Genomic DNA, 84,324 nt, shown 5'->3' with positions numbered 1-84,324 from the left:
GAAGCGAACGCGGCGAACTGAAACATCTAAGTAGCTGCAGGAAAAGAAATCAACCGAGATTCCCAAAGTAGTGGCGAGCGAAATGGGATCAGCCTTCAAGATTTAGCACCGGTGTTATCAGAACGGAATGGAAAGTCCGGCCATAGTGGGTGATAGCCCCGTATGAGAAAACCCTGGTGTGGAACTAAGCTTGAGAAAAGTAGGGCGGGACACGTGAAATCCTGTCTGAAGATGGGGGGACCATCCTCCAAGGCTAAATACTCGTAATCGACCGATAGTGAACCAGTACCGTGAGGGAAAGGCGAAAAGAACCCCGGGAGGGGAGTGAAATAGATCCTGAAACCGCATGCATACAAACAGTCGGAGCCTCGTAAGGGGTGACGGCGTACCTTTTGTATAATGGGTCAGCGACTTACATTCAGTGGCGAGCTTAACCGAATAGGGAAGGCGTAGCGAAAGCGAGTCCGAATAGGGCGTTCAGTCGCTGGGTGTAGACCCGAAACCAAGTGATCTATCCATGGCCAGGTTGAAGGTGCGGTAACACGTACTGGAGGACCGAACCCACTAACGTTGAAAAGTTAGGGGATGAGCTGTGGATAGGGGTGAAAGGCTAAACAAACTTGGAAATAGCTGGTTCTCTCCGAAAACTATTTAGGTAGTGCCTCGTGTATCACCTTCGGGGGTAGAGCACTGTCATGGTTGAGGGGTCCATTGCGGATTACCTCGCCATAGCAAACTCCGAATACCGAAGAGTGCAATCACGGGAGACAGACATCGGGTGCTAACGTCCGGTGTCAAGAGGGAAACAACCCAGACCGCCAGCTAAGGTCCCTAAATATTGCTAAGTGGGAAACGAAGTGGGAAGGCTAAAACAGTCAGGAGGTTGGCTTAGAAGCAGCCACCCTTTAAAGAAAGCGTAATAGCTCACTGATCGAGTCGTCCTGCGCGGAAGATGTAACGGGGCTAAGCAATATACCGAAGCTGCGGATGCGAGCTTGCTCGCATGGTAGGAGAGCGTTCTGTAAGCCTGTGAAGGTGACTTGTAAAGGTTGCTGGAGGTATCAGAAGTGCGAATGCTGACATGAGTAGCGATAAAGGGGGTGAAAGGCCCCCTCGCCGTAAGCCCAAGGTTTCCTACGCAACGTTCATCGGCGTAGGGTGAGTCGGCCCCTAAGGCGAGGCAGAGATGCGTAGCTGATGGGAAGCAGGTTAATATTCCTGCACCGTCGTATGATGCGATGGGGGGACGGATCGCGGAAGGTTGTCCGGGTGTTGGAAGTCCCGGTCCCTGCAGTGGAGAAGGCACTTAGGCAAATCCGGGTGCGTAATTCAAGGCTGTGGGGCGAGCGAACTTGTTTCGCGAAGCAATTGGAAGTGGTTCCAAGAAAAGCCTCTAAGCTTCAGTCATACGAGACCGTACCGCAAACCGACACAGGTGGGCGAGATGAGTATTCTAAGGCGCTTGAGAGAACTCGGGAGAAGGAACTCGGCAAATTGGTACCGTAACTTCGGGATAAGGTACGCCCTTGTAGCTTGACTGGCCTGCGCCAGAAGGGTGAAGGGGTTGCAATAAACTGGTGGCTGCGACTGTTTAATAAAAACACAGCACTCTGCAAACACGAAAGTGGACGTATAGGGTGTGACGCCTGCCCGGTGCCGGAAGATTAAATGATGGGGTGCAAGCTCTTGATTGAAGTCCCGGTAAACGGCGGCCGTAACTATAACGGTCCTAAGGTAGCGAAATTCCTTGTCGGGTAAGTTCCGACCTGCACGAATGGCGTAACGATGGCCACACTGTCTCCTCCCGAGACTCAGCGAAGTTGAAGTGTTTGTGATGATGCAATCTACCCGCGGCTAGACGGAAAGACCCCATGAACCTTTACTGTAGCTTTGCATTGGACTTTGAACCGGTCTGTGTAGGATAGGTGGGAGGCTTTGAAGCAGGAACGCTAGTTTCTGTGGAGCCGTCCTTGAAATACCACCCTGGCTTGTTTGAGGTTCTAACCTAGGTCCGTAATCCGGATCGGGGACAGTGCATGGTAGGCAGTTTGACTGGGGCGGTCTCCTCCCAAAGTGTAACGGAGGAGTACGAAGGTACGCTAGGTACGGTCGGAAATCGTGCTGATAGTGCAATGGCAAAAGCGTGCTTAACTGCGAGACTGACAAGTCGAGCAGGTGCGAAAGCAGGTCATAGTGATCCGGTGGTTCTGTATGGAAGGGCCATCGCTCAACGGATAAAAGGTACTCTGGGGATAACAGGCTGATACCGCCCAAGAGTTCATATCGACGGCGGTGTTTGGCACCTCGATGTCGGCTCATCTCATCCTGGGGCTGTAGCCGGTCCCAAGGGTATGGCTGTTCGCCATTTAAAGAGGTACGTGAGCTGGGTTTAAAACGTCGTGAGACAGTTTGGTCCCTATCTGCCGTGGGCGTTGGAAGTTTGAAGGGGGCTGCTCCTAGTACGAGAGGACCGGAGTGGACGAACCTCTGGTGTACCGGTTGTCACGCCAGTGGCATCGCCGGGTAGCTATGTTCGGAAGAGATAACCGCTGAAAGCATCTAAGCGGGAAACTCGCCTTAAGATGAGACTTCCCTGGGAACTCGATTCCCCTTAAGGGTCGTTCAAGACCAGGACGTTGATAGGTCAGGTGTGGAAGCGCAGTAATGCGTTAAGCTAACTGATACTAATTGCCCGTGAGGCTTGATCCTATAACCAGTGTGTTTTCCTGGTGTGAGTATCGCAATCTGTGCCGATACCAATCACAACCCAAAGGTTGTACTACGCTTCTTCCGAATTGGTTTCGCTGACCCCGTCAGCGGAACATACAAGTTATGCCTGATGACCATAGCGAGTTGGAACCACCCCTTCCCATCCCGAACAGGACCGTGAAACGACTCCACGCCGATGATAGTGCGGATTCCCGTGTGAAAGTAGGTAATCGTCAGGCTCCCCTTAAAAACCCCTTGCCAGTCGCCTGGCAAGGGGTTTTTGCTTTGCAGGGGCGCTTGAGTGTTGCTTTTGCCTGCCTCCGAAAATGAAGCCTTGGGATGCATGGATGGCCCCATGCCGGCACGGGTGCAATGCGCTGGGGGGGCGTTGACCTGCGCACAGCACAACATGCAGCTTTGTCCCTGTTGTTCCACTGCAATGAGGTGAAATTCCCTGTAGATGGACGGTCACTTCTCGCTTAGCATTTCCTCCACGGGGTTAGTGCAGTTTGGGGAGCAAGACGGGTGGTGAATCCAATTCGAAGCAGACGCCATGCAATATGGCGTTCGGGACGTGCGTGCGTGATCGCCGCCGCCGTGGTCGCAGGAGTCAGCGGATGCGCGCAGCTGGATCCGAAGCATGAGGTGCCGATTTCGGTGCCGATTTCCCACGCCGCGCCATCGCACCACGACGACATCGCCCCCCTTTCTGCTGTCACGACTTCGGACGGACTGCCTCCGCACTGGGAGACCTATCTCGTCACGCGTAACAAGCGGCTGACAGCTTACGAACAGATGGCCGACAGTGACGGCATTGCCGTCATTCGTGCGCGGGTCGACGGATCGGCCTCTGGTATCGCGCAGAAACTCGATATCCCGGTTTATGCCGGTACGAAACTGGCGTGGCGTTGGCGTGCCGATGCGCTTCCCGCCGACGCCGACATCCGCACGAAGCGTTTCGATGACGCTCCCGTCCGTATTGCTCTCGCATTCGACGGTGACTCGGGAAAGCTGACCGTGCAGGATCATCTGCATCGCGAGCTGGCTCGTCTGGTGAGCGGCCGCGATCTTCCCTACGCGACGTTGATATACACCTGGGGCGACGGGAAGTTCGCCAAGGACGAGATCATTGCCAACCCCTATACCGGACGTATTCGCTCCGTGGTCGTCGAGCGTGGCGAAGCGAATCTCGGTAAATGGTTGGTCTATTCGCGTGACATTGCCAGCGACTACGAGCGAGCGTTCGGTGAACCACCGGGGCGTCTGATCGGTATTGCGATCATGAGCGATGGTGACAACACGCAATCCAAATACACCGCCTGGTACGGGGACATTCGTCTGGACACGGACGCGATTCCGACGACAACAGCCGCCAAATAATCAGACGTTCGCGACAAACGTAAGAAACGTGAGAAACGAAAAAAGGCCGGCAAGTCATTTTGCCGGCTTTGTTCATTCTTCCGTGCGGACCAGGCCGTGGAGCGTCATTGATTGCGGGCGAAGTACGTCTCGACCAGCTTTACCCAATAGGTGCCGCCCAGCGGCAACAGGTCATCGTTGAAGTCGTAGCTGGCGTTGTGCAGGTTGCATGGGCCAAGGCCGTGACCATGGTCGCGGTGCGAACCGTCGCCATTTCCGATGAAAACGTACGCGCCGGGCTTCTCGAGGAGCATGAAAGAGAAGTCTTCCGCGCCCATCGTCGGCTCGACCTTGTCGTTGACGTTTTCGTCGCCCACGACCTGGCGCATGACGTCCGCGCACAGGCTTGCCATGGCGGGATCGTTGATCGTGGGCGGGTAATTGCGATGGAACTCGACGTTGGCCGCGCAGCCGAGGCCTTTGGCCACAAACTCCGAAATTTCACGCATACGCGACTCGATTAGATCGAGCACCTCGATCGAGAACGTGCGAACCGTTCCGCCGAGCCATGCTTCGTCGGGCACTACGTTGGTCGTGTCACCGGCATGGATCTGCGTGATGGACAGCACAGCCGAGTCGATGGGGCGCTTGTTGCGGGAGATGATGCTTTGCAGCGCCTGGGCCACGTGCACCGCAGCGAGCACGGGGTCGATGCCGGCATGGGGAATGCCAGCGTGCGTTCCCTTGCCGCGCAAGGTGATCTTGAACTCATTGCTCGACGCCATCATCGGGCCGGGGGTCACGGCAAATGTGCCGCTCGGCGTGCCGGGCCAGTTGTGCATTCCGAAAACCGCTTCCATCGGGAAGCGCTCGAACAGGCCGTCCTTGATCATTTCGCGGGCGCCGCCGCCGCCTTCTTCGGCAGGCTGGAAAATCAGATAAACGGTGCCGTCGAAATGGCGATGCTTCTGCAGATATTGCGCCGCAGCAAGCAGCATGGCCGTATGTCCGTCGTGCCCGCACGCATGCATCTTGCCTTCATGCTTCGACGCATGTTCGAACGTATTCGCTTCGTGAATCGGCAGTGCGTCCATGTCGGCACGAAGGCCGATCGCACGGTCGCTGGTGCCGTTCTTGATGATGCCGACCACGCCTGTCGTGCCGAGGCCCCGGTGAATCGGGATGCCCCACTTGGTCAGCGTATCGGCAACGATGTCCGACGTCCGTTTCTCTTCGAAGCAAAGCTCCGGGTGGGCATGGATGTCACGTCGGATGGACTGAATTTCGCCGCGGGCGGCGTCGATTTCTGGGATCAGCTTCATGTCGGGTTTTCCTGCGGAGCGCAATGGCCCATCTTACCCCTAATGGACGGGTATGACACCCTGGCTGGGAATCGGCCGAGCGGCGCCCCGGAAACGGCCGAAAAACGCCCTGATGCGCCGCGCGGCGGGGCAGGGCGCGAACGAACGTAATACAATAGCGCCAACGTCCCCACTGTCCCCTGGCGACGTATTTGCGTAGAGAAAAGGAGTAGTGATGACGACCGAAGCCCACGTCGTTCGGGCCGCATGCCCGCATGACTGTCCCGATACGTGCGCGCTGCACGTAACGGTGGAGAACGGCGTTGCGATCAAGGTTCAGGGCGATCCCGACCATCCGACGACCAAGGGCGTGTTGTGTACGAAAGTCGCTCGCTACACCGAACGGACCTATCATCCCGAGCGCCTGCTGCACCCGCTAAAGCGTGTCGGCCCGAAAGGCAGCGGCCAGTTCGTGCGGGTAAGTTGGGACGAGGCGCTCGACGAGATTGCCGCTCGGCTCGGGGCCATCGCGGCACGCGAGCCGGAAGCGATCCTGCCGTACAGCTACGCGGGCACGATGGGTTTCGTGCAGGGTGAATCGATGGCGGCACGATTTTTCAACAAGATTGGCGCGTCGGAGCTCGATCGCACCATCTGCGCGAGTGCAGGCGCGGCCGGCATGCGTTACACGTATGGCGCGGGCGTGGGCATGCATGTCGAACATTTCGTCGACAGCAAGCTGATCCTGATCTGGGGCAGCAACCCGATCACCTCGAGCGTGCACTTCTGGGCGATCGCGCAGGAGGCTAAGCGCCGTGGGGCAAAGCTCATTGCCATTGATCCGTATCGTTCTCTGACGGCCGAAAAATGCCACCAGCACATTGCGTTGCTTCCCGGCACCGATGCTGCGCTCGCGCTCGGCATGATGCACGTTCTGATCAATGAGGATCTTGTCGATCACGAATACATCGCGCGTCACACAGTCGGATATCCTCAGCTCAAGGAGCGTGTGCGGCGCTATACGCCATCGCGCGTGGCGGAAATCTGCGGAATCAGTGAAGACGTCATCATCGCGCTGGCGCGGGAATACGCTAGCGTCAGGCCTGCGGCGATTCGCCTCAACTACGGCATGCAGCGCGTCCGGGGCGGCGGGCAGGCCACGCGCGCGATCGCATGCCTGCCGGCGTTGATCGGCGCCTGGCGCGATCCGGCAGGCGGGCTGCTGATGTCGACGTCCGGCTTTGCGCCGGTGGACGGCGTGGCTCAAGCCCGTCCGGATCTGCGGCCCAGGCAGGACCGGCCCCCGCGTGTGGTCAACATGAGCGCCATTGGCGATGCGTTGTGCCATCCGGGCGGTGGAACGTTCGGGCCGAAGATCGAGGCCGTCATCGTCTACAACAGTAACCCGGTCGCCGTGGCCCCCGAGTCGGCCAAGGTTGCCGAGGGTTTCGGACGCGACGATTTGTTCACGGTCGTACTCGAACACTTCCAGACCGATACCGCGGACTATGCCGATTTCGTGCTGCCGGCCACGACACAGCTCGAGCACCTCGACATCCACAAGGCATATGGCCACACCTATCTGCTGGCCAACAACCCCGCGATCGCCCCGCTGGGCGAAGCGAAACCGAATTCGGAGATCTTCCGTCTGCTGGCGAAGCGGATGGGCTGGCAGGAGCCATGCTTTTCCGACACGGACGATGACCTCGCGGCACAGTCCATTCGCTGGAACGACGCCCGCATGGCGGGCAGCAGTTGGGAACAGCTCAAGCGCGACGGCTGGATCCGCTATGACCTTCCCGAAGCACCGTTCGCCAACGGTCAGTTCTATACCCCGTCGGGCAAGTGCGAGTTCTATTCCGAGCGGATGCTGGAGGAGGGTTTCGACCCATTGCCGGATTGGGTGCCGCCCTACGAATCGGCTGCCAGCAATCCGGCGTTGGCCGAGCGCTACCCGTTGGCGATGATTTCGCCGCCGGCGCGCAACTTCCTTAATTCAAGCTTCGTAAACGTCGACAGCCTGCGCGCCTCGGTAGGGGAGCCGACGCTCGACATCCACCCGTCAGACGCTGCCCCGCGAGGGATTGCCGACGGTGACATCGTGAAGATCTTCAACGATCGGGGCACGTTGAACGCGAAGGCCCGCGTCACCGATCGTGCGCGGGAGGGCGTGGTCGTCGGCCTGTCGATCTGGTGGAAGAAACTCGCGCCGGATGGCAAGAACGCCAATGAGGTCACGAGTCAACAACTGACCGATCTCGGACGCGCGCCGACGTTTTACGATTGCCTCGTCGACGTGGCGCCGTTATAACGCGGCATCGGCGGCAGCAATGGCGGGCGTCGACGAGGGGCAGCGCATGGGCCGTCAGCATTTCAAAAAGGTACCGCAGGCGTTCCGTCTGCCGCTGTGCCGGGCGATGCCCATGATTGCCGCGCTGCCGGCGACGCGGGCGTGTCGCGCGTTAGCGGCCGTGGCAGTGAACGGACTGCTGTTCGCGCTGGCGGGATGCAGTCAGGTCGGATACTACGCGCAGTCCATCAACGGACACTTCGCCGTGCTGCACAAGGCACAGCCAGTGGCAGACCTGCTGGCCGACCCGTCGCTCGACCCGCGCCTGCGTGCGCGGCTTGTCGAGGCCGAACAGATTCGAAGCTATGCCGTGACGTCGCTGGGTGAGCCGGACAATGGCAGCTATCGCAGCTACGCCGATCTGAAGCGGCCCTTCGTTGTCTACAACGTGTTCGCCGCACCCCCGCTCTCCCTGAAGCTCCATGAATCATGCTTGCTGGTCGTTGGCTGTGTGGAATATCGTGGGTATTACTCGCGCGAGTCCGCCGAAGCATACGCGGCTGAGTTGCACCGCGACGGTTGGGAGACGTTCGTCGCGGGTATTCCGGCGTACTCGACGTTGGGGTATTTCGACGATCCGCTGCTCAATACCTTCATTTACCTGCCGCGCGCGGAAGTCGCCCGCATGATCTTCCATGAGCTCGCGCATCAGATACTGTTCGTTCGGGGGGACACGGCGTTCAACGAGTCGTTCGCCGTGGCGGTGGAGACCGTAGGCGTGCGCCGATGGCTGAGCGAGCACCCCGATGCCGCCATGGAGTACGAGCGCTACGACGCGCACCGGCGCCAGTTCCGCAAGCTGGTCGACGGCTATCGGAAGCGTCTGGAGACGCTGTATGCCAGTGCTGCGTCAGATGCCGATAAAGCGGTGCAGAAAGACGCCTTGTTCGCCGCCATGCGCGCGGACTATGACGCTCTGAAGCGCTCATGGGGCGGATACCAAGGCTTCGATCTATGGTTTGCCAGTGACCTGAACAATGCGAAGATCGGCTCCTTCGCCACCTACAACCAATGGGTTCCGGCATTCATGGCGCTGCTTGCGCAGGAACACGACGATTTGCCAAGGTTCTATGCGGCCGTCAAGGCGATGTCGAAACGCCCGGAGGCCGAGCGCAACGCGGCGCTCACAACGCTGGACCATACGCCGGCCGCGATGGCCGCGAGAGCCATGATGGACACGCCGGTACAGGCCGGGCGATGACAGGCCGCCCTTGAGAGGACGGCCGTGCGTTCCCTGCGCAAGCGCTGGATGTCAGTCCAGGAAAGTCGAGAACGGAAAGGGGCTTCTGCGGCCCCGTGCAAAAGAATGGTCGTGGCCGAGCGGCAGGGGCAGACTACGACTGGCGCCGCGCTCGACGCACGGCGGTTTCGCTCGGCGGCGATGACGATACGATCGCCTAATGGCACGGGCGCGCGAGCCAGCGCACGAGCCAGCGCAGGCGGGGTATCGGCGGGGTATCGCTCAGCCGATCACCGTCTTGAGATCGCCCAGCAGGCCGTACAGCTGTTGTCGGCGGTCTTCAGGAAGACGTCCCAGGCGCGCTTCGATCCACTGCTCGTGAGCCCGTGCCATATTGGAAAAGGCTTTTTTGCCTCGCGGTGTGAGCTTGATGAGGAAGGCCCGCCGATCGTTGACGACCGTTTCGCGCGTCACCCAACCTTCCTTCTCCAACTGATCGGTGATACCGGTCACGTTCCCGCCGGTGACCATCATCCGCTTGCTCAGCTCGCCCATCTTCAATCCCTCGGGATGACGGTCGAGCTGCGCGAGTAAATCGAAGCGCGGCAGCGTGCAGTCGAACTCTTGGCGCAGGCGCGAACGAATGTCCGTCTCGATCATGTTGGCGCAGGTGAGGAGCCGCAACCACAGGCGCAGTGCGTCGTGCTCGCGATCGTGGGCGCGCGTTTCGAGATCGAGAGAGTCCGAGTCGGCGAGGCTCATGGTCAAGGGAGCAGAAATTTACAATATGGAAATTTTAGGTTTGAAATAAACGTGAGGTCAAGATGGGGATGTACGGGGGGGGTGAGATGCACGAGCGGCGCGCTACGGCGAAGCGGCAGGGCAATAAAAAAGGGCACCCGAAGGTGCCCTTTCGTCAAAGCTTAAGTGACAGAAACTGTCAGCTTAGAACTTGTGACGGATACCAGCCGTAACGGCGAACTGGTTGGCGCTCGAGCTGGCCGGTTGACCGTTCAGCTGTGCCCACGAACCGTTCGTGGCGTGTTGCCAGTTGCCAACCAGGTACGTGTCGGTGCGCTTCGACAGGAAGTAGTCGACGCCCAGGTTGACTTGGTGCCACTTCGGCGACACTTCAGCACCACCGCTGTTGTACAGATTGGCTGCAACGGTGTTGCCGCTCAGCTTCGACCACGTGTAGGTGTACGACAGACCCAGTTGCAGAGCCGGCGTCAGCATGTACTTGGCGTTGGCTTCGATGTTGTCGAACTTCCAGCTGCCACCACCCACGCCCGGCAGGTAGTCGAACTTCGAGTGGCTGTACACCAGGCCGACGGTTGCCGGGCCGAATGCGAACGAGCCGCCCGCTGCGTAGATTTGTTGCTTGTCCACGACGCTGGTCGTTGCTGCGGTGCCGACCGTGCCGTTGTTCCATGCGCCGACTTCGTTCAGGTTGGCGTAGTCGCCGTTGATAGCGCCAGCCGTGCCGTTACCCGGCGTACCGATGTACAGATAACCAGCGCCCAACGTCAGCGGACCATTGGCGTAGCCCAGACCGGCCGACCATGCGCGGTTGTTTGCGAAGCCGCTGCCGCCGCCGTTGTTCGACTGGTTCGAGAAGCCATACAGGCCGCCGAACGTGAAGCCAGCGTAGTTGGCGCTCGTGTACTTGACCGAGTTGTTGATACGGAACGAGTTGTTCAGGTTGTCGTTATCGAACGGGTGAGCGCCCGAGAACGTTGCCCATTGGCTGCCGACAGCCAGCGGACCAACGAAGTCAACCACGGAGTCGTATTGACGACCGATGGTGACCGTACCAGCCGTAGCGCTGCTCAGACCAACGTAGGCCTGACGACCGAACATGCGGCCACCTTGACCCAGCGTGCCGTTACCCAGCGAGAAGCCGTTTTCCAAGACGAAGATCGCCTTCAGACCGCCGCCGAGATCTTCAGCGCCCTTCAGGCCCCAACGCGAACCTTGCAGGTTGCCGTTGCTGAACTTGAAGTTCTTGCTGCCGCTGGTGGTGTTTGCGTTGTTGCCAGCGTTGACTTCGTTGCTGACGTACGAAATGCCAGCGTCGATGATACCGTACAGGGTCACGCTGCTTTGTGCGTGAGCAGCGCCAGCGAATGCGCCGAGCACACCCAGAGCGAGAAGCGACTTTTTCATTGAGTGATCTCCAAAGGATTGTGAGATTTGTTTAACAAGGTCACTAGTGATAACGTCCTTGCTAATCAACTTCGCGAGAAGTTGGACGTAATGTAACAAATTCACTGTGGCCGGCAAAGGAAAAGGCCGGTTTTACGCGGGTTTCCGGCGCCCTTTGTTTCGTTTACGCAACAGCCCGGAAACCGGCGTCCGGCGGGCATTTCGCGCCTTTGCGCCCGCGCAGGGCGCGCCGGGCAAAGGCGCGTATCATGGACGGTGTGCGTGGAAGAATCGTCCTGCGTTCCACATAGTGAAAGATTTGGATGGGTTGAAAGTACGATGTTCTCCGACAGTCTGATCTCCGAGCTTGACCGTGGCCTGCGAGCGATCGCGGGCGTTACCCGGGCTTCGCGCCCGACGCCCGTGCCCCCTTCCTATATAGATGACGACGTCAGCGAAGCGCCGGCGGGCGACGACGCGCTTTCGCCGCGGGAGCGCCGCCACGTCGCGGGTCTCATGCGGGTGAACCACGTCGGCGAAGTCTGCGCGCAGGCGCTGTATCAGGCGCAGAAGCTCGCGACGAAGCGGCCCGAGCTGCGCGCTGCCTTCGAGCATGCGGGCAGGGAGGAGGAGGACCATCTTGCGTGGACCGCCCATCGCCTCTCGGAACTGGGCTCGCGCCCCAGTCTGCTGAATCCGCTCTGGTACGCCGGCGCGTTCGCAATTGGCTTCGTCGCGGGCAAGTGTGGTGACAGGGTCAGCCTCGGCTTCATGTCGGAGACGGAGCGCCAGGTCGAGCATCATCTTGAGGGTCATCTTGACGACCTGCCCGCCCACGACACGCGCTCGCGCGCCATCGTCGATCAGATGCGCATCGACGAAATCGAGCACGGCCAGGCCGCGCGGGATGCCGGCGGCGTCGAACTGCCCGTGCCGGTGCAGCGCGCCATGCGCGCCGCCGCGAAGGTCATGACGACGACCGCCTACTATATATAGAACGTCTGCGCCGTATTCCCCCGATCGACCCCTCATCCGGTATCGAACTTCCCTCGCGTGACGCCGCCGCCCGGCACAGCGCCGGCTTTCGCTCGGCGTGAGCGCGCACTCCCCGGTATCGATAGTGATGGCGGGCCTCCCGCGAGGCGACGCCGAAAGTTTGAGGTTCCACTTTCACTATCGCGTTTATGTCTTTAATTTTCCTGACAAAATTCCGTTTTTCGGCTTTAGGAAAGTGCGCTAAGTCATTGTTCTGTCTACCAAATTTCCTCCGAAAAACGGGTGAAAAGCTTGACCGCCCAAACACTCTCCTCTAAAGTGGGAAATAGTGTGAGAAAGTGTATTTTTGTGTGGCGTAAGGCACGAAATCTTTCTCTTTCGGCATGACAGGCAGGCGGACGAAACCTCACGGGAGCGCACGTGTTTCAGGGAGCCTCGGCACTTTCACTGGATGCGAAGGGACGGATGTCGATTCCGGCCCGGCATCGTGACGTGCTGCAGGGCGAAGCTGAAGGCAAGGTGACGATCACGAAGCACCCGGACGGATGTCTGTTGCTGTTCCCGCGTCCCGAATGGGAGATCTTCCGCGGCAAGATCGCCGCACTGCCGATGGACGCGCACTGGTGGCGGCGCATCTTCCTGGGCAACGCAGCCGACGTCGAGATGGATTCGGCCGGGCGTGTCCTGGTGGCGCCGGAGTTGCGCGCGGCCGCGGGCATGGACAAGGAAGTCATGCTGCTGGGCATGGGCAGTCACTTTGAACTCTGGGATGCCGCGACGTACACCGCCAAGGAACAGGCGGCGATGGCGCAAGGTATGCCGGAAGCACTCAAGAACTTCACTTTTTGACAGGTCAGGTGGTCCGACGAGCATGGCGCACGCGGTGGAAACGGTAATGCAGCACCGCACGGTCCTGCTGGAGGAGGCCGTGGATGCCTTGCTGTGGCGCGACGACGGCGTCTACGTCGACGGCACGTTCGGCCGCGGCGGGCACAGTCGCAGGCTACTGGAGCGGCTGGGCGCCAAGGGGAGGCTGATCGCATTCGATAAGGACCCCCAAGCGATCGCGGAGGCGGCAAAGATTGCCGATCCGCGATTTTCGATTGAGCACGACAGCTTCGCGACGTTGCGCGAAGCGCTGGCCCGACGCGGTATCGGCAAGGTGTCGGGCGTTTTGCTGGACCTGGGCGTCTCGTCGCCGCAGTTCGACGATCCCGCGCGCGGATTCAGTTTTCGACTCGACGGTCCGCTCGACATGCGCATGGATCCCACGCGCGGCGAGTCGGCTGCCGATTGGCTGGCCCGGGCAACGCTGGAAGAAATGACGGAGGTCATCAAGGACTATGGGGAAGAACGGTTTGCTTTTCAGATTGCAAAGGCGCTTGTTGCTCGCCGGGCAAACGCCGACCGCCTCGGCCCACTCGTCAGCACTCGGGAGCTTGCCGAGATCGTGGCTGGCGCCGTCAAGACCCGTGAGAAGGGCAAGGACCCGGCAACACGTACCTTTCAGGCTCTACGGATTCACGTCAATCAAGAGCTTGCGGACCTGCAGATAGCACTCGATGTGGCGGCCGATGTCCTCGAAACGGGAGGCAGACTCGTGGCGATCAGTTTTCATTCGCTGGAAGACCGTATCGTGAAGCGCTTCATGCAAGCGCACGCGAGCGCGCCGGCGGTGGATCGCCGCGTGCCCCTGCGCGCCCACGAAATTCCGGAGCCGCCCTTCAAGACCGGTCGCAAGATCAAGCCTTCGGCCGCCGAGATCGAAGCCAACCCGCGCGCGCGCTCGGCGATCATGCGCGTCATGGAGCGGGTGTCGACATGAGCCGGCTCAACATCCTCCTGCTCGCGCTGCTCATCGCGTGCGCCCTCTCGCTCATCAACGCGCAATACCGCGCTCGCGGCACGTTCGTCGAACTCAACCGCGAGCAGGCGCTCGAGCACCAGTTGCTGCAGGACTGGGACCGTCTCCAGTACGAGCAAAGTGCGCAGAGCAAGAGCGCGCGCATCGAAAGCGTGGCCCGCAGCGACCTGAAGATGCAGGCCGTCTCGCCGGGCCGCACGCAGTATCTGTCCGCCCCCGCCGGCAGCGCGGGCGCGATGATCGACGTACCGGTGCCCACCGCGAGCGCCGCGTCCGCCCCCGCAAGCGGAGGCAAGCGATGATCCGCCGCAAGGACGCCAAGGCCAAGACCAAGGACGTGCAGTTCTCCGCGAGTCCGGTCCTGTCCGTTCGCCTGCCGATGTGGCGCTCGAAGATGCTCGTGTTCATGATCTTCGGCGCGTTTGCGTCGCTGGTCGCCCGCGCCTTCTGGATTCAGGGCCCGGGCAACGCCTTCTATCAACGCCAGGGCGAGAGCCGTTACGAACGCACACTCGAGATGTCCGCCACGCGCGGCAAGGTGTTCGATCGTAACGGTCAGGTGCTCGCCACCAGCCTCCCCGTCAAGGCCATCTGGGCCATTCCCGAAGACGTGCCAGACGACGTCTCGCCGCAGAAGGTTCGCCAGTTGGCAAAGCTGCTCGAGATGAGCGAGCCGGACCTGCGCCGCAAGCTCAACCAGGAAAAGAGCTTCGTGTACGTGAAGCGTCAGGTGCTGCCGGACGTGGCCAAGCAAGTCGCCGACCTCGACATTCCCGGCATCTACCAGCGCAAGGAATACAAGCGTTTTTATCCGGAAGGCGAAATCGCGGCGCATATCGTCGGCTTCACCAACGTCGAGGACATCGGCCAGGAAGGCGTCGAGCTGTCGATGCAGAAGGCGTTGGCCGCGACCCCGGGCAGCCGCCGCGTGATCAAGGACCGGCTCGGGCGCGTGGTCGAGGATCTCGACATCCTCGCGCAGCCGCGCGACGGTCACGACATCACCCTGTCGATCGACAGCAAGATCCAGTTCCTCACCTACAGCGAACTCAAGGACGCCATCGAGCGCACCGGCGCGAAGGCCGGCAGCGCCGTGGTGCTCGACGTCCGCACGGGCGAAGTGCTCGCGCTCGCGAACCTGCCCACCTACAACCCGAACAACCGCACGAACCTGACCGGCGCACAGCTGCGCAATCGCGTCATCACCGACACGTTCGAGCCCGGCTCGATCATGAAGCCGATCACGATCGCCGCGGCCATGGAAAACGGCTATGTCAAACCGTCGTCGACGGTGATGACGACCGGCCGCGCCAACATGTTCGGCGCGACGATCACGGACACGCACGACTACGGCCTGCTCACCGTGCAGGGCGTCATCCAGAAGTCGAGCAACATCGGCACCGCGAAGATCGCGCTGCAGATGAAACCGCAGGAAATGTGGGACATGTTCACGAGCGTCGGGCTCGGTCAGGCGCCCAAGATCGGCTTTCCCGGCGCCGTGGCGGGCCGGCTGCGGCCAGCCAAGAGCTGGCGCCCGATCGAACAGGCGACGATGGGCTACGGCTATGGCCTGTCCGCGTCGCTCATTCAGCTCGCGCGCGCCTACACCGTGTTCGCTCACGACGGCGAATTGCTGCCCATCTCGATTTACAAGACCGATGGCAGCGTCGTGAAGGGTACGCCGGTGATCTCCCCGGCCACGGCGCGCGAAGTGCGCAAGATGCTCGAGATGGTGACGTCGCCGGGCGGCACGGCCACGCGCGCGCAGGTCGTCGGCTACCGCGTGGGTGGCAAGACCGGTACCGCGTACAAGCAATCGGGCCGCGGCTACGACAAGAGCAAGTACCGTGCATCGTTCGTCGGCATGGCGCCGATGTCGGAGCCGCGCATCATCGTGGCCGTCACGCTCGACGAGCCGGGACGCGGTTCGCATTACGGCGGCGTGGCAGCCGGTCCGGCATTCGCCGCAATCGTCGGCGGCACGCTGCGGGCGTTGAACGTGGTGCCGGATTCGCCGGTGACGAAGCTCGTCGTGAGCGACAAGGTCGAGGAGAGCGAGCCATGGGCACCGTGACGCCGACGCCTCGGAACCCGGCCACGCTGGCCATGATCGCGGACGCCGCCGAGCGCGCCGTGCTCGCGCAAGCCTGGGACTGGCTGCGCCGCACGGTGCCCGCTGGCGCCACGCTGCACGCCGACAGCCGCCGCGTGGCGCCGGGCGACGTGTTCGTGGCCTACGCGGTGAAGGGCGCCGACAGCCGGGGCTTCATTGCCGACGCGGTCGAGCGCGGCGCGGCCGCCGTGCTCTGGCAGAGCGACGGCTTCACGTGGCCGGCAGCGCTTGCCGGCCTTGCCAACGTGCCGCAATTCGGCGTGCCGCGTCTCGACCGGCTCGCGGGCCCGCTCGCGGCGCTGTGGTACGGCGAGCCGAGCGTCGGCATGACGGTGCTCGGCGTGACCGGCACGAACGGCAAGACGTCGTGCAGCCAGTGGCTCTCTCAACTGCTCTCGAAAGCGGGCACGCGCAGCGCCGTGATCGGCACGCTCGGCAGCGGCTTTCCCGGCCATCTGACGGTCACCGGCTTCACCACGCCCGACGCCGTGCAACTGCAGCGCAACCTTGCGGACCTGCGCGGGCAGGGCGCGGCCGCCGTCGCGATGGAAGTCTCGTCGCACGGCCTCTACCAGGGCCGCGTGAACGGGGTGGCGTTCGACGTCGCCGTGTTCACCAACCTCACGCAGGACCATCTCGATTACCACGGCACGATGGCCGAGTACGAAGCGGCAAAGACGCGCCTGTTCGACTGGCCAGGACTGAAAGCGGCCGTCATCAACCGTGACGACGCGATGGGGCGGCGCCTGCTCCAGCGTCTGGCCGGCAAGACGCCGGTCTACGAATTTGGCATTCACGGCGACGCGGGCTCGGCGCACGGCAACCGGGTGCTGCGCGCCGAAGACGTGCGCGCCACCACGTCCGGCACGCGTTTCACGCTGCATATCGACGACCAGAGTCAGCAGATCACGATCCCGCTCATTGGCGAATTCAACGTGAGCAATGCGCTCGCCGTGCTGGGCGCGGCGCTGGCTGCCGGCGTGCCGCAGGACGTTGCGATCGCCGGGCTGGCAACGCTCACGCCGGTGTCTGGCCGCATGGAGCAGATCGGCCAGCCGGGACAGCCGCTCGTCGTCATCGATTACGCTCATACGCCCGACGCGCTCGACAAGACACTCCACGCCCTGCGTCCGGTGGCAGCCGCACGCGGCGGCAAGCTGGTGTGCGTGTTCGGCTGCGGCGGCGATCGCGACGCGGGCAAGCGCCCGCAGATGGGCGCGGTGGCCGAGCGTCTGGCGGACGCCATCGTGCTCACGAGCGACAACCCGCGCACGGAAGCGCCGGCTGACATCATTGCGCAAATCGCCGCCGGGCTCGCACAACCCGACGCCGCGCGCCGCATCGAAGACCGCGCGAGCGCGATTTTGCAGGCCGTGCGAGCGGCGCAGGCGGCCGATGTCGTGCTGATCGCGGGCAAGGGACACGAAAGTACACAGGAAATCATGGGCAAGAAACGGCCGTTCTCCGATCAGGAGCATGCGCGTCTGGCATTGGCCGCGCGTGCGACCACGGTACGCGGAGGTGGCGAATGACGATGTGGCAGCTGAGCGACGCCCAGGCCGCCGTCACCGGGTCGCGCGTGACGGGAGCGCCGTCCACGGCGTTCGCCCGCGTCGTGACGGACAGCCGTTCGGTGCAGCCGGGCGATCTCTTTGTCGCGCTCAAGGGCGAGCGCTTCGACGCACACGACTTTCTCGCCGACGTGGCGCGCGCGGGCGCCGCCGCGGTGGTGGCCGCGCGCGTGCCGGACGGCTTCGGGACGCCCGCCCTCGTCGTGCCGGACACCCGCATCGCGCTGGGCGAGCTCGCCGCCGCATGGCGCCGCCGGTTCGCGATTCCCGTGGTGGCGGTGACCGGCAGCAACGGCAAGACGACCGTCAAGGAAATGATCTCGGCGATCTTCGCCGAAGCGGTCGGCGCCGACGCGCGCCTGGCCACCGCGGGCAACTTCAACAACGACATCGGCCTGCCGCTCACGCTGTTCCGGCTCAAGGCGGGCGACAAGCTCGCCGTGCTCGAACTGGGCATGAATCACCCGGGCGAGACGGCGTACCTCGCGCGCATCGCGCAGCCCACGGTGGCGGTGATCAACAACGCACAGCGGGAGCACCAGGAATTCATGGTGAGCGTAGCCGCGGTGGCCGAAGAGCATGCCGCCGTGCTCGCCGCGCTGCCACCCGAGGGCACTGCCGTATTCCCGGCCGAGAGCGAGTTCGCGCCGATGTGGCGCGAGATCGCGGGCAAGCGCCGCGTGCTCGACTTCGCGCTCGATGCGCGCGCCGCCGTCTCGGGCCGCTACGACGTGGCCACACGCGTGCTGCGCGTGGCGTCCCCCGCCGGGGAGTTCGCGCTTACGCTGCCGCTGCTTGGCGAACACAACGCCCGCAACGCGCTGGCCGCGATCGCGTGCGCGTTGGGCGCGCACGTCGACACCGGGTCGATCGCGCGGGCACTCGAAACGTTTGCGCCCGTCAAAGGCCGTCTCCAGGTGTCGACGCTCTCCAAGGGGCGTCTCGCCGGCGTCACGCTGATCGACGACACCTATAATGCGAACCCCGATTCGGTCCGGGCCGCAATCGACGTACTCGCTCAAACGCTGGCGCCGCGCGTGCTGGTGCTGGGCGACATGGGGGAAGTGGGCGACAACGGCCCGGCGTTCCATCGGGAAGTGGGCGAATATGCGGCGCAGCGCGGCGTCGATCGCCTGCTCGGGATGGGCGAGCTGACGCAAGCGGGCGTTGCCGCCTTCGGCGACGGCGGCGAGCATTTCGCAGACGTCGTGTCGCTCGTGGCCGAACTGAATGCCACATTGAGCGCGCCGGCGACGGTGCTGGTGAAGGGAAGCCGCTTCATGCGGATGGAGCGCGTGCTCGAAGCATTGCGCGCGACGAATGAAACCGCGGGCGGCGACGCCCCGGCCAAGTGATAAAGGATTGATGGAATGTTGCTGACGTTGGCGCAATGGCTGCAAGCGGATGCGAGCTATTTGCGCGTGTTCAACTACCTGACGTTTCGGGCCGTGATGGCAAGCCTCACGGCGCTGGTGATCGGGCTCGCTTTCGGGCCGATGGTCATCCGCAAGCTGACCGAAATGAAGGTGGGCCAGGCCGTGCGCACCGACGGCCCGCAGACTCACCTCGTGAAGTCGGGTACGCCCACGATGGGCGGTGTGCTGATTCTCATCGGCATTACCGTGGCCACGCTGCTGTGGGCCGATCTGAGCAACCGTTTCGTCTGGATCGTGCTGCTGGTCACCCTGGGCTTCGGCATCATCGGCTGGATCGACGATTATCGGAAGGTCGTCTACAAGGATCCGCGCGGCATGTCGTCGCGCGAGAAGTATTTCTGGCAATCGCTGATCGGCCTGTTTGCGGCGATCTACCTGGCGTTCTCGGTCTCCGAGACGAGCAACCTGAAGGTGTTCGAGCTGTTTATCGGCTGGGTGCGCGACGGTTTCCCGCTGGGATTGCCGCCGAAGGCCGACTTCATCGTGCCGTTCTTCAAGACGATGAGCTACCCGCTCGGCGTGTTCGGCTTCATCGCGCTCACCTATTTTGTCATCGTGGGCTCGTCCAACGCCGTTAACCTCACGGACGGTCTCGACGGCCTGGTCATCATGCCCGTCGTGCTCGTGGGGGCGGCGCTCGGCGTGTTCGCTTACGTAATGGGCAACGTGGTGTATTCGAAATACCTGCTGTTCCCGCACATTCCGGGCGCGGGCGAGCTGCTCGTGTTCTGTTCGGCGATGTCCGGCGCGGGGCTGGCGTTCCTGTGGTTCAACACGCATCCGGCACAGGTCTTCATGGGGGACGTCGGCGCGCTCGCGCTGGGCGGCGCGCTCGGCACGGTGGCGGTGATCGTGCGTCAGGAAATCGTGCTGTTCGTGATGGGCGGCGTGTTCGTGGCCGAGACGCTGTCGGTCATGCTGCAGGTGACGTGGTTCAAGTACACGAAGCGGCGGTTCGGCGAGGGGCGACGCATCTTCAAGATGGCGCCGCTGCACCACCACTTCGAACTGTCGGGCTGGAAAGAAACGCAGGTAGTGGTCCGTTTCTGGATCATCACACTGATGCTGGTGCTGATCGGCCTGTCCACGCTCAAGCTGCGCTGAGCGCGGCGGCAGCAGGCAAGCGATGCATTCGCAGGTGGTTTTGAAACGATAAAAGGGAAAGAGCGACGTGTTCGGCGAGAAGTTTGGTGAATCCTGGCAACCGCGTGTCCTGATCCTGGGTCTGGGAGAGTCCGGCCTGGCGATGGCGCGTTGGTGCGCGCGTTACGGCTGCCGTGTGCGCACGGCCGACACGCGCTTTGCCTCGGCGGATTCGTCGAATGTGCCGCCGAACCTCGCCACGCTGCGCGCCGAGGCGCCGCAAGCCGAATTCATCGGCGGCGCGTTCGCCGACCGGATCGATGCATTGCTCGACGACATCGAGCTCATCGGCATCAGCCCGGGCCTCTCGCCGCTCGCGCCCGACACCGCCGCGCTGCTGGCCGAGGCCGCCGAGCGCGGCGTGCCGGTTTGGGGCGAGATCGAATTCTTCGCGCAGGCGCTGCGCCACATGCAGGCGACGAGCGGCTACGCGCCGAAGGTGCTCGCGATCACGGGCACGAACGGCAAGACCACGACCACGAGCCTCACGGGATTACTGTGCCGGCGCGCCGGCAAGCGCACGGCCGTGGCCGGCAACATCAGCCCGACCGCGCTCGACCGGCTAACCGAGTGCATCGCCGACGCCACGCTGCCCGACGTCTGGGTGCTCGAACTCTCCAGCTTCCAGCTCGAGACCACGCACTCGCTCGCACCCGACGCGGCCGCGATCCTCAACATCACGCAGGACCACCTGGACTGGCATGGCGACATGGCGTCCTATGCCGCGGCCAAGGCACGTATTTTCGGCGCGCAAACCGTGCGCGTGCTCAATCGCGACGATGCGCGCGTGATCGCGTTCGCGTCGCCCGAGGCCAACGTCGTGACCTTCGGCACGGGCAAGCCCGACGCCGTGGGGGACTTCGGCCTGGAGATGGAAGGCGGCATGTGGTGGCTCGTCGAGGGCTTCACGCGCGACGACGCGCCGCCCGCGCCCAGGCGCCGCAAGGCGCAGGCCGTGGAAGCGAGCGTCGAGGTGCTGGGCAAGCGTCTCATGCCGGCCGACGCGCTGCGCATCCGCGGCCAGCACAACGCGGCCAATGCGCTGGCCGCGCTCGCGCTCGCGCGCGCCATCGACCTGCCGATGGCCAAGCTGCTGCACGGCCTGCGCGAATACCCGGGCGAGCCGCACCGCGTCCAACTCGTGGCCACCCTCAACGAGGTGGAGTACTACGACGACAGCAAGGGCACCAACGTGGGCGCGACGGTCGCCGCGATCACCGGGCTGCAGAAGACGCTGCTGCTGATCGCCGGCGGCGACGGCAAGGGGCAGGACTTCTCGCCGCTGGCCAACCCGGTCGCGCACCACGCGCGCGCCGTGCTGCTCATTGGCCGCGACGCGCCGCTGCTGCGTGAAGCGCTGGCCGACACGGGCGTCGAACTGATCGACGCTCCCACGCTCGAAGCCGCCACGCGCGAAGCGGCCCGCCTCGCCCAGCCCGGCGACGCGGTGCTGCTCTCGCCGGCCTGCGCCAGTCTGGACATGTTCCGCAACTACGAGCATCGGGCGCAGGTGTTTCGCGACACCGTGGTTGATCTGGCCGCCGACGCGGGGGTGATGCTATGAGCCGTATCAAGTCGTTCTTCAGCAAGAAGCGCCAGGCCGGCTTCGCCGGCGCGGGCTCGGCCACGGCCCCGGGCGCGGCGACCCATGCCGCGAGCCGCACGCTCAACGGCATCAAGCCGACGCGCTCGCGCATGCTCGAATACGACCACGCGCTGATGTGGGTGGTCATCGCGCTGCTCTCGCTCGGACTGGTGATGGTGTACTCGGCGTCGGTCGCGCTGCCCGATTCGCCGAAGTACAGCGGCTACTCGACGTTCCACTTTCTCGGCCGCCATATCGTGTCGCTCACGATGGGGCTCACGGCTGCGGCGATCACGTTCCGCATTCCGGTCAAGACGCTGGACAAGCTCGCGCCGAAGCTGTTCCTGCTCGCACTGGTACTGCTCGTGATCGTGCTGATCCCGCACGTGGGCAAGGGCGTGAACGGCTCGAAGCGCTGGATTCCGTTCGGCGTGCTCAACCTGCAGCCGTCCGAGATCATGAAGCTCGCGGTCACCCTGTACGCCGCGAACTACACCGTGCGCAAGCAGGAATTCATGCAGAGCTTCGGCAAGGGCTTCCTGCCGATGGGCATCGCCGTGGTGTTCGTCGGCTTGCTGCTGCTGCTCGAGCCCGACATGGGCGCGTTTATGGTGGTGGCCGCGATCGCGATGGGCATTCTGTTCCTCGGCGGGGTGAACGGCCGGCTCTTCGGCGGCCTGGCGCTCACCGCGGTGGGCACGTTCGCCATGCTGATCTGGCTCTCGCCATGGCGCCGCGAGCGGATCTTCGCGTATCTCGATCCGTGGCGCGAAGACTACGCGCTGGGCAAGGCGTACCAGCTCACGCACTCGCTCATCGCGTTCGGGCGCGGGGAATGGACCGGTGTGGGCCTGGGCGGCAGCATCGAGAAACTGCACTACCTGCCCGAAGCGCACACCGACTTCATCCTCGCGGTGATCGGCGAGGAGTTCGGATTCGTGGGCGTGCTCGTCGTCATCCTGCTGTTCTACTGGCTGGTGCGGCGCGCGTTCGAGATCGGCCGCCAGGCCCTCGCGCTCGAGCGCACCTTCGCGGGCCTGCTCGCCAAGGGCGTGGGCGTGTGGCTGGGCGCGCAGACCTTCATCAACATGGGCGTGAACCTCGGCCTGCTGCCGACCAAGGGGCTGACGCTGCCGCTGGTGAGCTACGGCGGCTCCGGGATCCTGCTCAACTGCGTGGCCGTCGCGATCCTGCTGCGGGTGGATTACGAGAACCGCGTGCTGATGCGGGGAGGCAAGGTATGACCGAGCGCGCAACCGCGATGCCCGCGCCGCAGACGAAGACGCGCACGCTGCTGGTCATGGCCGGCGGCACGGGCGGTCACGTCTTCCCGGGGCTCGCGGTGGCCAACTTCCTGCGGGTGCAGGGCTGGCGCGTGGTCTGGCTTGGCAACCCGAACGGCATGGAAGCCACGCTCGTGCCGAAGTACGACATTCCGATGGAATTCGTGAAGTTCGGCGGGCTGCGCGGCAAAGGGCTGGCGACCAAGTTCCTGCTGCCGTTCAACCTGCTGCGCGCGTTCTGGCAAAGCCTGGGCGCGATTCGCCGTGCGAAGCCGAGCGTGGTGCTCGGCATGGGCGGGTACATCACGTTCCCGGCCGGCATGATGGCCTCGCTGCTGGGCCGCCCGCTCGTGCTGCACGAGCAGAACTCGGTGGCGGGGCTCGCGAACAAGGTGCTCGCGCGCGTGGCGGACAAGGTGCTGCTGGCGTTCCCGGACACCATTGCGGGCGGCGAGTGGGTGGGCAACCCGATCCGCGCCGACTTCGACCACATGGCGCCGCCGGCCGAGCGCTACAACGCACGTACCGGGCCGCTGCGCATTCTCGTCGTGGGCGGCAGCCTGGGCGCCACGGTGCTCAACGAGATCGTGCCGAAGGCGCTGGCCCGGCTGCCGCGCGAAGCACGCCCGGTCGTCACGCACCAGGCGGGCGTGAAACATATTCAGACGCTGCAGGCGAATTACGCCGCGGCGGGGGTGACGGTCGAAGCCGTGCCGTTCATCGACGACATGGTCGCGGCCTACGCGGCGGCGGATCTGGTGATCTGCCGCGCGGGCGCGATGACGGTGGCCGAAGTGGCCGCGGCCGGGGTGGCGGCGCTCTTCGTGCCGTTCCCGCACGCGGTCGACGACCACCAGACGACCAATGCGCGTTTTCTCGCCGACAAGGGCGCGGCAACGCTGATCGACCAGCGAGAGCTGTCGGTCGAGACCCTGACCGAGTGGCTGCGCCGTCAGACGCGCGAATCGCTGCTCGCGATGGGAGAAAAAGCCAGGGCGCTCGCCAAGCCGGACGCCACCGAGCAGGTGGCGCGCGTGTGCGCGGCCCTGGCCAAGGATTGAAATGAAACACATCGTCAAGCACATTCACTTCGTCGGCATTGGCGGCTCGGGCATGAGCGGCATTGCCGAGGTGCTGCTCAACCTGGGCTACCAGGTGAGCGGCTCCGATCTCGGCGAAAACGCTCTCACGCAGCGTCTTGCCAGTCTCGGTGCGCGCATCGCGCGCGGCCATGCGGCCGAACATATCGACGGCGCGGACGCCATCGTGGTGTCCACCGCCGTGACGGCGGACAATCCGGAGGTGCTGGCTGGCCGCGCCCGTCAGATCCCCATCGTGCCGCGCGCGCTGATGCTCGCGGAGCTCATGCGTCTGAAGCAGGGCATCGCGATCGCCGGCACGCACGGCAAGACGACCACCACGAGCCTGGTGGCGAGCGTGCTCGGCCAGGGCGGCCTCGATCCGACCTTCGTCATCGGCGGGCGCCTGAACAGCGCCGGCGCCAACGCGAAGCTTGGCACGGGCGACTTCATCGTGGTCGAGGCCGACGAGTCGGACGCTTCGTTCCTGAATCTGAATCCGGTCATCGAAGTCATCACGAACATCGATGCCGATCACATGGACACCTACGGGCACGACTTCGCGCGCCTGAAGCAGTCCTTCGTGGCGTTCACCCAGCGTCTGCCGTTCTACGGCATTGCCGTGCTGTGCGTGGACGACCCGAACGTGCGCGAGATCCTGCCGTTCGTCTCCAAGCCGATCGTGCGCTACGGCCTGTCGGAAGACGCGCAGGTGCGCGCTATCGACGTGCGCGCGCAGGGCGCTCAGATGCGCTTTACCGCGCTGCGCCGGTTCGGCGCCGGCGCCCCGCCGCTCGATATCACGCTGAATCTGCCGGGCGAGCACAACGTGCGCAACGCGCTGGCCGCCATCGCGATCGCGACCGAACTCGAGGTGCCCGACGCCGCGATCCAGCAGGCGCTGGCCGAGTTCAACGGCGTGGGCCGGCGCTTCCAGCGCTACGGCGAGATCGCGCTGCCCAAGGCGAGCGGAGCGGGCACGTTCACGCTGATCGACGACTACGGGCATCACCCGGTCGAAATGGCCGCGACGCTGGCGGCCGCGCGCGGCGCGTTTCCGGGCCGTCGCATCGTGCTGGCGTTCCAGCCGCATCGCTACACGCGCACGCGCGACTGCTTCGAAGACTTCGTGAAGGTGCTCTCCGAGGCCGACGCCGTGGTGCTCGGCGAAGTGTATTCGGCCGGTGAAGCGCCCATCGTGGCCGCCGATGGCCGTGCGCTCGCCCGTGCGCTGCGCGTGGCGGGCAAGGTCGAGCCCGTTTTCGTGGAGGATGTCGCGCAGTTGCCCGACGCCATTGTGCAAGTCGCCCGCGCGGGCGACGTCGTGATCACCATGGGTGCCGGCTCGATCGGCGCGGTGCCCGGCAAGTTGCAAGTCCAGCAAGGAGTTTGACGTGAGTGCTTTCGATCCGAAGCGTTTCGGCAAGGTTGGCGTCCTGATGGGCGGGCGCTCGGCCGAGCGTGAGATCTCGCTGATTTCGGGCAACGGCGTGCTCGAAGCACTGCGCTCGCGCGGCGTGGACGCCCACGCTTTTGACACCGGCACGCACGACCTGGCGGCGCTCGCCGCGCAGAAGTTCGACCGCGTGTTCATCGCGTTGCACGGCCGTTATGGTGAAGACGGCACGCTGCAGGGCGCGCTCGAGCATCTGGGCATTCCGTACACCGGCAGCGGCGTGCTGGCGTCCGCGCTGGCGATGGACAAGGAAATGACCAAGCGCGTGTGGATCAACGAAGGGCTGCCCACGCCGCGCTTCACGATGCTGTCGGCCGACAGCGATTTCGACGCCGTCGCGCGCGACCTCGGTCTGCCGCTGATCGTCAAGCCGTCGCGCGAGGGCTCGACCATCGGACTGACGAAGGTCACCGACGCGTCCCAGTTGAAGGCCGCCTACGAGAAGGCCGCCGCGCTCGACCCCGACGTGCTCGCCGAGGAGTTCATCGATGGCGACGAGCTCACCGTGCCCGTGCTCGGCGTGGGCACGAAGGGCGCGGCCGCGGCGCGCTCGCTGCCGGTGATCCGCATCGTGGCGCCCGACGCGAACTACGACTACCAGAACAAGTATTTCAAGGACGACACCCGCTACGAGTGCCCGCCGCCGCTGTCGGTGTCGTTGCAGGAAGAGGTGCAGCGCCTCGTGTTGCGCGCGTACCTCGTGCTGGGCTGCCGCGGCTGGGCGCGCGCCGACGTGATGCTGCGCAAGCGCGACAACAAGCCGTTCCTGCTGGAGATCAATACGTCGCCGGGCATGACCGGCCACTCGCTGGTGCCGATCTCGGCGCGCGCGGCGGGCCTGTCATACGAAGACCTGGTGTTGGAAATTCTGGCCACCGCGACGCTCGACCTGCATCCGAACGCGCAGTGGAAGCCCGAGTAAAACCTTGAACGCGTTGAACAACGCCCTGATACGGAAAGCGAATCGCCATGTGGCACAACGTACGCCTGCTCAACGCCATCGCGAGTGCGCTCGTCGCACTCGTCGTGCTGGCGGCGCTCGCGGCGGGCGGCCACTGGCTGATCCAGCGGCCGATCTTCACGCTCAAGGCGATTCAGATCGATGGAGACGTGGCCCACATCAACGGGCCGACCTTGCGCGCCAATGCGGTCTCGCGCCTCAAGGGCAACTTCTTCACGATCGATCTGGACGCCACGCGGGCGGCGTTCGAGGCGGTGCCGTGGGTGCGGCATGCGAGCGTGCGGCGCGTCTGGCCCAATCAGCTTGCGGTGACCATCGAGGAGTACAAGCCGCTCGCCACGTGGAACGACGGCCGTCTGGTGAGTGTGGACGGCGAGCTTTTCGCGGCGAACCTGGCCGAAGCGGAGGACGACGGCAAGTTGCCGGAGTTCGCGGGCCCGCCGGGCAGCGAAAAGGATGTCACGGCGCGCTACTACGACTTCGTGAAGTGGTTCGCGCCGCTGAACACGAAACCCGAGGCGGTGACGCTGTCGAACCGGTACGCCTGGGGCGTGCGACTCGCCGGCGGGCTGCAACTGGCGCTGGGACGCGAGCGTACGCCCGAGACCCTGTCCACGCGCAGCCGCCGCTTCGTGCAGGCGTATCCGCAGGTGGCGGCACGCTGGGGCAACCAGATCGAGTACGCCGATCTGCGTTATCCGAACGGTTTTGCAGTACGGGCCGCGGGCATGCGGTTCTTGAGCGAAGAGCAGGCCAAGAAACTTGCCGCGACACCGCCGCAAAAGCGGGATTCGCAGAAGCCGGCGACGAAACCCGCCGCCCGGGCGCTGCGAAGCCAGTGAGACTTCAGGACTTACACACGCTATGAGCAAAGATTACAAGGATCTGTTGGTCGCCCTCGATATCGGCACGTCGAAAGTCGTGGCGGTGGTGGCCGAGCTGCGCCCTGAAGGCCGCTATGAAGTGATCGGCCTCGGCCAGAGCGAATCGCGAGGCCTGAAAAAGGGCGTCGTCGTCAACATCGAGGCCACGGTGCAGTCCATTCAGCGTGCGCTCGAAGAGGCCGAGCTGATGGCGGACTGCAAGATCACCAACGTGTTTACCGGCATTGCCGGCAGCCACATCCGCAGCTTCAACTCGAGCGGCATGGTCGCGATCAAGGACAAGGAGGTGACGCAGGCCGACGTGGCGCGCGTCATCGAGACGGCCAAGGCGATCAACATTCCGACCGATCAGCAGGTGCTGCACATCCTCACGCAGGAATTCATCATCGACGGCCAGGAGGACGTGCGCGAGCCGATCGGCATGAGCGGCATCCGTCTCGAAGTGAAGGTCCACATCGTGACCGGGGCCGTGTCGGCCGCCCAGAACATCGTGAAGTGCGTGCGTCGCTGCGGCCTCGAAGTCAACGATCTGATTCTGCAGCCGCTCGCCTCGAGCATCTCGGTGCTCACGGAAGACGAGAAGGAACTGGGCGTGGTGCTCATCGACATCGGCGGCGGCACGACCGACATCGCGATTTTCAGCGAGGGCGCGATCCGCCACACGGCCGTCATTCCGATCGCCGGCGACCAGATCACCAGCGACATCGCGATGGCCGTGCGCACGCCGACGCCGGACGCCGAGGACATCAAGATTCAGCACGGTATCGCCAAGCAGTCGCTGGCCGATCCGGACGAGATGATCGAAGTGCCGGGGTTGGGCGAGCGCGGTCCGCGCACGCTCTCGCGTCAGGCGCTCGCTGCGGTGATCGAGCCACGCGTGGAAGAACTGTTCTCGCTCGTGCAGCAGGTCGTGCGCGAGTCGGGATACGAAGAACTGCTGTCCTCGGGCATCGTGCTCACGGGCGGCGCCGCGATGATGCCGGGCATGGTCGAACTGGGCGAGGACATCTTCCTCAAGCCGGTGCGTATCGGGGTGCCCGAGTATGCCGGCGGTCTCGCTGACGTGGTGCGCAGCCCGCGCTACGCCACGGCGATGGGGCTGCTGCTCGAAGGGCGGTCCCAGCGCATGCGCGGCCGCAAGGTCGCGGTGCAGTCGGGACAGGCGAACCAGGTCTGGACGCGCATGCGTGACTGGTTCTTCAGCAATTTCTGAAGCTGTTTTTTGAGGGGTGCGGATTCGGCATTGACGACACGCGTGGCTTACCCGAGCGACATGTGACCCGCGATTCCGGATCTGTTTTTAATTCACTGGAGGCGCTATGAACTTTGAAATGTTGGAAACGGAAACCAACGGCACCATCATCAAGGTGGTGGGTGTTGGCGGCGCTGGCGGCAATGCCGTCCAGCACATGATCAACCGTGGTGTGCAAGGCGTGGAATTCATTGCCATGAACACCGACGCTCAGGCGCTGGGCCGCTCGCAGGCCGGCGTGAACATCCAGCTCGGCAAGACGGGTCTGGGTGCGGGCGCCAAGCCGGAAATGGGCCGCGCCGCCGCCGAAGAGGCGCGCGAGCGCGTGGCCGACGCCCTGCGCGGCGCGCACATGGTGTTCATCACGGCCGGTATGGGCGGCGGTACGGGCACGGGCGCCGCACCGGTCGTCGCGCAGATCGCCAAGGAAATGGGCATTCTGACCGTCGGCGTGGTGTCCAAGCCGTTCGAGTTCGAAGGGGGCAAGCGCATGCGCGTGGCCGAGACGGGCGCGCAGGAGCTCGAAGACAACGTCGACTCGCTCATCGTGGTGCTCAATGACAAGCTGTTCGAAGTCATGGGCGACGACGCCGAGATGGACAAGTGCTTCCAGTGCGCCGACGACGTGCTGCACAACGCCGTGGCCGGCATCGCCGAAATCATCAACGTCGACGGTCTCGTGAACGTCGACTTCGAAGACGTGAAGACGGTGATGGGCGAGCAGGGCAAGGCGATGATGGGCACGGCGACCGTCGCCGGCGTCGACCGTGCGCGTCTGGCCGCCGAGCAGGCCGTGGCAAGCCCCCTGCTCGAAGGCGTGGACCTGTCGGGCGCGCGCGGCGTGCTGGTCAACATCACGGCGTCGCGTTCGCTGCGTCTGTCGGAGACGCGTGAAGTGATGAACACCATCAAGAGCTACGCCGCCGAAGATGCGACCGTGATTTTCGGTACCGTCTACGACGACAAGATGGGCGACGCACTGCGCGTGACGGTCGTGGCGACCGGCCTGGGCCGTGCGGTGGCGAAGAAGGCCGCGGCGCCGATGACGCTGCTCAAGACCGGTACCGACAACATGCCGATCGCAACCGGTCACGTGCCGAACGTCGGTCAGGCTGCCGGTACGGACTACGGCGCGCTCGACACGCCGGCCGTATGGCGCAGCACGCGCGAGACTGCGGCCTCGCACGTCGCCGCGCTGCAGGAAAAGGGCGTCGATACCTACGACATCCCGGCCTTCCTGCGCAAGCAAGCCGACTGACAGGGTTGCGCGCGGGCCGGGTGCCAGTGCCTGGCGCCGCCGCACCTTGGGAATCGCGAGACCTACGCGGGTCGTCGTGAGGATTCGCCGTCGCTCCGTCTACCATGCCACCGGGCGTGGGGCGTGCGCGCCGCGGTACGAATCCGAACGACGATACGGCAAGGTTGTGAGCGCGCCGGTGCCTGGCGGGTTGCGACAGCCAGAGTCGCAACAGGCGTCGACGTCTCGCAGATGGCGAACGTTACGGGTAAGCGTTCGTCACCCCTGACCCGGTCTTGTGGTCCTGTTCCCCCGACCGCTGCGGCATGCCTCCGTCGCAGCGGCCGGGGTGCCCCGAGCCCGACGAACGCCGGGTGCGAGCCCGACACCGAATCGCCAAGGGTGTCGCGTCGTTTCCTTTCACGGCGTGGGCAGCATGGGCGAGGTAAGAACAATGGGGCGAAAGGCAAAACGTTTGGTAACGAAGCGTTGTGTTTGTGGCACAGCGACATAGGCGCCGATCTGTTATAATTGGAACTATGATCCATAGCGTCCGATAGTTTTTAACAAATAGCATGCTCAAGCAGCGCACTCTCAAATCCATCGCCAAGACAGTCGGCATCGGCTTGCACTCCGGTCGCAAAGTCGAGTTGACGCTGCGTCCGGCGCCGCCCGACACGGGCATCGTCTTTTGCCGTACCGATCTGAATCCCCCCGTGGAGATTCCGGCGTCGGCGATGGCGATCGGCGACACGCGTCTGGCATCGGTGCTGCAAAAGGATGGTGCGCGGGTGTCCACGGTGGAACACCTGATGTCGGCATGCGCGGGTCTGGGCATCGACAATCTGTATGTCGATGTCACGGCCGAAGAAATCCCGATCATGGACGGCAGCGCGGCGACGTTCGTCTTCCTGATCCAGTCGGCAGGCATCGAAGAGCAGGCCGCCGCCAAGAAATTCATTCGGGTGACGAAGCCCGTGGAGATTCGCGATGGCGACAAGTTCGCCCGTCTCGAACCATACGAGGGCTTCAAGCTCAACTTCACCATCGATTTCCGCCATCCCGCCGTCGACCGGACCGGTCAGGCGCTGGAAGTGGATTTCGCCGACACGTCGTATGCGAAGGAAATCGCCCGCGCGCGCACGTTCGGTTTCGCGCACGAAGTCGAGATGCTGCGCGAACTGGGGCTGGCACGCGGCGGCAGCATGGACAACGCCATCGTGCTCGACGAATACCGTATCCTGAACAACGATGGCCTGCGCTATGACGACGAGTTCGTGAAGCACAAGATGCTCGACGCGATCGGCGACCTGTACGTGATCGGCCATCCGCTGCTGGCATCCTATACGGCTTACAAGTCGGGCCACGGGCTGAACAACCAGCTACTGCGCGAGCTTCTCGCGCAGCAAGCCTACGAAGTCGTGACTTTCGAGCACGCCGAAGAAGCGCCGCGCGGCTTCCAGTTCGAGCCGCAAACGCAGTTCGCGTAATTCGCGCATCGCGCCGCCAGCGGCGGGGCGAATGTAACAAAACGAAAGCGCCGGATTTCCGGCGCTTTTTTATTTGACGCCCGACAGGTTTTGGCGTTGGAAGTCCGGCAATGGGAAGTGTTGACCGGCGGCAACTACTGGTGAGTCCCGCCGCCCGCATCGCGGGGTTACCGCGCTCTCACATTTCGCGCTTTTTTTCTTGCTTCCCTTCGGACCATGCGCGCTCAGGACTTGCGCGTGCCGCCATAGGAGTGCCGTGCGACGAGCCGGGCCAGGGCGTCGCGCAGTGGCGAAGGCTCAAGGGCGTCGCGCAATTCTCGCAGGCTCACGAGTCCCTGCCGGGACAACCGGGCTTCCTTGGGCGGCTTCTGCGGCTGCGGCTCGGCAATGCTCACGCGGATGCGGATCGTGCGGATGAGCCAGCCGCGCTGTGCAAGCCCTTCGATCAATGACGGCGTTTGCTGGCGCAGGCGCGCGGCCAGTGCGTTGTTCGAGACGAGGAAGACGAGCGTGCCGTCGCGCGGCGGGGCGAGCCGCACGCTGGCGGCGAGGGGCTCGGGCAGGAGCGCATGCACGTCACGCTCGAGCCGGCCGAGTTGCTCGGCGGCCACCAGCAGCGAACCGGCCCCGTCGGAAGCGGACAGGAGGTCGGCCATCGGGCGGGCGACGCGGGGTGCTTTGGGTCGTTTCATATGATGAGACAGAGGGCGCCGCATATTCTACCCCACCATCGGGCGTCGCCTCCCGACATCCCCCGAAAACACCGGCCCGTTGCCGTAGCGTGGTGCCGGGACGTGCCACGCCAGCATGCTAGAATCCATTTTTCAGTACAGGTATCGAACCGGTGCGAGGCCCGAGTGCCAAACACCGGTGACCCGCAGCGCACAGACGCCTCGGGCGGTTCGGCATTCACGGGGGAAGAGTCCCGGGCTCGCTCGCCGCCGGGCGGGCAGGCCGTGCGACTGCGAACGACATTTGCCGCCCTAACCAGTGATCCGATGATTCCCGGTCTTCTCAAAAAAGTATTTGGCAGCCGCAACCAGCGGCTCATCAAGCAGTACCAGAAAACCGTCGCGGCGATCAACGCCCTCGAGCCCCAGATCGCGCAACTGAGCGATGAACAACTGCGCGGCAAGACCGAGGAATTCAAGCAACGCATCGCCCAGGGGGCGAGCGTCGACTCGCTGCTCGTCGAGGCCTTCGCGGTGTGTCGCGAGGCCGGCAAGCGCGTGCTCAAGATGCGCCACTTCGACGTGCAGCTGATCGGCGGCATGGTGCTGCACTACGGCAAGATCGCCGAAATGCGCACGGGGGAGGGCAAGACGCTCGTCGCAACGCTGCCCGCGTATCTGAACGCGCTCACCGGCAAGGGCGTTCACGTCGTGACCGTCAACGATTACCTGGCACAGCGCGACGCCGAGTGGATGGCGCGTCTGTACAACTTCCTCGGCCTGACGGTGGGTATCAACCTGTCGCAGATGCCGCACGATCAGAAGCAGGCCGCCTACGCCGCCGACATCACCTACGGTACGAACAACGAATTCGGCTTCGACTATCTGCGCGACAACATGGTCTACGAGACCGAGCAGCGCGTGCAGCGGACGTTGAACTACGCCATCGTCGACGAAGTGGACTCGATCCTGATCGACGAGGCGCGCACCCCGCTGATCATTTCGGGGCAGGCGGAAGACCACACCGAGCTGTACGTGAAGATGGATCGTCTGCCGGCGCTGCTCGAGCGCCAGATCGGCGAAGAGAAGGCGGACGGCACCGGCGTCGAAGTGCCGGGCGATTACACGCTCGACGAAAAGGCGCGCCAGGTGTTCCTGACCGAGCGTGGCCACGAGAAGGCGGAGCAGTTGCTCGCCGAGTGGGGCATGATCGCCGAGGGCGACAGCCTCTACGCGCCGCAGAACATCACGCTCATGCATCACGTGTACGCGGCGTTGCGCGCACACACGCTGTTCCACAAGGACCAGCACTACGTGGTGCAGAACGACGAGATCGTCATCGTCGACGAATTCACCGGCCGCCTGATGGCCGGCCGTCGCTGGTCCGAGGGGCTGCATCAGGCCGTGGAAGCGAAGGAGCACGTCACGATCCAGCACGAGAACCAGACGCTCGCCTCGATCACGTTCCAGAACTACTTCCGCATGTACGCCAAGCTCTCCGGCATGACCGGGACGGCGGACACCGAAGCGTTCGAATTCAACGAAATCTACCGTCTCGAGACGGTGGTGATCCCGACGAACCGTCCGCCCAAGCGGATCGATCGTCAGGACCAGATCTACAAGACGGCCAAGGAAAAGTACGACGCCGTCATCAAGGACATCCGCGATTGCGTCGAGCGCGGCCAGCCGGTGCTGGTGGGCACGACCTCGATCGAGACCTCGGAATATCTCTCGCAACTGCTCACGCGCGAAAAGCTGCCCCACCAGGTGCTCAACGCCAAGCAGCATGCGCGCGAAGCCGAGATCGTGGCGCAGGCGGGCCGTCCCGGCGTGATCACGATCGCCACGAACATGGCCGGCCGCGGGACCGACATCGTGCTTGGCGGCAACGTCGAGAAGCAGGCGGCCTTCATCGAGGCCGATCCGAATCTGTCGGACGCCGAGAAGCAGGCGCGCATCAAGCAACTGCAGGACGAATGGCAAGGCCTGCACGAGCAGGTGAAGGCCGCCGGCGGTCTGCACATCATTGGTACCGAGCGCCACGAATCGCGCCGTATCGACAACCAGCTGCGCGGCCGCTCGGGCCGCCAGGGCGACCCGGGTTCGTCGCGCTTCTACCTGTCGCTGGAAGATCCGCTGCTGCGCATTTTCGCGGGCGACCGCGTGCGCGCGATCATGGATCGTCTGAAGATGCCCGAGGGCGAAGCTATCGAAGCGGGCATCGTCACGCGCTCGATCGAATCGGCCCAGCGCAAGGTCGAAGCGCGCAACTTCGACGTGCGCAAGCAACTGCTCGAGTACGACGACGTCGCCAACGACCAGCGCAAGGTCATCTATCAACAGCGCAACGAACTGCTCGAAGCGCAGGACGTGTCCGAGACCATTGCCGGCATGCGCCGCAGCGTGTTCGAGGACCTTGTGCGCGGCTACGTGCCGGCCGGCACCGTCGAAGAGCAGTGGGATCTGTCGGGCCTCGAGACGACGCTGCGCGAGCAATGGCAACTCGACCTGCCGCTGCAGTCGCGCATCGAAGGCTCGGAAGAGATCGACGACGAGGACATCCTCAAGGAAGTGCTCGACGCGGCCGAAGCGTCGTACAACGCCAAGGTCGAACTCGTGGGACGCGAATCGTTCTCGGGCTTCGAGCGCTCGGTCATGCTGCAGAGCGTGGATTCGAACTGGCGCGAGCACCTGGCGGCGCTCGACCACCTGCGTCAGGGCATTCACCTGCGCGGCTATGCGCAGAAGAATCCGAAGCAGGAGTACAAGCGCGAAGCGTTCGAACTGTTCGCGCAGTTGCTCGAGACGATCAAGCTCGAAGTCACGCGCGTGATCATGAACGTGCGCATCCAGTCGCAGGAAGAGCTGGAGCAGGCGACCGAGTCGCTCGACGACAACGCCGGTGGCCTGGTGAACATCGAGTTCAAGCATGACGAGCTCGAGACCGTGGGCGGCGAGGGTGAAGTCGACGAGGACGCCGGCCGCCCGGTGGTCGCGGCGCTCGCGCAGGCGGCCGCGGCAGTCACGGCCGGTGGCGAGATGCTGCCGAAGGTGGGCCGCAACGACCCGTGCCCGTGCGGCAGTGGCAAGAAATTCAAGCACTGCCACGGCAAACTGTCTTAAGATGTGAACCGATCGACGCGGCGCCGACACCTGATCGGCGCCGCGTCGTTTGTAGCGCCGGTTTTTCCGGGGGAGGCAGGTTGCGGCAGCGCACCCGCCACCTGCGGATCGCGCCGGCAGCACCGATCAACCGCCGCCCGGGCGGACTGTCGTGCCGACATCGCCAGGGCGGGAGCTGAAACTCTTTCTCTCGCGGGCGAACCTCATGGCCGTCAATTTCCCCTCGATCGAAGCCTCCCGACTGCGCGCCGTGCCTGGCGTCGAACTGGGCTGGGCCGAAGCCAATATCCGCAAACCGAATCGCAAGGACGTGCTGGTCATGCGACTGGCGCCGGGCAGCACGGTCTCGGGCGTGTTTACGACGAACCGCTTCTGCGCCGCGCCGGTGACGGTGTGCAAGGAGCATCTGGCCGCGCGCGCCGGCATTCGCGCGCTGGTCGTCAACACGGGCAATGCGAACGCGGGCACCGGCGAGCCGGGTATGGCCGCCACGCGCCAGACCTGCGAGGCGCTGGCCGGGCTGCTGTCCGTCCGCGCGAATCAGGTGCTGCCGTTCTCCACGGGCGTGATTCTCGAGCCGCTGCCGGTCGATCGCCTCGTGGCGGGCCTGCCGCAAGCCATTGCGAATCTGGCCCCGGCACACTGGTACGAAGCCGCGCAGGCGATCATGACCACTGACACGCTGCCGAAGGCGGCGTCGCGCGAGATCACGATCGATGGCAAGCAGATCGTGCTCACCGGCATCAGCAAGGGCGCGGGCATGATCAAGCCGAACATGGCCACCATGCTCGGCTTCGTCGGCACCAACGCGCGCGTCGCGCAACCGGTGCTCGACGCGCTGGTGAAGTACGTCGCCGACCGCTCGTTCAACGCGATCACGATCGACGGCGATACGTCGACCAACGACTCGTTCATCGTGGCCGCCACGGGCCAGACCGATCTGCCCGAGATCGCCAGCACCGACACGCCCGCTTTCGCGGCGTTTCGCGACGCGCTGCTCTCGATCTCGCAGGAACTCGCGCAATTGATCGTGCGCGACGGCGAGGGCGCGACCAAGTTCATCACCGTGACCGTCGAGGGCGGCCGGGACGTGGCCGAGTGCCGCCAGATTGCTTATGCGATCGGCCATTCGCCGCTGGTGAAGACGGCGTTTTTCGCGTCCGATCCGAACCTGGGTCGTATTCTGGCCGCGATCGGCTACGCCGGCGTGAACGATCTCGACGTGAGCAAGATCGACCTGTATCTGGACGACGTGCTGGTCGCACGCGCTGGTGGCCGCAACCCGGATTACCGGGAGGAGGACGGCCAGCGCGTGATGAAGCAGAGCGAAATCACGGTACGCGTGGTGCTCGGCCGCGGCGACGCGGCGGCAACGCTGTGGACGTGCGACCTGTCGCACGACTACGTGAGCATCAACGCCGATTACCGTTCCTGAGCCCTGACGCGACGGCCTTGCGTCTCCCACCGGAGGCCGGGGCCGTTGGCGTGGAGCGCCGACGCCGACCGGCATCGGCGATGCACCAGTGACAGTCGCCGACGCCGGTCGGCGTATCGCCAGCAGGTGGCAAAAGCACCGCGGCGCACAGCGAAGGGAAACCATCACTCCACGAAGCACCGACATGAGCGCCCGTGAGCGGCGCGGGGATTTCGAAGCATGGACAAACTCGAGCAGTTTCTGACGCGCGCCGAGGGCGTGCTGGCCCGGCTGGAGGCGATGTTGCCGCCGGCCGCACCCGAGATCGACTGGGATACCGCCGTGGCGTTTCGCTGGCGCAAGAAGCAGGGGCGCGGCTTCCTGCAGCCGGTCGCCCAGGTCTCGAGCATTACGCTCGGCGATCTACAGAACATCGAACGCCAGAAAGCGCTCATCGAGCAGAACACGCGCCAGTTCGTGCGCCGCGAGCCCGCCAACAACGTGCTGCTCACCGGCGCGCGCGGCACGGGCAAATCGTCGCTGATCAAGGCGTGTCTGAACCAGTACGCCGCCGAAGGGCTGCGTCTGATCGAGGTCGACAAGGACGACCTGACGGATCTGGGCGACATCGTCGATCTGATTTCCAACCGTCCGGAGCGTTTCGTGGTGTTCTGCGACGATCTGTCCTTCGAAGACGGCGAGTCGGGCTACAAGGCCCTGAAGGTCGCGCTCGATGGGTCCGTGGCTGCGCAGTCGGACAACGTGCTGATCTACGCGACGTCGAACCGCCGGCACCTGCTGCCCGAGTACATGAAGGACAACGAGAGCTATCGTCACACCGAGGACGGGGAGATTCACCCGGGCGAGGTGATCGAGGAGAAGATTTCGCTGTCCGAGCGGTTCGGGCTGTGGGTGAGCTTCTATCCGTTCAAGCAGGACGACTACCTGACGATCGTCAGCCACTGGCTGGAGCATTTCGGTGTACCGGCCGATCAGACGGAGAGTGCGCGTCACGAGGCGCTGATCTGGGCGCTGGAGCGCGGGTCGCGCTCGGGCCGTGTGGCGTTCCAGTTCGCCCGCGACTGGGCGGGTAAGCGGCGCGGCGGGGCGCAGACCTCGTAACGATTCGGCGCACGCCGCGCGACACCCGAGGGTTCGGCGTGCGGTGTGCCTCCCGGCTCGGGAATGATTTTCGCGGGCACGCCCCGCAGGCATGGCTGCGGGGCAGCCTGGCAACGATATGACAGATTCGAAACGATTTGCGCCCGACGGGCGTCCCGTCACGGAAGTGGCCGTCGGGGTGATGGTGCGTCCCGATGGCGCGGTGCTGCTCGGCCAGCGCCCGGCCGGCAAGCCGTATGCGGGCTACTGGGAATTTCCGGGCGGCAAGCTGGAGGCGGGCGAGTCGGTTGCGGCCGCACTGGCTCGCGAGCTTCACGAGGAACTCGGCGTGACGGTGCAGCGATGTGCGCCGTGGCGCGTGCTGGAACACGACTATCCGCATGCATATGTCCGGCTGCACTTCTGTAAGGTAACGGCATGGCAGGGCGAGCCGCATGGCAAGGAGGGGCAGGCGCTGGCGTGGGAGCACCCGCCCGTCAAGGTCGAGCCGCTGCTGCCCGCGGCGCTGCCGCCATTGAACTGGCTCGCGGAGGAACTGGCGGCCAGGGGATAGGGTGCGGCCTGGGACGCGCGACAACGCGTGCCAACGCACGCCGACTTGGCGCGCGGCGCCATCTGCCCGCGGCTGCCATTGGCATGGATATGTCGGCGCCACTCGTCATGACGCGTGGCCAAAACGCAAAAAAGGCGCCCGTCGGGCGCCTTTTTGTTTCTCGCGAACACTCAGCGTCGCGTGGGATCGAGCGGCGAGTCCTGCGAGGGGTCGTCGGGCGACTCGGCCGGAATCGTGTACTTCTCCGCAGCCCACGCCCCGATATCGATCTGCTTGCAGCGCTCCGAACAGAATGGGCGGAACTTGGCCTCGGGGCCCCATACCACCTTCTTGCCGCAAGTCGGACAATTGACGACGGTCGTCATGATCTTACAGATTGCAAAGCGTCAGCAGGAACGGCACGTCGCTGTCGACCGGACGCGGCTTCAGATCGCCGTCCTGCGTCGTGAAACGCACCCACAACATGTATTTGTTCGCGCTCGCTTCGGGAATGACCCGCAAATCGGCCGCCACGCGCACCTGCATGAGCTGATACACGCGCCCCGTGAGCATCTGCTGGTAGCTGCCCTGCTGCGCCATGGCCTTGCTGGCGTGGCCGGACTCTCGCGCGAGACCCAGCACGATACCGATGGCGTCGCGCAGCGGCAGTAGCGGGCCGATCCACTTGTCGATGTCGGCACGGCGCTGTTCCGCGTGATTATGACGCCAGGCGTAGTACGACGGCAGGTCGAAGCGGCACGTGCCGCCCGGAATCACCGATCGGCTGCGAATGCTCGCGAGCCACTCGTTGTCGTTCAGATGCTGGCCGGGCTTGCCGGGGATCTGATTGAGATTCGCGATGGCCAGTTCGACTTCGCCGATGAACTGCTCGAGCGCGTCGGAGGCGATATCGGGGTTGCCGCGATACGTCTGAAGGGTCTGACGCTGCCGGTCGAGCTCCTTGACCAGTTCGTTCTTCAGATCGGTCCGCCCCGCGATATCGGCGATCTCGAACATGGTGATCAGCGCCGCGTGATGATCGAGCGGCTGATCCTGTGCGACGAAAAAGGCAAAGCGCCCGAACAGCTCTTCTAGCCGAAGCAGCGTGCGAATGCGTTCGTTGAGCGGATATTCGTACAGGATCAAGCGCGTTGGCCCAGGAGTTGGCGCTTTTCAGCGTAATGGCGACATTCTAATGCGGGAAACTGTCGAGGTGCAACGCGAGTGGGCGCTCTATCGGGGGCGGCGTACAAGGGGGACGCGGTAAATGCGTGTTTCGCGCCGCCGCGTAACCTCCACCTGTGGCCGTTACCCCCCGCCGTCACGCTTCGCCGCCTGCGCCGCGAGCTTCAGATAGGCCGCATGCAGCCTGTCGACCTGTGGTGCGAGCGGCGCATCCTCGACATCGTTGTCGATGACGTCATCGGCTTCGGCGAGCCGCTGGGCGCGGCTCGCCTGACGCGCCATGATAGCGAGCACCTGCTCGCGCGTGAAACGGTTGCGAGCCATCACGCGGGCGACCTGCGTCTGCTCGGTGCAGTCAACGACCAGCACACGCTGCACGCGCTCGCGCCACGTACCGGATTCCACCAGCAGCGGGACGACGAAAATCAGATAGGGCCCTGTCGCTTGCGCGGCCGCACGCTCGCATTCCGTGCGAATGAGCGGATGGGTAATGGCTTCCAAACGGGCTTTTGCCGCGTCGTCCGTGAACACCGCTTCGCGCATGCGAGCGCGATCGAGCGAACCGTCGGGGGCCACGAACGCGTCGCCGAACTCGCGCCGGATGGCGGGCATTGCGGCGCCGCCCGGGGCGGTGATGCCGTGCGCGATGGCGTCGGTGTCGATGATGGTGACGCCGTGCGTTGCGAACAGATTGGCCACGGTCGTCTTGCCGCTGCCGATGCCGCCGGTCAGACCGATGGCGTAAGTCATGGCGTTCCTCCGATCCAGATCATCAAGCCGTTGCCCCAGAACAGGGTGGCGACGCCCGCCGCGGCGAGAAACGCGCCGAAAGGAAACATCTCGTCGCTGCGCAAACGTCCCGCGAGCCACGCCGCGCCTGCGACCACGATGGCGAGCAGACAGGCCAGCGTCAGGATCTGCACGAGCGCCGTCCAGCCGAACCATGCGCCGAGCGCGGCGTAAAGTTTGAAGTCGCCGAAGCCCATGCCCTCGCGGCGGCGCACCCACCAGTAGATCCAGTAAAGCACCCACAGGCTCATGTAGCCGGCCGCCGCGCCAACGACGGCGGCGGGCAGCGCACTGAACCAGTGCCCGAGATTGACCAGCAGGCCGGCCCAGAGCAGCGGCAGCGTCAGTATGTCGGGCAGCAACTGCGTGTCGTAATCGATGTAGGCGAGGGCAATGAGCGCCCAGACGAGCCCGAGCGCGCCCAGAGACTGCCATGTGGGCCCGAATCGCCACGAGACGGCCGTGCTCAGCACGGCGCTCAGGATCGAGAGCTGCCAGCCACGCGCGGGCGGTGTTTGCGCGGGCGCGGCGGCGACCGTCGTGGCGAGCGTCGTGGCGATCGAGGCGGCGCTCGTCCGTGAACGTGCTTCTGAAGCAAAGGTATCGGCGGCGCCGACGGCCTGCATCTCGGCCAGCCATGCCCGTTCGACGGCCGCCGGTACGCGGCGCACGATGACGTCGAGCACCGGACCGGCAGCGACGCCCGCCGCGGCAAACAGCGCGAGACGCCAGTGAGGCTCCAGTTGTGCCAGCCAGTCGACGAGCAGGAACTCAGCGTAACCGTTCATGCGACACCGTATCCGAGTTGGAACATCGGCAGATACATGGCCAGTACCATGCCGCCGATCAGCAGGCCGAGAAACGTAATCATCATGGGTTCGAGCGTTGCGCAGGCACTGACCAGGGCATGCGAGGCCTCCTCGTCGAGCAGATCGGCCGCCTGGTTGAGCATGCGCCCGAGTGTACCCGATTCCTCGCCGATCACGACCAGTTGCGCAATGACGAGCGGCCAGCGGACATCGGCTTCGAGCGTGGTTGCCAGACGCTCGCCGCGCGCCACGGCGCGATGCACCGCGTGCGCCGCCTGCTGCATGATGAGATTGCCGCACGCGCTGGCTGCGGCGTCCATGGCATCGGGCAGCGGCACGCCCGCGTCGAGCAGCGTGCCGAGCGTGCGGGCCCAGCGCGCCGCACTCATCATGCGAACGATCTGTCCCGCGCCCGGCAGGCGCAGCGCCAGACGATCGCGCTGGCGCCGTAACGCGCCACTGCGCCGCAATGCCATCATGACGGCCAACGCGAGCGCACCGCTACCGGTCGCTATCCAGGGCCCGTGTGCCAGTGAGGCGCGCGAGATATCGATGAGCCACTGCGTCATTGGCGGCAACGGTATACCGCCGCCGGCGGCGCTGGCGAATAGACGCTCGAACTCCGGGATCACCCAATGCAGCAGTGCAATCATCACGGCCACGGCCACCCCGAGGACGGTGAGTGGGTACGCGAGCGCCCGCTGCAGCTTTTCGCGCACCGTCCGCGCGTGGTCGTACTGCGCGCTCAGCCGGTTCAATGTCGGCGCCAGTTGGCCGCCGAGTTCGCCCGCCGCGATCAACTGGCAGTCGATGCGGCTGAATCGGTGGCTCGCGCGCGACATCGACTCGGCCAACGGGCGTCCTTGCCGAACGTCCTGTGCGATGGTCGTCGCCAGTTGCTTCAGCCCCCGCGTGTGGGCGCCGCGCGCCAGCACGTCGAGCGCGGCCGTCAGCGGCACGCCGGCGCCCAGCAGCGTGGCAAGCCGGCGGACGAGATCGGTGGCGTCCGCCGCGCGCGTGCGTGCGGGAGGCGCGTGGCGGCGTCCCACCCGTAGATACGTGACGCTCACGCGTTGCTCTCGCAGCATCACGCGTGCGCCCGCCTCGCCATGTGCGAGGACTTCGCCATGACGCCACTGTCCGTGCGCGTCGCGTCCTTGCCACTGCCAGCGTCTGGGTTGTGTCATGCGAGGCATGGCCGGCTCCTTCGCAGCGCCACCCGGGCAGGCACGCGTTCATGAGCGTCGCCGCGGCGCGCTCGGCGCGGCGACGAGACGAGGGCCCACGTCGCATCCGACGGGGGCCACGCACTGGCTTCAGGCGGGGGTCGTCGCATCGACGTCCTCCTTCCATACCGTGCCGGCCGCGGCATGCCAGAGACCGGCTTCGCGCAAGGTCATGACGCCCTCGCTCTGCGCTTGCGCCGCGAGTTCGTGCGGGCTGCGCGCCTGCGCGATGTTGATCGCCTGAATGGCGCTGACGGGCATGACTTGAAACGCGCCAATCCGTCCCGCGTAGCCCGAGCCATGACATCGCATGCACGGGGCGGGTGCCGAGGGTTGCGGCCGCGCGGATCGTCCGGGTTCGCACCCTGCCGGGCAGCGGCGCCTGAGCAGCCGCTGTGCGCTGATCAGCAGCAGCGTCGATGATAGATTGAATGGCGCGACCCCGAGGTCGAACAGGCGCGCGAGCGTGCTGGGCGCATCGTTCGCGTGGACCGTGGCAAACACGAGGTGCCCGGTTTGTGCGGCCTGCACGGCGATCTCGGCCGTCTGCGCGTCGCGTATCTCCCCTACGACCAGGACGTCCGGATCCTGTCGCAGAAAGGCGCGCAGGGCGGTCGCGAAATCGAGCCCGGCACGCTCGTTGAGATTGACCTGCGTGATACCCGGCAGACGGATTTCTACCGGATCCTCGATCGTCACGATATTGCGCGATGTGTCGTTGAGCCGTCGCAGGCAACTGTACAGCGAGACCGTTTTACCGCTGCCGGTGGGACCGGTCAGCAGGATCATGCCGTGCGGTCGGGCGATGGCTTGCGTGAGCGCGAGGTACTGCTGCGGTGTGTAGCCCAGGCCCTCGAGCGAGAGCGGCACTTTCGCGCCATCGAGCAGCCGCACGACGAGCTTCTCGCCGTGCAGCGACGGCAATGTGCTGACGCGGCATTCGACCGGCTCTCCCGCTTCTCGCCAGACCATGCGCCCGTCCTGCGGCAAGCGTTTCTGCGCGATGTCGAGATTGGCGAGCACCTTGAGCCGCGAGACGAGCATGTCGCGCCAGGGCTGAGGAACGTCGACGTGCTCGTGCAAGCGGCCGTCGACGCGCAGCCGCACGCGAAAGCGCTGCGCCATGGGTTCGAAGTGCACATCCGACGCGCCCGCCCGAATCGCTTCGCCGAGCAGTTGCTCCAGAAATGCTAACGGCGAGCCGTCCCGGGGCGGCGCGTGCGAGGTGAGCGCGGGAGGTGCTGGGGGTGCTGGAGGTGCCGGAGCTGCGGCGGCGGGGACGGTCGCGTCTGACGGAGGAGCGGTCGGCAAGGACATGGCAGGGTTCTGCGAGTGAGACGTGGACCTTCAGTCTCGTCAAAACCCTGTCGCCGCTCAATCGGAATTGCCCGAAAAATGGGCGGGTGTCACGGGCAGTGGGCGGCCACCGCTTACTCGTGCGACGCGGGACGCGCTTTGGGCTTGAACAGGCGCACGGTCTTGATCGCCTGGTTGTCGATCTGCACGATTTCCATGCGCACGCCGCCGATCTCCATGCTGACGGAAGCCTCCGGAATCTCGCGCAGCACTTCGAGGATCAGGCCATTGAGCGTCTTGGGGCCGTCGGTCGGCAGATGCAGGCCGAGGCGGCGATTCAGATCGCGCAGCCCGACGCCGCCGCTCACCAGGCAGTCGCCGTCCGCCGTCCACCCCGAGCGGCTGCCGCCCGCGCCCGGCACGCTCGTGGTGAACTCGCCGATGAGCTCCTCGATGATGTCCTCGGTCGTCACCAGGCCCTCGACTTCGCCATATTCGTTGACGACCAGGCCCACGCGGCGATGGTTCTCCTGGAAGTACTGCAACTGGCGCAGAGCGGGCGTATCGCTCGGAATGAAATACGGGTCCACGAGCAGCGCGCGCAGCGTATCGACGCTGAGCTCGTCGGGGTGGCGCAGCGCAGCGAGCGTGCGGCGCACGGGAAGAATGCCTACCACGCGATCGATGTCACCGTCGTAGACCGGCAGCTTGTTGTGGTAGCAGGTCTCGAGCTGCGTGAGGATCGTGTCGAGCGGCGCCGAGATGTCGAGCGCCTCGATGCGCGCTCGCGGCACCATCACGTCGTCGACGGTGATGTTCTCCAGATCCAGCAGGTTGAGCAGCACGCTGCGCGGTTTCGTCGGCATGTAGTTGCCGGCCTCGAGCACGATGGTGCGCAATTCCTCCGTGGTGAGGCGGGCTTCGCCTGCTGCGCGACGCGTGTCGATGCGCATCACGCGCAGCATGCCGCGCACGAAGCCGTTGAGGATCCACACGAGCGGTTTGGCGATGCCGACGATGGGGCCAAGCAGCGTGCTCGCCGGCAGGGCGATGCGTTCCGGATAAGTCGCACCGACGATTTTCGGAGCGATCTCGGCGAAGATGATGATGAGCAACGCAATGAGCGCGGTGGCGATCGATAGCGTAATCGCGTCGTTGCCGAAGTAGCGCACCGCGATCGACGTCGTGAGCACCGGCACGACCGTGTTGATGACGTTGTTGCCGACGAGAATCGTCGAGAGCAGGTCCTCCGTGCGCGAGAGCAGGCTCTGGGTCGCCTTGGCGCCATGTACGTTCATGCGCACGAGATGTTTGAGGCGATGACGGTTGAGCGCCATCATGCTCGTTTCGGAGATCGAAAAAAATCCCGAGCAGATGATCAGGAGGGCGACGGCGCAAATCTGCGCCCATAAGGGCAAGGATTCCAAGCGATGAAGTGCGCCCGCGGCGCAGAGCGTGACAATGAGTTGCCACTATATCAGAGGAGATTTGCGCGCCAGAGACGGTGAAGTACCGGACGGAACCGTTCCGGACGACATGCGGACGGGACTCGTCAGACGGTCGCACTTGCCCGGGCCGTGCGTGCGGAACATTGCAAGGGTAATCGCGCGGACATAAAAAAACCGCCGGAAAGGTCCGGCGGTTTTTCTGCTTTGCTTGAGAGCAAAGTAAATCCTGGTCGGGGTGAGAGGATTCGAACCTCCGGCCTCTACGTCCCGAACGCGTCAGCCAAAAGACGGTTTGACGGGGTTAATGTCGCCATCGTAGTATTTGTTGGGACAAATTTGGGACAGCGGTGGATGGGCACGATTACCAAGCGAGGCGATCTACAGTGGCAGGCAAAGGTACGACGGAAGGGCTTCCCGCAGCAATCGCGCACTTTCATGTACAAAGAGGACGCCGAGAAGTGGGTGCGGACCGTCGAGCGAGAGTTGGAGACCTCAGGGTTCGTTGATCGTCGCGAGGCGGAGAAGAACACGCTTGCGGAGGTGCTCCGGCGGTATCAGAAGGATGTTACGCCGCAAAAGAAGTCGTCCGCGATCGAGTCCGTCAAGATCGACGTGCTGCTGCGCGACAAGGCACTCGTGGAACTGAAGATGTCCGCCGTCACGAGCGCCGCGTTGGCGAAGTGGCGCGATCGCCGACTCAAGGAGGTGACTGGGGCAACGGTCAACCGGGAGATCGACGTGCTTTCGACGGTGCTAAACCATGCGCGGCGAGAGTGGGGCATCCATGTTGAAAACCCGGTTCCGTACATCAAGCGGCCGGAAAAGGCGCGCTCGCGGGATCGCCGGCTGGCACCTGACGAAGAGCGCTACCTGATGGCCGCGCTGACGGGTGGTGAGCGACGGGAGGATGGAACCTTCAGCAAGGGTGCGCGGAATCCTTGGCTGCTGCCGCTCGTCGAACTGGCCCTTGAAACAGCAATGCGACGCGGAGAGCTGCTATCACTGCGATGGGAAAACGTTGATCTCGAGCGACGCACTGCTTACTTGCCCGATACGAAAAATGGGGACGCGCGAACGGTGCCGCTTTCGACACGGGCTACCCACATCTTGAAGGCGCTACCGTCGTATATCGCCGACAAAACTGGCGAACGTGCCGTCGGTCCCGTCTTAGCTACTACCGCAATGGCGCTCCGGAAGGGGTTCGCGCGGGCGATTGAGAGAGCACAGCAGCAATACGCAACTGATTGCGAGGAAGCTGGAAGGGTGCCTCTCCCAGGATTTCTCAGTGACTTGCATTTCCACGATACCCGCCATGAGGCAGCGTCGCGTCTGGCAGACAAGCTCTCCAATGTGCTGGAGCTTTCAGCTGTGACAGGACATCGCGATTTGCGGATGCTAAAGCGGTATTACCACCCACGTGCAGAGGATTTAGCGAAGAAACTGGACTAGCGACCCATCAGGATTGGTGAATATACGCGGCGGCCGTCAGATTCTTGGTCTCGATGGTCGCGTCGAGCCATGCGACGAAGCGCTCCACGGTGTCGACTGACGCCTTGAGCAGTCGGCAGTTCGGAAACCAGGCCACGTCCACAGTGTTCCCCGATTTTGTGTGCTCGAACCGTTGCGCCCGGCGCTTTGCCTGACACCGGGCGCAACTGTGCTCACGCGGTCTGACGCGAGCGTTGGGCCTTGTGTTTCGCTAGGAACGTCTCAATCCCATGGCTGCGCGGGAACGCTTCCTTAACGGCCTCATGCGTGACCGTACCGGTGTTGAGCAATCGGGTCAGCTCGTCCTCCCATCGCAACAGGCGGTGGGCGGTCAGGAACTCATCGACCTCCTTAAACCGCTTCAGCATCCCAACGTCGTGCCCGTCGGCGATGTAGAGGTCGGCGACTGAGGCGGTGCCGCTGCTCGTCGGAATGTCGACCGTGGTCGCGATGGCGATGATGCGGCTCAGCAGGCTTTCCTCTTCCTTGGCGTTACCGTAGCGGGCGGAGGCCATGAATACCTGCGAGAGGTCGCTGCCGTAAGCCCCGCTGATGAGCAACGCGTCCTTGCTGGCCTCAAGCAGCCGGTCCGAATGGGTGTAGCTCGGCGTGTAGACGATCCGGCGGTACCCTCGGGCGTAGGCGCTTTCGATTGAGGGCAGATACGGCAGTGCCCGGATGGCGTCGGGAACGTCCCAGTCCTTCGACGGAGTGGAGCGGTGACGGGGCATGACACGAACGGCTGGGCCCGCGTGTTCGGTCAGGGCGAGTGATGCGGCTACCAGGTGGATAGCAGCGTGGTCTTCGATGGCGCCCGAGCCGAACAGCACAAGGCCGCTCGTCTTGCCCGCCAAGGCGTCGCGCAGCGGACCAACAACGGAGGCCGGAAACGACTCCGTCGTGGCCACGGTGGGCACCAGCTCGATGCGTGGCCATGGCCGAGCGAACGGAGTGATCGCTTCCAGCTCTCCCGCGTCGGTGACGACGCCGATCAACGCGGTGTCGTGGTCCGTGTGGTTGGGGCGTGACGTCACGATCAACCGGACGTCCTCCTTGATGGTTTCCGGCGTCGGGGTATCGAGAAGAACCGCGATGCGATGCCCAGAGTTCAGGGCGTGGTTGCAGGCCATTTCGAGGCGCTCGCCAGCGTCGTTCCACGACTGCTGATCGAGTTTGAGCGGCCCGACGACCAGCAGCGTGCCGCTGGGCACCCGATCGAGGCCCGACGACCATAACCCGTAGTCGCCTAAGTCGATGCTGCCGGACCATCCGTTGCCTGCGCTCTCGGCGTAGACCAGCGCGCCGTCGGTCGCGTCCTCGTACGCTTCCAGCAGGGCGTCGATCGCGTCCGAGGAGGTTGTGACGTAGACACCCGGGACGGGGCCCGTCGGCCAGATCTGCGGGGCACTGCGGGCGACGACCGCACCGGGCGGCGATAGAGCGACAAGCAATTCCTGCGGTGTCACGTCCACCGCAAAGCGCTTCTTGATCCGGAACGCTAGGCGGTTGGTCGAAGTCGTATCCAACTCGGTGGCGGCGACACGTTCGGGGAACGCCATAACCTCGGGCCAGTTACGAAGCCCGGGCAGTGCTGCGATTAGATCGAGCGCCTGGCCATGACTAAGGGAGGGGTGCGTGCGCTGCAAAAGGCCGCGGACGAGCCCGGCCAGCAGCTTCAACTGCTGCGTATCCATTGCTTTCTCCTGGGCGGCAAATCCGGTGCACGCTTTGCGGACCGCCCATCGAAAACAAGGACTATGGAATGGGGTAGGTGCGTTGACACATCGTCTTCGTCATGCCCCGAAGGGCGCGTGCGGCAGGCGACGACAGCCTGGGAAGAATATAACAGGAAACGTCTTTCAAGCGGCGAGTTGTGGACAACCCGGTTGGGCTTCGGGATAGCGTTCCACTGTCATCGGGATAGCGTGCCGGCATGTCGGGATAGCATTCCGCTTTCTCGGGATAGCGTTCCGCTACTGCCCCAAAGAGCCTTGCTGGTAAAGGCTCTCCGGGCCGTAATGGAACCTCTACCTTTCTTCTACCTTTTTCTACCAGCTACAGCCTGTGGATAGGGTCGTATATCGCCGACGGCCCTTGAGGACGGGGAGCGGCTGGACTTGAATCTCCGAGGAGGTCGGAAGCTGTAGAAAGCAGCATCCAAGGAGCCCTGAACCCGCTTAGGTGCTGTTTTCGACGCGGGCTTCTTGCTTTTCGCCCTACGGGTTGAGTTGCCGTTGGGAGCGGGGTGTTCCCGCACTGGGGTAATACGTCTTGTAGATGTCAACGGCTTCGGCCCAGCAATCCAACAGTTCGGACGAGTGCTGCCGCACCCAGGCAGATAGCGCAGGACCGTTTGGGTGGCTCGTGCCATACAACGGAGCGCCATTTACCAGGTCAAAAACATAGTCTTTGCCGCCACCTCGAATGACCACGCATGCGGCTTGTTTCGGGTCCGCGCAGAACGCAAAGGCCTTCGGGATTTCAAAAGGATGTTGGCAGTGCATCAAAGGGCGCAGAGATTGCAAGGTCGCTGCGCAGGGCGCAACAAATCCCGCGTCTTGGAATGGCCGCCTCCCGTGAATCTCGAATTCATAGTCAACGAATCCAGTGGGACCGTTATATTCCACTCGCGTAATCGCACTGGCGGAGATCGGACCAAATGACAGCCACCATGAGTTTTCCTTTGTGGCCGTGTTTTTCATCAAATGTCGTTGCTTTGCCCGGGGTAGGCGCCAAGGATTCTCGACGTAGGCGGATAGCCCCATGAGTTTCGCTTCGTCAGGGTTTCGCCATTTACGACCTGAACTCCGCCGACACAACACCGATCAAGGCCAGCGATATGCACCAGGAGCTGGGTAGAGCGCGGCTGATCAAACGGCTCGGCGCGTTCGAGCCGTCCGCGTCGACGACGGAGGCCGTTCTGACCTACGACAAGCAACGACCGCTGAAACGCGACCCAAAGATCCGTGAGGAGCACAGGCAAGAGCGCGCAGCGGCCCGACGTGAACTGCGCGCCCGGTACGGTCAGTACAAGGAAGCGTTCGTATATCGCCGACTAGACCCGGCTACTGTGCGGCAGCGCTTCTTGAATATCCGCGAAGCCGCTGGGCGGAAGCGCCGTGAAATCCAAGAGACCGTCACGGACGCCGCCGCCCGGAACGTGCTGTACAGCGTCGTCGCATTCGAGACGCTGCGGGAGCGCGATCGACTGCGGCGCGAGATCCGCAAAGAGCGTCAGGCGCTGTACGCTGATCCGACGAATCGTAGGCTGTCATATCGCGAATGGGTGGAGCAACAGGCGGCCACCGGTGACAGTGCGGCTATCGGCCAGCTACGGGGCTTTGTCTACAGTGAGAAGCGTCGCGCGCGAGAGCTAGGGCGAGCCGTGGCCAATGATGATGCGGACGGCGTTATCCACGCTGATGATGTCGATCCGGTTGCACGAAACGTCACTGATGGGCTGCATTTCCGTGTCCGGCGGGACGGAGCGGTGGTCTATCGCTGGGACGATGGCCGGGACGCTTTCATTGATCTCGGCCGCCGCATCGACGTGCTCGCCAAAGGGGCCAGCGACGAGGTTCCGATCACGACGGCTCTGCGATTGGCTGCGGAGAAGTACGGGGGCGCGTTCGAGCTTACCGGCAGCGAACAATTCAAGCGACGCGCGATCGCCCTTATGGTGGAACATGGAATTGACGCCCGGCTTCGAGACGGCGAGCAAGAAGCGTTGCGGCGTGCCAAAGCAGCGGCCGCAGCGAAGCAAACGCCCCGTCGTCCCCGCAAGCCCCGAAAGGGCGGTGCGTCGCCTTGAATATTGGGGCGCCATGGACGAAGTCAGCGTTTCGGTCTATAGTAGTCTCAGGTATTACCTTTTGCTACGGAGGCCGTGTCATGGTTACGGCAACATCCATCAAGCTTGATGATGAATTGAAAGGGCGGGTTCAGCACTTGGCCGAGGCGCGCCGGCGTACCCCGCATTGGATCATGCGCGAAGCCATTGAGCAGTACGTCGAGCGCGAGGAAAAGCGCGAGGCGCTGAACCGGGACACGCTCAAGGCATGGGATGAATTTCAGGCGACGGGCCTGCACGTGACCGCGGAGGAAGTGGACAAGTGGCTCGCGAGCTGGGGAACTGACGACGAACTGCCTCCGCCAGAATGCCACAAGTAATCTTTGCGCCGGCGGCGATCGGGGACATGCAACGGCTTCGCGAATTCCTGAGGCCGAAGAATCCCGATGCTGCGAGGCGGGCCGGCGAAGCGATTAGGCGCGGCGTCCAGGCTCTCGGTGCCCACCCTCGAATGGGGCGGCTCATAGAAGATCTGCCTGAACAGTATCGGGAGTGGCTTATCGATTTTGGGGATAGTGGCTATGTGGCTCGGTACCGCCTCGATGGCGATACCGTCACGATTTTGGCCGTGCGACACCAGAAGGAAGCAGGGTACTGATCATGACAGATGACGAGGCCAAGGCGCGGATCGAAGTGCTCCAGCTGGCGTCAATAATGTCCTTCATGCGCTGAGCCTGGGAGTGTGGGCTTTTACCGGCCGCAATGCAGGTTTGGCGCATGAATGGAGCCTTCTGGCACGATTACTGTCTTTGTTGCACGTAAAAGCCGTCTGTACCGACTTCACGGCAAACAGTATCATTGGCAACCAGCACCGACTCAAAACCATATATATCGGTACATCGGGGGACCAATTTTTGCGGATCAATCACGCTGCCCAGATCTGCGCGCTTTCGCCATCAGAGCTTGAGGAGTTCGTCAACGACTGGCTCGCTCAGCGTTGCAAGGACTACCACAGCCACGAGCTGTGGCGGGGCACGGGTGACATGGGCCGCGATGCAACAGGCTACGTCACCGACCGCCGCATGGAAGGTCCATGGGACAACTTCCAATGTAAGCAGCTTAGCTCGAAGCTGTCCGAGGCGTCAGCCTTCATTGAACTCGGCAAGATCTTCAAACATTCGGCCGAGGGCTGGTTTGCACTTCCGCGCGCCTACTTTTACGTCGCGCCACTCGGTGTCGTAAGGAATGTCCGGCATTTTGTCGCACATCCCGAGCAATTCAGGCAGGCCTTCCTGGACCGATGGGACGCCGATATCGCCGGCGAACTCGTGGAGAACCAGATCGTGAAATTGACTCCCGAGATTGAGACCAAGATCCGATCGTTCGATTTCACGAAGGTGGACTGGCTCGACGCGAATCGCCTCGTCAACGATCCCTCCTGCAAGCCCGCTTTGGTGGCGTGGTTTGGCGCTGACCCGGGGCCTGGGCCGAGGGGCGTGGTGCCGGACGAGATTCAGGCCAGTGAGTCGGCCTACATCGGCCAGCTTCTAAAGGTCTACGAAGAGAAGGGGCCGGGAGTCTATCCGGACGCGGCGGCGGCGCTTGCTTGTCCAGAGTTCGGACCGCATCTGCGCGCGCAGCGCACGCGCTTCTTCGATTCGGTCGCGTTTGATCGGTTCTACCGCGATTCCACACCTGATGGGTACTTGAAGAACTTTAAGGATGAGATTTACCACGGAGTGCTCGATGTCCATTCCGGCGCACATACTCGCTTGCGCTCAAAGACCGCGCCAGATGGATGGCGAATCGCTTCGCGGACATGGAGACCGCAGAGATGAGAGCGCTGATCGAATCGCGCATCGGGCGCTGGACCGCCGAATTTCATATGGACGCGTTGCCTCCGAGGCTTTTGAAATGAACGGCATCCGTCTGCGTCATCTCGTCTTCACTGGCCCGAACGTCGAGATCGCCGAACTTGAGTTCGACGAAGGTTTGAACATCGTCTTCGGCGCATCCAATACCGGAAAGTCTTTTGCGTCGAAGACCATTCTGTTCATGCTCGGCGCGTCGACGAGCCTGCCTGAGACCGAGGAGATCGCAGCCTATGATGGTGCTTGGCTCGGCATCACCTTAGGCGATCAGGGCGACTTCACGCTCTATCGGGCGACGCGCGGTGGACATCTCAAGCTCTATGCCGGCCTGCACAAAGGCACACCCACCGGCAATGGCGAATTGCTGCGCGAGAAGCACGACCACAAGCGCACCGATACCGTCTCGCATCGGCTACTTGACGCAATTGGTTTAGCCAACAAGTGGGTCGTGCGTGACGGCAACGGCAAAAAGGACTCATTGTCCATCCGCCTGCTATCGAAGTACGCCGTAGTGGCTGAGGACGACATCATGTCCGAGGTCAGCCCGGTCTATCTTTCGGGAAATCCGTCAGAGCGTCCCTTCGAGCAGAACCTCTTCAAGCTCCTCCTCACGGGTAACGATGATGCGGCCGCTGTGACGGTTCCGAAGGAAACGGAGCGCAAGGTCGCCAAGGCCGCGAAGATTGAGTTGGTCGACGAACTGCTTGCTCAGATTGATGCTGAACTGGGTGAGCAGCCCCCGGACGAAAAGGAGACCGACGAGCAGCTTGAGCGGCTCGAATTTAGTGCCGACGGACTGCTCACACGGTTGCAGACCGTACAAGGCCAACTGGACAGCCTCGTGCTTGAGCGCCGTGCCACATTTGAGCGTTGTGGCGAATTGCAAGAACGCATTGGCGAGTTGGAGCTGACGCTGGAGCGCTTCGCCAAGCTGCAGGCGGTCTACAACTCTGATCTGCAGCGTCTGCAATCCATTGAGGAAGGCGGGTACGTGTTGATGGCCATGGCCGGGCGTGATTGCCTTGTCTGTGGTGCTCCGCCAGATGCCCAAACACACAACCACGCAGCGGACGAAATCTCGATGGCGCATACCGCCGCTGCCGCCGAAGCTCGCAAGATCGAGCGTGAGCAGCGAGAGCTGGCCCACGTGGTCGCCTCGCTTGAGGCGGAGGCCACTGGACTACGCAGGACCATCGCCAAGCTCGCGGCTGATACTGAAAAATTCGACGCTTCCATAGAGGGACTGCGTCCTGAAGAAGCGTCGCTTCGGGAAAGCTACGAGACGTACAATACAAAGCGCATCGCGATCCTCAAGGTGCTCGACCTTTATCAGCGTCGCGCGAACCTGGCCGCGCGACGGGCGGAGATCAGCGCTACGCCCACTAGGCGAGAGGGCGAAAAACCAGCTGTCGGTCCTGACTCAACAACCTTGTTTGACTTCGGCGAGACGGTGACTTGTCGCCGGACGAGGCCGCGCTCAAAGCTAGTTCGCTCGCAGAGCATTTTTACAAGTACCTCGCGAGTCTCGCTAAGCACGTGCAGGTAATCGTCATCGAGAACTCGGATCCGCCTTCTGCCATTGCCGGGTTGGCTCGCATTGAGACGTTTACCGGTGCCTTGGGTAATGGGCGGGCTGGATTGCTCGCACGGCCCGCCTGACCTTCCGTGCCAGACTACGTCGACTGGCCACGGCCGATGTGGTCCCTTTGCGTGGGCTGCTCGAGCAGGTTTGGGCAGGGCTTGCCGGGCATGAGATCGTGCGCGTTGTACGAGCGTTGCGTAGCAAGACCGGGCCGTTAGGCCCGGTCGGTTAGTATCCATCCGCTACGCCGCGTGCTCCAGGGCATACCGAATACGAACGCTAGTGTCTTCTGCGTGAAGTCGGTTGACGCGGATCTTCATCGAAGGATTGGCAAAGTCCCGGAAGCTGAACGTGAATGTGGAATGAACCGCATCTCCGGCGTCGCTCACTTCGGCGCTCTGAATGTACGTGGTCGGCTCGTACTTTGCGACGTTCTTCTCCCGATCGATGACAACGGCCTTGCCCGTCACGGTGTCAATGCCGACATACCGCGTATTGAGATAGTCGGCAAGTTCGACTTGCGGCCGGAAGCTCGGCGCAATCGACGCGATCAGCTTTCGCAGGTCGCTGTCGCGTGATCGACGCCATTTCGATAACAGCAGAAGGCCGCCCGCGACCCACGCGACAGATGCAACCATTGCCATAAGGGCCGTGCCTGAGTGCAGGAATCTGCCGCCCCATACCGAATACATGAACATGGGGAGCGCGGCCAGCACGGACGTCGCAATATAGAACAGCTCAGATGCAAGTCTCAGCAATCGCATTGCATTCTCCTATTCTTTGATGCCATCGGACTTGGACGAAGGATTCGTCCCGCCCAGTGGGCGCCTGCCATTGCCACCTGACGGGCGAATATCGAATTTTGCCAGCAGGGTATTGACCGCAGCCTTGGTCCGATCGCTGTGGTCAGTGCCGACCATAGCCGGCGAGTGACCTCCGACCCAGTTGATCACCTTGTCCGGCACCAGGAAGATCAGATTAAAGCAGCTATGCACGAGGTTGAGACACATCGAAAAATAAATCGTGCAATAGGCCAGAATCGAGCCAATACCGGTCAGCGAATCGAACTGCGCGTTGGCGAGGGCGACGCCGAACCCTTCGTTCAGCAACGTTCCTCCGGCAACAATTCCCGCGCCTCCGAGGAAGAAGCCAATCACCATCAGGATAGGACGAACCATCATTTCCAGGAGGAAGATGTAGCCGTGGGCAGTCTTGTGGCCGAGGCCGTCGCCCTCTCCGCCGAGATGCGTGATTGCCCACAGCGGGGCTGCGATCACGCCTTCGCCGACAACGACGAGCCAGTTTACGGCGGCACCGAACCAGATGACGAACGGCACCATCGGCAGGTAAGTTGACAGGCCGAGGCCGAGCAACAGCGCGGCAATGATGATCATCATGATGATCGGCCCGGCACCATCCAGCGCGCCCTTGATGAAACTGATCGCACCGCTGGCGTCGGCTATTGCTTGCGCGACGCGTCGTATCGGAATCGATCGATCATTCGTATCCCGTCGCCGTTGGAATCGCCGTCACCGATGCGGTACTTGTTGACGACGTCGATGATCAATGTGGCCTTGTAGAGTGCCTCCACGGCCCGTCGAAGCCATCGATACTCGGCTCCGCCGACTTGCCGGCCCATCGCTTCGAGTATTGATGCGCTCTGTACATTGAACGGCTTGCCTAATGGGGAGGCCGAGGCGACATGCATGAGCTGCATCCAGACGTCGGCCTGGCTTTCGTCGAGTTGGACGCCAGTGAACTTGATCTTCACGTCGCTCCGACTGATCAGGGGGTAATCGTTAAGGAATTGCCGTCGGCGAGTTTTCGACAGAGGGGCAAACAGGCTGCTTCGGGCAATATGATTCGGCATTGCCCGCATCGTTGGCTCCAGGCCGGGCAGGAACATTTGGCGAGGCCGTGCGAGTTCGCGCGCAGTCCGCTCTTGTATTCGCGACCACGTCTCGGTGCTGAAGATGTTTCCTGGCTGGTGGGGTTGGCGCGGCCGTTGCGAGCGGCGCACGTCCTTGTCTTGCGAAGCATTCATCCCTCGGTCCCTGCGCTGTATTCGTAACCTTGCCGCTTGGCTTCGCCCTCGATCCAGCCGGAAAAGTAAGAGAGGGCGTCTAGACTGGCGGGGCATGGCGTCATAGGTCGACCGGTTTCGCCAGCCTCAAAGCCAACGCGCCATGCATCGGGATCAATTCGCAGGACAATTTTCATCGCGCCCCCTGCGGGAGGGACCGCGATTCCATCGCTTGGCGCTGCCAGGCAACCTGTTGCGCCTTCGTCGGGCGGCCGCGCGGGCGCCGGGCTGTAGGGAGAGGCAGTTCCTGACTGGCGTTGATCCACGCAAGAACGTCGCTTTCCCACCAGCACAACCGCCGGCTGTTGGGCATCTTGAAAGGGCGAGGGATTAGATGCAGGTACTTCGCGTTTGTCGCGCAAGTACGAATGGTCGTCGGCGCTTTTCCGATGAGTTCGGAAAGCTCTTCGATGAAGATGACGCGCGGGGGTGCGTCATTCTTGAGACGAGCAAAACCATGCATTAGATGCACCTTTTAAAAGGTTGCTCCTAGACGGTTTTGCTGCAGGTCAGAGACTGGTAGCCGCCAGTGGTTCCGACCGGGCGACCCAGCGTAGATGGTCGCCAATCGAACATCGAAGCCCTCGCCGCGAATGCCGGCGAGGCATGAATGTCGACATAAGGGAAGATAGTACAAAAGAAAATGTCCCGTCAATCGACGGGACATTCTTGGGACAACCAGATGTAGGATTTACTCTAACTCGACATGAACAGTGAGCTAGTAAAGGATCGATAAGTCCTTGATCCTTTTGGGAAATTCTGGTCGGGGTGAGAGGATTCGAACCTCCGGCCTCTACGTCCCGAACGTAGCGCTCTACCAGGCTAAGCTACACCCCGCTTCGATACGGCTGCTTCGCTTTGTTAAGTGCGTCGCGCTATCGAGTAAGAACATAATTCTAGCAGGCTATTTTTGTAATTGGAAGAGGGCAGCGCAGAAATAATTCGTGCGGCTGCATCGGCCTCTTCCTTCGCGCGAGCCAGCGTGTAATCGAGCGCGCCCGTTCGTGTGATCGCAGCAAGAATCGGTTCGAACTTGTCGGTGCCGCCGTTCTCGATCGCTTCGCGAACGAGCGCGCGTTCCTGTTCGGTGCCATGCTGCAGCACATGAATGAGCGGCAGGGTCGGCTTGCCCTCGCGAAGATCGTCGCCGGCGTTCTTGCCCATCGCATCGGTGTCGCCGGCGTAATCGAGCCAGTCGTCCATCAGTTGGAAGGCCGTGCCCAGGCGACCGCCGTATTCGCGCACGGCCGCTTCGGTTGGCGCGTCGGCGTCGGCCAGCACGGCGGCGAGCTGCGTTGCCGCTTCGAACAGCGTGGCCGTCTTGTACTTGATGACCTGCAGGTAGCGCGCCTCGTCCACGTCCGGATCGTGCATGTTCAGAAGCTGCAGCACTTCGCCCTCGGCGATCACGTTGGTCGCGCGCGCAAGAATCTGCATCACGCGCATGTTGTCCACGCTCACCATCATTTCGAACGAGCGCGAATACAGGAAGTCGCCAACGAGCACCGACGCCGCGTTGCCAAACAGCGCGTTGGCCGTTTGCTTGCCGCGGCGCAGGTCCGACTCGTCGACGACGTCGTCGTGCAGCAGCGTGGACGTGTGAATGAATTCGATGACGGCGGCCAGTTCGTAGCGCGCCTGCGATGTCACGCCGAGAGCGCCTGCCACGAGCAGGAGCAGTGCCGGGCGCAGTCGTTTGCCGCCCGAATTGATGATGTACTCCGAGATCTGGTTGATCAGGACCACCTCGGAGGCCAGCCGTTCACGAATGAGCTGGTCGACGGCACGCATGTCGTCGGCGATGGCGGCCAGTACGTTCTGGGAAGAAGTCGAAGCAGTCAAGACAAGGCTCGGGTGAGGAAAAATTCGCCCCAAATTATATAGTGGGCGCGGCAACTTTCGGGCACCAGCCCCGCGGAATGACTGGTTTCACGGAAGTCTTTGACGCAAAAGGAGAAAGTCTGTATAATCCCCGGTTTTCGTGCGCACATTCGTCGCGACCGGCCCCGAAATGCTCCGGTATGGCGGGCGCCAGGGGTCGCAGCGATGCGGGCGGCCGGCAAGACGAGTCCTCTCCGGACCTCTCGGCCCGCACGGAAATTCTCTTGTTTATGAGTGAGGTTCAACAATGTACGCGGTCATAAAAACCGGCGGCAAGCAATACAAGGTTGCTGCTGGCGAAAAGCTCAAAGTAGAACAGATACCGGCTGACATTGGCGCTGAAATCACCATCGACCAGGTTCTCGCCGTTGGCGAGGGCGAATCGATTAAGTTCGGTGCGCCGTTGGTCAGTGGGGCTTCCGTCAAGGCTACCGTTATCGCCCAAGGTCGTCACCCCAAGGTGAAGATTTTCAAGATGCGCCGTCGCAAGCACTACCAAAAGCGTCAAGGCCATCGCCAAAACTACACCGAGCTGCGCATCGACAGCATCAACGGCTAATCGATCGAGCTAGGTAAGGAGTTAAGTCATGGCACACAAAAAAGCAGGCGGTTCGTCCCGTAACGGCCGCGATTCCGAGTCGAAGCGCCTTGGCGTGAAGGTGTACGGCGGTCAGGCGATCCTGGCTGGCGGCATCATCGTTCGCCAACGCGGTACGCGCATGCACGCCGGCGAAAACGTCGGCATCGGCAAGGACCACACGCTGTTTGCACTGACCGACGGTCATGTGCAGTTCGCCGTCAAGGGCGCAGCGAAGAAGCAGTACGTCAGCGTGGTGCCGGCAGCGTAAGCCAAGCCTTTTGCCACCAAAAGGCTCCGCTCCCATGCGGAGCCTTTTTTGTTTGTCCCCTTCGTTCCGTGCGCGCGCCGCGAAAGGCCGGCACGGGCGGATGGGTGTGGAATAGCGTCAGGATCGTCTGCAGACGGTCGATAAAGCGGAACGGAACCATGAAATTCATTGACGCAGCGCGTATCGAGGTGATCGCCGGGAACGGCGGCAATGGCTCGGCGTCGATGCGCCGGGAGAAATTCGTGCCCTTCGGCGGACCCGACGGCGGCGACGGCGGTCGCGGCGGCAGCGTGTATGCCGTGGCGGATCGCAACATCAACACCCTCATCGATTACCGTTATTCGAAGAAGCACGTGGCGAAGAACGGCGAATCCGGCCGGGGCTCGGACTGCTACGGCAAGGGCGGCGACGATATCTTCCTGCGCATGCCGGTCGGCACCATCATCAGCGACATGGACACGGGCGAAGTCATCGCCGACCTGACCGAACACGGTCAGCAAGTCGTGCTCGCGCGCGGCGGTGCGGGCGGCCTGGGCAACCTTCACTTCAAGTCGAGCACGAACCGCGCGCCGCGTCAGAAGACGGACGGCAAGCCCGGCGAGCGCCGCATGCTCCAGCTCGAGCTCAAGGTGCTCGCGGACGTCGGCCTGCTCGGCATGCCCAACGCGGGCAAGTCCACTTTCATTTCGTCGGTGTCCAACGCCCGGCCGAAGATTGCCGACTACCCGTTCACCACGCTGCATCCCAACCTCGGTGTCGTGCGCACGGCGCCGGGCAAGAGTTTCGTCATCGCCGACATTCCGGGGCTGATCGAAGGCGCGGCCGAGGGCGCCGGTCTGGGGCACCAGTTCCTGCGTCACCTGCAGCGCACCGGCCTGCTGCTCCATATCGTGGACATCGCGCCGTTCGACGAGGGCGTCGATCCGGTGGCCGACGCCCGCGCCATCGTGCTCGAACTCCAGAAGTACGACGAGGAACTCTTCAACAAGCCGCGCTGGCTGGTGCTCAACAAGGTCGACATGGTGCCGGAGGACGAGCGCGCCGGGCGTGTGGCCGACTTCCTGAAGCGTTTCGAATGGGATGGCCCGACGTACCAGATCTCCGCGCTTACCGGCGAAGGCTGCGAGACGCTGTGCCTGGCGGTGCAGGACTACCTGTATCAGCAGCGCGGCGCCGTCGAGGAAGCGATCGAGGACGCCGCGCAGGATCCGCGTTTCCGTGAAGGCGGCGCTGCCGCGCCGACCTCCCCGTCACCGGACGGCGTGCCGCCATCGCCACCGCACGGCGCGCCAAAGGCGTAAACTCCACGTCACTCGAGAACTGGTGCTGGAGCGGCAACCGCGCCCGTGCCAGCGATCCGGCCGCCGCGGCCGCGCGAGGGAAGGTCGATTTCGATGGGCTTCCCGACGACGGTAGCGGCCAGTTTTCCCAAATACCTCCGCAGGAGAGTTCAGTTCCATGCGTTCGGTCATCGCCGATGCGAAACGGCTCGTGGTGAAAGTGGGGTCCAGTCTCGTGACCAACGACGGTCGCGGGCTGGACGATGTCGCGATTGCGCGATGGGCGCAACAGATCGCCGCGCTGCGGCATGGCGGTGACGGACGTCCGCCAAAGCAGGTCGTGCTGGTCAGCTCGGGCGCCATTGCCGAGGGCATGCAGCGACTGGGCTGGGCGCGCCGCCCGAAGGCCATCGACGAACTGCAGGCGGCTGCCGCCGTGGGGCAGATGGGGCTTGCGCAGGTCTACGAGACGCGCTTTGCCGAGCACGGCGTGCGCACCGCGCAGATTCTCCTCACGCATGCCGATCTGGCCGATCGCGAGCGCTATCTGAACGCACGCACGACCTTGCTCACGCTGCTGCGTCTGGGCGTGGTGCCGATCATCAACGAAAACGACACCGTCGTTACCGACGAAATCAAGTTCGGCGACAACGATACGCTTGGCGCGCTCGTCACGAATCTGATCGACGGCGACGCCCTCGTCATCCTGACCGACCAGTCGGGCCTGTACACGGCCGACCCGCGCAAGCATCCCGATGCGGAGTTCGTGCATGAGGCGGACGCCGGCGACGAGCGTCTGGAAGCGATGGCCGGCGGCGCAGGGACCAATATCGGGCGCGGCGGCATGCTGACCAAGATACTGGCCGCCAAGCGCGCCGCGACGAGCGGGGCGCATACCGTGATCGCGTCGGGCCGCGAGACGGACGTACTTGTGCGTCTGGCGAGCGGCGAGGCCATCGGCACGCAGCTGGTCGCGCGCACGGCAGTCCTCACGGCCCGCAAACAGTGGATGGCGGATCATCTGCAGGTGCGCGGACGCGTGGTCATCGACGCCGGCGCCTGCAAGAAGCTGGTGGAAGAAGGCAAGAGCCTGCTGCCGATCGGCGTGATCGACGTGGAAGGCACGTTCGCGCGCGGGGAAGTCATCGCCTGCGTGGACGAGGCCGGTCACGAAGTGGCGCGCGGCCTGTCGAACTACAGTGCGTCGGAGACGCGCCTGATCCGGCGCCATCCGAGCAGCGACATCGAGCAGGTGCTCGGCTTCGCGAACGAGCCGGAGTTGATCCATCGCGACAACCTGATCCTGCGCTGAGCCGCTGTCGCGCGGCGCGCGTGGTCGACAAAAAAACGCCGGCACGTCAAGCGTGACCGGCGTTTTTACATCCCTGACCGCGTAGGCGGTGCGGGACCGCGCAGGAGGCGCCCCAGACGCGCGATACCTCGGCGATAGTTCAGCGATAGTTCGTGGGCGTCGTCGGATAGCGCAGATTCTGCACGATGTCCTTCGCGCTGCCCAACGGCGTCTTGTCCTGGCAGAGGTAGTCGCGGTACAGAATGCCCTGATATGCCGTTGCGCCATACGGGCGGATCGGGCGCCACTCGCTGTTGCGCGCAGGCGCCCACGTGCCGTCGGGACGGCCGGTCGCATAGAGGCGCGACTCGAACGTGGCACAGTGCATGCCTTCATACGAGACGTTGCGCGCGCCCTGCTTGCTGCGGATGACGGCGATGTAGCGCACCACGCCGTCCTCGGTGACCTGCACCGACTTCGCGTCGATGGCATAGTCGAGCGCGGCGTTGGGCAGCGTGGGGAAGCTGATCAGGTCGGCGTCTTGCGGGGCGCTCGTCGGCAGGCTGTATGCGGCTTCCTTCCACTTGCCCTTGGCCGCTTCCTGCTGGGCCAGGTACTCGTCGAAGTCCTGGACGGGCTGCGAGACGCTGCTGCAGGCCGCCAACAGCGTGAGGGCGGTGAGGGCAGTGAGGGCGGGCAAGGATGCCAGGGGCGCCGAAGCGGTCGGGCGCGGGGTGCGGCGGGCAAGGAAAGAGCGCATGGGTTGTGGTCGGGAAATCGATTGGACGGACGAAGGCGCAGCGAAGTTGTGATGGTGGCCTTCCGGGGCGCGCGCGTGGCTCGTTAGTAGCTCGTTAGTGGCTCGTTAGTGGCTCGATAGCAATTCGTTAGGGGCGCGCAATGCCACGAAAAGGCCATGAAAGGTCACGGAAAGACCACGAAAGGCAACGAAAGGCAACGGAACGCGGGCGGAGGCCCGCGTCCGTCGATGTGACAGGCCCTGCGCGACCCGGTTCACGGCTCCCGGGGCGGCAGACCCTGGGCGGCGCCGCCCGGCGGCGAACCGTTGCCGCAATCGGGTTCGCTGCGGCTCGCGTCCTGCGAGTGCGGCGTACCCGTCACGGCCTGCGGCGGTTCGCCGACGCGGGCGCCGGCGCGCGGAAACCGCCGCCGGTCCTGTTGGGCGCGCGCGGCGGAGCGGCGCAGGTAACGCGAGAGTTCGTTCAGTGCGAGTTGATAGACTTCGCGCTTGAACTCGATCACGGCGTCGAGCGGCACCCAATATTCGTTCCAGCGCCAGGCGTCGAACTCGGGATGATCAGTCGCGCGCAGGCAGATGTCGCAGTCGCGGCCGACCATGCGCAGCAGGAACCAGATTTGCTTCTGGCCCCGGTAATGTCCGCGCACTTCGCGCTTGATGAACTTGTCCGGCACCTCATAACGCAGCCAGTCGCGTGTGCGACCGATGATCTTGACGTGTTCTGGCTTCAGCCCGGTTTCCTCGTGCAATTCGCGGAACATGGCCTGTTCGGGCGTTTCGCCGTACTTGATGCCGCCTTGCGGGAACTGCCAGGAGTGCTCGCCCAGTCGCTTGCCCCAGAACACTTCATTGCGTGCGTTTAAGAGGATGATGCCGACGTTCGGGCGAAAGCCTTCACGGTCCAGCATACAACCACCCTTGAATCCTTTAAAATTGCTTCGATTATAAACAGATAATCACCGGCGCGGCGGCCGGCGGCGGCTCGGGCGACCGGGGCGGCGCGCAGGGCCGGCGGGTGTCTCGGGGGCTGTGACGACGTTCGGGCGCGCCCCGGCCCGGATCCCGGCCATCCATCGAATCGCCGCGTGCGCCGTTGACCCTCATTTTTCCGGAAATCTGCATGAAAGCCTCTCGTTTCTTCATCGGCACCCTCAAGGAGGCGCCCGCCGACGCCGAAATCGTCAGCCACAAGCTGATGATGCGCTCCGGCATGATCCGCCGCGTTGCCGGCGGAATCTACGACTACTTGCCGATCGGTCTGCGCTCCATCCGCAAGGTCGAAGCCATCGTCCGTGAAGAAATGAACCGCGCCGGCGCGCTCGAGTTGCTCATGCCGGCGGTGCAGCCGGCGGAACTCTGGCAGGAATCGGGTCGCTGGCAGAAGTACGGCCCCGAACTGCTGCGCCTGAAGGATCGCAACGACCGCGATTTCGTCGTCGGCCCGACCCATGAAGAGGTCGTGACGGACATCGCGCGTCGCGAAATCAAGAGCTATCGCCAGTTGCCGGTGAATTTCTACCAGGTGCAGACGAAGTTCCGCGACGAGATCCGGCCGCGCTTCGGCGTGATGCGCGGGCGCGAGTTCATCATGAAGGACGCCTATTCCTTCGACAAGGATCGTGCCGGCCTGCAGGCGTCGTATCAGAAAATGTTCGACGCCTACGTGCGCATCTTCACGCGCCTGGGCCTGGAATTCCGCGCCGTGGTGGCCGACAACGGCTCCATCGGCGGTTCGGGCTCGCACGAATTTCACGTGATCGCGGAGACCGGCGAGGACTCGATCGCCTATTGCCCGACGTCGGACTATGCGGCCAACGTCGAGATGGCCGAGGCGCTCGCGCCCCAGGGCGAGCGCGCCGCGCCGGCCGAGGCAATGACGAAGACCGCTACGCCCGGCAAGGCCAAGTGCGAAGCGGTGGCCGAACTGCTCTCGATCCCGCTTGCCCGCACGGTCAAGTCGATCGTGCTCGCCACCGATAGCGAAGACACCGGCACGACCCTGTGGCTGCTGTTGCTGCGCGGCGATCACGAACTCAACGAGATCAAGGCGAGCAAGGTGCCCGGCCTGGCGGATTTCCGCTTCGCGAGCGAGGCCGAAATCGTGGAATGGTTCGGTACGCCGCCGGGCTACCTCGGCCCCATCGGCACGAAAAAGCCGGTCAGGCTCGTGGTGGATCGCACGGTCGCGAAGATGAGCGACTTCGTGGTCGGCGCGAACGAAGTCGACTACCACATCACCGGCGTGAACTGGGGCCGCGACCTGCCCGAGCCGGAGGTGGTCTTCGATCTGCGAAATGTCGTGCCGGGCGACCCCTCGCCCGACGGCAAGGGGGAGATCGCGCTGTGCCGCGGCATCGAAGTGGGGCACGTGTTCCAGCTCGGCACCAAGTATTCCGATGCGATGAACGCCACCTTCCTCGACGAGAACGGCAAGCCCGCGCCGATGGAAATGGGCTGCTACGGCATTGGCATCACGCGGATTCTGGGAGCGGCCATCGAACAGAATTTCGATGAGCGCGGCATCATCTGGCCGGAATCGATCGCACCGTTCGAAGTGGTGCTGTGCCCGATGGGCTACGAGCGCAGCGACGCGGTGCGCGCGGCTGCCGACAAGCTGTACGAAGCGCTGCTGGCCGCTGGCATCGACGTGATTCTCGACGATCGCGGCGAGCGCCCCGGCGTGATGTTCGCCGACTGGGAGCTGATCGGCGTGCCGCACCGTCTGGTGATCGGCGAGCGCGGCCTGAAGGAGGGCAAGATCGAGTATCAGGGCCGTCGCGACACGCAGGCCCAACTGCTCGATGCGGCTGACGTGGCCGAAATCGTGGCCGGCAAGGTGCGCGCTGCCAAGGCGGTCTGAGCATCGGCGCGGCGCGGCGCCGCCAGGCCTGCCCGGCGGAGGGTGGCGAGTCGCCCGCGGAGCGGGCGGTGCCGCGACATCGGCAATCCCTGACGGCAGTCGCCCCGGCGACTGCCGTTGTCATATTCACGCGAGTCCGCGCCGGTCCGCGCGAGTCCGCGCCAGTCGCGGCGATGGGTGTCTCCATGGAATACACGTTTGCGTCAGCCACGGTGCTGTTGCTGCTCATCACCGATCCGTTCGGCAATATCCCGATCTTCGTCAACGCCCTGAAGAATGTGGCGCCGGCGCGCCGACCGCGGGTGATCGTGCGCGAGGTGCTCATCGCGTTCGCGATCCTGCTCGTTTTCATGCTGGTCGGCGAGCGCTTCCTGCGCATGATGAGCCTTACCGATCTGTCGCTGCAACTCGCGGGCGGGATCGTGCTGTTCCTGATCGCATTGCGGATGATTTTCCCGCGGCACGAGCACGGTACGCTGCCCGATGCCGGCGAGCCGTTGATCGTGCCGCTGGCCATCCCAGCGCTGGCCGGGCCGTCGGCGCTGGCCACGGTGATGCTGCTGGTCTCGCAACAGCCGGGGCGCATGCTCGAGTGGATTACGGCGCTGTGCGTGACGATGGCCGTCTGTGCCGTGGTGCTGCTGCTCGCCGAGCGCATCGAGCGTTTGCTCGGCTCGCGCGTCGTGGCGGCGTTCGAGCGTCTGATGGGATTGATTCTGGTGGCGATCTCGGTCGAGATGATCCTCAAGGGCGTGCGGATCTTCGTGCACCAGTTCTGAGGCGAGCGGCGCGCCCGGGCCTCGCCGCCCGCCCCATCGCCGTGTGCCGGTCAGCGCGGCGTGGTCAGCGCACGGATGGCGGGCAGGTTGCGCCAGTAGCCCTTCGCGTCCATGCCGCACCCGAAGACATAGCGGTCCGGCACTGTAAAGCCGCAGAAGTCCGGATGCGACGGCTTTTCCTTGGTGAGGATCTTCTCGCACAGCACGGCGCTGTAGAACTTCGAGGCGCCCATCTCGAGAATCCGGTCGCGGATGGCGGCCATCGTGGCGCCCTCGTCGAGGATGTCGTCGAGCACGAGCACCACGCGCTCACGCACCGAATCGCGCGGCGCCACGCGCCACTGCATCGCGCCGCCGGTGGTCGTATTGTTGTAGCGCGAGAGGTGGATGTAGTCGAACTCCAGCGGGAAGTCCAGACGCGGCAGCAGCATGCCGGTGAAGACGGCCGCGCCGCCCATGACCGACAGCACCATCGGGAATTCGTCGCCGATGGCGGCCTTGATGGCCGTGGCCATGCGATCGACCGAGGCGTTGACCTCGGCCGCGGAGACGATTTCTTCGGAGTTACGGAATACTTCGAGGGCTTCTTCGCGGTTCATATGGGGCGACCCTGTATAACGGTGTTGCGTGGGGGCGATGTCGCTCGGTGCGCCGGGCGTTCGCCGAATGCGGCCCGGAGTATATACGGAAAGGCCGTCGGTACGGAAAGAGCGCCGTGACGCCCGAGACTCGCGCCTCGATCCCCGCCCGCCGGCCGGAACATCCGCTACCGGCGGGGCGGCGGGGCGGCGGGGCGGCGTGGCGGCGCGTCAACGCATGCCCGGCATCATGCCTTTCATGCTGCGCATCATCTTCATCATGCCACCGCCCTTGAGCTTCTTCATCATGGTGCGCATCTGGTCGTACTGATTGAGCATGCGGTTGACCTCCTGGACCTGCACGCCCGCACCGGCCGCGATGCGGCGCTTGCGGCTGGCCTTGATCAATTCCGGCTTGGCGCGCTCGGCCGGCGTCATCGAGTTGATGATGCCCTCCATGCGGCGCACCTGCTTCTCGGCCTGGTCCATGTTGGTCTGGCTCGCGGCGGCCTGGAACTGGGCGGGCAGCTTGTCCATGAGCGACGACAGGCCGCCCATCTTTTTCATTTGCCCGATCTGCGCCTTGAAGTCGTTCAGATCGAAGTCGCCGCCTTTCTTGACCTTTTCGGCGAGCTTCTGCGCAGCCTGCACGTCCACGCCGCGCTGGGCCTCCTCGACGAGCGCGAGAATGTCGCCCATGCCGAGAATCCGGTTCGCCATGCGGTCCGGGTGGAAGACTTCGAGACCGTCGAGCTTTTCGCCCACGCCCACGAACTTGATCGGCTTGCCGGTGATGTGGCGCACCGACAGCGCCGCACCGCCGCGCGAGTCGCCGTCGAGCTTGGTGAGCACCACGCCGGTGAGCGGCAGTGCGTCGTTGAACGCACGGGCGGTGTTGACGGCGTCCTGGCCGAGCATGGCGTCGACGACGAACAGCGTTTCGATCGGTTTCAACTGCGCGTGCAGGGCGCTGATTTCCTGCATCATCGCCTCGTCGATACCCAGGCGACCGGCCGTATCGACGAGCAGCACGTCATGGTGATGGCGGCGCGCCCAGTCGAGCGCCGCGCGGGCGATGTCCACCGGCTTCTGGTCGGGCTGCGAGGGGAAGAAGTCGGCGTCGACCTGCTGCGTCACCGTCTCGAGCTGGGCGATGGCGGCCGGACGGTAGACGTCGGTCGAGACAGTCAGCACCTTCTTCTTCTGCGCGCGCAGCAGCTTGGCGAGCTTACCGACGGTCGTGGTCTTGCCGGCGCCCTGCAGGCCGGCCATGAGGATGATGGCCGGCGGCGTGGTCGCGAGATTGAGCTCGGCGGCGCGGCCTTCGTAATCACCGCCCATGAGCGCGGTGAGCTCGCGCTGCACCACGCCCACGAGCGCCTGACCCGGCGAGAGGCTCGAGATCACTTCCTCGCCGAGGGCCTTTTCCTTCACCTTGGCGATAAAGTCGCGCACCACCGGCAGGGCGACGTCGGCCTCGAGCAGGGCGAGGCGCACTTCACGCAGCATTTCCTGCGTATTGGCCTCGGTCAGGCGGGCTTCGCCGCGCAGCGTCTTGACGACCTTGGCGAGGCGCGTAGTGAGATTGTCGAGCATGAAACGTATCCTGTAAGACCGGCTGTGGCCCCGCGCGCGCGTCCTCGGCGAGGATGGCAGGCACGGCAGCGCGCCCCTCATGGGCTGGTGTAAACTTCAGACATGACTATTTTACTGTATGCGCTGACCGCCATCCTCTACGCCGGGCTGGCGGTTTGTTCGTGGCAAGGCTACCGGCGCGACGCCGCGCTCGCCCTGGCGGGCGGGCAGCTCGCGCCTGCGCCGGTCGCGGGCACGCCCTCGCGCTGGCCGATGCAGCTCTCGCTGTTCGTCGTGCTCGTGCTGCATGGGGTGCTGCTGCATCAGACGATCTTCCGCGCACAGAGCATGCACTTCGGCTTCGCGTACATGCTCTCGGCCATGCTGTGGCTCTCGGTGGGCATCTACTGGATCGAGAGTTTCTTCTTCCCGCTCGACAGCCTGCGGCTGATGGTCACACCGGTGGCCGCCGTCGCGTGTCTGTTGCCGATGATTTTTCCGGATGTGCGCATTCTCGGCTTTGCGGCCGATCCGATTTTCAAGGCGCACTTCATCATCGCCAACATGGCCTACGGGCTGTTCGCGCTCGCCGCGCTTCACGCGCTGCTGATGATCTATGCGGAGCGTCACCTGCACCCCTCGCGAAGCGGCGAGGCGACCGGCTGGCTCTCCCGCTGGCTCGAGACGCTGCCCCCGCTGCTCACCATGGAGAAGCTGTTGTTCCGCCTGATCGGCGCCGGCTTCGTGCTGCTCACGCTGACGCTGATCTCGGGCGTGATGTTCTCCGAGGCGCTGTTCGGGCGCGCCGTGCGCATCGATCACAAGACGGTGTTCGCGGTGGTGTCGTGGGTAATGTTCGGGGCGGTGCTGCTCGGGCGGCACTTCTACGGGTGGCGCGGCAAGGTCGCGCTGCGTTGGGTTCTGGCGTCGTTCGTGGCGCTGTTGCTGGCGTATGTCGGTTCTCGCTTCGTCCTTGAGGTGGTGCTGCATCGCATGACGGAGACTTGAAGCGCGATGCGCAATATCCTGCTGTTACTCCTGCTGTTGATTGCCGGGACCTGGTGGATGCGCCACAACGAGCGCAAGCGCGACGCCGAGCGCATGCGTGCGCCGCCGTCCAACGGCGCACGCACGACGGCGCAGCAGTCGCTGCCGCCGGCCGAGCGCATGGTGCGCTGCGACGAATGCGACACCTACCTTCCCGAGAGCGAATCCGTGGCGGGCGCCGGCGGCACGCACTTTTGCAGCGGCGCGCATCGCGACGCCTATCTCGCGCGCGAACGCCGCGCCTGAGCGCGCCCGCGCGAACCGTGCGCGCATCGATACCGCATTCTTCCCTCGCTCTCCTCAGGGCGGCAAGGCGGCGCCCGCGCGCTGCCTTGCACATGCCTGTCGCATGCACTAAAACTCAAGTTACCGACCCCATCGACAAGACGCGCGACAAGCCGCGCGATAAGGCGCGCAAAGGGGGGCGACGACAGGAGGGCGCACTATGCTAATGCGCAGACGGATGTATTTCCTTCTTCCCGATCTGGCCAGTGCCCAGCGCACGATGAGCGACTTGCTGCTCGCCCGGATCGAGGAGCGTCACATCCACTTCATGGCGCGTGACGAAATGGACCTGGAGGGACTGCACGAGGCGAACCTGCTTCAGACCTCCGATATCGTGCACGGCGCGGAAGCCGGGCTCGTGATCGGCGGTTTCTGTGGGCTGGCCGTCGGTGCGGTCGCCGCGTTTTTCCCCATCGTGGGTACGCGCCCCCAGTGGGAGCTGATGATCGTGACGGCGCCGCTCGGCGCGCTCTTCGGCGCCTGGGTGTCGAGCATGATCGGCGTGTCGGTGCCGAACTCGCGACTCAAGGCGTTTCGCGAACCGCTCGAGCGCGGCATGATCCTACTGATGGTGGACGTGCGGGACGGGCGCGTCGACGAGATTCGCGACATGCTCAAGGCGCATCACCCGGAAGCGCACATGGAAGGCGTGGAAGCTGCCATTCCGGCGTTCCCCTGATCGGCGCACACGGCGCGAGGTGACGGATTCGACGACGCAAGAACGGGTTTCATCGGCCGGCAACGGCCCTTGGCGCCGCCCCTGTGAGCGGCGCGGGATGGTGCGCGTGTCGCGCGACACGAGAGCGATGCCATCCCCGGGCGTGGTCACGCCCACGGAAGCCTCTCGGCCAGGTGCGGCGAGAGGCTTCTTCTTTCGCGGCACGCGCGCCCTGGGGCGTCGCCACGCCAAGTGGGCTACAATGCCTCCCCTCGCTCCACGGGAGTTCTTCGTGCCCGTCATGCTCCAGTCATCTCCATCCCCTAAGGTTGCGCTCCGGCGTGAGCCCGCATCCCCGCTTCGTCCGAGACATCCGGATCGTCCTGATCGTCAGGACCGTTCGTGCGACGCCCGCCACGGTGTCGTTGCACCGAGCGCGTTCGTGCGCGCCGCGGCTCCGGCCTCGGCCGCGACGGACCGGGTGTGGGCAGCGGGCGCGTCCGGCGTGCCGTGCGTCGCGGCGTTGGCGCGAGGTGACGCATGAACGCCCCGGACACACTGCCCGTGTTGACGCTCGACGGCGAGGGCTGGGTGCGCGAAGCGGAACATCTGCCGTCGCCGAACTTCGACGCCCGGCCGCAGGGTATGCCGACCGAGCTGCTCGTGGTGCACAACATCTCGCTGCCGCCGGGACAGTTCGGCGGCCCCGAGATCGCGGCGTTCTTCCAGAACCGTCTCGATCACGACGCGCATCCGTTCTTCGACGAGATCCGCGGCGTACACGTCTCGTCGCACTTTCTCGTGCGGCGCGATGGTGCGTTGCAGCAGTTCGTGTCGTGCGACGCGCGTGCGTGGCATGCCGGAGCGTCGTCGTTCGCCGGCCGCACGCGCTGCAACGATTTTTCGATCGGCGTGGAACTCGAAGGCGCCGACGACGTGCCGTTCACGTCCGCGCAGTACGTCACGCTGGCGGCGCTCACGCGGCTGTTGCTTGAGCGTTATCCGATTCGGGCGGTGGCCGGACACGCCGACATAGCGCCGGGGCGCAAGACCGACCCGGGGCCGCATTTCGAGTGGCGGCGCTTGCGCAAAATGGCGGGCCTGAGCCCCGCGGCATTGCCGTTTCAGCCGGCCGATTAATCCCCATGCGTGGGTAGGTTTTGCTTGACACGACGGCGCCACGGGCGTTCCCGGCAGTAGAAATTTTTGGGTTTGCGGAGTGCGTCATCTCCACTATACTTAGTGCCAATTCGAGCGCTGACCACTATATCTAGTGGTTGATGTGGAGATCGGCGCCGAGAGCAAAACCCTCAATACCGTGCTTGTCCTGCGGCGTCTCGCGCGGGGCGGCATAGCAGCAAAGCCGTGCAGCGGACACCTCGAACCCTTGGCCGTCCGTCGGTCGTGCGGTGTTCAGCACTTCGCTCCATCGGCGCCCCCCAGGGCGTATTTTTGCCGGCACTGAAACCGGTAGAGACGCGCTAACAGCACCATCTCATTGGAACGGGAGTTTTTTACATGCAGACTAACGAAAACCTCACCCGCCCGAACCCGACGCCTGCGGCGAATGCCGGCAACGGCGCGGGTGCGTCGGCGCCCCAGACCACGGGCGCATTCCAGCCGGCGACCAACGCCGACTACAAAGTGATTCGACGCAACGGCGCGGTGGTGGGTTTCGAGCCGTCGAAGATCGCGATCGCCGTGACCAAGGCGTTCCTGGCCGTCAACGGCGGGCAGGGCGCGGCTTCGGCGCGCGTTCGCGAACTCGTGGAGCAGTTGACGCAGAACGTCGTGCGCGCGCTGGTGCGCAGCCGCCCGAACGGCGGCACCTTCCACATCGAAGACATTCAGGACCAGGTCGAACTGGCGCTCATGCGCGAAGGCGAGCACAACGTGGCGCGCGCCTATGTGCTCTACCGTGAGAAGCGCTCGCAAGAGCGCGCGCACGCGGTCGAGGCCGCGCCGCAGACCGCCACGCCCGCCGCACCGGTGCTGCATGTCACCGACAACGGCGTGAGCCGCCCGCTCGACATGGCCGCCCTGCGCGCCGTGGTGCAGGCCGCTTGCGAGAACCTGGGCAGCGAAGTCGATGCCGAGCCGATCCTCGCCGAGACCATCAAGAACCTGTACGACGGCGTGCCGCTGTCCCAGGTCTACGACTCGGCAATCCTCGCCTCGCGCACCCTGATCGAAAAGGAACCGGCTTACAGCCAGGTCACCGCCCGCATTCTGATGCACACGATTCGTCGCGAGATCCTCGGCGAAGAAGTGCCGCAGGCCGAAATGCCGGCGCGCTACGTCGAGTACTTCCCGCGCTTCATCAAGCAGGGCGTCGAAGCCGAACTGCTCGACGAGCAGCTGCTCTCGTTCGACCTCGCCAAGCTGGGCGCCGCGCTCGACGCCTCGCGCGACCTGCAGTTCAATTACCTGGGACTGCAGACGCTGTACGACCGCTACTTCCTGCACATCGACGGTCACCGCATCGAAATGCCGCAGGCGTTCTACATGCGCGTGGCAATGGGCCTGGCGCTCAACGAAGTCGAGCGGGAAGCGCGCGCGATCGAGTTCTACCAGATCCTGTCGAGCTTCGACTTCATGAGCTCGACGCCGACGCTGTTCAACTCCGGCACGCGTCGCTCGCAACTCTCGTCGTGCTACCTGACGACCGTCTCCGATGATCTGGAAGGCATCTACGAAGCGCTCAAGGAAAATGCGCTGCTCTCGAAGTTCGCCGGCGGCCTGGGCAACGACTGGACGCAGGTGCGCGCGCTCGGCTCGCACATCAAGGGCACGAACGGCAAGAGCCAGGGCGTGGTGCCGTTCCTGAAGGTGGTCAACGACACGGCCGTGGCCGTGAACCAGGGCGGCAAGCGCAAGGGCGCCGTGTGCGCCTATCTGGAAACGTGGCACCTGGACATCGAAGAATTCCTGGAGCTGCGCAAGAACACCGGCGACGATCGTCGCCGCACGCACGACATGAACACGGCGAACTGGATTCCCGATCTGTTCATGAAGCGCGTGATGGAAGGCGGCGAATGGACGCTGTTCTCGCCGTCGACCTGCCCGGATCTGCACGACAAGTACGGCAAGGCCTTCGAGCAGGCGTACACGGCCTATGAAGACAAGGCCGCGCGCGGCGAGATCAAGCTGTTCAAGAAGGTGCCGGCGCAGGCGCTGTGGCGCAAGATGCTGGGCATGCTGTTCGAGACCGGCCATCCGTGGATCACGTTCAAGGATCCGTGCAACATCCGCTCGCCGCAACAGCACGTGGGCGTGGTGCACTCGTCGAACCTGTGCACGGAAATCACGCTCAACACGAGCGACACCGAAATCGCCGTGTGCAACCTCGGTTCGGTGAACCTCGTGGCGCACATGAAGCAGACCGCCAACGGTTACGAGCTCGATCACGAGAAGTTGCAGCGCACCATTCGCGTGGCGATGCGCATGCTCGATAACGTCATCGACATCAACTACTACGCGGTGCCGAAGGCGCGCAATTCGAACCTGCATCACCGTCCGGTGGGCATGGGCATCATGGGCTTCCAGGACTGCCTGCACCTGCTGCGCACGCCGTATGCGTCGCAGGCCGCCGTCGAGTTCGCCGATCGTTCGATGGAAGCCGTGTGCTACTACGCCTACTGGGCGTCGACCGAACTGGCCAAGGAGCGTGGTCAGTATTCATCGTACAAGGGCTCGCTGTGGGACCGCGGCATCCTCCCGCAAGACTCGCTCAAGCTGCTGGCCGAGGAGCGCGGCGGCTACGTGGACGTCGACATGTCGGCCACGCTCGACTGGGACAGCCTGCGCAAGCACATCGCTGCTCACGGCATGCGCAACTCGAACTGCGTGGCGATCGCACCGACCGCGACGATCTCGAACATCATCGGCGTGTCCGCCTGTATCGAGCCGACGTTCCAGAACCTGTACGTGAAGTCGAACCTGTCGGGCGAGTTCACGGTGGTCAACGAGTATCTGGTGCGCGATCTGAAGGCTCGCGGCCTGTGGGACGAAGTGATGGTCGCCGACCTGAAGTACTTCGACGGCTCGCTCTCGCGTATCGACCGCGTACCGGCCGACCTGCGCGAGATCTATGCCACGGCGTTCGAAGTCGAGCCGAAGTGGCTGGTCGAGGCGGCGTCGCGTCGTCAGAAGTGGATCGACCAGGCGCAGTCGCTCAATATCTATATGGCGGGCGCTTCGGGCAAGAAGCTCGACGAGACGTACAAGCTGGCCTGGACGCGCGGCCTGAAGACCACGTACTACCTGCGTACCATGGCCGCCACGCACGTCGAGAAATCGACGGTGAGCCACGGCGCGCTCAACGCGGTGCCGTCCTCGGGCGGCGTGTCGGGTGGTTTCTCGGCCGAGCCGACTTCGCCGCTGGCCCAGCCGATGCCGGAAGCCGAAGGCGCCGTCTGCACGATGCGTCCGGGCGACCCCGGCTTCGAGGAGTGCGAGGCCTGCCAGTAAGCCGGGTCTGCCGGGGGCCGCATGTGGCGCCCGGCACACGGAAAACCCCGTCGCCCTTGCGGGCCGACGGGGTTTTTTCTTTGCGCGGTGTGCGCCGCGCGGGCGGACAGAGGCGCCGCCGACGGGCCGGGCCGGCGCCGTCCCTTTCAGCGCAGATCGATGCGCATTGCGAGGCTGAGCGTCTCGCCGTGCGGCACGACGGTGTGGTCCTCGTCAAACTCGCCCACGCGATGGGTCGACGGTTCCAGGCACAGGTAAGGGCGACCGGCCGGCGAGTGGACGACGAGCCATGCCGCGTCCTCGCTGCGCACGGTGGCCGAGCGCAGGCCGCCGGCGTAGTCGATGCGCGCCTCGAAGCGCCCGGTGTCGGCCGGCACTTCGGCGAACCAGGTGGAGCGGCCCTCGGTGTCGAGTCCGCCGCCCACCGAGACGACTTCGATCGCGCCCACGTGTACGCGTTGCTCGCTCGGCCAGCGCACGTCCTCCGAAGGCGAGCGCCAGACGGCTTCCGACTCGAACGTGAGACGCGCGCCTGCCGGCCAGCGGAAGTACGGGTGCAGACCGAGGCCGGCCGGCATGTCGGCCGTCGACAGGTTGGTGATGGACAACTGCACGTCGACGCCCAGCGCGTCGAGCGTCACGGCGAGGTAGGCCTGGTAGTGCCAGGGCCACTCGGGTTGTGCGGGGCTGTCGAGTTGCAGTACGCAGCAGTGCGGACTCTCGTCGACGACTTCCCACGCGCGACGCAGTCCCCAGCCGTGCAGCGAACTGGACGCCGCCGGCGCCTCGCGAACGGTGATGGCGCGCCCCTGCCAGTGCAGCGTGTCCTCGCGCAGCATATTGGTATACGGCAGCATCGGAAACGCGCCGGCTTTCGGCCATTCGTCCGAGGGGAACGGCTCGTTGCCCAGGGGCACGAGATAGTCGAAATCGTCAGCGCGCGTGTCGCGCCGGGCGAGTCGCGAAAGCCGTCCGCCACAGGCCGGCTGGATCTCCGCAATCAGCGTGCCAGCCGACAGGCGGATCGGCTTGCCGGGGGTGAGGGTAAGCGGCGTGGGGCCGGCGGCGGGTGTGCCGGTGCGTGCGCGTTCGGCGTCGGGGGAAGTCATCGTCGGGTTTCTCCTTCATCTGCGTCGAAGATGCGCGCGCCGGAATCTGCCGTTCCGGTTCGCTGCGCGGCGACGCTTGCCGCACAGGATACGCCAATGCCGCGACGACGGCGGTACTGTCGCCGCAAGGCTTCGCACCCGGGCGCGCGAAGGCTGTCGCGAGCGGCCGATTCGTGGCAAGATGCCGGTCCCGCGGCGCCGGATGGCGCCCATCGGGGAATGGGCGAAAACACTAGGTATAGTGGTTATCGTGCACTGCGACACTATATCTAGTGTCGTTCGCTGGAATGAGTGACACAATTGTGCTAAATTGGAGTCATCCAATTCGACGTCGGGAGGTGAGGATGTTGTGGTGGCTCTCGCGTCGGCATCGTCGTTCAATACAGCGCCATTGCGCATCTGCATCACCTCGAAACACGGCATGACCTCCGGTGAATTTCGCGCGACTCGCGAAAGGCAGCCGGCCGCCGGATCGCAAGTTTTTGGTCGGCCTTCGCACGCGAAGCGCTGATCTGTCACTTCGGCGATGCGCGCTCTTGCGTGTATCGCACCAACCTGAACGGACTGAGACCCTATGCTGAACTGGGAAGAAGACACCTCCATCGCCAAACCCGCCGCACCGGCGGCGCCGCTCTCGCCGCAGCCGAACATTCTCGGCACGCAGGGGGACGCCCCGAGTGTGATCGCCTCGCAGTCGACGCGCCGCGTGAGCGCCTCCGACAAGCGCGTGATCAACGGCACGACGGACGTGAACCAGCTGGTGCCCTTCAAGTACAAGTGGGCCTGGGAAAAGTATCTGGCCGGTTGCGCGAACCATTGGATGCCGCAGGAAATCAACATGTCGCGCGACATCGCCCTGTGGAAGGACCCGAACGGCCTGACCGAAGACGAGCGCCGCATCATCAAGCGCAACCTCGGCTTCTTCGTGACGGCCGACTCGCTCGCCGCGAACAACATCGTGCTGGGCACCTATCGCCACATCACGGCACCGGAGTGCCGCCAGTTCCTGCTGCGTCAGGCGTTCGAAGAGGCGATCCACACCCACGCCTACCAGTACATCGTGGAGAGCCTGGGCCTGGACGAGGGCGAGATCTTCAACGCGTACCACGAAGTGCCGTCGATCCGCGACAAGGACGAGTTCCTGCTGCCGTTCATCGAGGTGGTGGCCGACCCGTCGTTCAAGACCGGCACGCAGGAAGCCGACCAGAAGCTGCTGCGCTCGCTGATCGTGTTCGCCTGCATCATGGAGGGCCTGTTCTTCTACGTCGGCTTCACGCAGATCCTCGCGCTGGGCCGCCAGAACAAGATGACCGGCGCCGCGGAGCAGTACCAGTACATCCTGCGCGACGAGTCGATGCACTGCAACTTCGGCATCGACCTCATCAACCAGGTGAAGCTGGAAAACCCTAACCTCTGGACGCCGGAATTCCGCGAAGAGATCCGCGGTCTGTTCCTGAAGGCCGTCGAGCTCGAGTACCGCTACGCCGAAGACACGATGCCGCGCGGCGTGCTCGGACTGAACGCGGGCATGTTCAAGAGCTATCTGCGCTTCATCGCGAACCGCCGTTGCGCTCAGATCGGTCTCGAGGCGCTCTATCCGAACGAAGAAAATCCGTTCCCGTGGATGAGCGAGATGATCGACCTGAAGAAGGAGCGCAACTTCTTCGAGACGCGTGTGATCGAGTACCAGACCGGCGGTGCACTGAGCTGGGACTGAGCAGGCTGCGGGAAAGGGTTGCTGGCTGCAAAGCCAGCAACCATGCGGTTTTCGAGAGGATGGTGTGTGCGTGCTACGCACGTGTGACTGGCAGCAGGAGAAGCAAAAGAGAACGTGCGGGTCACACACATCCTCCTCGCTCACGCGTCGTGATCGACGCTGCGTGAGTGCTTCGCGCACATCGGCATGCGAGTGCGCTGTGCATCAAATACAACAGATTGACTTCTTCATTGCGATCGATGTGCGCTTTTTTGTGCGCAAAGTATTAACATCGCATCACAAAAGAATTATTATTCGCTCAAATAAATTGCAGTCTCGATGAACACACGAAAGCGTGCATCGCTTTCCTCCCGCGACAGAGAGCTGGTAGTTACGGAGCGTAAAAACCTTGGTGCATAGCAAGCAGTATCGCTTATCCGCTATCGCAATCTCCTCCATCCCGATGACGGGACAGGCAAGCTACCCCCCGAAGAATCTGGCGAATCCCCTTTCTCAAGACAATCGAATTGCTGGCGGCAATGTCGCCGGCAATTTTTTTGCGCGCGTGAGCACACACGGTTCGCATCGCGCGCGCAGCGCCGAATTCATTAGCGTAAGCCGTCGATGTCCGATGCGTACGCCGATGAATAGCCCGCTCGCCGGCAGTTCGCCGCACGGTGGTCGGGTTTCCTTCTCAGGTGGTTTGTTTGAGTGATCTCTCACGTTAAGGAGTAATGTGATGGCTACTACTGCTAAGAAAAAACCTGCAGCCAAGAAGGCTGCCGCCAAGAAGCCGGTAGCGAAGAAGGCTGCCGCCGCCAAGAAGCCGGTCGCGAAGAAGGCCGTGGCCGCCAAGAAGCCGGTGGCGAAGAAGGCCGCAGCTGCCAAGAAGCCGGCAGCCAAGAAGGTCGCCGCCAAGAAGCCGGTCGCCAAGAAAGCAGCAGTGAAGAAGGTCGCCGCCAAGAAGCCGGCAGCCAAGAAGGCAGCAGTGAAGAAGGTCGCCGCCAAGAAGCCGGCAGCCAAGAAGGCAGCGGCGAAGAAGGTCGCAGCCAAGAAGCCTGCTGCGAAGAAGGCTGTCGCCAAGAAGCCTGCTGCGAAGAAGGCTGCTGCCAAGAAGCCTGCTGCGAAGAAGGCCGCGGTGAAGAAGGTTGCCGCCAAGCCTGCCGCTGCCGCCGCTGCTCCCGCACCGGCGCCCGCAGCAGCCAAGACGGCGTTGAACCCGGCAGCGGCATGGCCGTTCCCGACCGGCAGCCGTCCGTAATCCGAGTGCCGATGCAGGAACCAAGGCACTTCGGTGTCTTTTGATCGAGTAGGCCTACTCGATCCGAAACCCGCTGTGATGCTTACGTGTCACAGCGGGTTTTTTCATGGCCGTCGTCTCGCCGCCTTGCGATACCGCTTCCCTGCGGGCGCCGCATTCGCCGCGCGCCGTACTGAAGCGCCGAAGGTCAGTGCGTCACACGCGTCACACCGCCGCTCGAGAGCAGGCGTACTCGCTGGCCCGGTTGAAAGGCCTCGTCGGCGTCCTGCGTGATCGCACGCAGCTCACCGTTGTCCAGTCGCACTGTGATTTCCAGACCCGCCTTCTTGCTCATGCGGCTTTCGATGGCCTGCCCGGCAACCGCGCCCAGCAGACCGCCGACGATGCCCGTCGCGATCGAGCCGCGACCGCCGCCGATCGCGCTGCCGCCGATCGCACCGAGCGCGCCGCCGCCGGCGATGCCCAGAATGCCGGGGTCGCCGTTGCTGCTGTCGATCGTCACCGGACGCACCGATTCGACCGTACCCATGCGGACGACCTGTTCACGTTGTGCCTGACGGCTACTGTAGACGCTCGCGGAGTTGCTCGGCCCGAACGCCGTGCAGGCGGACAGGGTGAGCGAAGCCGCGGCGGTGAGAAGAATGAGCGGTGTGGTCAGTCGTGCCATCGTTGTGCCTTAATCAATTCACTCGAAGCGGTGGCCGAACGCTTCTTCGTATTGCGCCTCGATCTCGGCGCGCGTGGGTGCATACGTCTGCGGACCCTGCTCGGCGATCTTGAGCGAGCCCATCAGGCTGGCCAGGCGGCCGGTGGTCGGCCAGTCGAGGCCCTTTTCGATGCCATAGAGCAGACCGCCACGGAATGCGTCGCCGCAACCGGTGGGGTCGACGACACGCTTGGCGGTCACGGCCGGAATGTCGTGCTGCTTGCCGCCGGCGAAGATCAGGGCCCCGTGCTCTCCGCGCGTGACGACAAGTGCCTCGACGCGCGACTGCAGGTCTTCCATCGACCAGCCGGTCTTCGTGGCGAGGAGCTTGGCTTCGTAGTCGTTGACCGCAAGATAAGTAGCGAGTTCCACCATGCGACGCAGTGCCTCGGGCGAGAGCAGCGGCAGACCCTGGCCCGGGTCGAACACGAACGGCACGCCGGCGGCGGCAAAACCTTCGGCATGCGCGAGCATGGCGTCCGGCGCGTCGGGCGCGACGATGCCGAGCTTTGCGCCCTGCACATCGGCCACGCGGTTCTGCGACGAGAACATCATCGCACCCGGGTGGAAGGCGGTGATCTGGTTGTTGTCGAGATCGGTCGTGATCATCGCGTTGGCCGTCATGCTGCCGGAGACGGTGCGCACGAATTCCGTGGTCATGCCGAGTGACTGGAAGCGCTCGAGATACGCCGCGCCATCCTCGCCGACGGTGGCCATGACAACCGGCTTGCCGCCGAGCAGATGCAGGCTGTAGCCGATGTTGCCCGCGCAGCCGCCGAAGTTGCGGCGCATCGTCGGCACCAGAAAGCTGACGTTCAGGATGTGCACCTGATCGGGCAGGATGTGCTCGCCGAAGCGGCCTTCGAAGGTCATGATGTTGTCGTAGGCGAGCGAGCCGCAGATCACGGTAGTCACGGAATGGGTCCTTGCGAAAGAATGGATGGGGGGCTGAAGGGCGGCTCTGTCAAACCGCGGGCCGGCGCCTCGCACCGATGCGCGTCGGCGATGTCACGCGGCCGATGCCGCCGGTGCGCCCGGGTGCGCCGCGACGCGCCCGCCGGCGCGGGGCATTGCATGCACCGGGTGCACTGGAAGGAACGCCGGCGCTTACTTGGCGGCAAGCGCTGCGTCGTAGTTCGGTTCGTTCTTGATTTCCGACACGAGCTCCGAATGGACGACGCGATTGTCCGCGTCAAGCACGATGACGGCGCGCGCCGCGACACCGGCGAGCGGCCCGGTGGCAATTGCCACACCGTAGTTCTTGAGGAACTCGCGACCGCGCATGGTCGAGAGCGGGATGACGTTGTTGAGCCCTTCGGTGGCGCAGAAGCGGCTCATCGCGAACGGCAGGTCGGCCGAAATGACCAGTACGACGGTGTTCTCGAGCTTGCTGGCGGCTTCGTTGAACTTGCGGGTGGACGTGGCGCAGGTCGGCGTATCCAGGCTCGGCACGATGTTGAGCACCTTGCGCTTGCCAGCGAAGTCGTCGAGCGAGACGTCCTGCAGTTTGGCGTTGACCAGCTTGAAGGCCGGCGCGGTCTGCCCCGGCTGCGGGAACTGGCCGTCAACTTCGATGGGGTTGCCCCCGAGCGTGACTTGGGACATCGATATCTCCTAGGTTGAGTGCGGCAGCGCGTGTCAGGGATAGAACGCGAGCACCCGATAGTTACTGGCCAGCGCTGCCTGCGCCGACAATCGTAACCGAATCGTGCGTTCGTTGCGCGGTGCCAGGCCGGCGTCGCGCAACGCGGCGTCGGCCACGTAGTCGCTCGCCGCGAAAACCCGTCGCACGACCGGCTTGCCGTCGATGTCCGACAGCGTCAGTTCGAGCGACGGCCAGGCGAGCGCATGGTCCGCCTGGTTGCGGATGAAGACGGTGAGCGTCATCGGGACCGTGTCGTTCGGCCGGGCCGTTGGATCGGCTGCGGCCTCGGATGCCGCGTCGGCGGTTGCGTCGGAGGTTGCGGCATTTGTAGCGTTCGCGTCGGGGGCGTCGGTGACGAGCGTGACGCCCGAGATCTGAATCATGTCCGGCTGGCGCGGCGGCGCAACCGTCACGTGCAGCGGACGGCCGATTGCCGCGAACACGCCGCGCAAGGCCGGTACGCGGTCGACGAGCGCGGCGCGCTCGAGCCACGCCCATTGCGCGAGCAGTCCGATGATCGCCAGGGCGAGCAGCGCTCGCCATGCCACGCGCGCCGCGCCGTGGCGGGTCGCCCGGTCGCGGCCGCCGGTGAACGTCTTCGGCGGTTGCGGCGTCGCATAGGCGGGCGCAGTTGTCGGCGCACGCAACGCAGTGAGGTCGTCGTCCATATAGCGCCCGGGGCCGTGCTGCATCTGGGCGCGACTCTCATCGGGCGCGCCCAGCAGCGCGGCGATGGCCGTGGGCGTGAGCATTTCGGGAACCGGCGGCCTCGTATGGGCGGGCCCGGCGGCGGGCGCGGTCGGGGCCGATGTGCCCGGCGAGCCGTCGGTGTCCGTGGCGGCGGGCGTGTCGGGTACGGCGGGAGCAGCCTCTGGTGTCTCCGGTGTCCCCGGCGCGGCCGGACTGTCGCCGGCGATCTCGTCGTTCGGCGGTTCGCACAGATAGGTGCGTCCGTCGAACACTTCACGGCAGTTGCCGCAACGCACGAGACCGTCGCGCAGCTTGAGCTGATCCGCGACGACGCGAAAGACGGTGTGGCAATGGGGGCAGCGGGTGGCGAGAACGCGCGAGGACTGGGTCATGGGAGTCGGCGCGTCGTCGTCGGCTCAGCGCGCGGCCTGCCCGTGCAGGCAGACCCAGCCATCGTGAGCGCGCCAGACCGCCATCTGCATGTAAGGCGCGTAGGCCGCGATCACTTCGTCGGCCTGCCGCTCGAGCACGCCGGACAGCGCGAGCCGCCCTCCGGGGGCGACGCGCGACGTCAGCATCGACGCGAGCAGCTTGAGCGGATTCGACAGGATGTTTGCGACCACGACATGGAATTGGCCGTCGCGCAGTTCGTCGGGCAGTCCGTATTCGACCGGCGCATGATTGCGCTCGCTGTTGTAGCGCGCCGATTCGACCGCCTGCGGGTCGATATCGATGCCGATGACCGGATCCGCGCCGCACTTGCGCGCGAGAATAGCCAGGATGCCCGAGCCGCAGCCATAGTCGAGCAACGACTGTCCGGGCTGCACGTGCTGTTCCAGCCACTCCATGCAAAGACGCGTGGTCGGATGGCTGCCCGTGCCGAACGCGAGGCCCGGATCGAGTTCGAGCACGAGGGCGTCGGCATCAGGCGCGTCGTGCCACGACGGCACGACCCAGATGCGCTGGCCGATCTGCATTGGCTCGAATTGCGATTGCGTAAGGCGTACCCAGTCCTGCTCCTCGACCTCGCGCAGCGTATACGCCGGCGACTGGCCGAGGCCCAGTTCGTTGACGGCCGCCGCGAGCAGCACGGCGGCGTCCTGGTCCTCACCCACGAGGGCCACCACGCGCGAGCGCTGCCACGCGGTGTCCTTCGGAGTGAGTCCCGGCTCGCCGAACATCGGTTGCTCGTCGGGCGTGTCCGCGTCCGCGTCTTCCACGGACACCGACAGCGCGCCCAGATCGAGCAGGGCGTCCGACAGGGCCTCGGCCTGGGCGCGGGCAACTTCAACGACGAGTTCGCGATACATGACGAGCGTTTCCTGCTTCGATGTGAGGCTCAATTGCCGCCGACGGCAGACTTCTGCGCCAGCTTGTGTTCCAGATAGTGAATGCTCGTGCCGCCTTCGACAAACTTGGCGTCGAGCATCAACTCCCGGTGCAGCGGAATGTTCGTCTGGATCCCTTCGATCACGATTTCCGACAGCGCCACGCGCATGCGGCGGATCGCCTGCTCGCGCGTTGCACCGTAGGCGATCAGCTTGCCGATCATCGAATCGTAGTTGGGCGGCACGAAGTAGCCGTTGTACGCGTGCGAGTCGACGCGAATGCCGGGGCCGCCCGGCATGTGCCAGGAGGTGATGCGGCCCGGCGACGGCGTGAACCTGAACGGGTCTTCCGCGTTGATGCGGCACTCGATGGCGTGGCCCTGGAACTGGATGTCGCGCTGGCGGTAGGCGAGCTTCTCGCCGGCGGCGATGCGAATCTGCTCCTGCACGATGTCGACGCCCGTGATCATCTCCGTGACCGGGTGTTCGACCTGCACGCGGGTGTTCATCTCGATGAAGTAGAACTCGCCGTTCTCGTACAGGAATTCGAAGGTGCCGGCGCCAACGTAGCCCATCTTCTTGCACGCGTCGGCGCAGCGATCGCCGATGCGCTCGATGAGGCGACGCGGAATCAGCGGCGCGGTCGCCTCTTCGATCACCTTCTGGTGACGGCGCTGCATCGAGCAGTCGCGCTCGCCCAACCAGATAGCGTTCTTGTGCTTGTCGGCCAGCACCTGGATTTCGATATGGCGCGGGTTCTCGAGGAACTTCTCCATATACACTTCCGGGTTGCCGAAAGCGCGGCCGGCTTCTTCACGCGTCATGTTGACCGCGTTCACTAGCGCGGCTTCGGTATGCACCACGCGCATGCCGCGCCCGCCGCCGCCACCTGCGGCCTTGATGATCACCGGATAGCCGATCTGGCGTGCAATACGCACGATTTCCTTGGGATCTTCGGGCAACGCGCCTTCCGAGCCCGGCACACACGGCACGCCGGTCTTGATCATCGTCTGCTTGGCCGAGACCTTGTCGCCCATCAGGCGGATGGTGTCGGGGCGCGGGCCGATGAAGGTGAAGCCCGATTGCTCTACGCGCTCGGCGAAGTCGGCGTTCTCCGAGAGGAAGCCGTAGCCCGGGTGAATCGCCTGGGCGTCGGTGACTTCGGCCGCGCTGATGAGCGCTGGCATGTTCAGGTAGCTCTGGGCCGAGGGGGCCGGGCCGATACAGACTGACTCGTCGGCGAGCTTGACGTACTTGGCGTCCTTGTCGGCTTCGGAATAGACCACCACGGTCTTGATGCCCATCTCGCGGCACGCGCGTTGGATGCGCAGGGCGATTTCGCCGCGGTTGGCGATGAGGATTTTTTCAAACATTATGTGCAGTCCTGCCCGTAAGGGGAGAGGAGCGGGGCCGGACGCCCCGTGCTGTCGAGCGGCGGCGCCGGCGTCCGACAACCGGCATTAGCCGATCACGAACAGCGGTTGACCGTATTCCACGGCCTGACCGTTCTCGACGAGGATTTCCTTGATCACGCCGGCCTTGTCCGACTCGATCTCGTTGAGCAGCTTCATCGCCTCGATGATGCAGAGCGTCTGGCCTTCCTTGACCGAGTCGCCCACCTGCACGAACGCGTCGGCGCCGGGCGAGGGTGCCCGGTAGAACGTACCGACCATCGGCGACGTCACGACGTGACCCTGCGGCTGTGCCGGGGCGGCCGGCGCGACCGGTGCCGCGGGCGCGGCTGCGGGCGCCGG

73 protein-coding genes, 1 tRNA gene and 2 rRNA genes are annotated in these 84,324 nt (G+C 64.1%); 46 read left to right on the top strand and 30 right to left on the bottom strand.

From position 1 onward, the window contains the following. The 3 genes from PNO31109_RS20110 to PNO31109_RS20100 form a co-directional block, all read left to right on the top strand. Positions 1 to 2,709 (top strand): 23S ribosomal RNA (locus tag PNO31109_RS20110); the annotation flags it as partial. A gap of 126 nt (positions 2,710 to 2,835) precedes the next feature. Next, a 5S ribosomal RNA gene (gene rrf / locus PNO31109_RS20105) occupies positions 2,836 to 2,948 on the top strand. Between the two features lie 343 nt (positions 2,949 to 3,291). Next, entirely contained in the window at positions 3,292 to 4,089 is a 798-nt protein-coding gene (locus PNO31109_RS20100; RefSeq protein WP_174966483.1) for a DUF3047 domain-containing protein, read from the top strand. A 104-nt stretch (positions 4,090 to 4,193) separates the two neighbouring features. On the opposite strand, the gene PNO31109_RS20095 is transcribed toward PNO31109_RS20100, so the two are convergent. Then, positions 4,194 to 5,390, bottom strand: coding sequence for a M20 aminoacylase family protein (locus PNO31109_RS20095; RefSeq protein WP_150557211.1), 1,197 nt, complete (start codon positions 5,388 to 5,390; stop codon positions 4,194 to 4,196). A 214-nt stretch (positions 5,391 to 5,604) separates the two neighbouring features. Here PNO31109_RS20095 and PNO31109_RS20090 point away from each other — a divergent pair, with 214 nt between their 5' ends. Further along, the gene (locus PNO31109_RS20090) at positions 5,605 to 7,680 is read left to right on the top strand and encodes a molybdopterin-containing oxidoreductase family protein (RefSeq protein WP_150557210.1); all 2,076 of its coding nucleotides are present in this window, start codon (positions 5,605 to 5,607) and stop codon (positions 7,678 to 7,680) included. 19 nt (positions 7,681 to 7,699) lie between these two features. Beyond that, complete coding sequence (locus tag PNO31109_RS20085) at positions 7,700 to 8,920, top strand: aminopeptidase (RefSeq protein ID WP_244958216.1); 1,221 nt, start codon at positions 7,700 to 7,702, stop codon at positions 8,918 to 8,920. A gap of 261 nt (positions 8,921 to 9,181) precedes the next feature. Here PNO31109_RS20085 and PNO31109_RS20080 read toward each other — a convergent pair whose 3' ends face one another. Together PNO31109_RS20080 and PNO31109_RS20075 are read right to left on the bottom strand one after the other, a co-directional pair. Continuing rightward, entirely contained in the window at positions 9,182 to 9,661 is a 480-nt protein-coding gene (locus tag PNO31109_RS20080) for a MarR family winged helix-turn-helix transcriptional regulator (RefSeq protein WP_150557209.1), read from the bottom strand. 183 nt (positions 9,662 to 9,844) lie between these two features. Continuing rightward, positions 9,845 to 11,065, bottom strand: a complete 1,221-nt coding sequence (locus PNO31109_RS20075) for a porin (protein WP_150557208.1) — start codon at positions 11,063 to 11,065, stop codon at positions 9,845 to 9,847. A gap of 318 nt (positions 11,066 to 11,383) precedes the next feature. On the opposite strand from PNO31109_RS20075, the gene coq7 reads away from it, so the two are divergent. From coq7 to lpxC, 17 genes are all read left to right on the top strand, one after another. Further along, positions 11,384 to 12,040 (top strand): 2-polyprenyl-3-methyl-6-methoxy-1,4-benzoquinone monooxygenase, encoded by a 657-nt coding sequence (gene coq7 / locus PNO31109_RS20070; RefSeq protein WP_150557207.1) that lies wholly within the window; start codon positions 11,384 to 11,386, stop codon positions 12,038 to 12,040. Between the two features lie 420 nt (positions 12,041 to 12,460). Then, the gene (gene mraZ / locus PNO31109_RS20065; RefSeq protein ID WP_150557206.1) at positions 12,461 to 12,889 is read left to right on the top strand and encodes a division/cell wall cluster transcriptional repressor MraZ; all 429 of its coding nucleotides are present in this window, start codon (positions 12,461 to 12,463) and stop codon (positions 12,887 to 12,889) included. Between the two features lie 22 nt (positions 12,890 to 12,911). Next, positions 12,912 to 13,865 carry a 16S rRNA (cytosine(1402)-N(4))-methyltransferase RsmH gene (rsmH, locus tag PNO31109_RS20060; RefSeq protein ID WP_150557205.1) on the top strand — a complete coding sequence of 318 codons (954 nt, stop codon included), beginning with the start codon at positions 12,912 to 12,914 and terminating at the stop codon, positions 13,863 to 13,865. Further along, complete coding sequence (gene ftsL, locus PNO31109_RS20055; RefSeq protein ID WP_150557204.1) at positions 13,862 to 14,206, top strand: cell division protein FtsL; 345 nt, start codon at positions 13,862 to 13,864, stop codon at positions 14,204 to 14,206. The genes rsmH and ftsL overlap by 4 nt, the downstream gene beginning before the upstream one ends. Continuing rightward, a complete protein-coding gene (locus tag PNO31109_RS20050) occupies positions 14,203 to 15,978 on the top strand; it encodes a peptidoglycan D,D-transpeptidase FtsI family protein (RefSeq protein WP_150557203.1) in 1,776 nt (591 codons plus the stop codon). Before ftsL ends, PNO31109_RS20050 begins: the two co-directional genes overlap by 4 nt. A 32-nt stretch (positions 15,979 to 16,010) precedes the next feature. After that, positions 16,011 to 17,549, top strand: a complete 1,539-nt coding sequence (locus tag PNO31109_RS20045; protein WP_150557214.1) for a UDP-N-acetylmuramoyl-L-alanyl-D-glutamate--2,6-diaminopimelate ligase — start codon at positions 16,011 to 16,013, stop codon at positions 17,547 to 17,549. Beyond that, positions 17,546 to 18,943, top strand: a complete 1,398-nt coding sequence (locus PNO31109_RS20040) for a UDP-N-acetylmuramoyl-tripeptide--D-alanyl-D-alanine ligase (protein WP_150557202.1) — start codon at positions 17,546 to 17,548, stop codon at positions 18,941 to 18,943. The genes PNO31109_RS20045 and PNO31109_RS20040 overlap by 4 nt, the downstream gene beginning before the upstream one ends. A 15-nt stretch (positions 18,944 to 18,958) precedes the next feature. Beyond that, complete coding sequence (gene mraY / locus PNO31109_RS20035; RefSeq protein WP_150557201.1) at positions 18,959 to 20,128, top strand: phospho-N-acetylmuramoyl-pentapeptide-transferase; 1,170 nt, start codon at positions 18,959 to 18,961, stop codon at positions 20,126 to 20,128. Between the two features lie 67 nt (positions 20,129 to 20,195). Then, a complete protein-coding gene (gene murD / locus PNO31109_RS20030; RefSeq protein WP_150557200.1) occupies positions 20,196 to 21,731 on the top strand; it encodes a UDP-N-acetylmuramoyl-L-alanine--D-glutamate ligase in 1,536 nt (511 codons plus the stop codon). Then, positions 21,728 to 22,996 carry a putative lipid II flippase FtsW gene (ftsW, locus tag PNO31109_RS20025; RefSeq protein WP_150557199.1) on the top strand — a complete coding sequence of 423 codons (1,269 nt, stop codon included), beginning with the start codon at positions 21,728 to 21,730 and terminating at the stop codon, positions 22,994 to 22,996. Before murD ends, ftsW begins: the two co-directional genes overlap by 4 nt. Next, positions 22,993 to 24,096: an undecaprenyldiphospho-muramoylpentapeptide beta-N-acetylglucosaminyltransferase gene (gene murG, locus PNO31109_RS20020; protein ID WP_150557198.1), complete on the top strand. Its 1,104-nt coding sequence runs from the start codon at positions 22,993 to 22,995 to the stop codon at positions 24,094 to 24,096. The genes ftsW and murG overlap by 4 nt, the downstream gene beginning before the upstream one ends. Position 24,097: 1 nt before the next feature. Beyond that, positions 24,098 to 25,507, top strand: coding sequence for a UDP-N-acetylmuramate--L-alanine ligase (gene murC, locus PNO31109_RS20015; protein WP_150557197.1), 1,410 nt, complete (start codon positions 24,098 to 24,100; stop codon positions 25,505 to 25,507). A gap of 1 nt (position 25,508) precedes the next feature. After that, on the top strand, positions 25,509 to 26,492 hold the full coding sequence (locus PNO31109_RS20010; protein ID WP_150557196.1) for a D-alanine--D-alanine ligase: 984 nt from the start codon (positions 25,509 to 25,511) through the stop codon (positions 26,490 to 26,492). A 47-nt stretch (positions 26,493 to 26,539) separates the two neighbouring features. Then, positions 26,540 to 27,373: a cell division protein FtsQ/DivIB gene (locus PNO31109_RS20005; protein WP_150557195.1), complete on the top strand. Its 834-nt coding sequence runs from the start codon at positions 26,540 to 26,542 to the stop codon at positions 27,371 to 27,373. A gap of 22 nt (positions 27,374 to 27,395) precedes the next feature. Beyond that, the gene (gene ftsA / locus PNO31109_RS20000; protein WP_010806905.1) at positions 27,396 to 28,628 is read left to right on the top strand and encodes a cell division protein FtsA; all 1,233 of its coding nucleotides are present in this window, start codon (positions 27,396 to 27,398) and stop codon (positions 28,626 to 28,628) included. Positions 28,629 to 28,734: 106 nt separating this feature from the next. After that, positions 28,735 to 29,925: a cell division protein FtsZ gene (gene ftsZ / locus PNO31109_RS19995; protein ID WP_047906046.1), complete on the top strand. Its 1,191-nt coding sequence runs from the start codon at positions 28,735 to 28,737 to the stop codon at positions 29,923 to 29,925. Positions 29,926 to 30,479: 554 nt separating this feature from the next. Then, complete coding sequence (lpxC, locus tag PNO31109_RS19990; RefSeq protein WP_150557194.1) at positions 30,480 to 31,394, top strand: UDP-3-O-acyl-N-acetylglucosamine deacetylase; 915 nt, start codon at positions 30,480 to 30,482, stop codon at positions 31,392 to 31,394. Between the two features lie 224 nt (positions 31,395 to 31,618). On the opposite strand, the gene PNO31109_RS19985 is transcribed toward lpxC, so the two are convergent. Further along, positions 31,619 to 32,086 carry a DciA family protein gene (locus PNO31109_RS19985; protein WP_174966482.1) on the bottom strand — a complete coding sequence of 156 codons (468 nt, stop codon included), beginning with the start codon at positions 32,084 to 32,086 and terminating at the stop codon, positions 31,619 to 31,621. A gap of 306 nt (positions 32,087 to 32,392) precedes the next feature. Here PNO31109_RS19985 and secA point away from each other — a divergent pair, with 306 nt between their 5' ends. The 4 genes from secA to PNO31109_RS19965 all read left to right on the top strand — a co-directional run bounded on the left by secA (position 32,393) and on the right by PNO31109_RS19965 (position 38,277). After that, positions 32,393 to 35,188: a preprotein translocase subunit SecA gene (secA, locus tag PNO31109_RS19980; protein ID WP_150557192.1), complete on the top strand. Its 2,796-nt coding sequence runs from the start codon at positions 32,393 to 32,395 to the stop codon at positions 35,186 to 35,188. Between the two features lie 205 nt (positions 35,189 to 35,393). Beyond that, positions 35,394 to 36,623, top strand: a complete 1,230-nt coding sequence (gene argJ / locus PNO31109_RS19975; RefSeq protein WP_150557191.1) for a bifunctional glutamate N-acetyltransferase/amino-acid acetyltransferase ArgJ — start codon at positions 35,394 to 35,396, stop codon at positions 36,621 to 36,623. 219 nt (positions 36,624 to 36,842) lie between these two features. Beyond that, positions 36,843 to 37,724: an ATP-binding protein gene (locus PNO31109_RS19970; protein WP_150557190.1), complete on the top strand. Its 882-nt coding sequence runs from the start codon at positions 36,843 to 36,845 to the stop codon at positions 37,722 to 37,724. Between the two features lie 118 nt (positions 37,725 to 37,842). After that, positions 37,843 to 38,277: an NUDIX domain-containing protein gene (locus PNO31109_RS19965; RefSeq protein WP_150557189.1), complete on the top strand. Its 435-nt coding sequence runs from the start codon at positions 37,843 to 37,845 to the stop codon at positions 38,275 to 38,277. 170 nt (positions 38,278 to 38,447) lie between these two features. Here PNO31109_RS19965 and yacG read toward each other — a convergent pair whose 3' ends face one another. From yacG to PNO31109_RS19930, 7 genes are all read right to left on the bottom strand, one after another. Next, complete coding sequence (gene yacG / locus PNO31109_RS19960; protein ID WP_150557188.1) at positions 38,448 to 38,642, bottom strand: DNA gyrase inhibitor YacG; 195 nt, start codon at positions 38,640 to 38,642, stop codon at positions 38,448 to 38,450. A 4-nt stretch (positions 38,643 to 38,646) separates the two neighbouring features. Beyond that, positions 38,647 to 39,402: a cell division protein ZapD gene (gene zapD / locus PNO31109_RS19955; RefSeq protein WP_150557187.1), complete on the bottom strand. Its 756-nt coding sequence runs from the start codon at positions 39,400 to 39,402 to the stop codon at positions 38,647 to 38,649. Between the two features lie 162 nt (positions 39,403 to 39,564). Then, positions 39,565 to 40,191: a dephospho-CoA kinase gene (gene coaE, locus PNO31109_RS19950; RefSeq protein WP_150557186.1), complete on the bottom strand. Its 627-nt coding sequence runs from the start codon at positions 40,189 to 40,191 to the stop codon at positions 39,565 to 39,567. Continuing rightward, positions 40,188 to 41,018 carry a prepilin peptidase gene (locus tag PNO31109_RS19945; protein WP_150557185.1) on the bottom strand — a complete coding sequence of 277 codons (831 nt, stop codon included), beginning with the start codon at positions 41,016 to 41,018 and terminating at the stop codon, positions 40,188 to 40,190. Before PNO31109_RS19945 ends, coaE begins: the two co-directional genes overlap by 4 nt. Next, a complete protein-coding gene (locus PNO31109_RS19940) occupies positions 41,015 to 42,226 on the bottom strand; it encodes a type II secretion system F family protein (protein ID WP_174966481.1) in 1,212 nt (403 codons plus the stop codon). The genes PNO31109_RS19945 and PNO31109_RS19940 overlap by 4 nt, the downstream gene beginning before the upstream one ends. 129 nt (positions 42,227 to 42,355) lie before the next feature. Further along, positions 42,356 to 43,582: a GspE/PulE family protein gene (locus PNO31109_RS19935; protein WP_150557183.1), complete on the bottom strand. Its 1,227-nt coding sequence runs from the start codon at positions 43,580 to 43,582 to the stop codon at positions 42,356 to 42,358. A gap of 113 nt (positions 43,583 to 43,695) precedes the next feature. Continuing rightward, positions 43,696 to 44,988, bottom strand: a complete 1,293-nt coding sequence (locus PNO31109_RS19930) for an HlyC/CorC family transporter (RefSeq protein ID WP_150557182.1) — start codon at positions 44,986 to 44,988, stop codon at positions 43,696 to 43,698. A gap of 372 nt (positions 44,989 to 45,360) precedes the next feature. On the opposite strand from PNO31109_RS19930, the gene PNO31109_RS19925 reads away from it, so the two are divergent. Continuing rightward, a complete protein-coding gene (locus PNO31109_RS19925; protein ID WP_150557181.1) occupies positions 45,361 to 46,458 on the top strand; it encodes a site-specific integrase in 1,098 nt (365 codons plus the stop codon). 7 nt (positions 46,459 to 46,465) lie between these two features. Here PNO31109_RS19925 and PNO31109_RS22325 read toward each other — a convergent pair whose 3' ends face one another. Together PNO31109_RS22325 and PNO31109_RS19920 are read right to left on the bottom strand one after the other, a co-directional pair. Next, positions 46,466 to 46,594 (bottom strand): hypothetical protein, encoded by a 129-nt coding sequence (locus PNO31109_RS22325; protein ID WP_277396631.1) that lies wholly within the window; start codon positions 46,592 to 46,594, stop codon positions 46,466 to 46,468. A 76-nt stretch (positions 46,595 to 46,670) separates the two neighbouring features. Then, on the bottom strand, positions 46,671 to 48,191 hold the full coding sequence (locus tag PNO31109_RS19920; protein ID WP_150557180.1) for a hypothetical protein: 1,521 nt from the start codon (positions 48,189 to 48,191) through the stop codon (positions 46,671 to 46,673). Between the two features lie 1,145 nt (positions 48,192 to 49,336). Here PNO31109_RS19920 and PNO31109_RS19910 point away from each other — a divergent pair. The 5 genes from PNO31109_RS19910 (at position 49,337) to PNO31109_RS19890 (ending at position 53,704) form a co-directional block, all read left to right on the top strand. Continuing rightward, positions 49,337 to 50,308, top strand: a complete 972-nt coding sequence (locus PNO31109_RS19910; protein ID WP_241013670.1) for an LPD7 domain-containing protein — start codon at positions 49,337 to 49,339, stop codon at positions 50,306 to 50,308. An 80-nt stretch (positions 50,309 to 50,388) separates the two neighbouring features. After that, positions 50,389 to 50,667 carry a CopG family ribbon-helix-helix protein gene (locus tag PNO31109_RS19905; RefSeq protein ID WP_004541313.1) on the top strand — a complete coding sequence of 93 codons (279 nt, stop codon included), beginning with the start codon at positions 50,389 to 50,391 and terminating at the stop codon, positions 50,665 to 50,667. Further along, on the top strand, positions 50,655 to 50,945 hold the full coding sequence (locus PNO31109_RS19900; RefSeq protein ID WP_024429387.1) for a type II toxin-antitoxin system RelE/ParE family toxin: 291 nt from the start codon (positions 50,655 to 50,657) through the stop codon (positions 50,943 to 50,945). The genes PNO31109_RS19905 and PNO31109_RS19900 overlap by 13 nt, the downstream gene beginning before the upstream one ends. Positions 50,946 to 51,027: 82 nt before the next feature. Beyond that, entirely contained in the window at positions 51,028 to 52,125 is a 1,098-nt protein-coding gene (locus tag PNO31109_RS19895) for an ABC-three component system protein (RefSeq protein ID WP_206111210.1), read from the top strand. Between the two features lie 76 nt (positions 52,126 to 52,201). Further along, positions 52,202 to 53,704, top strand: a complete 1,503-nt coding sequence (locus PNO31109_RS19890) for an SMC family protein (RefSeq protein WP_206111209.1) — start codon at positions 52,202 to 52,204, stop codon at positions 53,702 to 53,704. A 278-nt stretch (positions 53,705 to 53,982) separates the two neighbouring features. Here the strand turns inward: PNO31109_RS19890 and PNO31109_RS19885 are convergent, their stop codons facing one another. The 5 genes from PNO31109_RS19885 to PNO31109_RS19860 all read right to left on the bottom strand — a co-directional run bounded on the left by PNO31109_RS19885 (position 53,983) and on the right by PNO31109_RS19860 (position 57,614). Further along, positions 53,983 to 54,504, bottom strand: a complete 522-nt coding sequence (locus PNO31109_RS19885) for a hypothetical protein (protein WP_150557179.1) — start codon at positions 54,502 to 54,504, stop codon at positions 53,983 to 53,985. A gap of 9 nt (positions 54,505 to 54,513) precedes the next feature. Continuing rightward, positions 54,514 to 55,161: a DotA/TraY family protein gene (locus tag PNO31109_RS19880; RefSeq protein ID WP_241013688.1), complete on the bottom strand. Its 648-nt coding sequence runs from the start codon at positions 55,159 to 55,161 to the stop codon at positions 54,514 to 54,516. Positions 55,162 to 55,199: 38 nt separating this feature from the next. Next, positions 55,200 to 55,784, bottom strand: a complete 585-nt coding sequence (gene trfA, locus PNO31109_RS19875; RefSeq protein WP_174966480.1) for a plasmid replication initiator TrfA — start codon at positions 55,782 to 55,784, stop codon at positions 55,200 to 55,202. Positions 55,785 to 56,583: 799 nt separating this feature from the next. Beyond that, positions 56,584 to 56,660 (bottom strand) — tRNA-Pro (locus PNO31109_RS19865). A 24-nt stretch (positions 56,661 to 56,684) separates the two neighbouring features. After that, complete coding sequence (locus PNO31109_RS19860) at positions 56,685 to 57,614, bottom strand: polyprenyl synthetase family protein (protein ID WP_241013689.1); 930 nt, start codon at positions 57,612 to 57,614, stop codon at positions 56,685 to 56,687. 337 nt (positions 57,615 to 57,951) lie between these two features. On the opposite strand from PNO31109_RS19860, the gene rplU reads away from it, so the two are divergent. From rplU to proB, 4 genes are all read left to right on the top strand, one after another. Further along, positions 57,952 to 58,263 carry a 50S ribosomal protein L21 gene (gene rplU, locus PNO31109_RS19855; protein ID WP_010803930.1) on the top strand — a complete coding sequence of 104 codons (312 nt, stop codon included), beginning with the start codon at positions 57,952 to 57,954 and terminating at the stop codon, positions 58,261 to 58,263. A 28-nt stretch (positions 58,264 to 58,291) separates the two neighbouring features. After that, entirely contained in the window at positions 58,292 to 58,552 is a 261-nt protein-coding gene (gene rpmA, locus PNO31109_RS19850) for a 50S ribosomal protein L27 (protein ID WP_150557175.1), read from the top strand. A 158-nt stretch (positions 58,553 to 58,710) separates the two neighbouring features. Further along, positions 58,711 to 59,853 carry an Obg family GTPase CgtA gene (gene cgtA / locus PNO31109_RS19845; RefSeq protein ID WP_150557174.1) on the top strand — a complete coding sequence of 381 codons (1,143 nt, stop codon included), beginning with the start codon at positions 58,711 to 58,713 and terminating at the stop codon, positions 59,851 to 59,853. A 157-nt stretch (positions 59,854 to 60,010) separates the two neighbouring features. Then, on the top strand, positions 60,011 to 61,144 hold the full coding sequence (gene proB, locus PNO31109_RS19840) for a glutamate 5-kinase (RefSeq protein WP_150557173.1): 1,134 nt from the start codon (positions 60,011 to 60,013) through the stop codon (positions 61,142 to 61,144). 139 nt (positions 61,145 to 61,283) lie between these two features. Here the strand turns inward: proB and PNO31109_RS19835 are convergent, their stop codons facing one another. After that, a complete protein-coding gene (locus tag PNO31109_RS19835; protein ID WP_174966479.1) occupies positions 61,284 to 61,823 on the bottom strand; it encodes a CNP1-like family protein in 540 nt (179 codons plus the stop codon). Between the two features lie 314 nt (positions 61,824 to 62,137). After that, positions 62,138 to 62,791 carry an RNA pyrophosphohydrolase gene (locus tag PNO31109_RS19830; RefSeq protein ID WP_241013672.1) on the bottom strand — a complete coding sequence of 218 codons (654 nt, stop codon included), beginning with the start codon at positions 62,789 to 62,791 and terminating at the stop codon, positions 62,138 to 62,140. Between the two features lie 212 nt (positions 62,792 to 63,003). Here PNO31109_RS19830 and PNO31109_RS19820 point away from each other — a divergent pair, with 212 nt between their 5' ends. Both PNO31109_RS19820 and PNO31109_RS19815 read left to right on the top strand, forming a co-directional pair. Beyond that, the gene (locus tag PNO31109_RS19820; protein WP_150557170.1) at positions 63,004 to 64,743 is read left to right on the top strand and encodes a proline--tRNA ligase; all 1,740 of its coding nucleotides are present in this window, start codon (positions 63,004 to 63,006) and stop codon (positions 64,741 to 64,743) included. A gap of 185 nt (positions 64,744 to 64,928) precedes the next feature. Beyond that, positions 64,929 to 65,522 carry a MarC family protein gene (locus PNO31109_RS19815; protein WP_150557169.1) on the top strand — a complete coding sequence of 198 codons (594 nt, stop codon included), beginning with the start codon at positions 64,929 to 64,931 and terminating at the stop codon, positions 65,520 to 65,522. 50 nt (positions 65,523 to 65,572) lie between these two features. On the opposite strand, the gene PNO31109_RS19810 is transcribed toward PNO31109_RS19815, so the two are convergent. Together PNO31109_RS19810 and ffh are read right to left on the bottom strand one after the other, a co-directional pair. Then, on the bottom strand, positions 65,573 to 66,121 hold the full coding sequence (locus tag PNO31109_RS19810) for a hypoxanthine-guanine phosphoribosyltransferase (protein ID WP_150557168.1): 549 nt from the start codon (positions 66,119 to 66,121) through the stop codon (positions 65,573 to 65,575). Between the two features lie 210 nt (positions 66,122 to 66,331). Next, positions 66,332 to 67,696, bottom strand: coding sequence for a signal recognition particle protein (ffh, locus tag PNO31109_RS19805; RefSeq protein ID WP_150557167.1), 1,365 nt, complete (start codon positions 67,694 to 67,696; stop codon positions 66,332 to 66,334). Positions 67,697 to 67,798: 102 nt separating this feature from the next. Between ffh and PNO31109_RS19800 the strand changes: the two genes are divergently transcribed. The 5 genes from PNO31109_RS19800 to PNO31109_RS19780 all read left to right on the top strand — a co-directional run bounded on the left by PNO31109_RS19800 (position 67,799) and on the right by PNO31109_RS19780 (position 74,135). Further along, positions 67,799 to 68,683, top strand: coding sequence for a cytochrome C assembly family protein (locus tag PNO31109_RS19800; RefSeq protein WP_150557166.1), 885 nt, complete (start codon positions 67,799 to 67,801; stop codon positions 68,681 to 68,683). 6 nt (positions 68,684 to 68,689) lie between these two features. After that, on the top strand, positions 68,690 to 68,968 hold the full coding sequence (locus PNO31109_RS19795) for a PP0621 family protein (protein ID WP_150557165.1): 279 nt from the start codon (positions 68,690 to 68,692) through the stop codon (positions 68,966 to 68,968). Between the two features lie 205 nt (positions 68,969 to 69,173). Further along, entirely contained in the window at positions 69,174 to 69,686 is a 513-nt protein-coding gene (locus PNO31109_RS19790; RefSeq protein ID WP_150557213.1) for a DUF1269 domain-containing protein, read from the top strand. Positions 69,687 to 70,205: 519 nt separating this feature from the next. Further along, on the top strand, positions 70,206 to 70,805 hold the full coding sequence (ampD, locus tag PNO31109_RS19785) for a 1,6-anhydro-N-acetylmuramyl-L-alanine amidase AmpD (RefSeq protein ID WP_150557164.1): 600 nt from the start codon (positions 70,206 to 70,208) through the stop codon (positions 70,803 to 70,805). Positions 70,806 to 71,183: 378 nt separating this feature from the next. Beyond that, the gene (locus PNO31109_RS19780) at positions 71,184 to 74,135 is read left to right on the top strand and encodes a ribonucleoside-diphosphate reductase subunit alpha (protein ID WP_150557163.1); all 2,952 of its coding nucleotides are present in this window, start codon (positions 71,184 to 71,186) and stop codon (positions 74,133 to 74,135) included. Positions 74,136 to 74,281: 146 nt separating this feature from the next. Here PNO31109_RS19780 and PNO31109_RS19775 read toward each other — a convergent pair whose 3' ends face one another. Then, complete coding sequence (locus PNO31109_RS19775) at positions 74,282 to 75,244, bottom strand: aldose epimerase family protein (protein ID WP_150557162.1); 963 nt, start codon at positions 75,242 to 75,244, stop codon at positions 74,282 to 74,284. A gap of 574 nt (positions 75,245 to 75,818) precedes the next feature. Between PNO31109_RS19775 and PNO31109_RS19770 the strand changes: the two genes are divergently transcribed. From PNO31109_RS19770 to PNO31109_RS19760, 3 genes are all read left to right on the top strand, one after another. After that, entirely contained in the window at positions 75,819 to 76,961 is a 1,143-nt protein-coding gene (locus PNO31109_RS19770) for a ribonucleotide-diphosphate reductase subunit beta (protein WP_150557161.1), read from the top strand. Between the two features lie 388 nt (positions 76,962 to 77,349). Next, a complete protein-coding gene (locus tag PNO31109_RS19765) occupies positions 77,350 to 77,655 on the top strand; it encodes a hypothetical protein (protein ID WP_150557160.1) in 306 nt (101 codons plus the stop codon). 24 nt (positions 77,656 to 77,679) lie between these two features. After that, entirely contained in the window at positions 77,680 to 78,201 is a 522-nt protein-coding gene (locus PNO31109_RS19760; protein ID WP_150557159.1) for a histone H1-like DNA-binding protein, read from the top strand. A gap of 187 nt (positions 78,202 to 78,388) precedes the next feature. Here PNO31109_RS19760 and PNO31109_RS19755 read toward each other — a convergent pair whose 3' ends face one another. The 7 genes from PNO31109_RS19755 to accB form a co-directional block, all read right to left on the bottom strand. Further along, positions 78,389 to 78,868, bottom strand: coding sequence for an outer membrane lipoprotein (locus PNO31109_RS19755; RefSeq protein ID WP_150557158.1), 480 nt, complete (start codon positions 78,866 to 78,868; stop codon positions 78,389 to 78,391). Positions 78,869 to 78,886: 18 nt separating this feature from the next. Beyond that, positions 78,887 to 79,822 (bottom strand): carbohydrate kinase family protein, encoded by a 936-nt coding sequence (locus tag PNO31109_RS19750; RefSeq protein ID WP_150557157.1) that lies wholly within the window; start codon positions 79,820 to 79,822, stop codon positions 78,887 to 78,889. A gap of 192 nt (positions 79,823 to 80,014) precedes the next feature. Then, positions 80,015 to 80,512: a thiol peroxidase gene (tpx, locus tag PNO31109_RS19745; RefSeq protein WP_150557156.1), complete on the bottom strand. Its 498-nt coding sequence runs from the start codon at positions 80,510 to 80,512 to the stop codon at positions 80,015 to 80,017. A gap of 33 nt (positions 80,513 to 80,545) precedes the next feature. Next, a complete protein-coding gene (locus PNO31109_RS19740; RefSeq protein ID WP_150557155.1) occupies positions 80,546 to 81,634 on the bottom strand; it encodes a DUF3426 domain-containing protein in 1,089 nt (362 codons plus the stop codon). Between the two features lie 24 nt (positions 81,635 to 81,658). After that, positions 81,659 to 82,552: a 50S ribosomal protein L11 methyltransferase gene (gene prmA, locus PNO31109_RS19735; protein WP_150557154.1), complete on the bottom strand. Its 894-nt coding sequence runs from the start codon at positions 82,550 to 82,552 to the stop codon at positions 81,659 to 81,661. Positions 82,553 to 82,581: 29 nt separating this feature from the next. Beyond that, positions 82,582 to 83,943, bottom strand: a complete 1,362-nt coding sequence (accC, locus tag PNO31109_RS19730; protein WP_150557153.1) for an acetyl-CoA carboxylase biotin carboxylase subunit — start codon at positions 83,941 to 83,943, stop codon at positions 82,582 to 82,584. Positions 83,944 to 84,030: 87 nt separating this feature from the next. Next, a partial coding sequence (gene accB, locus PNO31109_RS19725) for an acetyl-CoA carboxylase biotin carboxyl carrier protein (protein ID WP_150557152.1) occupies positions 84,031 to 84,324 on the bottom strand: 294 nt, incomplete at its 5' end.

The organism is Pandoraea nosoerga, from assembly GCF_902459585.1.
GTDB lineage: Bacteria > Pseudomonadota > Gammaproteobacteria > Burkholderiales > Burkholderiaceae > Pandoraea > Pandoraea nosoerga.
This window is presented reverse-complemented; position numbering and strand designations above follow the sequence as displayed.

Bases quoted from the DNA above. Each gene is read 5' to 3' on its own strand.
- prmA (WP_150557154.1), bottom strand. From the start codon at position 82,552: ATGTATCGCGAACTCGTCGTTGAAGTTGCCCGCGCCCAGGCCGAGGCC.
- secA (WP_150557192.1), top strand. From the start codon at position 32,393: ATGATTCCCGGTCTTCTCAAAAAAGTATTTGGCAGCCGCAACCAGCGG.
- lpxC (WP_150557194.1), top strand. From the start codon at position 30,480: ATGCTCAAGCAGCGCACTCTCAAATCCATCGCCAAGACAGTCGGCATC.
- PNO31109_RS19820 (WP_150557170.1), top strand. From the start codon at position 63,004: ATGAAAGCCTCTCGTTTCTTCATCGGCACCCTCAAGGAGGCGCCCGCC.
- yacG (WP_150557188.1), bottom strand. From the start codon at position 38,642: ATGACGACCGTCGTCAATTGTCCGACTTGCGGCAAGAAGGTGGTATGG.
- cgtA (WP_150557174.1), top strand. From the start codon at position 58,711: ATGAAATTCATTGACGCAGCGCGTATCGAGGTGATCGCCGGGAACGGC.
- PNO31109_RS19815 (WP_150557169.1), top strand. From the start codon at position 64,929: ATGGAATACACGTTTGCGTCAGCCACGGTGCTGTTGCTGCTCATCACC.
- coaE (WP_150557186.1), bottom strand. From the start codon at position 40,191: ATGACTTACGCCATCGGTCTGACCGGCGGCATCGGCAGCGGCAAGACG.
- PNO31109_RS20080 (WP_150557209.1), bottom strand. From the start codon at position 9,661: ATGAGCCTCGCCGACTCGGACTCTCTCGATCTCGAAACGCGCGCCCAC.
- PNO31109_RS20085 (WP_244958216.1), top strand. From the start codon at position 7,700: ATGGCGGGCGTCGACGAGGGGCAGCGCATGGGCCGTCAGCATTTCAAA.
- argJ (WP_150557191.1), top strand. From the start codon at position 35,394: ATGGCCGTCAATTTCCCCTCGATCGAAGCCTCCCGACTGCGCGCCGTG.
- PNO31109_RS19740 (WP_150557155.1), bottom strand. From the start codon at position 81,634: ATGACCCAGTCCTCGCGCGTTCTCGCCACCCGCTGCCCCCATTGCCAC.
- PNO31109_RS19800 (WP_150557166.1), top strand. From the start codon at position 67,799: ATGACTATTTTACTGTATGCGCTGACCGCCATCCTCTACGCCGGGCTG.
- PNO31109_RS20075 (WP_150557208.1), bottom strand. From the start codon at position 11,065: ATGAAAAAGTCGCTTCTCGCTCTGGGTGTGCTCGGCGCATTCGCTGGC.
- PNO31109_RS19965 (WP_150557189.1), top strand. From the start codon at position 37,843: ATGACAGATTCGAAACGATTTGCGCCCGACGGGCGTCCCGTCACGGAA.
- ftsW (WP_150557199.1), top strand. From the start codon at position 21,728: ATGAGCCGTATCAAGTCGTTCTTCAGCAAGAAGCGCCAGGCCGGCTTC.
- rsmH (WP_150557205.1), top strand. From the start codon at position 12,912: ATGGCGCACGCGGTGGAAACGGTAATGCAGCACCGCACGGTCCTGCTG.
- murC (WP_150557197.1), top strand. From the start codon at position 24,098: ATGAAACACATCGTCAAGCACATTCACTTCGTCGGCATTGGCGGCTCG.
- PNO31109_RS20045 (WP_150557214.1), top strand. From the start codon at position 16,011: ATGATCGCGGACGCCGCCGAGCGCGCCGTGCTCGCGCAAGCCTGGGAC.
- PNO31109_RS19935 (WP_150557183.1), bottom strand. From the start codon at position 43,582: ATGTCCTTGCCGACCGCTCCTCCGTCAGACGCGACCGTCCCCGCCGCC.
- PNO31109_RS19885 (WP_150557179.1), bottom strand. From the start codon at position 54,504: ATGCGATTGCTGAGACTTGCATCTGAGCTGTTCTATATTGCGACGTCC.
- PNO31109_RS20050 (WP_150557203.1), top strand. From the start codon at position 14,203: ATGATCCGCCGCAAGGACGCCAAGGCCAAGACCAAGGACGTGCAGTTC.
- PNO31109_RS19970 (WP_150557190.1), top strand. From the start codon at position 36,843: ATGGACAAACTCGAGCAGTTTCTGACGCGCGCCGAGGGCGTGCTGGCC.
- PNO31109_RS20090 (WP_150557210.1), top strand. From the start codon at position 5,605: ATGACGACCGAAGCCCACGTCGTTCGGGCCGCATGCCCGCATGACTGT.
- PNO31109_RS19940 (WP_174966481.1), bottom strand. From the start codon at position 42,226: ATGACACAACCCAGACGCTGGCAGTGGCAAGGACGCGACGCGCACGGA.
- PNO31109_RS19810 (WP_150557168.1), bottom strand. From the start codon at position 66,121: ATGAACCGCGAAGAAGCCCTCGAAGTATTCCGTAACTCCGAAGAAATC.
- PNO31109_RS19985 (WP_174966482.1), bottom strand. From the start codon at position 32,086: ATGAAACGACCCAAAGCACCCCGCGTCGCCCGCCCGATGGCCGACCTC.
- PNO31109_RS19760 (WP_150557159.1), top strand. From the start codon at position 77,680: ATGGCTACTACTGCTAAGAAAAAACCTGCAGCCAAGAAGGCTGCCGCC.
- tpx (WP_150557156.1), bottom strand. From the start codon at position 80,512: ATGTCCCAAGTCACGCTCGGGGGCAACCCCATCGAAGTTGACGGCCAG.
- PNO31109_RS20005 (WP_150557195.1), top strand. From the start codon at position 26,540: ATGTGGCACAACGTACGCCTGCTCAACGCCATCGCGAGTGCGCTCGTC.
- PNO31109_RS19775 (WP_150557162.1), bottom strand. From the start codon at position 75,244: ATGACTTCCCCCGACGCCGAACGCGCACGCACCGGCACACCCGCCGCC.
- PNO31109_RS20095 (WP_150557211.1), bottom strand. From the start codon at position 5,390: ATGAAGCTGATCCCAGAAATCGACGCCGCCCGCGGCGAAATTCAGTCC.
- proB (WP_150557173.1), top strand. From the start codon at position 60,011: ATGCGTTCGGTCATCGCCGATGCGAAACGGCTCGTGGTGAAAGTGGGG.
- PNO31109_RS19905 (WP_004541313.1), top strand. From the start codon at position 50,389: ATGGTTACGGCAACATCCATCAAGCTTGATGATGAATTGAAAGGGCGG.
- PNO31109_RS19900 (WP_024429387.1), top strand. From the start codon at position 50,655: ATGCCACAAGTAATCTTTGCGCCGGCGGCGATCGGGGACATGCAACGG.
- PNO31109_RS19945 (WP_150557185.1), bottom strand. From the start codon at position 41,018: ATGAACGGTTACGCTGAGTTCCTGCTCGTCGACTGGCTGGCACAACTG.
- ffh (WP_150557167.1), bottom strand. From the start codon at position 67,696: ATGCTCGACAATCTCACTACGCGCCTCGCCAAGGTCGTCAAGACGCTG.
- PNO31109_RS19860 (WP_241013689.1), bottom strand. From the start codon at position 57,614: ATGCGTGCCGTCGACCAGCTCATTCGTGAACGGCTGGCCTCCGAGGTG.
- trfA (WP_174966480.1), bottom strand. From the start codon at position 55,784: ATGAATGCTTCGCAAGACAAGGACGTGCGCCGCTCGCAACGGCCGCGC.
- PNO31109_RS19790 (WP_150557213.1), top strand. From the start codon at position 69,174: ATGCGCAGACGGATGTATTTCCTTCTTCCCGATCTGGCCAGTGCCCAG.
- PNO31109_RS19890 (WP_206111209.1), top strand. From the start codon at position 52,202: ATGAACGGCATCCGTCTGCGTCATCTCGTCTTCACTGGCCCGAACGTC.
- rplU (WP_010803930.1), top strand. From the start codon at position 57,952: ATGTACGCGGTCATAAAAACCGGCGGCAAGCAATACAAGGTTGCTGCT.
- ftsZ (WP_047906046.1), top strand. From the start codon at position 28,735: ATGAACTTTGAAATGTTGGAAACGGAAACCAACGGCACCATCATCAAG.
- PNO31109_RS19830 (WP_241013672.1), bottom strand. From the start codon at position 62,791: ATGCTGGACCGTGAAGGCTTTCGCCCGAACGTCGGCATCATCCTCTTA.
- PNO31109_RS19770 (WP_150557161.1), top strand. From the start codon at position 75,819: ATGCTGAACTGGGAAGAAGACACCTCCATCGCCAAACCCGCCGCACCG.
- PNO31109_RS19920 (WP_150557180.1), bottom strand. From the start codon at position 48,191: ATGGATACGCAGCAGTTGAAGCTGCTGGCCGGGCTCGTCCGCGGCCTT.
- murG (WP_150557198.1), top strand. From the start codon at position 22,993: ATGACCGAGCGCGCAACCGCGATGCCCGCGCCGCAGACGAAGACGCGC.
- PNO31109_RS19780 (WP_150557163.1), top strand. From the start codon at position 71,184: ATGCAGACTAACGAAAACCTCACCCGCCCGAACCCGACGCCTGCGGCG.
- mraY (WP_150557201.1), top strand. From the start codon at position 18,959: ATGTTGCTGACGTTGGCGCAATGGCTGCAAGCGGATGCGAGCTATTTG.
- ampD (WP_150557164.1), top strand. From the start codon at position 70,206: ATGAACGCCCCGGACACACTGCCCGTGTTGACGCTCGACGGCGAGGGC.
- rpmA (WP_150557175.1), top strand. From the start codon at position 58,292: ATGGCACACAAAAAAGCAGGCGGTTCGTCCCGTAACGGCCGCGATTCC.
- coq7 (WP_150557207.1), top strand. From the start codon at position 11,384: ATGTTCTCCGACAGTCTGATCTCCGAGCTTGACCGTGGCCTGCGAGCG.
- PNO31109_RS19925 (WP_150557181.1), top strand. From the start codon at position 45,361: ATGGGCACGATTACCAAGCGAGGCGATCTACAGTGGCAGGCAAAGGTA.
- accC (WP_150557153.1), bottom strand. From the start codon at position 83,943: ATGTTTGAAAAAATCCTCATCGCCAACCGCGGCGAAATCGCCCTGCGC.
- PNO31109_RS20040 (WP_150557202.1), top strand. From the start codon at position 17,546: ATGACGATGTGGCAGCTGAGCGACGCCCAGGCCGCCGTCACCGGGTCG.
- PNO31109_RS19755 (WP_150557158.1), bottom strand. From the start codon at position 78,868: ATGGCACGACTGACCACACCGCTCATTCTTCTCACCGCCGCGGCTTCG.
- PNO31109_RS19910 (WP_241013670.1), top strand. From the start codon at position 49,337: ATGCACCAGGAGCTGGGTAGAGCGCGGCTGATCAAACGGCTCGGCGCG.
- ftsA (WP_010806905.1), top strand. From the start codon at position 27,396: ATGAGCAAAGATTACAAGGATCTGTTGGTCGCCCTCGATATCGGCACG.
- ftsL (WP_150557204.1), top strand. From the start codon at position 13,862: ATGAGCCGGCTCAACATCCTCCTGCTCGCGCTGCTCATCGCGTGCGCC.
- PNO31109_RS19795 (WP_150557165.1), top strand. From the start codon at position 68,690: ATGCGCAATATCCTGCTGTTACTCCTGCTGTTGATTGCCGGGACCTGG.